This is a genomic window from Psychrobacter sp. I-STPA10, from assembly GCF_021012795.1.
GTDB lineage: Bacteria > Pseudomonadota > Gammaproteobacteria > Pseudomonadales > Moraxellaceae > Psychrobacter.
The window spans coordinates 115,343-221,172 of sequence record NZ_VFYU01000014.1 but is presented as its reverse complement, the minus strand read 5'-3'; the positions used below and the strand labels follow the sequence as shown (position 1 = coordinate 221,172).

Annotated in this window: 96 protein-coding genes and 1 tRNA gene (1 of these 97 cut by a window edge); 68 read left to right on the top strand and 29 right to left on the bottom strand. The window is 39.1% G+C overall.

From position 1 onward, the window contains the following. The first annotated feature begins 65 nt into the window (after positions 1 to 65). The 3 genes from FHK89_RS06850 (at position 66) to FHK89_RS06840 (ending at position 1,898) form a co-directional block, all read left to right on the top strand. The gene (locus FHK89_RS06850) at positions 66 to 377 is read left to right on the top strand and encodes a transposase (protein ID WP_230656861.1); all 312 of its coding nucleotides are present in this window, start codon (positions 66 to 68) and stop codon (positions 375 to 377) included. Further along, a complete protein-coding gene (locus tag FHK89_RS06845) occupies positions 323 to 1,249 on the top strand; it encodes an IS3 family transposase (RefSeq protein ID WP_329958687.1) in 927 nt (308 codons plus the stop codon). Before FHK89_RS06850 ends, FHK89_RS06845 begins: the two co-directional genes overlap by 55 nt. Before the next feature lie 454 nt (positions 1,250 to 1,703). Next, on the top strand, positions 1,704 to 1,898 hold the full coding sequence (locus FHK89_RS06840) for a helix-turn-helix domain-containing protein (RefSeq protein ID WP_230658397.1): 195 nt from the start codon (positions 1,704 to 1,706) through the stop codon (positions 1,896 to 1,898). Here the strand turns inward: FHK89_RS06840 and FHK89_RS06835 are convergent. Continuing rightward, positions 1,890 to 1,980: transfer RNA gene (locus FHK89_RS06835), tRNA-Ser, on the bottom strand. The genes FHK89_RS06840 and FHK89_RS06835 overlap by 9 nt on opposite strands. Positions 1,981 to 2,443: 463 nt before the next feature. Here FHK89_RS06835 and FHK89_RS06830 point away from each other — a divergent pair. The 3 genes from FHK89_RS06830 (at position 2,444) to FHK89_RS06820 (ending at position 4,442) form a co-directional block, all read left to right on the top strand. Continuing rightward, the gene (locus tag FHK89_RS06830) at positions 2,444 to 3,367 is read left to right on the top strand and encodes a DNA/RNA non-specific endonuclease (protein WP_230658394.1); all 924 of its coding nucleotides are present in this window, start codon (positions 2,444 to 2,446) and stop codon (positions 3,365 to 3,367) included. 120 nt (positions 3,368 to 3,487) lie between these two features. Beyond that, entirely contained in the window at positions 3,488 to 3,766 is a 279-nt protein-coding gene (locus FHK89_RS06825) for a hypothetical protein (RefSeq protein ID WP_230658392.1), read from the top strand. 283 nt (positions 3,767 to 4,049) lie between these two features. After that, on the top strand, positions 4,050 to 4,442 hold the full coding sequence (locus tag FHK89_RS06820; RefSeq protein WP_230658389.1) for a DUF2147 domain-containing protein: 393 nt from the start codon (positions 4,050 to 4,052) through the stop codon (positions 4,440 to 4,442). Positions 4,443 to 4,729: 287 nt separating this feature from the next. Here the strand turns inward: FHK89_RS06820 and FHK89_RS06815 are convergent, their stop codons facing one another. From FHK89_RS06815 to FHK89_RS06800, 4 genes are all read right to left on the bottom strand, one after another. Continuing rightward, positions 4,730 to 6,028, bottom strand: coding sequence for an ammonium transporter (locus FHK89_RS06815; RefSeq protein WP_230658386.1), 1,299 nt, complete (start codon positions 6,026 to 6,028; stop codon positions 4,730 to 4,732). A gap of 133 nt (positions 6,029 to 6,161) precedes the next feature. Beyond that, the gene (locus tag FHK89_RS06810) at positions 6,162 to 6,500 is read right to left on the bottom strand and encodes a P-II family nitrogen regulator (protein ID WP_230658383.1); all 339 of its coding nucleotides are present in this window, start codon (positions 6,498 to 6,500) and stop codon (positions 6,162 to 6,164) included. A gap of 504 nt (positions 6,501 to 7,004) precedes the next feature. Further along, complete coding sequence (locus FHK89_RS06805; protein ID WP_230658380.1) at positions 7,005 to 7,859, bottom strand: universal stress protein; 855 nt, start codon at positions 7,857 to 7,859, stop codon at positions 7,005 to 7,007. Positions 7,860 to 7,925: 66 nt separating this feature from the next. Next, positions 7,926 to 9,428, bottom strand: coding sequence for a SulP family inorganic anion transporter (locus FHK89_RS06800; RefSeq protein ID WP_230658378.1), 1,503 nt, complete (start codon positions 9,426 to 9,428; stop codon positions 7,926 to 7,928). A gap of 324 nt (positions 9,429 to 9,752) precedes the next feature. On the opposite strand from FHK89_RS06800, the gene FHK89_RS06795 reads away from it, so the two are divergent. Continuing rightward, a complete protein-coding gene (locus tag FHK89_RS06795; protein ID WP_230658422.1) occupies positions 9,753 to 11,330 on the top strand; it encodes a Mur ligase family protein in 1,578 nt (525 codons plus the stop codon). A gap of 232 nt (positions 11,331 to 11,562) precedes the next feature. Beyond that, on the top strand, positions 11,563 to 12,705 hold the full coding sequence (gene ftsW, locus FHK89_RS06790) for a putative lipid II flippase FtsW (RefSeq protein ID WP_230658374.1): 1,143 nt from the start codon (positions 11,563 to 11,565) through the stop codon (positions 12,703 to 12,705). A gap of 34 nt (positions 12,706 to 12,739) precedes the next feature. Here ftsW and gluQRS read toward each other — a convergent pair whose 3' ends face one another. From gluQRS to FHK89_RS06760, 6 genes are all read right to left on the bottom strand, one after another. Next, positions 12,740 to 13,660, bottom strand: a complete 921-nt coding sequence (gene gluQRS / locus FHK89_RS06785) for a tRNA glutamyl-Q(34) synthetase GluQRS (RefSeq protein WP_230658370.1) — start codon at positions 13,658 to 13,660, stop codon at positions 12,740 to 12,742. Positions 13,661 to 13,663: 3 nt separating this feature from the next. Further along, positions 13,664 to 14,101, bottom strand: a complete 438-nt coding sequence (gene dksA, locus FHK89_RS06780; protein ID WP_230658367.1) for an RNA polymerase-binding protein DksA — start codon at positions 14,099 to 14,101, stop codon at positions 13,664 to 13,666. Positions 14,102 to 14,253: 152 nt separating this feature from the next. Then, a complete protein-coding gene (locus FHK89_RS06775; protein ID WP_230658365.1) occupies positions 14,254 to 15,081 on the bottom strand; it encodes a metallophosphoesterase in 828 nt (275 codons plus the stop codon). Between the two features lie 70 nt (positions 15,082 to 15,151). Next, entirely contained in the window at positions 15,152 to 15,961 is an 810-nt protein-coding gene (locus tag FHK89_RS06770; protein ID WP_230658362.1) for a metal ABC transporter permease, read from the bottom strand. A gap of 18 nt (positions 15,962 to 15,979) precedes the next feature. After that, a complete protein-coding gene (locus FHK89_RS06765) occupies positions 15,980 to 16,753 on the bottom strand; it encodes a metal ABC transporter ATP-binding protein (protein ID WP_230658359.1) in 774 nt (257 codons plus the stop codon). Then, positions 16,754 to 17,359, bottom strand: coding sequence for a Fur family transcriptional regulator (locus FHK89_RS06760; protein ID WP_230658356.1), 606 nt, complete (start codon positions 17,357 to 17,359; stop codon positions 16,754 to 16,756). It lies immediately after the preceding gene. A gap of 396 nt (positions 17,360 to 17,755) precedes the next feature. Here FHK89_RS06760 and FHK89_RS06755 point away from each other — a divergent pair, with 396 nt between their 5' ends. The 13 genes from FHK89_RS06755 to FHK89_RS06695 all read left to right on the top strand — a co-directional run bounded on the left by FHK89_RS06755 (position 17,756) and on the right by FHK89_RS06695 (position 30,297). Then, positions 17,756 to 18,691 carry a metal ABC transporter solute-binding protein, Zn/Mn family gene (locus tag FHK89_RS06755; protein ID WP_230658352.1) on the top strand — a complete coding sequence of 312 codons (936 nt, stop codon included), beginning with the start codon at positions 17,756 to 17,758 and terminating at the stop codon, positions 18,689 to 18,691. Between the two features lie 239 nt (positions 18,692 to 18,930). Beyond that, complete coding sequence (locus FHK89_RS06750; protein ID WP_230658349.1) at positions 18,931 to 19,371, top strand: ATP synthase subunit I; 441 nt, start codon at positions 18,931 to 18,933, stop codon at positions 19,369 to 19,371. A 650-nt stretch (positions 19,372 to 20,021) separates the two neighbouring features. Next, on the top strand, positions 20,022 to 20,888 hold the full coding sequence (gene atpB, locus FHK89_RS06745) for a F0F1 ATP synthase subunit A (protein ID WP_230658343.1): 867 nt from the start codon (positions 20,022 to 20,024) through the stop codon (positions 20,886 to 20,888). 38 nt (positions 20,889 to 20,926) lie between these two features. Next, on the top strand, positions 20,927 to 21,175 hold the full coding sequence (gene atpE, locus FHK89_RS06740; protein WP_025651437.1) for a F0F1 ATP synthase subunit C: 249 nt from the start codon (positions 20,927 to 20,929) through the stop codon (positions 21,173 to 21,175). Between the two features lie 77 nt (positions 21,176 to 21,252). Continuing rightward, positions 21,253 to 21,723 (top strand): F0F1 ATP synthase subunit B, encoded by a 471-nt coding sequence (locus FHK89_RS06735; RefSeq protein WP_230658340.1) that lies wholly within the window; start codon positions 21,253 to 21,255, stop codon positions 21,721 to 21,723. 28 nt (positions 21,724 to 21,751) lie between these two features. Beyond that, on the top strand, positions 21,752 to 22,354 hold the full coding sequence (locus FHK89_RS06730) for a F0F1 ATP synthase subunit delta (protein WP_230658337.1): 603 nt from the start codon (positions 21,752 to 21,754) through the stop codon (positions 22,352 to 22,354). Positions 22,355 to 22,467: 113 nt separating this feature from the next. After that, on the top strand, positions 22,468 to 24,012 hold the full coding sequence (atpA, locus tag FHK89_RS06725; protein ID WP_230658334.1) for a F0F1 ATP synthase subunit alpha: 1,545 nt from the start codon (positions 22,468 to 22,470) through the stop codon (positions 24,010 to 24,012). A gap of 214 nt (positions 24,013 to 24,226) precedes the next feature. Continuing rightward, positions 24,227 to 25,105, top strand: coding sequence for a F0F1 ATP synthase subunit gamma (gene atpG, locus FHK89_RS06720; RefSeq protein ID WP_230658331.1), 879 nt, complete (start codon positions 24,227 to 24,229; stop codon positions 25,103 to 25,105). A gap of 99 nt (positions 25,106 to 25,204) precedes the next feature. Further along, positions 25,205 to 26,632, top strand: a complete 1,428-nt coding sequence (atpD, locus tag FHK89_RS06715; RefSeq protein WP_230658328.1) for a F0F1 ATP synthase subunit beta — start codon at positions 25,205 to 25,207, stop codon at positions 26,630 to 26,632. Between the two features lie 104 nt (positions 26,633 to 26,736). Further along, the gene (locus tag FHK89_RS06710; protein WP_230658325.1) at positions 26,737 to 27,153 is read left to right on the top strand and encodes a F0F1 ATP synthase subunit epsilon; all 417 of its coding nucleotides are present in this window, start codon (positions 26,737 to 26,739) and stop codon (positions 27,151 to 27,153) included. A 279-nt stretch (positions 27,154 to 27,432) separates the two neighbouring features. Further along, a complete protein-coding gene (locus tag FHK89_RS06705) occupies positions 27,433 to 28,149 on the top strand; it encodes a response regulator (RefSeq protein ID WP_230658322.1) in 717 nt (238 codons plus the stop codon). Positions 28,150 to 28,356: 207 nt separating this feature from the next. Further along, positions 28,357 to 30,048, top strand: a complete 1,692-nt coding sequence (locus FHK89_RS06700) for an ATP-binding protein (RefSeq protein WP_230658320.1) — start codon at positions 28,357 to 28,359, stop codon at positions 30,046 to 30,048. Between the two features lie 69 nt (positions 30,049 to 30,117). Further along, positions 30,118 to 30,297: a hypothetical protein gene (locus FHK89_RS06695; protein ID WP_230658317.1), complete on the top strand. Its 180-nt coding sequence runs from the start codon at positions 30,118 to 30,120 to the stop codon at positions 30,295 to 30,297. 34 nt (positions 30,298 to 30,331) lie between these two features. Here the strand turns inward: FHK89_RS06695 and FHK89_RS06690 are convergent, their stop codons facing one another. After that, positions 30,332 to 31,786 carry an ATP-binding protein gene (locus FHK89_RS06690; protein ID WP_230658314.1) on the bottom strand — a complete coding sequence of 485 codons (1,455 nt, stop codon included), beginning with the start codon at positions 31,784 to 31,786 and terminating at the stop codon, positions 30,332 to 30,334. A gap of 249 nt (positions 31,787 to 32,035) precedes the next feature. On the opposite strand from FHK89_RS06690, the gene rpsP reads away from it, so the two are divergent. The 4 genes from rpsP (at position 32,036) to rplS (ending at position 34,568) form a co-directional block, all read left to right on the top strand. After that, positions 32,036 to 32,308, top strand: coding sequence for a 30S ribosomal protein S16 (gene rpsP / locus FHK89_RS06685; RefSeq protein ID WP_230658311.1), 273 nt, complete (start codon positions 32,036 to 32,038; stop codon positions 32,306 to 32,308). Between the two features lie 129 nt (positions 32,309 to 32,437). Next, positions 32,438 to 32,971 carry a ribosome maturation factor RimM gene (gene rimM, locus FHK89_RS06680; protein ID WP_230658307.1) on the top strand — a complete coding sequence of 178 codons (534 nt, stop codon included), beginning with the start codon at positions 32,438 to 32,440 and terminating at the stop codon, positions 32,969 to 32,971. A 91-nt stretch (positions 32,972 to 33,062) separates the two neighbouring features. Then, entirely contained in the window at positions 33,063 to 33,827 is a 765-nt protein-coding gene (trmD, locus tag FHK89_RS06675) for a tRNA (guanosine(37)-N1)-methyltransferase TrmD (protein WP_230658304.1), read from the top strand. Between the two features lie 315 nt (positions 33,828 to 34,142). Beyond that, positions 34,143 to 34,568 carry a 50S ribosomal protein L19 gene (gene rplS, locus FHK89_RS06670; protein WP_230658301.1) on the top strand — a complete coding sequence of 142 codons (426 nt, stop codon included), beginning with the start codon at positions 34,143 to 34,145 and terminating at the stop codon, positions 34,566 to 34,568. 143 nt (positions 34,569 to 34,711) lie between these two features. On the opposite strand, the gene FHK89_RS06665 is transcribed toward rplS, so the two are convergent. After that, positions 34,712 to 34,972, bottom strand: coding sequence for a DUF1289 domain-containing protein (locus FHK89_RS06665; RefSeq protein ID WP_230658299.1), 261 nt, complete (start codon positions 34,970 to 34,972; stop codon positions 34,712 to 34,714). A 173-nt stretch (positions 34,973 to 35,145) separates the two neighbouring features. Here FHK89_RS06665 and parE point away from each other — a divergent pair, with 173 nt between their 5' ends. From parE to FHK89_RS06650, 3 genes are all read left to right on the top strand, one after another. Beyond that, positions 35,146 to 37,035, top strand: a complete 1,890-nt coding sequence (parE, locus tag FHK89_RS06660) for a DNA topoisomerase IV subunit B (RefSeq protein WP_230658297.1) — start codon at positions 35,146 to 35,148, stop codon at positions 37,033 to 37,035. 308 nt (positions 37,036 to 37,343) lie between these two features. Further along, complete coding sequence (locus FHK89_RS06655; RefSeq protein ID WP_230658293.1) at positions 37,344 to 37,997, top strand: lysophospholipid acyltransferase family protein; 654 nt, start codon at positions 37,344 to 37,346, stop codon at positions 37,995 to 37,997. A gap of 45 nt (positions 37,998 to 38,042) precedes the next feature. Then, entirely contained in the window at positions 38,043 to 39,638 is a 1,596-nt protein-coding gene (locus FHK89_RS06650; protein ID WP_230658290.1) for a flavin-containing monooxygenase, read from the top strand. Positions 39,639 to 39,755: 117 nt separating this feature from the next. On the opposite strand, the gene FHK89_RS06645 is transcribed toward FHK89_RS06650, so the two are convergent. Both FHK89_RS06645 and FHK89_RS06640 read right to left on the bottom strand, forming a co-directional pair. Then, positions 39,756 to 40,697 carry a D-2-hydroxyacid dehydrogenase gene (locus FHK89_RS06645; protein ID WP_230658287.1) on the bottom strand — a complete coding sequence of 314 codons (942 nt, stop codon included), beginning with the start codon at positions 40,695 to 40,697 and terminating at the stop codon, positions 39,756 to 39,758. Between the two features lie 125 nt (positions 40,698 to 40,822). Further along, entirely contained in the window at positions 40,823 to 41,047 is a 225-nt protein-coding gene (locus tag FHK89_RS06640; RefSeq protein ID WP_230658283.1) for a hypothetical protein, read from the bottom strand. Between the two features lie 69 nt (positions 41,048 to 41,116). On the opposite strand from FHK89_RS06640, the gene rapA reads away from it, so the two are divergent. From rapA to FHK89_RS06615, 3 genes are all read left to right on the top strand, one after another. Beyond that, complete coding sequence (gene rapA, locus FHK89_RS06635; RefSeq protein ID WP_230658280.1) at positions 41,117 to 43,999, top strand: RNA polymerase-associated protein RapA; 2,883 nt, start codon at positions 41,117 to 41,119, stop codon at positions 43,997 to 43,999. Positions 44,000 to 44,258: 259 nt separating this feature from the next. After that, entirely contained in the window at positions 44,259 to 45,749 is a 1,491-nt protein-coding gene (locus FHK89_RS14950) for a tetratricopeptide repeat protein (protein WP_329958694.1), read from the top strand. Between the two features lie 191 nt (positions 45,750 to 45,940). Further along, on the top strand, positions 45,941 to 46,501 hold the full coding sequence (locus FHK89_RS06615) for a CAP domain-containing protein (protein WP_230658277.1): 561 nt from the start codon (positions 45,941 to 45,943) through the stop codon (positions 46,499 to 46,501). Positions 46,502 to 46,794: 293 nt separating this feature from the next. Here FHK89_RS06615 and FHK89_RS06610 read toward each other — a convergent pair whose 3' ends face one another. After that, positions 46,795 to 47,691: a DUF3800 domain-containing protein gene (locus FHK89_RS06610; protein ID WP_230658274.1), complete on the bottom strand. Its 897-nt coding sequence runs from the start codon at positions 47,689 to 47,691 to the stop codon at positions 46,795 to 46,797. Between the two features lie 238 nt (positions 47,692 to 47,929). Here FHK89_RS06610 and tyrS point away from each other — a divergent pair, with 238 nt between their 5' ends. Genes tyrS through FHK89_RS06590 form a run of 4 tightly spaced genes read left to right on the top strand, consistent with a single transcriptional unit; the run spans position 47,930 to position 50,136 of the window. Further along, the gene (tyrS, locus tag FHK89_RS06605; RefSeq protein ID WP_230658271.1) at positions 47,930 to 49,138 is read left to right on the top strand and encodes a tyrosine--tRNA ligase; all 1,209 of its coding nucleotides are present in this window, start codon (positions 47,930 to 47,932) and stop codon (positions 49,136 to 49,138) included. Between the two features lie 38 nt (positions 49,139 to 49,176). Continuing rightward, positions 49,177 to 49,479 (top strand): hypothetical protein, encoded by a 303-nt coding sequence (locus FHK89_RS06600; RefSeq protein ID WP_230658268.1) that lies wholly within the window; start codon positions 49,177 to 49,179, stop codon positions 49,477 to 49,479. After that, complete coding sequence (locus FHK89_RS06595) at positions 49,479 to 49,886, top strand: type II toxin-antitoxin system VapC family toxin (protein ID WP_230658415.1); 408 nt, start codon at positions 49,479 to 49,481, stop codon at positions 49,884 to 49,886. The genes FHK89_RS06600 and FHK89_RS06595 overlap by 1 nt, the downstream gene beginning before the upstream one ends. Beyond that, positions 49,879 to 50,136, top strand: coding sequence for a DUF1653 domain-containing protein (locus tag FHK89_RS06590; protein WP_230658265.1), 258 nt, complete (start codon positions 49,879 to 49,881; stop codon positions 50,134 to 50,136). Before FHK89_RS06595 ends, FHK89_RS06590 begins: the two co-directional genes overlap by 8 nt. A 41-nt stretch (positions 50,137 to 50,177) precedes the next feature. Here the strand turns inward: FHK89_RS06590 and FHK89_RS06585 are convergent, their stop codons facing one another. The 5 genes from FHK89_RS06585 to FHK89_RS06565 all read right to left on the bottom strand — a co-directional run bounded on the left by FHK89_RS06585 (position 50,178) and on the right by FHK89_RS06565 (position 55,280). After that, a complete protein-coding gene (locus FHK89_RS06585; RefSeq protein ID WP_230658262.1) occupies positions 50,178 to 50,531 on the bottom strand; it encodes a hypothetical protein in 354 nt (117 codons plus the stop codon). A 91-nt stretch (positions 50,532 to 50,622) separates the two neighbouring features. Beyond that, positions 50,623 to 51,126 carry a hypothetical protein gene (locus FHK89_RS06580; protein ID WP_230658259.1) on the bottom strand — a complete coding sequence of 168 codons (504 nt, stop codon included), beginning with the start codon at positions 51,124 to 51,126 and terminating at the stop codon, positions 50,623 to 50,625. Between the two features lie 123 nt (positions 51,127 to 51,249). Then, the gene (locus FHK89_RS06575; protein ID WP_230658257.1) at positions 51,250 to 52,182 is read right to left on the bottom strand and encodes an alpha/beta fold hydrolase; all 933 of its coding nucleotides are present in this window, start codon (positions 52,180 to 52,182) and stop codon (positions 51,250 to 51,252) included. Between the two features lie 515 nt (positions 52,183 to 52,697). After that, the gene (ribBA, locus tag FHK89_RS06570) at positions 52,698 to 53,816 is read right to left on the bottom strand and encodes a bifunctional 3,4-dihydroxy-2-butanone-4-phosphate synthase/GTP cyclohydrolase II (protein WP_230658254.1); all 1,119 of its coding nucleotides are present in this window, start codon (positions 53,814 to 53,816) and stop codon (positions 52,698 to 52,700) included. A gap of 147 nt (positions 53,817 to 53,963) precedes the next feature. Continuing rightward, on the bottom strand, positions 53,964 to 55,280 hold the full coding sequence (locus FHK89_RS06565; RefSeq protein ID WP_230658252.1) for a replication-associated recombination protein A: 1,317 nt from the start codon (positions 55,278 to 55,280) through the stop codon (positions 53,964 to 53,966). Positions 55,281 to 55,624: 344 nt separating this feature from the next. Here FHK89_RS06565 and FHK89_RS06560 point away from each other — a divergent pair, with 344 nt between their 5' ends. Both FHK89_RS06560 and FHK89_RS06555 read left to right on the top strand, forming a co-directional pair. Then, positions 55,625 to 56,104 (top strand): type IV secretion protein Rhs, encoded by a 480-nt coding sequence (locus tag FHK89_RS06560; protein WP_230658249.1) that lies wholly within the window; start codon positions 55,625 to 55,627, stop codon positions 56,102 to 56,104. A gap of 254 nt (positions 56,105 to 56,358) precedes the next feature. After that, positions 56,359 to 57,408, top strand: coding sequence for a hypothetical protein (locus FHK89_RS06555; RefSeq protein WP_230658246.1), 1,050 nt, complete (start codon positions 56,359 to 56,361; stop codon positions 57,406 to 57,408). A 163-nt stretch (positions 57,409 to 57,571) separates the two neighbouring features. On the opposite strand, the gene gltA is transcribed toward FHK89_RS06555, so the two are convergent. Continuing rightward, positions 57,572 to 58,852: a citrate synthase gene (gene gltA / locus FHK89_RS06550; protein WP_230658243.1), complete on the bottom strand. Its 1,281-nt coding sequence runs from the start codon at positions 58,850 to 58,852 to the stop codon at positions 57,572 to 57,574. 1,428 nt (positions 58,853 to 60,280) lie between these two features. Between gltA and sdhC the strand changes: the two genes are divergently transcribed. The 18 genes from sdhC to galE all read left to right on the top strand — a co-directional run bounded on the left by sdhC (position 60,281) and on the right by galE (position 85,331). Further along, complete coding sequence (sdhC, locus tag FHK89_RS06545; RefSeq protein ID WP_230658240.1) at positions 60,281 to 60,670, top strand: succinate dehydrogenase, cytochrome b556 subunit; 390 nt, start codon at positions 60,281 to 60,283, stop codon at positions 60,668 to 60,670. Between the two features lie 20 nt (positions 60,671 to 60,690). Then, positions 60,691 to 61,080, top strand: coding sequence for a succinate dehydrogenase, hydrophobic membrane anchor protein (gene sdhD / locus FHK89_RS06540; RefSeq protein WP_230658413.1), 390 nt, complete (start codon positions 60,691 to 60,693; stop codon positions 61,078 to 61,080). A 179-nt stretch (positions 61,081 to 61,259) separates the two neighbouring features. Then, positions 61,260 to 63,110 (top strand): succinate dehydrogenase flavoprotein subunit, encoded by a 1,851-nt coding sequence (sdhA, locus tag FHK89_RS06535; protein WP_230658237.1) that lies wholly within the window; start codon positions 61,260 to 61,262, stop codon positions 63,108 to 63,110. Positions 63,111 to 63,304: 194 nt separating this feature from the next. Then, the gene (locus FHK89_RS06530) at positions 63,305 to 64,015 is read left to right on the top strand and encodes a succinate dehydrogenase iron-sulfur subunit (protein WP_230658234.1); all 711 of its coding nucleotides are present in this window, start codon (positions 63,305 to 63,307) and stop codon (positions 64,013 to 64,015) included. 970 nt (positions 64,016 to 64,985) lie between these two features. After that, entirely contained in the window at positions 64,986 to 67,853 is a 2,868-nt protein-coding gene (locus FHK89_RS06525) for a 2-oxoglutarate dehydrogenase E1 component (protein WP_230658231.1), read from the top strand. Positions 67,854 to 67,950: 97 nt separating this feature from the next. Beyond that, positions 67,951 to 69,210 (top strand): 2-oxoglutarate dehydrogenase complex dihydrolipoyllysine-residue succinyltransferase, encoded by a 1,260-nt coding sequence (gene odhB / locus FHK89_RS06520; protein ID WP_230658228.1) that lies wholly within the window; start codon positions 67,951 to 67,953, stop codon positions 69,208 to 69,210. A 134-nt stretch (positions 69,211 to 69,344) separates the two neighbouring features. Then, positions 69,345 to 70,799 carry a dihydrolipoyl dehydrogenase gene (lpdA, locus tag FHK89_RS06515; RefSeq protein ID WP_230658225.1) on the top strand — a complete coding sequence of 485 codons (1,455 nt, stop codon included), beginning with the start codon at positions 69,345 to 69,347 and terminating at the stop codon, positions 70,797 to 70,799. A 315-nt stretch (positions 70,800 to 71,114) separates the two neighbouring features. Beyond that, entirely contained in the window at positions 71,115 to 72,281 is a 1,167-nt protein-coding gene (sucC, locus tag FHK89_RS06510; protein WP_230658222.1) for an ADP-forming succinate--CoA ligase subunit beta, read from the top strand. Positions 72,282 to 72,438: 157 nt separating this feature from the next. Next, positions 72,439 to 73,314, top strand: a complete 876-nt coding sequence (gene sucD / locus FHK89_RS06505; RefSeq protein ID WP_230658219.1) for a succinate--CoA ligase subunit alpha — start codon at positions 72,439 to 72,441, stop codon at positions 73,312 to 73,314. A gap of 693 nt (positions 73,315 to 74,007) precedes the next feature. After that, positions 74,008 to 74,622 (top strand): hypothetical protein, encoded by a 615-nt coding sequence (locus tag FHK89_RS06500; RefSeq protein WP_230658216.1) that lies wholly within the window; start codon positions 74,008 to 74,010, stop codon positions 74,620 to 74,622. Then, positions 74,619 to 75,791 (top strand): glycosyltransferase, encoded by a 1,173-nt coding sequence (locus FHK89_RS06495; protein ID WP_230658214.1) that lies wholly within the window; start codon positions 74,619 to 74,621, stop codon positions 75,789 to 75,791. The genes FHK89_RS06500 and FHK89_RS06495 overlap by 4 nt, the downstream gene beginning before the upstream one ends. 5 nt (positions 75,792 to 75,796) lie before the next feature. Continuing rightward, complete coding sequence (locus FHK89_RS06490; RefSeq protein WP_230658212.1) at positions 75,797 to 76,819, top strand: glycosyltransferase family 2 protein; 1,023 nt, start codon at positions 75,797 to 75,799, stop codon at positions 76,817 to 76,819. Positions 76,820 to 77,503: 684 nt separating this feature from the next. Continuing rightward, entirely contained in the window at positions 77,504 to 78,676 is a 1,173-nt protein-coding gene (locus FHK89_RS06485; RefSeq protein ID WP_230658209.1) for a nucleotide sugar dehydrogenase, read from the top strand. A 106-nt stretch (positions 78,677 to 78,782) separates the two neighbouring features. After that, a complete protein-coding gene (locus FHK89_RS06480) occupies positions 78,783 to 80,183 on the top strand; it encodes a glycosyltransferase family 2 protein (RefSeq protein ID WP_230658199.1) in 1,401 nt (466 codons plus the stop codon). A gap of 26 nt (positions 80,184 to 80,209) precedes the next feature. Next, complete coding sequence (locus tag FHK89_RS06475; RefSeq protein ID WP_230658196.1) at positions 80,210 to 81,079, top strand: UTP--glucose-1-phosphate uridylyltransferase; 870 nt, start codon at positions 80,210 to 80,212, stop codon at positions 81,077 to 81,079. Positions 81,080 to 81,116: 37 nt separating this feature from the next. After that, a complete protein-coding gene (pgi, locus tag FHK89_RS06470; RefSeq protein WP_230658193.1) occupies positions 81,117 to 82,841 on the top strand; it encodes a glucose-6-phosphate isomerase in 1,725 nt (574 codons plus the stop codon). A gap of 51 nt (positions 82,842 to 82,892) precedes the next feature. After that, positions 82,893 to 84,254 (top strand): UDP-glucose/GDP-mannose dehydrogenase family protein, encoded by a 1,362-nt coding sequence (locus FHK89_RS06465; protein WP_230658190.1) that lies wholly within the window; start codon positions 82,893 to 82,895, stop codon positions 84,252 to 84,254. Positions 84,255 to 84,281: 27 nt separating this feature from the next. Further along, positions 84,282 to 85,331: a UDP-glucose 4-epimerase GalE gene (gene galE, locus FHK89_RS06460; RefSeq protein WP_230658187.1), complete on the top strand. Its 1,050-nt coding sequence runs from the start codon at positions 84,282 to 84,284 to the stop codon at positions 85,329 to 85,331. Positions 85,332 to 85,407: 76 nt separating this feature from the next. Here the strand turns inward: galE and FHK89_RS06455 are convergent, their stop codons facing one another. Together FHK89_RS06455 and FHK89_RS06450 are read right to left on the bottom strand one after the other, a co-directional pair. Next, entirely contained in the window at positions 85,408 to 86,877 is a 1,470-nt protein-coding gene (locus tag FHK89_RS06455) for a phosphomannomutase CpsG (RefSeq protein WP_268992933.1), read from the bottom strand. Positions 86,878 to 88,160: 1,283 nt separating this feature from the next. After that, on the bottom strand, positions 88,161 to 89,399 hold the full coding sequence (locus FHK89_RS06450; RefSeq protein ID WP_230658184.1) for a nucleotide sugar dehydrogenase: 1,239 nt from the start codon (positions 89,397 to 89,399) through the stop codon (positions 88,161 to 88,163). Positions 89,400 to 89,543: 144 nt separating this feature from the next. On the opposite strand from FHK89_RS06450, the gene FHK89_RS06445 reads away from it, so the two are divergent. From FHK89_RS06445 to FHK89_RS06395, 11 genes are all read left to right on the top strand, one after another. Next, positions 89,544 to 90,194, top strand: coding sequence for an IS1595 family transposase (locus FHK89_RS06445; RefSeq protein ID WP_230658179.1), 651 nt, complete (start codon positions 89,544 to 89,546; stop codon positions 90,192 to 90,194). 65 nt (positions 90,195 to 90,259) lie between these two features. Beyond that, complete coding sequence (gene mazG, locus FHK89_RS06440; RefSeq protein ID WP_268992932.1) at positions 90,260 to 91,162, top strand: nucleoside triphosphate pyrophosphohydrolase; 903 nt, start codon at positions 90,260 to 90,262, stop codon at positions 91,160 to 91,162. 59 nt (positions 91,163 to 91,221) lie between these two features. Further along, positions 91,222 to 91,659, top strand: a complete 438-nt coding sequence (locus FHK89_RS06435) for a ComEA family DNA-binding protein (protein ID WP_230658176.1) — start codon at positions 91,222 to 91,224, stop codon at positions 91,657 to 91,659. 224 nt (positions 91,660 to 91,883) lie between these two features. Further along, positions 91,884 to 94,244, top strand: a complete 2,361-nt coding sequence (pcnB, locus tag FHK89_RS06430; RefSeq protein WP_230658174.1) for a polynucleotide adenylyltransferase PcnB — start codon at positions 91,884 to 91,886, stop codon at positions 94,242 to 94,244. A gap of 3 nt (positions 94,245 to 94,247) precedes the next feature. Continuing rightward, entirely contained in the window at positions 94,248 to 94,793 is a 546-nt protein-coding gene (gene folK / locus FHK89_RS06425) for a 2-amino-4-hydroxy-6-hydroxymethyldihydropteridine diphosphokinase (RefSeq protein WP_230658167.1), read from the top strand. A gap of 215 nt (positions 94,794 to 95,008) precedes the next feature. Next, positions 95,009 to 95,809 (top strand): 3-methyl-2-oxobutanoate hydroxymethyltransferase, encoded by an 801-nt coding sequence (gene panB / locus FHK89_RS06420; RefSeq protein ID WP_230658165.1) that lies wholly within the window; start codon positions 95,009 to 95,011, stop codon positions 95,807 to 95,809. 63 nt (positions 95,810 to 95,872) lie between these two features. Next, on the top strand, positions 95,873 to 96,010 hold the full coding sequence (locus FHK89_RS06415) for a hypothetical protein (protein ID WP_230658162.1): 138 nt from the start codon (positions 95,873 to 95,875) through the stop codon (positions 96,008 to 96,010). A gap of 41 nt (positions 96,011 to 96,051) precedes the next feature. Continuing rightward, positions 96,052 to 96,945: a pantoate--beta-alanine ligase gene (panC, locus tag FHK89_RS06410; RefSeq protein WP_230658159.1), complete on the top strand. Its 894-nt coding sequence runs from the start codon at positions 96,052 to 96,054 to the stop codon at positions 96,943 to 96,945. A 370-nt stretch (positions 96,946 to 97,315) separates the two neighbouring features. Beyond that, entirely contained in the window at positions 97,316 to 98,230 is a 915-nt protein-coding gene (gene rapZ / locus FHK89_RS06405) for an RNase adapter RapZ (protein WP_230658156.1), read from the top strand. Between the two features lie 86 nt (positions 98,231 to 98,316). Continuing rightward, on the top strand, positions 98,317 to 98,826 hold the full coding sequence (gene yjgA, locus FHK89_RS06400; protein ID WP_230658153.1) for a ribosome biogenesis factor YjgA: 510 nt from the start codon (positions 98,317 to 98,319) through the stop codon (positions 98,824 to 98,826). Positions 98,827 to 98,866: 40 nt separating this feature from the next. After that, positions 98,867 to 99,280, top strand: a complete 414-nt coding sequence (locus FHK89_RS06395) for a helix-turn-helix domain-containing protein (protein WP_230658150.1) — start codon at positions 98,867 to 98,869, stop codon at positions 99,278 to 99,280. A 262-nt stretch (positions 99,281 to 99,542) separates the two neighbouring features. On the opposite strand, the gene FHK89_RS06390 is transcribed toward FHK89_RS06395, so the two are convergent. Further along, positions 99,543 to 100,190, bottom strand: a complete 648-nt coding sequence (locus tag FHK89_RS06390; RefSeq protein WP_230658147.1) for a hypothetical protein — start codon at positions 100,188 to 100,190, stop codon at positions 99,543 to 99,545. Positions 100,191 to 100,589: 399 nt separating this feature from the next. Between FHK89_RS06390 and FHK89_RS06385 the strand changes: the two genes are divergently transcribed. Beyond that, positions 100,590 to 102,353: an alkaline phosphatase D family protein gene (locus FHK89_RS06385; RefSeq protein WP_230658144.1), complete on the top strand. Its 1,764-nt coding sequence runs from the start codon at positions 100,590 to 100,592 to the stop codon at positions 102,351 to 102,353. Between the two features lie 67 nt (positions 102,354 to 102,420). On the opposite strand, the gene cutA is transcribed toward FHK89_RS06385, so the two are convergent. The 4 genes from cutA to dapA all read right to left on the bottom strand — a co-directional run bounded on the left by cutA (position 102,421) and on the right by dapA (position 105,124). After that, on the bottom strand, positions 102,421 to 102,732 hold the full coding sequence (cutA, locus tag FHK89_RS06380) for a Nif3-like dinuclear metal center hexameric protein (RefSeq protein ID WP_230658141.1): 312 nt from the start codon (positions 102,730 to 102,732) through the stop codon (positions 102,421 to 102,423). A 234-nt stretch (positions 102,733 to 102,966) separates the two neighbouring features. Next, positions 102,967 to 103,680 (bottom strand): phosphoribosylaminoimidazolesuccinocarboxamide synthase, encoded by a 714-nt coding sequence (gene purC, locus FHK89_RS06375; protein WP_230658138.1) that lies wholly within the window; start codon positions 103,678 to 103,680, stop codon positions 102,967 to 102,969. 82 nt (positions 103,681 to 103,762) lie between these two features. After that, positions 103,763 to 104,059, bottom strand: coding sequence for a hypothetical protein (locus FHK89_RS06370; protein WP_230658136.1), 297 nt, complete (start codon positions 104,057 to 104,059; stop codon positions 103,763 to 103,765). Between the two features lie 156 nt (positions 104,060 to 104,215). Continuing rightward, positions 104,216 to 105,124 (bottom strand): 4-hydroxy-tetrahydrodipicolinate synthase, encoded by a 909-nt coding sequence (gene dapA / locus FHK89_RS06365; RefSeq protein WP_230658132.1) that lies wholly within the window; start codon positions 105,122 to 105,124, stop codon positions 104,216 to 104,218. Between the two features lie 572 nt (positions 105,125 to 105,696). Between dapA and FHK89_RS06360 the strand changes: the two genes are divergently transcribed. Beyond that, positions 105,697 to 105,830, top strand: the start of a protein-coding gene (locus FHK89_RS06360; RefSeq protein WP_230658130.1) for a hypothetical protein. The gene runs 661 nt beyond the window's last position; 134 of the gene's 795 nt are visible here — the first part of the coding sequence; the start codon lies at positions 105,697 to 105,699; its stop codon lies beyond the right edge, outside the window.

Genomic DNA, 105,830 nt, shown 5'->3' with positions numbered 1-105,830 from the left:
TGTAGTGTCATAATAAAACTGGACAGCAACTAAGAGGTTATACTAACTTAAAAAAGGAACTTAGTATGACCAAACAGCGTAGCAAATTCACCCGAGAATTCAAACTTGAAGCCATTAGTGCCGTTATTGACGAAAACCGTAAAATCAAAGAAGTGGCCAACTCTCTGAACATTGGTATCTCAACGCTTGATAACTGGGTGCGTAAGTATCGTCAAGAACAGCAGGGTATTGGACCAGTCAAAGGCAATGCTTTAACTGATGAACAAAGAGAACTTCAGCAACTACGTAAGGAGAATAAACGCTTACGGATGGAGCGTGATATATTAAAAAAGGCTTCCGCTCTGCTAGCATTGGACAACCTGAAAGACTATCGCTAATTACTAAGTTATCAGAGCAAGATAAACAAATTAGTAAAAGCCAACTGTGTAACTTACTTGGTATTGTCAGAAGCAGTTACTACTACAGCACTAAGATTAAGCCAATCGATATCGAAGCTATCAAGGTTAAAGCGTTAATTCGCCAGATATTTAATGACTCTAATGGCTCAGCAGGTACGCGCACTATCACAGCTATCTTATGGCATCAACACGGTGTTAGGTTGTCTCGTTATAAAGCAGGTAAGTTTATGAAGCGTATGGGGCTTATCAGCAGACAGCTTAAGCAACCTAAGTACAAACACTGCGATGAGGGTCACAAGATTCATGACAATACCTTAGAGCGCAAATTTAGTCCCATAGCACCTAATCAAGTTTGGACTGGGGATGTGACTTATATCCGTATCAAGGGTGGCTGGTGCTACTTAGCAATCGTTTTGGATTTATATGCTCGGCGCATTGTAGGCTTTGCTGTGTCAGATTCACCTAATAGCTTATTAACTGGATCAGCTTTAAAGATGGCTTATCACACTAGATTAAACCCTGCTGGGGTAATGTTCCACTCCGATCAGGGGAGTCATTATACCAGTCTTGAGTTCTCTATCTATGTGAGTGAGTGCAGTGATATGACTCACAGTATGAGTCGCCGTGGCAATTGTTGGGATAACGCTCCTACTGAGAGATTCTTCAGAAGTTTTAAGACTGAATGGATGCCAAAGGTTGGCTATGAGAATATTAAGGAAGCTAAGTGTGCTATTAATGAGTATATTTGGGGTTATTATCAAACCATCAGACCACATACTTTCAACAATTATCTGACCCCATTAGAGAAAGAGAAACGTTACTTCAATCGAAACCTCTTATCTGTTGTCTAAATTTAGTTGACCACTACAACCATACCTATCTTTTTCATAATTAATATAATCCTAAGTGGTTAATAAACATATTTCTGATATAAGGAATTAGTTACCTTTTTAAACCAGTAATGATTTTATTGTCATAAAAATGTATTTTTATAGATTTATCTACAATACATACTTTTTTTAATATTTTCTAGTTTTATGTAGAGTTATAGTAAAAGACTTTAAATAATTATCAGTATATCTATAATTTTTTGTAAGCAGTTGGTAAGTTTAGAATACAAATAAATTTGAGTAAAATATCTGAATTTAATAAATATAAGAGTATTAGTCCTGTATTATAACTTATATTCTCTTTGCTTTAATACCTCAGTATTCTGTTTCATGGAAGAGTTATGGTATTGTAATGTACAGATAGAGAAGTAGTAGAAGCGATAGGACATACTCTTGCTAAATTAAATATTGGTATATGACTGGATTTACTCAAGTACAGGTGGCAGAGATTTTAGAGATGAGTAATGATGCAGTATCTCGTATGGAGCGTGGCAAAATCATGTCAACGGTAGCAGGGCTTATGCAGACTTGTATTTTTTTTAGTTTAGATAAGGTCTTGGCGGTTATAGGAAAGGTTGGGATTTGTTTAACAAAACAAGATTGGCGGTGAAGGAGGGATTCGAACCCTCGATACGTGATTAACGTATACACACTTTCCAGGCGTGCGCCTTCAGCCACTCGGCCACTTCACCATATATCTATCATTAGATAACTATTATTAAGTATTAATAATTATATCGACTACAATGCAATAACTGACACAAGATAGGTCATAGATAGGCAATATTGCATCATAAAACTAAGTGATAGGGGACGCATTATACCCAACGCTGCCACAAATGTCACCAAGCAATCCATAATAGAGTCAAACTAAATAATTAACTAACTCTATCAAACAAGCTAATTTAGTCGAGCTTTATTACCAGCATTAAAAATAGCAAACATAAACTATATGTCATTCATTGTCGTTACCTGCTTTACAGTCATAGCTAATGACTGATATAGTCAACCTCAAATCAATCCAATCCAACATGGTGTTAGCTTCACTAGAGGTATTTCTTACGCTATCCCAATTTAATTGCTTTGTGATGATTTTATTTTAGACTGATTATAAGTATAAATTTTTGATATTGATGGTGGTTTTCATTGCAACGTATGACGATATTTTCTTTACAACCATATTCTCCATCTACTACTCATACGCAATATTTACAAAGTTTGCTTAGTGTTATTTTGGCATTGATGTGTTTTGCTATATGGCAACCTGCGCAAGCCAATGATTTTCAAGACTGTCCACAAAATTTTTATGCAGGTACGCCACCAACTTATACCAATAAAAAGCTAAATAAAGATTCTGTGGCATTGTGTTTTAATGGTTTTGCCACATTGTATTCAGGAATATCACGCACACCAGTTTGGTCTGCCGAGCATCTTACCCGGCAAAGGTTATTAGATGCTGAAGAGATTCCTCGTGATGATAGTTTTCATGAAGAGAGTCGCCTGCCACAATCCATGCGAGCAAAGCTTAGTGACTATAAACACTCAGGTTATGATCGTGGACATTTAGCACCCAATGCAGATATGGCATCAGTGGCGCAGCAATATGATAGCTTTAGTTTGGCAAATATTGCGCCACAGTCTCCCAAGAATAATCGGTATGTATGGCGTAATTTAGAATCAGTCACTCGCTATCTAACCAAGCAATATGGTGAAACCTATGTCATTACTGGAGTGGCATTTGAGGGTAAAAAAATTACCCAACTAAATCGGAAGGTCATGATACCCACCCACTTTTTTAAGGCAGTTTATATCCCTGCTACAGGTGAGGCAGGGGTTTATTATGCACCAAATGATGAGTCTGAGCGGGTAGAAGTGATTAGCGTAAATGAGCTTGCGCTGCGTACAGGAATCGATATCATGCCCGCAATATCACCTGTTGCTCAAGCTGAAGCGAAACAGCTACCTTATCAAGTGAGTGATATCAATCAAGAAGCAGAGGACACGACAACAGATGAACCATGGTGGTTACAGTTGGTAGTAGAAGTATTACAATGGTTAATATCAACGATATTTAAATAATAATCATACAAATATGGTCAAAGCATAATAAAACGGATACGACAATGCTGATAAGTCGTTTAGATAGTACGATTGTCAAGTAAACTTTGACTATAGTCATCTTAAATAAAGGTAACAGTTATGATAGACCCCTATAAAAATGACCATCAAAGCCAGCAAGTAGGTCAATTAATCATCGAAAACCAAACAGATAAAGTCACGATTTATGGTGATATAGATATTGAGCGTAGTGAGCAAGGACTCACACAAGCAAAACAGCTACATCAATTGATGTCCGCAATAGTGGCAGCTTTAGAGCAAGCCCAAGCAGAAAACAAGTTATTAGACGATACTCAGCGTTTACAAATAGAGCATCAAGCTGCGAGCGAAAAAGGTACGATAGACAATCCTTTTGCATAAACACTACGATTAGAAAGGATAAGCGTAGGAATAGCGCAAAAAAAACCTTTATTTTTTTTAACCGTATTTTATAATTAAAAGTCAGTAGTGATACTGGTGAATGCACAGTTTTTTAGTTGACATATTAGATGTAAATATATTAACTTGTGGATCATTAAATAAAGTACTAGTAAGTAGCAATTAGTATTTTCAGTATATTGCAGTACTTTTAAATCAAATCAATGCTATCCAAAATACTGTGATTAATAAAGTTTAGTCATTGGCTTTCGAAAGGAATCGTATTATGAAATTATTTAACCAATCTATTTTAGCCATCACTACATTAGGACTTGCAACTGTTTCTATGGCAGCAGATTCACTGGCAAATACTAAGTGGCAAACTTATGAAGATGGCAAACCAAAAGGTACTGTGCAGTTTACAGAATCTGGCGGTGTGTTATCCGGAAAGATTATTGCTGGTAATACTGCCAAAGCCAAACAATACATAGGCGATACAGTCATCACTGGATTAAAACCACAAGGCAATGGTAAATATAGTCGAGGTCGAATTATTAATCCAGTTGATGGAAAATCTTATGGATTGGCTTGTACATTAAGTAAGGATGAAAAAACATTAAAATTGACTGCGTATTGGGGTATTGCACCAGTAAAATGGCAAACGTGGAAAAAGAAATAGTAGTCATAAACTAACACTCAATATCAGATAATTAGATAAGTAATTAGATAAAAGATACTACACAAAAGCCTTTCATTATTTATCATAATGAAGGGCTTTTTATATTATCAGATAAAGAAGACTAAAAGGGTTACAAGGCAACTGAGTGCAGATAGTACAGTTGTATAGCAAACGAGGTTAACACCATAGCTATTTAGTAGTTCTTTGATTCTATAAGAAAAAAGCTGCCTAATCTAAATATTAGGCAGCTTTTTTTAGTCAGTAAGATAAAAATAAGAGGCAATGTTTTATTTTACAAACTCTGGATAAGCTTCTTGTCCACATTCTGAAATATCGCCACCTTTGTACTCTTCTTCTTCACTAATACGTATGCCTATTACTGCTTTTAGTATACTCCAGACAATCAGGCTACAGACAAATACCCAAGTAAAGATGACGACTGCACCAATAAATTGCCCTAAGAATGAAGTCTCATGATTGGTGATGGGTACAATCATTAATCCAAAGAAGCCGACCACACCATGTACCGAAATTGCACCGACAGGGTCATCAAGACGTAATTTATCTATGGTTAAGATTGAGAAGACCACAATGACACCAGCAACCATGCCAAAGATAGTGGCTAATAAAGGTGTGGGTGTTAGTGGTTCAGCCGTGATGGCAACCAATCCTGCCAACGCACCATTGAGTAGCATGGTTAAATCTGCTTTGCCAAAAATAATGCGTGCGATGATTAATGCTCCGATAGCACCGCCAGCAGCAGAAGCATTGGTATTAACAAATACCATAGCAACGCTATTGGCACTAGTAATATCACCAAGCTTGAGTACTGAGCCACCATTAAAGCCAAACCAGCCAAGCCATAATATAAAGGTACCTAGAGTAGCCAATGGCAGATTGGCACCGGGTATGGCACGAATCTCACCATTTTTACCATATTTACCTTTGCGCGCACCCAGCAATAATACCCCTGCTAAGGCTGCTGAGGCACCTGCTAAATGCACAATGCCAGAGCCAGCAAAATCACTAAAACCAAAGCCAGAATAAATAGTAGCACCAGCCGCATTGACCACATCATTAAAGGCAAAGAGATTAAAGACAGGCTTACCACCCCATGTCCAGCTACCTTCCATTGGATAAATAAACCCTGTCATCACCACTGAAAAGATAAAAAATGCCCAAAGTTTCATGCGCTCAGCCACAGCACCAGAGACAATAGACATACAGGTAGCAACAAAGACGACTTGAAAGAAGAAATCAGAGGCTTTGGAATAGACTGAACCACCATCAAAGCCTTTGGTTGCAGAGTTAGCCAAAGCATCAGCGACCAGTGAGTCTCCGCCTGCAAGCCCTGTTAAAAACAGGTTGCCATCATACATTAAGTAATAACCGCAAATCATATACATGGTACAGGCAATCGCAAATAGCCCCATGTTTTTTGCAAGGATTTCTGTGGTGTTTTTAGCTCGGACTAGACCTGCTTCGAGCATGGCAAAGCCGGCTGCCATCCACATCACCAGTGCGCCACATATTAAGAAATAGAAAGTATCCAGTGCATACTGTAATTCAAAGATTTGATTTTCCATTTAGATTTCCCCCTTGGAACAAAAATGGATGGTAAGAATGATGATGTTGACTGGCTATTATTTGGCTTTAAGTTAGCCGTTAATAATAGAAGCTGAACATCTTTGTTTTTTAGTTAGCTATTTTGGAGTTAGCTTAGATGGCATCAGCACCCGTTTCTCCCGTACGGATACGAATGACTTGCTCCAGTGGGGTTACAAAAATCTTACCATCACCGATTTTACCTGTACTGGCAACCCGAGTGATTGCTTCGATGGCAGGCTCAAGCATTTGTTCAGTGACAGCGACTTCAATTTTGACTTTTGGTAAAAAATCCACCACATATTCAGCACCACGGTATAGCTCAGTGTGACCTTTTTGTCGACCAAAGCCTTTGACCTCGGTGACAGTAACACCCTTTACGCCGATTTCTGACAGAGCTTCACGCACATCATCGAGTTTAAAGGGCTTTAAAATGGCAGTAATCAGTTTCATACGGCTCGTCCTTTGTAAGAATAAATGAAGAAAATAGTAAAATTCATGATTTAAAATATCGCCTGCCTGCTAAAAAAATAGAGGCAATAAATATTGTTATCAGCAAAGTGGTGAGATGGCAAACTTGTTCATACTCAGCTTACTTTGCACTCTTTTAATGGCATATTTGTATGCTATCAAGAAATGTGCCAGTAAAAACGAAGGGGGAAGACGCTTAACTGGACAAACCATGCTCTATTTTAGTGCATAAAATAGACAATAAAAGAGCAGAAAAAATCATAGTAACACTTTTAGCATAATTTTAGCCTAATACTACGAAGTGTTGTAGCTAAGTTGGTGTTTTTGCACCAAAATTGTGCTTTGTTGGTGTTACTATGTTGGTAAATTGATTTATTATAGCGGAGTTTGGTGGTGGGCGGTATGGCGTACTGTATGTATTGTTTTGCCATATTGATGGGCTACTTGTACTCGTTTTCCTTGATAGGTTAATTAATCAACATGATATTACTCACTTGGATAGAGTAAATAAGGTGTTTTACTGGCACCGATGAGTTTTTGGGTATCACTGCCATAAAATAGTTCACGCAGTCTAGATTCTCCAAATGCTCCTGTCACCAGCAATTCAAGTTGATGTTTGTTTTGATAATACAATATGGCAGACGGGACATCTCGACAATCGACCAATGCTTTTTTGCAATCAATGCCAGATTGTTTAAGCTTGGCATAAGCTTCACGTAGCGCTTCCTTGTTGTGTTCGGTTTCTTTGCCAATCATAACAATATGAATACTCATAGAGCGAATAAGGGCATTACTACAAAGCCAGTTTAGTAGCGCATGGCAAATGGGACGATTGTCAAAAGCAAATAAGGCACTTTTGGGGGTGGAGAATGCAGTATGAGTAATTAAAATAGGACAATCACTGCTACGCACCAGTTGGGCTAAGGTATGTTTACAGGTCACTTGATGTCCAATAACCAGTAGTTGTGCCATATCATCGACATATTCGATGCTTTCAGCAAGTGTGGTATGACGATGGATACAATAAATGGGCTTGTTTATTTTTTTATTATCACAATAGCGTTCAGCATGTTTGAGTAATATCTTACCTTGATCTTTTATCTGAGCATTACTTAGGTGCTCTTCAGTAGTAAAGCGTTGTAACAAATGACTTTCATCATCTATGGTTAGACAACCTGAATAATTGACAGCCGCTGAGCGATGCAAGTTTGGCATGGCGTGCAATAGCCCAATTGGTGCATTGAGATGTTTGGCTGCCCATAAGCTGGCATCTAAGACAGCTTGCACATGATCAGGGCAGTCAAGGCAAGCAATGATACTATCAGGTTTTAGATTGGTCATGGTCATCACGCTATGAATAATAAAGTGAAAGCAATATTTATAATTTTAGTAGATAGGCGATAGCATCTAATCGAGCAGCCCAATATTTTTACAATCATGAACTGAAAAACGATCGATTAAGGTGCGACTGGCATTGTTTACCCCCACTACTTTGACATCAATCCCTTCACGTTGCAAGCGCATCACCAGCTTATCGAGGATATCCACCGCAGTGATATCCCAAAAGTGGGCATGGGTCACATCAATTTCAATACGATCGACTGCTTCTTTGGTATCAAAGCTGTCCATAAAGTGTGTGGTAGAGGCAAAGAATACTTGACCATGGACATAATAATGACGGGTATTGCTGGCATCATCATAGTCGCTGGTAATCTCTAAGAACTGTCCAATCTTATTGGCAAAGAATAAGGCGGATAAGAGCACACCCACCAAGACACCATAGGCTAAGTTATGAGTAAATATGGTGGTAATGACTGTGGCGAGCATCACCACATTAAATGACATCGGATGGGTTTTAAATTCTCGTAGTGATGCCCAATTAAATGTACCAATGGAAACCATAATCATCACGGCAACCAGTGCTGCCATAGGTATTTGACTGACCCAATCACTCAAAAATACCACCATGATAAGCAGTACAATACCTGCGACTAATGCGGATAAACGAGTGCGTCCGCCTGATTTTACATTGATAATGGACTGCCCAATCATGGCACAGCCTGCCATACCACCAAAAAATCCTGCCACCACATTGGCAATACCTTGTCCTCGACATTCTTGGTTGCGGTCACTGGTGGTATCAGTGAGATCATCAACAATGGTGGCAGTCATCATAGATTCCAGCAAGCCCACCACTGCCAATGCAATGGAGTAAGGCGCAATAATCATTAAGGTTTCTAGGTTTAAGGGGATATTGGGGATTAAAAACATTGGTAGGGTATCAGGCAGCTCGCCCATGTCGCCCACATTGCGAATATCAAGACCAAAGTACAAGCTGACAATGGTTAAGCCAACAATACATACTAAAGGAGAGGGAATAATTTTGCCGATTTTAGGTATTAAAGGAAATAAATAAATGATTCCCAACCCTGCCGCGGTCATAATATATACCAGTATCCCTACTTTATCAGTATGTGGATTGAGCTCAGGAAGCTGGGCGGCAAAAATCAAAATTGCCAAAGCGTTGACAAAGCCAATTACCACTGAACGTGAGACAAAGCGCATCAGATTGCCAAGCTTTAACACGCCCATAATAAACTGGATCACCCCACACAATAAAGTAGCCGCCAATAGGTACTGTAGTCCATGGTCAGCAACCAGATCAACCATCACCAACGCCATGGCAGCCGTTGCTGCTGAGATCATCGCTGGTCTGCCACCGACAAAACTGATCACCACCGCAATACAAAAGGAAGCATATAATCCAACTTTGGGATCTACCCCAGCGATGATGGAAAAAGCAATGGCTTCTGGAATGAGTGCAAGCGCGACCACGATACCTGATAAGATATCGCCACGCACATTAGAAAACCATTGATCTTGCAGATTATTAAAAGAAGGAATTATCATAAGGAATATAAAGCTTTAGTAATAGAGTAAATGTGGTGATAAGATAATACAGCGCATGGCAGTACAACCGTCGTATAATGTCGCACGATACAGGTTCTTAATAAGATATATAAACCTGCGCATCATAGCACACCCCACGCAAAAGGAATAATGATGAGCCAAGACCAACAAGTCCACCCCAGCGATGCAGCCCAACTATCAATGCAAACAACAACACAAACAACACTACAACAAACAGCACAAACATCAACGCCTGTAGATGTTTATACAACCAGCGCCTCAAGTGCTGAGCAGACAGAGAATACAGCGACAAATATGATGAGTATGGGGAGTAAATCAAGCAGTGACCTAAATAGCAGCTTAACAGAATCTACGCCCCAGATGATTCAAAAGGGTAGTGGACTTCAGGTGGTCGTTGGATTGGGGCAGTCGGGCTTATCGGTGGCTCATTATTTGGTAGAACAGGGCTATCAGGTCGCTGTAACCGATGCCAATTCTGCACCAACGCTTGCTAATCAACTGCCTGAACAGATACAGATTAGGGCATTTGGTGAGATAGATGCCAATTTACTGTGTCACGCCAATCGTATCATCATCAGCCCAGGAGTTGCATTAACCACCCCTGCTTTGATGCAGGCTCAGCAGGCAGGTGTGCCAATTGTTAGTGACATTCAGTTATTTTGTGATGCGTGTGAGGTACCAATTATTGCCATTACTGGCTCTAATGCCAAAAGTACAGTAACAACATTGGTAGGGCAAATGGCAGCAGATGCAGGCGTCAATGTTGGTGTGGGAGGGAATATTGGTGTGCCTGCTTTGACACTACTTAAGCAATTTGCAGCAGATGATAACCATTCTCACCCTGCTGAGCAAAACGTATCGCAGTTATCTGATGCCATACCTGCCCAACTTACACCTACCCAGCCTCCAAAACAGTTGGCAGTATTGGAGTTATCCAGTTTTCAATTAGAGACAGTGACCAATCTTGGGGCAATGGTAGCGACAGTGCTTAATATGTCACCTGATCACTTAGATAGACATGGCGATATGCTGGGTTATCATCGCGCCAAACATCGGATTTTTCAGCAAGCCAAATCAATTGTGGTCAATCGAGATGATGCCCTCAGCCGTCCTTTAGTGGCAGATGACTTACCACGTATCAGTGTTGGCTCAAATGCCCCTGATAAAGATCAATATGGTTTGATTCGTCAGCTAGATGGCAGTACTTATCTGGCTCGAGGAACACAGCGATTAATGGCAGCGGAGGAGCTAAAAGTTAAAGGTGAACATAACCTGATCAATGCCTTATCTGCCCTAGCGTTAGGTGAGTTAGCAGGGCTGCCACTACAAAGCATGTTGGACACATTACGCCATTTTACTGGTCTGCCACATCGTTGTCAGTTTGTTGCACATATCAATGGTGTGGATTATTTTAATGACTCTAAAGGCACAAATGTGGGCTCAACCATTGCTGCAATATCAGGGTTAGGTAGTGTCTATAAAAACTCAGCAGATAATTTAAATAGTTCAAAAATAACAGATGCCAGATCACAACAGTCATTAATCGTCATCTTAGGTGGGCAGGGTAAAGCGCAAAAATTTGGTGACATGTCTTCGCTACTCAATACTTATGTCGCCGATGTAATTTTTATTGGTGAAGATGCCAAAATGATTGACGCTGATTTGTGTGCCGCAGGATTACAAGATAGTGTCAATCGGCATCACTGTGATACGCTTGCACAAGCAGTCACTAAGGCTTATACCATTGCAGCAGATAAAGCACCACAAATCAAAGCAGTACTATTATCGCCTGCTTGTGCCAGCTTTGATCAGTTTACTGGATTTGTGCAGCGTGGCGAGCATTTTGTTGAGTTTGTGCACAAGCTTAACTCTCCAATATAGAAAAATGGATAGTGATTAGTATGGCTTATTTGTATAAAAAAACACAGTATACTTTTTGAAACATTATTGATGGACTCATTGTTTATAATTTTGTTGCTGATAAAAGGTAAAAAATTCTGTGGCATGATATGCTAATTACTTCCCAAAAAAATACGGTAATATGCTCAATGATAGGTTGGGTATATTACCTATTTTTTATGGTTCTTACTTATTAAATGAGCAGTAATCCGTTATGACTTCAAAAATGACTTTACCCTCTGCTTCAGCGTTGTTAATGACTGGCGTTGGTTGTTTGATGGTGCTAAGCCTTATTATGGTTGCCTCAGCCTCGATTCCATTTGCTTTAAGCCATGGCATGTCTGAGCTGCATTTTTTCTATCGTCAGTTGACTTATATGTTAATTGGATTAGTTGCTGCTACCATTGTTTATAAAGGTTTTTCTTTACGGCTTTATTTTACACTGCACGCACAAATTATCATGTTATTAATCACAGGCATATTATTGGTCATTACTTTATTTTCTAGTCCGATTAATGGTGCAAGACGTTGGATTGAGTTTGGCTCATTTAACTTTCAGACAGCTGAGCTTGCCAAATTAGTGATGATTTTATATGTGTCTAACTTTGTCGTACGGCACTCACATGATGTGCGTGCAGGTTGGGATGGTTTTTTTCGTATTTTTAGCATCGTCGCAATTATGACAGTGTTAATATTACTTCAGCCTGACTTTGGTTCTTTGGTGATTATCATCGGTAGCATCTTAACGATTTTTTGGATTGCTGGTGCACCAGCGAATCAGTTTTTGACCTTAGGTGCATCGGCTTTAGGGCTATCAGCGGTGGCAATATGGGATAAAGAGTATCGTCTTACTCGGGTGATGTCTTTTTGGAATCCATTTGATGACATGCAAAATACAGACTATCAGTTGGCACGTAGTTTGATTGCTTTTGGGCGTGGTGAGTTCTCTGGGGTTGGATATGGTGAGAGTGTGCAAAAATTGGCACACTTACCCGAAGCACACACTGATTTTTTATTAGCCATTACGGGTGAGGAGCTGGGCTTTGTTGGAGTGATAGCGATATTATTATTAGAGGCTTTGGTTATTTTTAGTGTGATGCGTATTAGCTATATGGCTCTTAAAAACCACCATTTGCGCTTGAGTTATACCGCTTTTGGTTTTGGCGTTATTTTTATTGGTCAGACCTTGATTAATGCAGGTATGAACCTAGGTGTGATGCCAACTAAAGGCTTAACCATGCCTTTTTTTAGTTATGGTGGCTCATCTATGGTAATCAGCTTAATTATGATTGGGCTGCTATTACGTATTCATAAAGACAGTCCAACCATTGCGCTAGAAAAAAGACGCTTATATTAATTCTAAAATATCGCCCGCCTACTATAATTTATAACTACGGCAGTTGTACTAGACTTTGTTGATGCTGCAAAGGACAATTATCCCATTGAGCAACGGCTTGTTTTAGCATATTCTCTGGGGTATCTAAGCTAACATCTGGTTGGTGTAGCATGGTCAACGCAGTGGCAATCAGTTGGCTACATTTGGTCGTTGTACTGGTATCAATGGGGGCGGCAAGATTTTGTTTAGAAAGCTTTTGCCCTTGGCTATTTTTTACTAAGGGCAAGTGATACCATTTATGGATAGCAGGTAAGTTTAGGTATTGCATTAAGCAAATTTGTGCACAGGTTAAAGGTAGAATATCTAGCCCCCGCATGATGTGGGTAATGCCTTGTAGCCCATCATCAATACTGACTGCCAAAAAATAATTAATAATGCCATTGGCACGTCGCAATACCACATCGCCCAAACTTTGCTGTGGGTTTGTCCACTGTATGCCTTGTAGCTGATCAATAAATGCCAATGAATAATCTGCCAGTTGTACCCGAACTTTATTTGATCTGAGGCTCAACTGTTTATGCAAACATAAGCGTGGATAAGTGGGTGGGTTTGGCAAATTCTGTTTTGATAAAGAGCGTTGATATTGGTTTAGATGTTTACGGGAACAGTTACAGCCGTATAGGCGTGGGGTGAGGTGCTCATACATCCATTCATTGTAAATATCAATACGCTCTGATTGATAGAGGATATCCCCGTCCCATTGTAAACCTAAGCATTCTAGATCAATAAGAATTTGGTGTGCAAATTGTGGCTCACAGCGTATATTATCTGTATCTTCCATACGCAGCAGCCACTGCCCACCAATAGATTTTATGTGGCAATAGCTGGCGATTGCTGTGGTCAATGAACCCAAATGCAACTCTCCTGTGGGAGAAGGCGCAAAGCGTCCAATAGGCGTCAAAGTAGGCTCAGACAAAATCTAGGCATGTCCCCAAGTTTGACGCTCTTTCATTTCTGAAAGCGTTTTGCAATCGATACATAGCGTGGCGGTTGGACGAGCTTCTAGGCGTCTTAGTCCGATTTCTACACCACACATCTGGCAAAAACCATAGTCACCACTTTCCATCTCTGCCAAAGACTTATCAATTTTGCGAATCAGCTTACGCTCACGATCACGTGTACGCAGTGCCAAAGCAAACTCTTCTTCTTGCGTCGCTCTGTCGTTGATGTCTGGCATTGCAGTTGACTCATCTTGAATATACGACTTGGTACGATCAGCATCACCTTGTAGCTGTTGTTTCCATTTTTTGAGTATGGAGGCAAAATGCTCTAATTGAGCATCTGACATATATTCCTCATCTTTTTGTGGTGTATAAGGTGTAAATTTTAAATCTTCTGTTGTATTTGTATTGCTCATGACATTTTCCTAATAAATCGTATCATCTTGTGGATATGTGGTCATATTAAGCCAAGCTTGAGTGTCGTTAAACTGTATCTTAAATACAATACAATAGCATCTAGCTTAAAAAACACCTAGCTTAAAAAACAAGTATCTTACAAAAATGGAGCTCAAGTATCTAGTCTTTTAACCCAGCTTTCAAGATAACCATTGTTACCCAATTGCAACCAGCGGTATCCAGGTTTGGCAAATTTATCCAAAGCAAACTCATCTGAGCCTATTTTAAATTGATAACAAGTAGAAGGAGAGGTATAAAAATCAATGCCTTTATATTGTGTATGAAACGCTTGATGTACATGCCCAGACAGCACTGCTTTTACATGATCAAACTGGTGTAATAGTTGCCAAATTTCTTCTGCACCCTCTGCCATGTGGGCATCAATCCATTTTGAATGTACAGGCACCAGATGATGGTGTAGTACCAATATAGTAGCACGGTGATTATTAGATAACTGCTTAGTTAGCCAACTTTTAGTCTGTTTGGGCAGTTTACCTTTGACTTGACCAGGAATGCTAGAATCAACCAGCAGTATCTGCCAGTCATTTGCTTGAATACAGTGATGCGTCAATAATCTGGAGTCAGGAGGCTGAGCAACCAGTTGCCGCTTGTCAAAAGGTCGCTCAGGATATAACTCATCAGTGACATCATGATTACCCGCAATGCAGGCAAACGCAATATTGGTTGCAGATAATTTGGCAAAAATACGCTCATAAATGGCATTATCTATCTCATTGACCAAATCACCTGTTAGCAAGATAAGATCACAGCGTCTATCTTCATTGAGTGCTTGTGTTAAACAGCGTTCAAAATCCGCTTGACAGTTGCGTCCTTCGACAGTTTTTTTAGGATCAGTATAGAGGTGTAAATCTGTCAACTGTAGTACATTGACAATATTATCAGTTGTGTGAATATGAGTGGGTGGATAACTGGAGATCATAATTTTGCACAAGCCATTCATTCATAATAAACGTACTTAATGACCAAAATACTCAATGATAAGAGAGTATCTAGCTTTGGTTGAAACGCTGTAGTTTTTGTATAAGGTATAAAGTAAAAAATGTCAGTGATAAGCCTAAAACAATCGCCAGTCCAGTTTGTATGTCTAACCAGACACTACCCCAAATGCCTGTTGTCACCGCAGCCTGAGCAATAATGACAGACAATATCAGCATTTGCTTAGGAGATTGTGCCAGCAAACGTGCACTTAAAGCTGGCAAAATTAATAACGCACTGATTAACAAGCTTCCCACAGCCTGTAATGCCAATGCACAAAAACCTGCCAATACGCCCATAAAAAACAGCCGCTGCTTGAGTGGATGCACACCGCTGATGAGTGCCAACGCTTGATTGGTGGCAAGAAGCACTTGCGACTTCCAAATGTAACCCAAAACCCCAATACCAATGATGGTACTGACAATTAGTAATGGCAAATCACTCCAGTCCAGCTCTAATAAATTACCAAATAAATAACCCAACACATTAGATTGCATCTGTGTCAAATGAGTCATGGTCAATAGACCCAAACAGAGTAGGGTGGCTGAGAGTACAGCCAATACGGCATCTGAAGGCAAGCGGTCATCTTCAAGCCACACCAATGCTAATACAACCAACACACTGACCAAAGCAATGCCAAAACCAAGTGGCAATTGCCACAGCGCCGCCAACGCCACACCAAATAAAGTACCATGCGCCAAAGCATCAGCAAAAAATGCCATGCGTCGCCACAACACCAAACAGCCCAAAGGTGCAGATAATAATGCCAATAAGCTACCAGCAATCCATGCTGGGGCAATGATGCTTAACCATGAAGAAAACATAAATGTACCTTTATTGCCCTAGGGTGCTGGTTGAACAGGAGGAGGAGTGTGCTGACAGTGATGTGATTGATGATTATATGGCTGCTCATATTGATGTCCAAATAGCTTATGGAACTCTTGTAGCAGCAGCAAATCGTTGGGTTGTCCTTCACAGCAAATGTGTTTATTCAAACATATCACATGACGACAGCCCTTCATCACCCAATGCAAATCATGAGATACTACCACCATCGCACATTGTAAAAAATCAGGCAGTTCATCAATAAACTGATATAGCCATTTCTCACTATCAGGATCTAACCCCTGCATGGGTTCATCTAATATTAATAAATCAGGTTGACCAAGGAGCGCACGTGCTAATAGTACTCGCTGTGTCTCGCCCCCTGATAAATGCGATACTTGCCGTGGTAATAACTCGGTCAATGCCAATTTTTTGTCTAAAAATTGACGTTGAAATTGTTGTAAATTGACCTGTTTTACTTGTGCTAAAAGATCGCTGACTCGTAAAGGAAGTATGGGTGGTACCATAAATTTTTGTGGTACATAACCCAGACGTAAATTAGGCTGGCGAGTTACTTGTCCTGATGTGGGTGTCAATAACCCCAGCATGATTTTGACTAAGGTGGACTTGCCAGCACCGTTAGGACCAATAATACAGAACTTGTCTCCTGTATTGACCTGCATGTCTATAGCAGACAGTATCTTTAAGTGTTTGTCATTTGCGGTGCTGACTGTCAAACCAACTTGCTCAAGGGTTAATAGCGGCAGCTTTTTAGTAGCATTGGTTGGCATTTATGATCTCGTACTGGCAGTAATATGATTGGTAAACGTATCTTTGGCATCGATCTGGCTAGAAGATTGGCAATCAGCACAGCGTCCTGTCATTTCTATTGTACTTTTTGTGACAGCAAAATTTGCTTCTTGTTTGGCATATTGCACTACCTCATGAATGGGTAACGTACTACACTCTTGCACTTGGCGACAATGTTCACAAATCAAAAAAGCAGCGATGTGTTTATCGCGAGGATGGCAGCAAGGCACAAAAGCATTAATCGAATTTAACTGATGGATAAATCCCTGTGCTAATAAAAAATCCAATGTGCGATAAATGGTCGGGGGTGCTACCGTCTTGGTTGGTTTGCCATTGTTTTTTTCACGACGATCTTGTAAGCATTGAATAAGATCATAAGCACCTAGTGGTTTATCTGAGTCCAAAATTAGGGTATATACTTGTCGCCGCAACTCTGTAAAGCGGCTACCATCTTGAGAACATTGCTGGGCCGCAGCTTGTAGACGTTGCTGCAAATCTTTATCTGATAGTTTTTGTACATTGTGTAAATGTCCCTCACGACCGTGTTGGCAACCTACATCAGAATCTGCATCTAAAAAAGAGGACATATTAATAAACCTCAGCTTGTATTTTTCTGTAAAAGTTATATTATAACATATCTAAAGTGATTAGGTGTTGCAGAACTTAATATCATGGTCTACAAAAAAGTACAATGAAAAGGAGCATAACCTGCTCCATAGCAGCTTTGTATCACCTGATATTAAAAGCAATATTATCCATATACTTTAGATAGTTATTCATCTATAAAAACATGGAAGTGGCTTATATCAAAGTTAATTAATATTGTTAATATTAAGGCAACTTCTATCAAACTGGCTTGTTTGGATTGGACTATAACAGCCAGTAAGAGCGATATAAGAGCACATTCAATCATGAATACTGTCAAACTCAAAGGCATTTTTACATGATTGCCTGTGTTTTATAACATACAATAGAGGTTCATTATGAAATTTATCACAGCATTACCATCTCGTATTTCTGTGCCATTAGTACAAACAGTTGCTATATTGTTATTAGGTATGAGTCAAACTACTTATGCTGCCCAACCTGCACAAGCAGCTACCTCATTAGACGCATTACCAGCTTCTTTACGAGAAAAAACAGAAATATCTGTTAGTAATCACCCCTTGTTTTTGCTGAGTGAAGCAGTAACCAAAGGCACGCCTTCTGCACACCAACTGTTGGGCTCAGGAGAAGTTGGGCATCATGGTAGTCTCAGCCCAAGTGACATCAAAACTGCAAAAGACAGTCGCTACGTGATATGGTTTGGTGCTGCATTAGAAAACAATCTTGCCACATCTTTGGATAAACAAGCCAATGCCATCGCCTTATTTGACCTCAAGGCATTTAATCGTCAACCACTTCGAGATGAAAAAGGTCAACCCATTGCTGGCACATTAGACCCCCATATTTGGCTTGATCCAGAAAACGCCAAAGCAATCACTCGTGCCTTAGCTGCCATCTATTCTAGAGCCAATCCAAATAATGCCGATTTGTATACACGTAACGCACGCTCATTTGCCAAAAATATGGATGCAGCAGTGGCTAGCGTCAATAAAATACGTGCTGCTCAGCCCAAGAGTTACTGGGCTTATCATGATGCCTATCAATATATAGAGCCCAGCCTCAATATCAAAATGACGGGTGCTTTAACTCGTGATCATCACCTGCCACCAAAAGCTACCCAATTTCGTTGGCTACAACAAAATAGACCCGATACTAAGATGTGTATGGTATTACAAGGGCCTCCTCGCCAAGGCATGTTGTCAAAATTACAACCTCTATCGACCACCGTGCAGCAAGAAGATATGACAGATGCCACTGACTTTGTCTCAGGCTGGAAAACAATGGCAACTCAGATGGTGTCATGTATTAAATAGCATCTATTAACTAGTGGTTATAAGCTTAGCGCATTACCCATATTTTTTACTTGCGCCTCACGGTTCATATCTCTATAATAAACGGCGTTTTACACAAATATTTTGCGCTAAGCTCAATAATACTATCTGATAGATGGATAGAAAATGGTGACAGGTAAGCAGCAGATACCATCTTATTAAGTATCATGTTAAATAATTCCTAAGCCATAAATAAATTAAAAACAAGATGAGCTGTGGTGATGGGGTTTATAAAAAAATCACAATCCGTTCAGAGTCCTGTGCGGCAGCGTGCTCAAGATAGAGCCCGTCACACATTTAAGCAATTACTATCTTATATTAGTTGGCTAATACTAAGTATTATTATCATTGCTTGGCTACTAGATGCATTTTATTGGCATTCAAATTATATTGTTACGAAAAGTATTAGTTTGGGTGCGGGACTTAATGGTGCAACACATCTTGTATTTGCATGGGCGGTATTTCGCCATACAGGATCACGTGCTAGGCGGCATATTGTTAATAACTTGTACCTAGGTCAAATGCTCAAATGGGCAGTAACATTAGCAGGGTTTGTAGGTGCCTTTATCCTAGTAAAGCCACTATCAACAATTGGTATGTTCTGTGGTTTTATTATCATGCAGTGCTGTTATGTTTGGATATTGTGGCGAATAGATAAATAGCTCAGTTTTAATATTATATGGCACCAAAACTTTACAGAATTGACAAATAATAACCACAAATTAGCAGATAAATACTAAAAATATTGCATATTTGGTTATCAATAAGAAAAAAATAGCATTATTTTAGAAGTAATTAGCAAAAAAACGGCTAATACACTTTACACGAATATAACGCTGCTTTATGATAGGGACATCAATTATCATTGTGTCGCCTAATAACTAAAGTTAGAACAATGATCCCTATCAGGGAGTTATTGGTGATATAGTTTCAAATACCCCCTAAACTAAAGGGAAGGTAAATTTAGAGCACATAACAAATTATGTTCTATGAGCATACACCCTTGTGTGTATTTTGTATGTTTGTATAAATATATTTATATTAAAGTTATTAATTTAAGATAAATACTGCACAGCAGTCATAAACATACAACAGATCAAAGTTACTCTAAGACACAAGTAAAAACGTTAGATAAAAAATACTGAACAACTCATTAACAGGTGATACTTTACCTTGTTGATTTTGTGTCATACCTGAGCGTTGTATTTAGTAGGTATATTGAGTAAAAATGCAATATTTTTAATTTATATGATTTTATTATGGTTTAGTTCATCCTCCTTTAATTACAGTTGAACAACAAGAAGCTTAGAATATGGCAGCCGAGCAAACATCATCAGCTTATATTTCTCACCACTTAACCAACTGGACATTTGGCTATTTGCCGGGTGAAGGATGGCAAGTGGCACATACAGCCGAAGAAGCCTCAAAAATGGGATTTTATGCCATTCATTTGGACTCCATGCTTTGGTCTATCGGTTTGGGTATCTTATTTTGTTTAATATTTTGGCTCGTAGCCAAAAAAGCCACTTCTGGTATTCCCGGAAAGCTACAAGCATTTATTGAGCTTATTGTAGAGTTTGTAGACAATAATGTTCGTGACTCTTATAACGGCAAATCAAAGCTGGTCGCCCCTTTGGCATTGACCATATTTGTTTGGATATTTTTAATGAACTTGATGGATCTTATCCCCATCGATTATATCCCTGCATTGGCACAAAAAATTGGTGCTAGCATGGGGCATGATCCACATCATGTTTATATGAAAATTGTACCATCAACTGATCCTAATATCACCTTAGGCATGTCATTTTCTGTCTTTGCCTTAATCATCTTTTATAGTATTAAAGAAAAAGGTTTTGGTGGATTTATTGGTGAACTAACTTTGCACCCATTTAGTGCAAAAAATCCAATTGCTAAGATTATTTTAATTCCCATCAACTTCATACTTGAATTTGTTACCTTGATAGCAAAACCAATCTCATTAGGTTTACGACTGTTTGGTAACATGTATGCTGGGGAACTGATTTTTGTATTGATAGCCCTGATGCCGTTTTGGATTCAGTGGGCGTTATCTGTACCGTGGGCTATATTCCACATTTTGGTTATCACACTTCAAGCGTTCGTATTTATGATGCTAACGATAGTTTACCTATCACTTGCATCACAAACCGAGCATTAATTAGACATTAAATTAAATAGGTAAATGAGGATACATCAATGGATCCAGTATTAGGTGGTTATACAGTTATCGCAGTGGCATTGCTTATCGGTTTAGGTGCATTAGGCACAGGCATCGGCTTTGCTATCTTGGGTGGTAAATTTTTAGAGGGTGTTGCACGTCAACCAGAACTTGGCTCACAGCTTCAAACTCGTATGTTTATCGTCGCAGGTCTGCTAGATGCGGTACCAATGATTGGTGTGGGTATTGCCATGCTATTATTATTCGCTAACCCTCTAGCCGGTTAATTTAAAATCAGTTCTAAACTTTGACCATCGTTTGGTGGTCATCCAAGCTGATCTTTCATTAACAAAGAGGTGATCACGTGAATATTAATTTTACCATTATCGGTCAATCTATTGCTTTTGCAATATTCGTGGTCTTTTGCATGAAATTTGTATGGCCACCTTTGATGGCTGCCATCAATGAACGCCAACGCAAAATTGCTGATGGACTAAATGCTGCTGAAAAAGCAAAAGCAGATCTAGCCAGTGCTGAGCAATCAGCAGAAGCAGAACTAACAGCTGCTAAAGCAAAAGCTGCTGCATTGATCGAACAAGCAAATAAAAGTGCAAACCAGCTCATCGAAGAAGCCAAAGTACAGGCTCAAATCGAGGGCGAACGTATTCGTCAACAAGCACGCGAGTCTATTGATCTAGAAATCAACCAAGCGCGTGAAGCGTTGCGTACTCAAGTTGCTCAGTTGGCAGTGATGGGTGCAGAGAAGATTTTGCAAGAAGATGTTGATGAGCAAAAACATGCTGCAATGTTAAACCAACTAGCAGCTAAGCTATAGCAGCGAGTAATACAATTACGAGGGGATTATGGCCGAATTATCAACATTAGCAAGACCTTATGCCAAAGCTGCTTTTGATTATGCTAATGAGCAAGGCGTTGTCAATCAATGGGAAGACTTTTTAGCAGTTGCTACAGCAGTAGTAGAGGATGAGTCGTTTCGTACAGTATTAGACAATCCAGCCATTAGTGCAGAGCAAAAGAGTACTGCATTGATTGGGGTATATGATGATCAAGTCACATCTGATGCAGCAAATACATCAGAAGTGCTTGATAGTAATCAAGCAGTTGGCTTAAATAAAGCAACAGCATCTATCAAAAACTTTATCATTCAGCTGGCTCAGCAAGAACGTCTTGCATTAATCCCACAAGTTTATGAACAATACCGATTGCAGCGTGAGCAGGCATTAAAGGAAGTCAATGCCTATATTACCTCAGCCTATGCTCTAACCATTGCACAGCGTGAGCTCATAAAAAAACGTCTAGAGCAGTCGCTTAACGCAACAGTCAATATACATGAATCGGTAGATCCTAGCTTAGTTGCAGGGGCAACCATTAAAATTGGCGATAAAGTTGTCGACGACTCAGTAAAAGGTAAGTTAAAACAGTTAAAAACTCAGTTAACTACCTAAACAAATAAGCCCTCTTAATATTCTAAAATCCTGCAAAATACAGGCATCTAGAATAACAGTATATAAGATATAAGCCAGTGGGTTGGTAATCACATATTAAAGGAAACAAGGCAATGCAACAGTTGAATCCAGCGGAAATCAGTAATCTGATTAAGCAGCGTATTCAAGACCTTGATGCGGGTGTGACTGCAAAAAATGAAGGTACAATCGTCAAAGTATCAGATGGTATTGTACAGATTCATGGTCTTGAAGATGCTATGTACGGTGAGATGATCGAATTTGAAGGCGATGTCTATGGTATGGCATTGAACCTTGAACGTGACTCTGTCGGTGCGGTGGTACTCGGAGATTATTTAAGCCTACAAGAAGGTCAAAAAGCTTATTGTACTGGTCGTATTTTAGAAGTACCTGTAGGTCCTGAATTACTAGGGCGTGTTGTTGATGCGCTTGGTAATCCCATCGATGGTAAAGGTCCTATCAATGCACAATTAACTGATAAAGTCGAAAAAATTGCACCTGGTGTTATTGCTCGTCAGTCAGTTGATCAACCAGTAATGACAGGTTATAAAGCAGTTGATACCATGATTCCTATTGGACGTGGTCAGCGTGAGCTTATCATTGGTGACCGTCAAACAGGTAAAACTGCGTTGGCAATCGATGCCATCATTGCACAGAAAGACTCTGGTATTAAATGTGTGTATGTAGCGATTGGACAAAAACGTTCTACCATCGCAAACGTGGTACGCAAACTTGAGCAAACAGGCGCATTGGCTTATACCACTGTTGTTGTGGCATCAGCCTCTGAGCCAGCAGCCCTACAGTATATTGCACCATATTCTGGTTGTACCATGGGAGAATATTTCCGTGACCGTGGTGAAGATGCATTGATTGTATATGATGATTTATCTAAGCAAGCAGTTGCTTATCGTCAAATTTCTCTACTATTGCGTCGTCCACCAGGTCGTGAAGCCTATCCAGGGGATGTATTCTATCTTCATTCACGTTTACTTGAACGTGCTTCACGCGTCAATGCAGATTATGTTGAAGAGTTTACCAACGGTGAAGTCAAAGGTAAAACAGGCTCATTAACTGCACTACCAATTATTGAAACCCAAGCTGGTGACGTATCTGCATTCGTACCAACCAACGTGATCTCGATTACTGATGGACAGATTTTCCTAGAATCTAGCCTATTTAACTCAGGTATTCGTCCTGCGGTGAATGCTGGTATTTCAGTATCTCGTGTTGGTGGTTCTGCTCAAACTAAGATCATCAAAAAACTATCTGGTGGTATTCGTACCGCATTGGCACAATATCGTGAATTGGCAGCATTTGCCCAGTTTGCTTCTGACCTAGATGATGCTACTAAGCAGCAGTTAGAGCATGGTGAGCGTGTCACAGAACTTATGAAGCAAAAGCAATATCAGCCAATGTCTGTTGCTGAGCAAGCAGTGGTTATTTATGCTTCAAACGAAGGCTATTTAGCTGATGTACCAGTAGATAAGATTGGTGATTTTGAAGAGGCTTATTTACGCTATATGCAAGATCAACATGGTGATTTGATGCGTGAGCTTAATGAGACTGCAAATTATAATGATGATATAGCAGCTCAATTAAAGTCTTCTATTGAAGCATTTAAACAAGATCACAGCTACTAATTAATAGAGAATAATAGAATAATTGTGCTAATGACTTGCAAAATAGTGAGTGCATTAGCAGCTTATTAATAGATTGATAGGTGGAGTTGATTATGTAATATAATTAACTTCATCAAAACAAGTCACTATTTTTTGCTACTAATACTTGCGGTTTTGTTGCCTTGTTAACATCTTTACCCAGTATATTTATTTATCTCGTCGAGTTGGATATGTTATGGCAAGTTTAAAAGAAATTCGTGCAAAAGTTACGAGTATCAAAAGTACCCAAAAAATTACTCGTGCCATGCAGATGGTTGCAGCCAGTAAAATGCGCCGTGCTCAAGAGCGTATGCAAATCGGCAGACCTTATGCAGATAGTATGCGCCGAGTTATCTCGCATTTAGTGCGTGCATCGACTGATTATAAGCATCCTTATATGACAACTCGTTCGACCAATCGAGTTGGTTATATTGTTATTACTTCAGATCGTGGTCTGGCTGGTGGTCTGAACGTGAACTTATTTAAACGTCTCATGCATCATGTAAAAGACTATCAAAACCAATCGGTAGATGCTGAATATGCAGTCATTGGTTCAAAAGGTGTGAGCTTTTTTAAGAGTTTTGGTGGTAAAGTAACTTCTGTACAGACTGACTATGGTGACAACCCAACATTTGAACAGCTAAATTCGCCTGTGCAAGCCATGCTAGATGATTATCGTCATGGACACTTAGATCGTATTTATCTGGTTTATAATCAGTTTGTCAATGCCATGGTACAACAGCCAACAGTGAACCAACTTGTTCCATTACCAGAACATGCAGTTTCTGAAGAGTCTGGGATTCAGACGGATTTAAGTTGGGATTATATCTACGAGCCAGATGTAAAAACATTGATTGATGGTTTGTTAGGACGTTATATTGAGTCTATTGTATATCAAGCAGTGATGGAAAACATTGCTTCTGAACAATCTGCTCGTATGGTGGCGATGAAGGCGGCAACAGACAATGCAGGTAATCTCATTGATGACCTACAATTAGTCTATAACAAATTGCGTCAAGCAGCGATTACCCGTGAGATTTCTGAGATTGTTGGCGGTGCGGCTGCGGTCTCTTAATAAATTTTAGTAGAAGATAGCTTATTTGGCTATGTTCTAAATACCTTATATATTAGATATATTTTAGCTTAAAGACATATTCAAGTTCAGGAGAACGCCATGAGTAGCGGTCGTATTGTACAGATTATTGGAGCGGTTATTGACGTCGAATTTAACCGTAGCGATGTACCACAGGTATATGATGCTTTGGTAGTAGATGGTACTGATACCACACTTGAGGTACAACAGCAGTTGGGTGATGGTATTGTCCGTACAATCGCGATGGGCTCTACCGAAGGGCTAAAGCGTGGTTTGCCTGTGACTAACACTGGTGCTCCAATTACAGTGCCTGTGGGTGAAGCCACTTTGGGACGCATTATGGATGTATTGGGTCGTCCAATCGATGAATGTGGCCCTGTTAATGCTGAAGATAAATGGTCTATCCATCGTCAAGCCCCAAGCTATGATGAGCAGTCAAATAGTACTGATCTTTTAGAGACAGGTATTAAAGTGATTGACTTACTTTGCCCATTTGCAAAAGGTGGTAAAGTTGGACTGTTTGGTGGTGCAGGTGTTGGTAAAACCGTTAACATGATGGAGCTGATTAACAACATCGCTTTAAAACACTCAGGTTTGTCAGTATTTGCTGGTGTTGGTGAGCGTACTCGTGAGGGTAATGACTTCTATCATGAGATGCAAGAAGCTGGTGTTGTGAACACTGAAGACTTTAGCAAATCAAAAGTTGCGATGGTATATGGTCAGATGAATGAGCCACCAGGTAACCGTTTACGTGTTGCACTAACAGGCTTGACCATGGCTGAGTATTTCCGTGATCAGACAGATGAAAGTGGTAAAGGTCGTGACGTCCTATTGTTCGTCGATAACATTTATCGTTATACCCTAGCAGGTACAGAAGTATCAGCACTATTAGGTCGTATGCCTTCTGCGGTTGGTTATCAGCCAACATTGGCAGAAGAGATGGGGGTGCTACAAGAACGTATTACCTCAACGCAAACAGGCTCTATTACCTCTATCCAAGCGGTATATGTACCTGCTGATGACTTAACTGACCCATCACCAGCAACTACCTTTGCTCACTTAGATGCAACGGTTGTATTAAGCCGTGATATTGCCTCACAAGGTATTTATCCTGCGATTGATCCACTAGATTCAACTTCTCGTCAGCTTGATCCACAAGTGATTGGTGAAGAGCACTACTCTGTTGCTCGTGGTGTGCAAGAGGTACTACAGCGTTATAAAGAGTTAAAAGATATTATTGCTATCTTGGGTATGGATGAGTTGTCAGAAGAAGATAAACTTGTAGTATATCGTGCTCGTAAGATTCAACGCTTCTTGTCGCAGCCTTTCCACGTTGCAGAGGTATTTACTGGTGCGCCAGGTAAATATGTATCTCTACGTGATACCATCTCAAGCTTTAGAGATATCCTAGATGGTAAGTATGATGATCTACCTGAGCAAGCTTTCTATATGGCAGGTAGTATTGATGAAGTTGTGGCTAAGGCTGAAAAACTTAAATCGGCAGCATAAGAGCGCTGTTGATTGATAGGGCATAGGGATATTGTATATTCCTTGTCTTATAAATTAAATAATAGCCATTTGCTTTATAGATTGATTGGAAGAGGAAGAGTCACATGGCCACCCTACAATGTCGAGTTGTAAGTGCACGCGAACAGATTTATGATGGTGAAATCACCATGCTAATTGCCACAGGTAGTGAAGGTGAAATTGGGGTATTGGCTGGTCACACACCAATGATTACCCTGTTAAAACCCGGCTCGATGCGTCTGCAAACACCTGATGGTAATGAAGAAGTCATTTATGTCTCTGGTGGTGTGCTCGAAATTCAGCCTAAGCTAGTGACTGTGTTAGCAGATACTGCTGCTAGAGCTCATGATTTAGATGAAGCAAAAATTGTCGAAGCTCGTCAAAAAGCAGAGCAAATGTTGGCTAATCAATCAGATAGTGTACAAACCAATGCGGCATTGGCTTCATTGGCAGAATCAGTGGCTCAGCTACAAACGATTAGAAAGTATCGCAACCGTGCTTAGTCTATTTATATTGGACTATTAACTATACTTATCATTCTTTTGTAAAAACAGTCCACTAACAGGGCTGTTTTTTTATATCCTATTATAAATTTTTATAAGGTTACGATTTAGCACTGGTTATAAATTTTTTTTTTGTTTACATTGTAGTGTAGTTGTGAATATGTTATAGGTAATGCGTACCTTAGTTAATATATTGATAAAATGTGAAGAACAAATTACCAAGCAGTAGCATAAAAAATACTGTGTTATTGGTAAATCTTGAAGATTAGAGGAAGAGTTATGGCTCATACTGAAGAAGAACAAACCCCTAGAATCCTAATTGTAGAGGATGATGAGCGTCTAGCAATGCTGACCCAAGACTATTTGGTAAAAAACGGACTGGATGTTGCCATAGAAACAGATGGTAATCGTGCTATTCGTCGCATTGTGAATGAACAGCCAGATTTGGTGGTACTTGATGTGATGCTACCAGGTAGTGATGGCTTGACGGTATGCCGTGAAGTACGTCCACATTATCAGCAACCCATACTGATGTTGACTGCGCGTACTGAAGATATGGATCAAGTGTTAGGACTTGAGATGGGAGCAGATGATTACGTTGCTAAGCCTGCTCAGCCAAGAGTATTATTAGCTCGCATTCGTGCGTTGCTGCGTCGTTCAGAGACAGCGCCTTCTGAGGATGTACCACAACGTCTAGAGTTTGGCGAGTTGGTCATTGATAATGGCGGTCGCTCAGTGACGCTAAATGATGAGTTGGTTGATTTTACCAGTGCTGAGTATGATTTGCTGTGGTTATTGGCTTCAAATGCTGGTCGTATCTTGTCTCGTGAAGATATCTTTGAGCGTTTGCGTGGTATTGAATATGATGGACAAGATCGTTCTATTGATGTTCGTATTTCTCGTATTCGTCCGAAGATTGGTGATGATCCAGAAAATCCAAAACGTATCAAAACAGTACGTAGTAAAGGTTATTTATTTGTTAAAGAAGGCAACTAATATAGTCTGGCTTCCATAAATTTACGACGATTTAGCTACGCTTGCTGTATTACATGTATTATCTGCACCAAAGACATATTGGTATATAAGTATTAGATGTGTTTTTGGTGATTCTTATCTATAATAAGTCAGCAAACTGCTGGCTTTTTTTGTGCCTTGTTAATATCTGTCTTAATACCATGTGTCCTACTATGATGTGCCAATTCTATGTCTTTATTATCCTCTCTTAAACACAGTATTTTTCTGCGTATCTATGCAGGGTTATTGTTGGTCTGCTTATGCGTTGGTTTGTTTGCTCAGTTATTAGTAGATACCATTAATAAAGAGCGTATCCAAACGTATCGTGAAAATATCGCCACGGGTATGTTGTATTTGGTAAGTGAGGGAATTTCACACCAAAAAACGCCCATGCAACGCAATTATTGGCTGGCAGATGTGAGTAGTTTATTTGGTGATGAATTTGTCATTATTCCTAGAGAGTCTGTAGAGTTTACCTCTAGTGAGCTAAAGCGTTTAGAAAATAATAAGACGGTGGTGCGTTATGTCAGTCATCCTTCATATGCTGATATTTTCCATCCACTACAAGATGATGGCAATATTTTAAGTATCCGTATCACTCAGGTCACTGAGCAGCAAGTTCGGGCAATGGCAATTTTATTATTAGATGATTTGTCTTATTATCCAAGTTTGGAAGAAAAACAAGTACGACTCAAAGAGCTAAGCGAAAACTTCTTTTTCCCGCTGTCTTTGACTGCTATTGATGATATAAATTTAGACCGTGAGCAGATGGCAAGGCTACGCCGTGATGAGGTAGTTATCTTATTTCGTGACAGTACCAGTAATGAAGATTCCTCTATTAAAGTAATTGCACCATCAGAGTTACCTAATATGGCGATTGTGATGGGGCCGGTAAAACTGTTTAAGTGGTTTCCCTTTAATTTGATCCTCAGTGTGGTTCTGATTAGTATGTTTTTGATTAGCTTGGGGGTATATGCACTGATTTTTCCGTTAGAGCGTAAGCTACAGTTGATTCAATCTGGGGTGAATGAAGTTGGTGATGGTAACTTAGATATTCGGGTACAAGTGGTGGGGCAAGATGAAATTGCCCGTTTGGCAGCCACATTTAATACCATGACCGAGCACATTAAGCGTTTGATTGAGTCGCAACGTGAGCTGACGCGGGCTGTCTCGCACGAGCTGCGTACGCCTGTGGCAAGAATTCGTTTTGCGGTAGATATGTTGGCAGACACCGATGATATTGAGTCTCGGCAAATGCAGCGAGATTATATTGATGAAGATATAGAATCTTTAAATAGTTTGATTGATGAGATTTTAACTTATGCCAAGCTTGAGGAGGGGTCACCTAAGCTGAATTTAGAAGCGGTTAATTTAAAAAGTTTGGTAGAGCAAGTGGTACGTGAGACCAATGCTTTGGGTAAGCCCATTACAGTTGAAGGGCGTACACCACCACCTAAAATTACTGCGATTGCCGATCACCGTTATTTACACCGAGTGGTACAAAATTTAGCAGGTAATGCGCTGCGTTATGCAGAGTCGACCATTATTATCAGTGCTGGTGTGCATAAAGGTGAAGCCTTTGTCAGTGTTGAAGATGATGGACAGGGCATACCTGAAGAAGATAGAGAGAAGGTATTTATTCCCTTTGCTCGTCTTGATGATAGCCGTACTCGAGCATCCGGTGGCTATGGTTTGGGATTGTCTATTGTGTCTCGTATTGCATTTTGGTTTAATGGTAGTATGAAAGTAGATGAAAGCCCTGAGTTAGGTGGTGCACGCTTTATAATGACTTGGCCAGTAAAACCATTGGCACAAACCATTACTGCTGACCAACTAACGCAAGAAAAAGGGCAGCGTAAAATTATTGATGAAGCAGATTAGAGATAAAGATAGTACCATAATAAAACAGTGCTTTGACTATCAAAGCTCATAATCTATAAGAGAGGTGGTATGCCATATTTATTTACTGCGTTGGTAGTGGTTAATGCTGGAGTATTAAGCTATTTTATGTTTTTTTATACCCCACAGCCCACCAAAAGCTTACAACAAGCCCAAGCTGAATTGGTTGCACCCATTGAGTTTCAAAATAACTCTGCTGCCATTCCGCCATTAATCGGTACAGAAAAGTAGTGATAACTTTGTTACTACTGATGAATATGAATGTTTAATTATTTTCTGGTGTGGGCTTGCTGATGACAGCTTTGGCAAGTAATGGAATTTTAACACATACTTGTAAACCACCTTCAGGGTGGTTGGTTGCTTCAACTGTACCGTGATGAAGATTGGCAATACGATTGACAATGGCGAGCCCTAAACCACTGCCTTGGGTGGTGCGTGCTGATTCGCCACGCTCAAATGGTTGCATGATACGTTGTAAATTGGTATCTGCTACGCCCTCTCCACAGTCACGTACACAAATGATTAAGGTTTTTTCTGAAGCGGGGGTTAAGCTGTTATCAGCGATGATGTCTGTTGATTCATCTTCTTCAAGAGGATTAGCATCATTGATTGTTGTGGTGTTAGTAAAAGTTGGAGTGATTGTTGCTGATAGATAAATGGGTGGTTTGCCATAACGATTGGCATTGTTAACCAAATTAATAATAAGCCGCTTAATAGATAGTGGGCGAACAGGAACAAGCTCCATTGGCTCAGGCTCATAAATAAAAGGTAGCGGTGCAAATTGCACGATGACTTCTTTAAAAATTGCATTTAAATCTGTTAAACGTACTGGTTCATCTGATCCATCCTTCATAAACGAAATAAATTGCTCTAAGATGGCATCCATATCTTCAATATCATAAATTAACCCTTCTCTAAAAAAATCATCTGGCAGCATCTCAGCAGTTAGACGCATCCGCGTTAGGGGTGTACGTAGATCATGTGAGATACCAGCGAGCATGATGGTACGTTCTTTTTGTGCTTGGCTTAACGTAGTAAATAAGCGATTAAACGCTGTATTCACCTGACGTATCTCTACCGAGCCTGTACGTGTGGGTAGGGAAGTAACGTGACCCAACTGAATATAATTGTTTGCTGCTTTTTGCAGTTTACGTAAAGGGCGATTGAGTTGACGCACTAACAGTAAAATTGTCAATAAACTAAAAATAGGAATACCAAATAAAAAGAATAATAATGAGCTTGGGCTATATTGAGCATAATAGATCACTGGCTCACGCATCCATAAATCTGGATATTGATTATCATGTATCCAAAGCTGAGGTGAGGGTTTGAACTTAAAATATACCACCACCTCATGACCTAGCTGCTCACTGATTTCTTCGGCTAAGATGTCGGTAAATAACCCAGCGAAGGTTTTTTCTTCGACTTCAGGGAATTGATTGCGGTCTGTGACCACGACAATATGGCTATTATCATAAATCCACTGCTGCACTTTTGGTTGGTCTTTCCAAACGGTTTGTACTTGGGTTAATAGTTGAACTTCTGTCGATAGATAGCGAGCATGGTTGCGTAGCTCAGGCAAATATAAGCTACGCCAAAAAAACCATAAAGAGAGGGTAACACTGAGCATCACAATCATCATCACCCAAAATGTGGTTTGCCAAGTATTGGAGTAGGGACGTAGCCGCCAGCGTTGTAGCTGTCTTGACCAAGATCTCATATTGATGCCTTTTTAATTTTTAATCTATGTCACTTTTAACTGATGTTGTAGCTAACAGATGCAGTAGTATGCACCTAAAGTATAAGCATAGCATTTAAAGTTAAAAATGGTGTGTACAAAATGCTTGCTTGCCTTATATGATAGGTATTTTTGTTTGTCAATAAAATAAACATTGTTTTAGTAGGCAAAATATGGTTAATCTGATATAATTATGCCCTTTTTGGTATACCTGCGAAAGAGAGAGTTCACATGGTTGTTATTCGTTTAGCACGGGGCGGTGCCAAGAAACGCCCATTTTATCAAGTCGTAGTTGCAGATCAACGTCGTTCACGTGACGGTCGTTACATCGAAAACATTGGCTTTTTTAACCCATTAGCAAAAGGCAATGAAGAGGCTGTACGCCTTAACATGGAAGCCTATAATGCGTGGATCGAAAAAGGTGCTCAGCCTTCGGATCGTGTTGCTTCATTAGCTAAAAACTATAAGCCAGCCACTGAAGAAACTGAACAAGCATCTGCTTAAAGCTGAAATATGTTAGTTTTTAGCCAGTCTGGATCTAGATAACTAAAATAAATTAGAGCGTTGAGCGCTTTATATTTTATTGAGGTTATCTTATTGTTTTAATGCTTTGATTTGAGTGTAATACCCCTTATGAGCACACCCCACAATACAGATGGATTGATGAAAATCGGTCAACTTAAAAAGCCTTATGGCATTAAGGGCTGGTTGTGGGTATTTAGTGAATTAGATGATCGTGAGGCAATTTTTGATTTAAAACCGTGGTGGATTAAGACTGCCACGGGTATGAAGCCGTTAACCGTTATAAATTGGCGTCAGCAAGGCGCAGGACTGGTTGCTCAGTTTGAAGAGATACCAGACCGTAATCTTGCCGAAACCATGAATGGCGTACCCATCTGGGTGACACAAGACAGCTTGCCTGAGCCTGAAGAAGACGAGTACTACTGGTCGGATTTGGTATCGATGCAAGTGATTAATGAGCAAGGTGAGTATTTAGGTGACATCAAAGAGCTGTTTGAGACAGGCGCACATGCCATTATGGTGGTGGTGCCAACCTCAGATAGTATCGATGATGAGCAGCGATTAATCCCTTGGCATAAGCAAACAGTGGCAGATGTGGATAAGCAAAAAAATCAACTGACCGTGATATGGGAGCGTGATTACTAAATTGTTACTAATAAGTGGCTGTTAAGCTGTGGTTAGTATCAGTGACGTATATACACACCTATAAATGGGTTGGTTAGGCGATGGATTAATTATGTATTTTGCGGTAATCACTATTTTACCTGAGATGTTCGATGCCATTACAAATTATGGCATTACAGGTAGGGCAGTGGCGCAAGGACAAGTGACCATCGATTGCATCAATCCACGAGACCATACCACAGATAATTATCGCCGTATTGATGAACGTCCTTATGGTGGTGGTCCGGGTATGGTGATGATGGTTGAACCATTGGTAAAAGCCATTGAAGATGCCCGTAGCCGCGCCAGTGCTCATGGTTGTCGCCTCGGTGCTCAATTTTGTCCTGTGGTGTACTTATCGCCACAAGGTGAGCAGTTATCTGAGTCAGTGGTATTGTCATTTAGTGATTATGATGGTGTCATTTTGTTGTGTGGTCGTTATGAAGGCATTGATGAGCGGCTATTAGCCAATTATGTTGATGCTGAAGTATCCATCGGTGATTATGTATTAACAGGTGGTGAGCTGCCAGCGATGGTAATGATGGATAGCATCATTCGCCGTTTGCCAAATGTGATGGGTGATGCGTTGTCTGCTGAGCAAGATTCTTTTGTTGATGGCTTGTTAGATTGTCCGCATTATACCAAGCCGACGCTATTTGCTGGTATGGCTGTGCCAGAGGTTTTATTATCAGGTCATCATGCCAATATTGAAAAATGGCGTTTTGTACAAAAGGTAAAACGTACGCAACAGCGCAGACCAGATTTATGGCAGCGTTTTGAGCCAACAGCGCAGCAACAAAAATGGCTACAGCAAATGCAAAAATCTGCTACTAAGTAAAGTTAGTTAGGGTGCATTACAAAATCAAGCAATATCAAAGTTAACGCAGATTTGTCTATTATGATAATAGACAACTGCTGTAGTAAAAATATGATATTTGACTATGATATCTGATATATCTAACCAAGTTTTATTGTGCGGTTAACGGCTGATATTTGCCATTTAGCACTATGATATGACTATCGATATAAAGTTATTGTTATATTCAAATTATTCCCCCATTGTGCATACCAAATTAAGACGTGGTGTGTTTTTAATTATTACAAACAGGTGATATGCGTCAAGCCTCTATCATCTTATGTGAGGAGAAATCTCATGAGCAACAAGCATCCGCTAGTCCAATCTGTGGAAAACTCTCAACTACGTCAACATCCAAGTTTTGCTCCTGGTGATACTGTCGTGGTTCAAGTAAAAGTCCGTGAAGGTGAGCGTGAGCGTCTACAGGCCTATGAAGGCGTTGTTATCGCTAAGCGTAATCGTGGTATTAACTCAGCATTTACCGTGCGTAAAATCTCTAGTGGTATTGGTGTTGAGCGTGCGTTCCAACTACATTCACCACTGATCGATAGTATCGAAGTGAAACGTCGTGGTGATGTTCGTCGTGCCAAACTTTACTATCTACGTGAGCGTTCTGGTAAATCTGCACGTATCCGTGAAAAGTTATCTTTCCGTCGTGATGGCGCGCAAAGCAAAAAAGATGCTGGCGTTCCTGAAGCGGTAGAAACTGCACCAGGTATCTAATCGCTATATTAAGATATAGCAAAACCCCTTTTATTCCTATTTACTAATAATCGGGTATACCAAAAAGACTAAAACCCCACTGAATGTCATCATTACAGTGGGGTTTTTTTATGCTTTAGGGTTAACTGATGCTTTTTTGTCAATCAAAATAATTTGGGGGTTTCTGTAGGCGTATCAAAATCTAAACTCATTTGCTCTTGTTGACGGTTGCGTAGTTGCTCAATACGTTTTTTGCGTTTGATAATTAGCTGTAGCACTTCTTTTCTTTGTTCATCTGTCATTTGTAACCACAGTTGACGTTCGGTACGATTACGTAGACAGCCAAAACAATAGCCCTTTTTATTGCTTTGGCAGACACCAATGCAAGGGTTATCAATTTTAAATAACTCAATTTGTTGTGGCATGATGGCTGTCTAAATCATTAAATAATAAGAATTTCTAAATTCTAGCATGTTTTTTATGTTGTCCAAATTGATAATCACGACGCTAATTGTCGTAAAGTTTTTTATCTACGCAATCGCTGCTAAAAATTTCGTTATAATAGATATTTGCATATCAATATGAAAAAGGGAATGTTGTGAGTCAATATACTGCACAGTCGCTAGAAGTATTAGAAGGTTTAGAGCCTGTTCGTCGTCGTCCAGGTATGTATACCGATACCACTCGTCCTAACCACTTGGCACAAGAGGTCATTGATAACTCTGTCGATGAAGCGTTGGCAGGTTATGCCAAAACCATCAAGGTTCAGCTTTATAAAGATGGATCATTATCGGTTGAAGATGATGGGCGGGGTATGCCAACCGATATTCATCCTGAGTTTAATCAGACAGGTATCGAGCTGATTTTGACACGGCTACATGCTGGTGGTAAGTTTTCGACCAATAACTATCAGGTATCTGGAGGATTGCATGGCGTTGGTATTTCGGTGGTCAATGCATTATCTACCCGAGTAGAAGTCACGGTGTGGCGTGATGGCACAGAGTACAATATTGCGTTTGAGCAGGGTGTGCCTGTGAGCAGTTTGCAACAAACGGTGAGCTCTAATAAGCGCAAACGTGGTACTAAGGTACGCTTTTGGGCCGATGAGTCATTTTTTGACAGTCCAAAGTTTAGTGTTAAGCAGCTTAAACATAATCTAAAAGCCAAAGCGGTGTTGGCGGCAGGCTTAACTATTGAGTTTGTTGATGAGATTAACGATGACAAAGTGGTGTGGCAGTTTAGTGATGGGGTGGTGGAGTACCTTAATGAGCAGCTCGATGGCTTAGAGACATTGCCACCTGAGCCATTTTATTATACTTATGATGCTGCCAAAGATGAGCGGGCAGGGGTGACGTTTGTGTTATCTTGGTTGCCAGAGGGCGGTACACCGATTCAAGAAAGTTATGTTAATTTGATTCCGACTGCGCAAGGAGGCACGCATGTTAATGGTTTGCGTACGGGCATATTAGAAGCATTGCGCGAGTTTTGTGATATTCACAATTTGTTGCCTCGCAATGTTAAGTTAACGGGCGAGGATGTGTGGGACGGAGTCAATTATATTTTATCGCTCAAATTTTCAGAGCCACAGTTCTCTGGGCAGACTAAAGAACGCTTGTCGAGTCGAGAGGCGGCGGCAGCAGTGCAGACATTGGCAAAAGATGCGTTTAGTTTATGGCTCAATCAACATGCACAAATTGCTGCGCAAATTGCTGAGTTAGCCATATCCAAAGCAGGTAAACGGCTAAAATCTGCCAAAAAAGTAGCGAGAAAGAAAATTACTCAAGGGCCTGCGCTACCCGGGAAATTGGCGGACTGTCGTGGTAATTTGCGTGATAGTGCGGAGCTGTTTTTGGTCGAAGGGGACTCGGCAGGGGGCAGTGCCAAACAGGCTCGTGATCGCCATTTTCAGGCAATATTGCCACTGCGTGGTAAGATTTTAAATACATGGGAAGTGTCGCCTGATACGGTGTTATCAAGCCAAGAGATTCACGACATTGCCATTGCCATTGGGGTAGATCCCGCATCGGATGATTTATCTGAGCTGCGCTATGACAAGATCTGTATTCTTGCTGATGCTGACTCAGATGGATTACATATTGCGACTTTGATTTGTGCGTTGTTTGTTAAGCATTTCCCAACACTGGTGGATGCTGGGCATTTGTTTGTTGCCATGCCGCCTTTGTATCGTATCGATATTGGTAAAGAGGTGCATTATGCCCTAGATGAAGATGAGTTGGCTCAAATTTTAGCCAAGGTATCTGGCAATACCAAGCCAAAAATTACTCGTTTTAAAGGATTGGGTGAGATGGATCCAGAGCATTTGCGCGAGACAACCATGAATCCCGATACCAGACGTTTGGTACAGTTAGATATGGATGATATGCAGTTAACCAACCAAATTATGGATATGTTGCTGGCAAAAAAACGTGCCTCGGATCGTAAAGATTGGCTAGAGCGTAAAGGTGATCTGGCAGAAATTGCGGTATAGCAGTATAAAGGTGGTCTGTTTTAGTGATGGTTGTTAACAGTAAAACAAGGTAGGAGTGAGTGATTATAAATCGTTGCTATGGTTGCAATAAAGAAATTACGAATTTAATCGTTATTTTAATCCTATTTAATAAATCCTTAATATAACAATGACTTAAGATTATAGGTGTGCCATTAAATTCTCATATAGCTAATACTTAACTAAAGCTGTATTAATATTACCTTGTAGCACGGTAGCGGATAAAAGTGGTTTTATAAACTTTTGTATGGTGCTAGTATTGGTAAATATTTTTGTAAATATGAGGATTTATGAAACACGATCACGAAGGTGAACTACCAAGTTTGAGTAAGGCACAATTGGGTGACCTGATTCCAAAGCGTGGCGGTAAGTTGATACCGAAGCTTGCCAAGGGCTTTTTGACAGCGTCAGGATGGCGGATCGTGGGTAGTATTCCGAATATCTCTCAAGCGGTACTATTGGCAGTACCACATACTTCTAATATTGATGGGGTTTATGCCATTCCTACTTTGCTTGCATTAGATTTAGATATTAAGATTATGGGTAAGCAGAGCCTATTTAAAGTTCCTGTCTTGGGGTCATTTTTAAAATGGTCAGGGGTGATTCCCATTGATAGAGAAAAAAAAGGCTCAGTATTACAAGCCAGTATTGATAAGTTTCAACATGGTCAGCCATTATTTTTGGGCTTAGCACCAGAGGGAAAGCGTGGCTATAGCGATAAATGGAAAACGGGCTTTTATTACATTGCTCAAGCCGCAGGTGTGCCAATTATTCCTGTGGCAATGGACTATAAAAGCAAACAGATTCGCTTTATGACACCTGTAGAGCCAACAGGTGATATTGAGGCAGATTTACAAAAAATCTATCAGCAATATCGTGGGGTGATGCCACGCCACCCCGAGCGGCTTTCACAGCCGTTACAAGATATGAATAGTGAGCGGTAAAAAATATGGCACTATAAAAGTCACCTTTTTTATTTGAATCTTTTTATGCTAAAAAATCACAATACAGTAATCAGCACAGCGACAAATATGGCAACAGATGATTGTGATGTGTTGATTATTGGTGCTGGAATTTCAGGCATTGCAATGGCGTGTTATTTGCAGGAGCAGCAGCCACACAAGCGGTTTATGATTGTCGAAAAACGTGAGTCGCTTGGGGGTACTTGGGATATATTTCGTTACCCAGGGGTGCGCTCAGATTCAGACATGCTGACTTTGGGCTACGGCTTTGCCCCTTGGTTGCAATCCTCAACACTGGCAAAAGGTGAGGATATTAAACAATACTTAAAGCAGATAGCACATAAATATGATGTGCAGCAGCACATTCGTTATGGTTGTATGGTCACGCAGTTAACGTGGTCAAGTGATAGCAAGCAGTGGACAGCGACGATTAAAAATACACAGACAAAAGAAGTGACACAGATCATTGCTAAGTTTGTGGTGGGGGCGACAGGTTATTATGATACTGAGCAAGGGTATCAGCCACAGTTTGAAGATCAGCAGGAGTTTACAGGACAGATTATCCATCCGCAAAATTGGCAGGATGTGGATTATGATGGCAAAGATGTGGTGGTGATTGGCAGTGGAGCAACAGCCATGACGCTGGTACCAGCGTTGGTGGATAAAACGGCTGAGCAATGTGCCCATCATGTGACCATGATACAGCGATCCCCCACTTATGTTGCCAGTATTCATGGGCGCGATAAGCTGCTAGAGATATTGGATAAATGCGCAACGGCTCTAGATAAAAAACAACCATATAACAAACATAACAAACCACTGTATAAAAAACGTCTTTATGAATTGATGCGTTGGCGCAATTTGTTGTTGCAGCAGGGCATCTATCAGTTTGCGACACGTGCACCTAAGGCTATGAAAGCCATCTTGACCCATAAAGTAAAACAAGCATTAAAAGGCAGTGATGTGTCACTGAAGCATTTTTCACCAAGTTATGATCCGTGGGATGAGCGCTTGTGTGCTGTGCCAGATGATGATTTATTTCAAGCATTGCAAAGCGGAAGTGCTGATGTGGTGACAGGGCAGATCAAACGCTTTAGCGCATCGGCTGTGGTGATGCAAGATGGGCAAGAGATAGCAGCAGATATTATTGTGACGGCAACAGGGCTTAAGTTGCAGATGCTTGGCGGTGCTAAGGTATGTGTTGATGATACCTTTATTGATGTAGGTGATTGCTTAACTTATAAAGCGGTGATGATTGGTGATGTCCCAAATATGGCGATTTTATTTGGCTATACCAATGCGTCTTGGACATTAAAGATTGAGCTTGCTTGTCAGTATCTGATGCGCTTATTTGACTATATGGATAAGCAAAATGTGCAGGTGGTCGTCGCAAAGACAGAAGCTAATTATCAACACCAGAAAAATGATAATAAAAAAACGCGTGTGCATAAACTTACTGAGACAGTTATGGGCTCACTTTCTGCTGGATATATAAAGCGTGCGCAAGATGATCTACCCAAGCAAGGGGATTGTTATCCTTGGCGTGTTGAGCATAATTATTTAAAAGATCGCCGCATGCTATTAAAAGATAGTATTGAAGATGAGTGGTTAGTGTTTGCTTAGTTGAGCATTTTTTGTTCCTCTAACCACTCAGTCGCTTGATTGGTTTGCTGCAATTTTTCTTTAGTTTCTATTTCTATGCTTTAATTCTTTAGTTTTTATGCGCTAGCATGACTCTATTTAATTGTTCTCAATAAACTCGCTCACCTGTTTACTCAATATATCCCATAGGGTCTGTTGGGCTGCCAGACTGCCCCATGCATTATGCGGGCTAAATACCACTCGGGGATGATCTGCCAAAGTAAGCAGTGGATCATTATCAGCAATGGGTTCTTCGGCAAACACGTCAGTGGCATAGCCAAGTAGCTGCTCATTATTGATTGCATCGACCACCGCTTGGCTATCAACCACCCCACCACGAGCGACATTGACCAACAAAGGTTGTTGCTTCATTTTGCTGATGTTATCTGCATTAATCAGATGCTTGGTGGCATCGATTAGTGGACAATGTAAGCTCAACACGTCACAGCGCTTAAGCACTTCATCAAAGGCGGTATAATCATCATTGCGTGGTGTTTTACCTTGATGCTCAGCCCATAACACCTGCATACCAAAGGCTTTGGCAATTTCACCGACGCGCCGACCAATCGTACCTGCACCAATAATTCCTAATGTTTTGTCTTCTAAATCAATGAGGGGGATATCTAATAAGCAAAAATTACCATCTTGTTGCCATGTGCCATCACTGACTTTGTGATGATAATACAAACCTGCTCGCATCGCATTGAGCATCAGCATAAAGGTATGCTCTGGCACACTTTTGATGGCATAGCCAGCCACATTATAAAGGGTAATGTTGTTATCTTTACAAGCCGCTTCATCGACATTATTTTTACCAGTGGCGGTGAGCTGAATCAGCTTGAGTTTGGGCAGTTTTTCAATGATTTGTTGATTAATTTTGACTTTATTGGTAATAACGATGTCAGCATCTTGGCAACGCTCAATGATTGTTGTGTCATCTTGAGGCGTCGTATCATATACCACATAGTCACTAATGCCTTGTGGCGCAGGCAAGTCAACAGTGTCTAAAAATGTACCACGGTCTAAAAATACGGCTTTCATTACTTGTCCTTACTTTATTGATGAATTTATTGATGTTTCAACATAGTGTCAGGTGAAAAAAGGTATAAAATGGGGATTGATGGTATTGATAGGGATAAATATTGATACAAGCTTATTATACAAACTTATTTACACGGTGGCTGCTGTGTTTGTGGCAGTGCTTGGTAATTATCAATAACGGTTTTTATCAATAACAGTTTTGCTAAATTAGCAGTCATGGGGATATTCACCATACTAAGTTTGGTGAAAATTGATAATTTACCCTTGAAAATATGGGCGGGTGCGTGCATTAAATGGCTATAAGCGGCTTTTTCGATGCGTTTTTCTCTCGCATCGGTTATGATAGCCATTAACAAAAAATAGCTATCTGCTCATTATTAGTTTTCACACCATTCACTGATTTTGGAAACCTGAGGTTTATGACTATATCTGCTGCACTAAATCCTGAATTTGCTGTTGGTCAGCGTTATTTATCAGACACTGAGTCGGAGCTTGGGCTTGGCGTCGTTGTAGCAGTAGATGATCGCTGCGTGCATATTTTATTCCCACAAAGTGAAGAGACACGAGTCTATGCCAAAAACTCTGCCCCCTTATCTCGGGTGGTGTTTAAGGTAGGTGATGAAGTGGGTGATCAAGATGGTAATACCCATACCGTCACTGCTGTCGAAGAGGTGATGGGGGTGATCAAATATCAGGTGGCAGGTAGTGATCGTGGCATTATGGAGACACGACTGGCGGCTAATATCACGTTGGCTCGACCATTGGAGCGGTTGTTGGCAGGTCGGGTAGAGCGCACAGATTGGTATGCACTGCGCCAAGATATTTTGCGCATGCAGTCAGCATTGGCAGCGCATCCACTCAAAGGCTTGATGGGTGCTCGGGTCGATATTATTCCGCATCAGTTATATATTGCGCATGAAGTGGGTAAGCGATTGTATCCGCGGGTGATGCTGGCTGATGAAGTGGGACTGGGCAAAACCATCGAAGCAGGTTTGATTATTCATCAACAACTGATGACAGGTAAGGCAGAACGGGTGCTTATCCTTGTGCCTGATAGTTTGCAGTATCAGTGGATGATCGAGCTGCGTCGTCGCTTTAATTTGGAATTTTCGTTGTTTGATTTGGTGCGTACCGCTGCCATCAAAGAGCATGACCCTGAGCAAAATGTCTTTGCTACTGAGCAGTGTATTATTGCCAGTATTGATTTGATGCTGGATCATCATGATTTGTATGAGCAAGCCATTGAAGCAGGTTTTGATTTATTAGTGGTTGATGAAGCCCATCATCTGCATTGGGATGATGAAAATGGTGGTAATGAAAAATATGAGCTGATTGCTGATTTTGCCCATGAAACCAAAGGCTTATTATTATTAACCGCAACACCAGAGCAATTAGGGGCAGAGAGCCATTTTGCCCGCTTGCGTTTGCTAGACCCTGATCGTTTTGATGATTTGGATGATTTTCTCGATAGTCAACACGCCTTTGCTGAAACAGCGGCAGTGGCAGATGTCTTGATAGCCGATAAGCCATTGAGCACAGGGCAAATAGCCGCTTTGACTCAGCTATTAGGCTTTGAAGAGGCTGATGAGCTACAAGCGATTAATGAAGATGAAAAGCTGCGTGCGTATGCGCTCAATGAGCTATTAGACCGACATGGCACAGGGCGCGTGTTATTTCGTAATACCCGAGACAGCGTGCAAGGGTTTCATGGTCGTCGTTGTCAGCCGCATCCACTGCCGCTGCCCGAAAGCTGGCAGGACAGCTATCAAACTCAGGGAAAATTGCGTGAGCAGTTGTGGGGTGAGGAAAACCAACCTGATGGTAGCTGGCTAGAGGCTGATCCGAGAGTACCGTGGTTGATTGAGTTATTAAAAGGTAGCCTAAAACACCATAAAGTTTTGCTGATTGCGCGTAGTGGTGCAACCATTGAAAGTCTTGAAGCAGTATTGCGCCTACATGCAGGTATCAAAACCGCTATCTTTACAGAGCAGATGAGTTTGCTTGAGCGTGACCAAGCGGCAGCCTTTTTTGCTGATGATGAAGGCGCGCAAATCCTGCTATGCTCCGAGATTGGCTCGGAGGGGCGCAATTTTCAATTTGCCAATCAGTTAATATTATGGGATTTACCTGCCAACCCTGACACCTTAGAGCAGCGCATTGGACGCTTGGATCGTATTGGACAAACCCAGCAAATTATTCTGCATGTTCCTTATGTAGAAGGCACAGCGCAACAGCGGTTGTATCGTTGGTATGATGAAGCATTGAATATCTTTAATCAGATTTCACCAACGGCTCAAATGGTACAAGAGCAGTTTATTGTCGATCTGAAGCCTTTATTAGAAGGAGAAGACAATACTGAGAATAAAGCAAAATTAGATGATTTGATTGCAGAGGCGAAGCGTGTTCGTCAAGAGTTAGAGGCACAGCTACAAGCAGGGCGTGACCGTCTGTTAGAATATAACTCTTGTCGTCCTCGGGTGGCAGGACGCATTGCCAAAACTATGGCAGACTTTGATGACAATAATCTACTACCTGCCTTTTTGGAGCGTTTTTTATCCTCGGCAAATATAGATCACAGTGTACAGCGTGATGGCTCATGGGTCATTCATCCACCAGAAGCAGACAGTCAGCACAGCGAGCTTAGCAGTTTGCCCATTGGTGAAGATGGCATGACGTTGACCTTTGACCGTGAGCAAGCGTTATTGCGGGAAGACATGGCATTTATTACCCATGAGCACCCTTTAATGCAGGCGGTATATGAGCTTGCCAGCGCAGGCACATTTGGTAATACTACCGTGGCGATGCTTAAAAGTATGACTGTGCCACAAGGTATGCTGATGCTTGAGGTGACTTTCCGTGTGCAAACCATTGCCCCCAAATTATTGAATTTGCCAGCGACGTTGCCAACCCAAAGTATTCGAGTATTTATCAGTGAGCAAGGGCACGATTTATCAGAGCGCATTACCGCTGAGATGATCATGCCGCATATTGAACGCATAGATAAAAACCGTGCCCGCCAAGTGGTCAAGCTACGTGGTGAGGTCATTAGTCAGCGTTATGAAGATGCACAGGCAATCGCTGAGAAAAAACTGCATGATATTAGTGAGCAGGCAAAAGCGCGTTTTAGCCAACAGTGGCAGCGTGAAATTAAGCGTCTAAAACATTTACAGGCGATTAACCCTAATGTGCGTGCTGAAGAGGTTGAGCGTTTAGAATCTCTTAAAGCACAAGGTGAGGCGGCATTATCTAGTTTGTCACTTGTACCTGATAGTATTCGGGTATTGGTGGCAATGAAGCCGTAATTGCTCATTTGACTACTAAAAATAAGGCAAATAAAGTTTAATCTTAAAAATTTCAACAAGGCTTTGATTGGTCATAATCAAAGCCTTTTTTTGTGGTATTTTAATAGTGACCATAACAAAATATTTGCTGCGGATGTTGTAGTAGAAAAAAGAAAAACTTAGTTTGTATTGCAGGTATATTTAAATTTATACTTAAGCTAATATAGTTATTAATTATAAAATAACCACCTATCTACAAAACACTCACAAGGAAGCCAAAATGACAGATACTCATAGCACCGCTCAGTTTACACTGGATCATAATCAAACCATGAATAAGACAAGCATAGATAAGATAAGCAATAACATGATGAATAAAACCACCAATAAAACCAAGCTGTCCATACTGGCAGGCAGCCTATTGTTACCGACTTTATTAATAAGCTCAATGGCAATGGCAAATACAACAGTCAATGACTGTGACAAACTAGCTGCCCACCCTGCTAATAAAGATAACCCCAGTGGTGTTACAGGCGTGGATTGGGATGACTTAAATTCAGCCGCTGCCATCGCTGCATGTCAACAAGCATTATCTACAGACTCTAACAATCCTCGATATTTGTTTCAGTTGGGTCGTGCTTATGATAAAGCCGAAAACTACACAGAAGCACTGACTTGGTACAAAAAAGCCGCTGCCCAAAACTATGCACCTGCACAATCCAACTTAGGGCTGATGTATGAAAATGGCAAAGGGGTGAGCCAATCAGACAGTGAAGCGGTGGCATGGTATCGCAAAGCCGCTGCCCAAAACTATGCACCTGCACAATCTAACTTAGGAACTATGTATAGAGATGGCAAAGGGGTAACGCAATCAGACAGTGAAGCGGTGGTGTGGTTTCGCAAAGCAGCAGAGCAAGGTGATGCTTATGCACAAAAAAACTTAGGAGATCTGTATAGAGATGGCAAAGGGGTAACCCAATCAGACAGTGAGGCGGTGGCGTGGTATCGCAAAGCGGCAGCGCAAGGTAATGCTAAAGCACAAAATAACTTAGGGTATATGTATGAATTTGGCAGAGGGGTAACCCAATCGTACAGAGAAGCGGTGGCGTGGTATCGTAAAGCAGCAGAGCAAGGTAATGCTTTAGCTAATGCTGAAGCACAAAAAAACTTAGGGAGGATGTATGAAGATGGTAAAGGAGTAACCCAATCAGACAGTGAAGCGGTGGCATGGTATCGCAAAGCGGTTGGGAGAGGTAATGCTGAAGCACAAAATAACTTAGGGATGATGTATAAAGATGGCAGAGGAGTGAGCCAGTCAGACAGTGAAGCGGTTGTTTGGTTTCGTAAAGCAGCAGAGCAGGGATATGCACCTGCACAAAAAAACTTAGGGGCGATGTATAAAGATGGCAAAGGAGTAACTCAATCAGACATTGAAGCGTTGGCATGGTATCGCAAAGCGGCAGAGCAAGGTGATAGTGAGGCGGCGGAGTGGTATCACAAAATATTTTATGCACAAGTACAAGCGATGGCAGCGACAACTAGTAGTAGCTCTAGTAGCTCATCTGGTGCAGGAGGGAAGGTTATTTCGATGCGTCATTATGCTACTCATAGAACTTTTACTACTTATTTAGTTAAATGCAAAAATGGTTTTAACCCTTTAGTTTCAATAAATGACAGTGGTAAAGTATGGTGGACGTCAGCAAATGGAGGGCAGTCTAGTATGCAAGTTGGTATATCTGTACAAGAAGGTGCAGAAAGAAGTTGTCAGTAGTTAATAGCTGTCTATTATTAATTTATAGTTTTCAACAACTCGAACTTTGGCAGTTGCTTATGAATCCTGATTGTCTTAGTAAATATTATTAGAGGTTATGATTATACAGCGTAATTTTAAGTAATTTATATTTTTATTAATAATTTCTAATATATATTGTTATTTTAAAATTAAAATAAGGAAAATCAACCATGATATCAAACACAATTAAAATAATATCAGTGCTTGTCTGTGCCAATATCTTAGTTGGCTGCTGTATTGGTGATTGTAAAGAAGATCCCAACGCCAAAAATTATATAAAAAATACAGTGACAGATACCCATTGCCCTGAAGGTTTAACCCAACAAGCCATGCTAGAGGCGGTCAATAAAGTACGTAGTGAAGGTAGATATTGTGGTGCTACTTTCTATCCAGCGGTTGAGTCATTAGTTTGGAATGGGCATTTGGCGCAGTCCGCTAGTTTGCATGCCAAAGACATGGCGGATAATAATTATTTTAGTCATGAGAGCCAAGATGGTCGCACAATGGAGCAAAGAATCATTGCCGCAGGCTATGCCAACAACAGTTATAAAGCGGAAAATATCTCAGCAGGTCGAAAAACACTGGATGACACCATTAATGGCTGGATTGCAAGTGAAGGACATTGTAAAAATATGATGAGTCCTGATTACCAAGATTTTGGTATGGCGTGTGCGTCTAATGCAAACTCTGAATATACCACTTATTGGGTGCAAAATTTTGGTAAGCAATAAGTAGTAATGTTCAAACCTTTAACCTTTAATATAAAAGAAAAAATGACAGTAGATGGACTGCCAGTTTTTATCAATGTAGATGGGTAAAGTTTGTTTAGAAGGTGTGGGCGTAAATTGATCCTTATTAGGTAGTTTATTCTTATGCTTATATCAGTTTTATACTTTACAGGTAGTATAAGTCAGCCTATAATAATACCTAAGTGGATTGGGGGTTCCCGATCGGCGTCTAAGCTTCTGGGGGTTCCTAGAGGCTTTTCGCTTTTTTGGCGTTTGTATTTTTTAAATTTTTAGAGTTATTTGATTTTTGGTATGACTTTTAGTCCATAATCCTCATAATCTTTTCCTAAACATTGACGCCCACCTCGGCACATAAATTTCTTTTTTAAAATCTCAAAAGCTTGGTTTTGCTGATTAGAACGCAAATAGTTAATGCCGATTGGTCTGGCAACCAAGTCTGCCAGTTGTAATCCTGTTGAGTTGGCTTGTTTATTTACAAATACCATCTCAAAAGGTAATAGTAGTTTTTTGCGATTTTCCCCTGTACACATACGTCGAAATTCAAGCTCTAGTGCTTTATCCTCTTTTTTACCTCGACATTCTACTAAAATATGGGTTTTTTGCTCTAACTGCTGTTTTTCTGCCAAAAAATCATACAATCCTTCTAAACAAAATCCCAATGCTAGATGGTAGGGATTATTATCCTCAGTCATAATATTAGAGTTTTTTAATTTATCTTTATCTATGACACAAGCAACCAGTATAAAGTTACTACGTGTCATAATCTGTGATAAATCATGCATAAAGCATTGATATAAAGCTCGATTGTTAAGTGGTGTAAACGCATTTTTCTTTTTACGAATTTCATGCTCATGTAATACGATTAAATCATGACCAAAATAGTTAAACTTAAACTTCTCAACAGCAGGCACAATTTTTTCAGCATAATGACGTTTATGAAAAATAGTAAATGCCAATACAAAGACAGGATAATCAGGATTGATACTATCTAGGCTATGGTCGCCACTTTCATCGACATAGACCACATAGTCGCTAAAATTATCTGGTTTAGGATTTGCTGTCACATTAGTAGTAGTCTGTGCATGATATTCATGCAACTTGTCTTCATTGGCAAATTCAAATAATGGCAGTTGCGGTTTAAACTTTTGTGATTTTGTATTTTGCTGACTCATAAAATATTACTCATAAGAAATCCTTGTCATAATTTTGGCACTTTTTGATCGTAATTAAATTAAAGTATCATCAACTTTGCCATGTTTCATAGTTTCTTAGTTGTTCCTAAGCGATCTCTACGCAAAACAAACAAACCCAAACAAACATAGTATAATTAGCTCATGTTAGACTATTTAGCATTTAGATAAAATCAGAGAAACACTAAAAGTCACTAAAATTGAATAATGAGAGAGACAAATGAGCCAATTATCTGTTGAAGAACAACTGAAACTTATCCAGCGTGGTACCCATGAAATTCTATCCGAGGAAGATTTGGTTGCCAAGCTTAAAGAAAACCGTCCACTAAAAATTAAAGCAGGTTTTGACCCTACTGCCCCTGACTTACATTTGGGGCATACGGTATTGATTAATAAACTTAAACATTTCCAAGATTTGGGGCATGAGATTTACTTTTTGATTGGAGATTACACTGCCAAAATTGGTGACCCCTCAGGCAAAAATGCCACCCGTCCACCATTGACCGATGAACAAATCAAAGCCAATGCCAAAACTTATGCCGAGCAAGTATTTAAAATCTTGGATAAAGATAAAACCCGAGTGGTTTTTAACTCCGAGTGGTTTAATGACATGAGTGCAGCCGATATGATACAGCTTGCCAGTCAGCAGACTGTGTCACGTATGCTAGAGCGTGATGACTTCTCTAAGCGTTATGCAGCACAAACACCCATTTCTATCCATGAGTTTTTATACCCATTGGTGCAAGGTTATGACTCGATTGCCCTAAAAGCGGACGTAGAATTGGGCGGAACTGACCAGACCTTTAACCTGCTGATGGGACGTACCTTACAATCTCGCTATGGACAAACGCCACAGGTATGTATCACTGTGCCGATTTTGGAAGGTTTGGACGGTGTCAATAAAATGTCCAAATCATTGGGTAATTATGTCGCTATTTACGACACCCCTGGCACCATGTATCAAAAAATCCTATCTATGCCAGATACGCTAATCCGCCGTTACTTTGAGTTTTTAAGCTTTAAGCCGATGGAAGAAGTGGACGCATTGATGGCAGAGATGGAAAATGGTCGCAATCCACAAGAGATAAAACGCATATTGGCAGAAGAATTAATTGAGCGTTTCCATGATAAAGAGTCAGCAGAAAATGCCCATAAATCAGCAGGTAATGTGCTAGCTGATGGAGAATTGCCTGTTGATTTGCCCGAAGTGATGCTTGAGTTAGAGGACGGACAAGAGGCATTGTTTATTACTCAAATCCTAAACCAAGCCGAACTTGCCAAAAATAACGCCTCTGCTAAAGACATGGTGAAACGTGGTGCGGTAAAGGTTGATAATGAAGTGGTCGATGCTGGCTTTAATTTAACCAGTGGACAAACTGCTGTCATTCAAGCAGGTAAAAAGGCATTTGCTAAGGTGACAGTGGCGTGATAGTTCGTTTTAGATGATAAAAAGTAGGTGAGGTGATTATGACCATTGCAAAAATAATCAATATTGGTGCAGAGCAATTAATTGCCTTGCCTGCTGGATTTCATGTAGATACAGAACAGGTAGAAATTCAAAAGCAAGAAAATCGTTTGGTTATCCATTTACATCAAGCAGAATCTAGACAATTTGATAAAGAGTGTTCGGATAGGCAGGCGAGTTTTTTGGCGTGGCGAAAAAAGCTTGAACAGGAGTTAAGCGAGACTGATTATCAAGATTGGCAAGACCCATGGGCTGATGTACGTTCTAAAGAAGAAGGTCGTGAGTTTAATTGGGACGATATGTGATGTATGTTTTAGATACCAATACATTTTCTGAAGTTATCAGACCGTTAGCCAATAAAAAGGTGGTCAAACAGTATTATGATTGTTTGAACCAAATATATTTAGCGATACCTGTTTGGCAAGAGTTATATTATGGTTATCAAATCATGCCAAAGGGTAAAAAAAAACAAAGAGTGTATGATTTCCTAAACTCTCAAATTATTACTTTACCTTGTTTAAACTATACTAAAAGCTGTGCTGATATTCATGCCAGTATCCGAGCAAATGCAAAGCAGGCGGGTACACCTGTTGGTTTTGTTGATAGTCAAATTGCCAGTGTGGCAATGGCTAATGATATGATATTGGTTACTCGTAATACCAAAGACTTTACTATGATTGATGGTTTAAAACTGGAGAACTGGTTTGGGTAATAATTTAAGTAAAGACCATAATTCTAATACCCCAATTCCCCAAGGCATTTACCGCCACTATAAAGGCAACCTTTATCAAGTCTTGCATACCGCTCGCCATTCCGAGACCGATGAGCTTATGGTGGTCTATCGCTGTCTTTATGGTGACTATAGTGTATGGGTACGACCGTTAGCAATGTTTACTGAGATGGTGACGGTTGATGGTCAACAAGTACCAAGGTTTGAGTTGGTTGAGACTTATACAAATTAAGTATAACTAACCTAGTTGGAATTAGTTTAGATGCTAAATAATTAGTTTAGACAGCTTCTAGAGACTGTACCACTAGCAACTGGTTCTTTCCAACTCATCCATGTGATTTGTCCATCATATGTAATAGTAGCTTTAAATGCACCAGATACCCGTCCCCAGAATCCACGTATTTTATAATCACCTCGAACATAAAGACCATTATTTCTATAATCCCAATAGGTTAGTCTAACATCTTCAACAGTACTGTAATTACTAGCACATGATAGAGCACTTAGTGATTGAGATTCTATATAGTCTCTTGCTTCGTAAGATAAACTAGATGGATTTGCAGCTAAAGCTATAGAATTAGTACTTAGTACTGTAATAGAAATAATAAAGAAAGTTATTTTTTTCATAGTGTCCCTTCAAAGTACCTAAATCTAATTACAAATATTAATATAGTTAGCTTGATTATATTAAGATATTAGCATCTTTCCATCCAATCTGCTATTTCTTTTGCAGGGTGGGTATAGCTTTATGTAGCTCAGTTTCACACATCATTTCCATCTGAGTAGAAAAGCCTGCTGCATGTGTTTTTATCTGTTCCCAAGTTTCCTCTTGTTGCTTTTGATTAAGCTCTGCTGAGCCATATTTGGTGACTTGTTCTTGAACCACATTGGTATTGTCTTCCCATGCCATTCTAAGAATTATTTGAGAAAATACCGCAGATAAATCTATGATTAGCTGACCAAAATCAGGATTGACTTTGGCATCTTCTTGGATGGTTTTTTGTAGTGGTTGTAGGATTTCGTTATTAAGATATTGTTGGGCAACGTCAGGTGTGCCCCCTGACTGCTTGATAATCATGATATCAAAAGCTTCTCTTTCACAAATACTACCAATAACATCAACAAAAGCTTCTTCGTTAGATTGAGTATCAGATGCTGCCATACTATATGGACTGATACCGATACCCAGCATTATTAAAAGTGCAATGAGAGCTTGTCGCATGATTGATATCCTTAATAGACTACTATAATGAAGCTATGATTACTGTAGCATAAAGTTTTAAAAATATCTTTGTAATTGTGGAAAAAGCTGAGCCATTTTAGGATAGGTATATGTTTAATATAACTACCTCTTATCCAAAAATTGTTTAAGCGTCTGATAAAATCCTACTGGTGCATCCAACGGTATGGCATGTCCTGAGTGGGGCAATATTATCTCGTTAACATCTTCTAAATACCCTGCTAATTTACTTTGCCAAGCAGGGGCATATAGTTTAGAGCGAGCACCTATTAACAAAGTAACAGGAATATCAATATTATCAATAGCAGCACGGTAGTCATAAGGCAGCTTCAGATAGGCAGACAAGCAGCACAGCTTATGTTGCCAAGTCGGGTGTTTATAAAATACTAGACGCTGAGGCGTACGATAACCTAGGAGGTGAATTATTGCTTTTGACTGCCAACGTCCCACAGACAGCAGCGAAAATTGCCGTTCCATATACAGCATTTGTCGCTTAACTTTATAAGGTAGATGAGTAAATGAATCGATATTATTAAGATAGGGCAGGGCAGTATCCAAAATTTTTTGGAAATTGGCAAAGATTTCGCCTTGTTGCTCACCAAACAATCCCCCTTGCCAATCGGGTTGATTGTGAATCACAGGTGATTGATCAATATTAAGATAACGGCTTATTTTATCTGTTCCAAACCGCTGGAAATACGCCCACATTACCAACGCCCCCATCGAGATAGCAGCAACGGGTAAAGATGTGATTCTGTGCTCGTTACAGATATGAGAAATAACCGCTTGCGTATCATCAGCATATTGCTCAATAAAGTCAAATTGGGTAAGTTTTATATTACTAGCCAGTCCAAATCCTCGAAAGTGCGGTAAATAAAATTGATAGCGGGTGCTTAATGGTGCAATAAACGGAATAAATTCTCTGCTATCCATACCAAAAGCATGCAGCAATAATATGGGCTTGCCTTTGCCCACAATAGTTATTGGTAAGCCAGTATTAGTATGGGGAGAAGATAGTAAGATATTTTTTAAATACATATTAAATAAAGATGTATACACAGTAATATAGAATATTAGGTGATTAAAACGGTGCTTGTTTGTATAGTCTGTCTACGATAAATCTACCACGAGGTTAACCTCGCTTGATGTGGGTGCTATCTACACTTGCTACACTTGGTTGCTTTGTGGTGGATTTATATTAGATTGACTATATACAATTATTTTTTGTGTCACTGTTTTATCATTATTTTTATCATACTAGTGGCCACTATTAGATAGCCACTGATGACTAAGTTATAAAAACAGAAGATATGTGATTATTACTTGATATTTATTTGGTGGTGTTTCAAAAAGTATCGTTGTGGTTATTTTTAATAAATTACCACAGTCTTAGCCTTCCCCCTAGCCCCCTCCTTGTAGGAATTTCTATTTAAAGAAATTCCCTTGCAAGGCTAAAATTGCAGTGCTTGCTTTGATAAACAAGCCTTAACGCCTCTTAGGGAGGGTATAGCATGTTTTTTAGAACATCATCATTTATTTTAGCTGAAGTCTATTTAGCTATTTTTGCAGTCAGGCGCTTCGACAAACTCAACCACATTTAAGTCAAAACCCGATAAAGCAAAAAACTTCATTGGTGAAGACAATAAGCGCATGTTATGTACCCCAAGATGGCGCAAGATTTGTGCACCAACACCAATACTACGATAAGGTTGGTTGGATAATGAATTGACTGACTGGTTATTTGCCGCTTTATCCAGAGTATCGCCTAAATTAACAGGATCGTTATTACCAATCCATACCAACACCCCTCTATCAGACTGGCTGATTTCTTTAAGAGCGGCTTGCACGCTCCAGCCACTACGCCCTGTCTCATCATGTTTGGCGGCAAATAAATCACGCAATGGGTGGAAGCCATGCACACGAATAGTACTAGTGCCTTCGCTTGGCTCACCTTTGACCAATGCCAGATGCGTCTCTGTTGCGCCATATTCACGGAAGCGGTGCAGGGTAAACGTACCATAGTCCGTATGAAAGTCACGAACTTCCACTTCTTCAATGGTTTGCTCATGGGCAATACGATAATTGATTAAATCTGCAATGGTACCAATTTTAAGGTCATGTTCAGCGGCAAATTTTTCTAAATCATCACGGCGAGCCATCGTACCATCAGCATTGGTAATTTCACAAATCACTGCTGCGGGCTCAAGCCCTGCTAATCGGGTTAAATCACAGCCTGCTTCGGTATGTCCTGCCCGATGCAACACCCCACCATTTTGTGCCATAATCGGAAAGATATGCCCTGGCTGCACAATATCTTCGGCTTTGGCAGTTGCTGAGACAGCCGCTTGTATGGTTTTGGTTCTATCAGCAGCCGAGATGCCTGTGGTCACACCTTTGGCGGCTTCAATAGATTGGGTAAATGCTGTACCAAACTTTGAGCCATTATTTTGCGACATGGGGGCTAGGTTTAAGCGTTGACATCGCTTTTCTGTCAAGGTCAAACACACCAATCCACGCGCATGAGTAATCATAAAGTTAATATCTTCAGGACGCACATGAGTGGCTGCCATCAGCAAGTCACCCTCATTTTCACGGTCTTCATCGTCCATTAAGATGACCATTTTTCCAGCTTGAATGTCATCAATAATTTCTTTGGTACTATTTAAGGTCATAAGTATCTCGTTAGTTATGTCGTTTATTTTAAAATATTAATCATAAAATATATGCAGGCTATTGTATAAGGGATTGTCAGACTTCGCCATGATTGTTTGAGTCATCATTGGGCTTGATGATGACAAGTCGTTATCCATTATAAATAATTATGACGATTGATTGGCTGCCACTTGAGATTGCAACCATGCCATAAACTGCTTGCTGTGCTGTTCACGTCGATTATCAGCATATTGATAAAACTGTGTACCTACTAGGTTATCAGGTAAATATTGCTGTGGATAATAATGGTTACGATGATCATGTGGATACACATAGCCTTTTCCATAACCTTGCGTTTGCATCAGCTCAGTGACCCCATTACGTAAATGTAGCGGTACTGGCGATTGGTCTTTTTTTGCCAACGCCATCGCTTGATTAATGGCGGTATAAGTGCTGTTGCTTTTGGCACTGGTGGCAAGGTACACCACCACTTGCCCTAAAATAATCCGTGCTTCTGGCATACCAATACTTTTAACACTACGCAGCGCAGCATCGGCTAGCAGTAAGGCATTGGGATTGGCATTACCAATATCCTCACTGGCAAGAATCACCAATCTTCTGGCAATAAATTCAGGCGGTTCACCAGCGACTAACATACGAGCCATCCAATACAGTGCAGCATCAGGGTCAGAGCCACGTACCGATTTTATCATTGCTGAGATGATGTCGTAGTGCTGTTCCCCATCTTTATCGTAGCGTTGCAGTGAGGTTTGTGCCACCCGAGACAATAGCGCATCGTCAATTATAATTTGTGCTTGGGTTTGGTCAGAGGCTTGTACTGCCATCTCAAGTAAATTTAGTGCTTTACGAGCGTCCCCTTGTGCCAAATTAACAATGCTATTTTGTGCCTGTAATTTTATTGGTAGTTTGGATAATACCGCATCTTGGCTGATGGCTCGCTGTAATAACTCAGCAATTTGCGTTTGATTGAGTGGCTGCAAGCGATAAACCTGACAACGAGACAGTAGCGCATTATTAACACTAAATGAAGGGTTTTCTGTGGTAGCACCAATTAAGGTAATATCTCCTGATTCTACGGCTCCAAGTAACGCATCTTGTTGTGCTTTATTAAAGCGGTGAATCTCATCAATAAAAACCACTGGCGGCGATATATCAAATCCATCTTTATGGTCTAATATCTCTCGCAGTTGCTTAACCCCAATGTTAATTGCTGACAGAGGATAAAACGGACGGTTTACCGCTTTGGCAAGCAGCATGGCGATGGTGGTTTTTCCAATACCCGCCTCACCATGCAAAATAAGTGACGGTAGATGACCATGGGCTACAAATTGTTGAATGGGTGCACCTTCTCCTAGTAGATGCGTTTGTCCAATGACTTTATCTAGACTATTAGGTCGCATACGCCCTGCTAGTGGTGTGTCGGTTTGACGGCTTGTTTGGTCAGTCAGTGGTAATTGAGTCATAATCTATATGGCATAATAAGCAAAATGAGTGTAATTAAGATAGCGTATCATAAGTGACCAATAGTGATGTTATTATATTCATATCCTTTGCGTAAACTCTTTGTATTTTGTATATAGGCACAGAGCTACTAAACAGCGACGGTGTTAACCTCATTTGCTATACAACCAAACTATCTGCACTCGGTCACCTTGTATCTGTTTTAGTCTGCTTCGACCATAGTCTGCTATATATTTAGCTGAATCTAATTTGTTATAACCACTGCTTAATTAATTTTAGTATCATAGTAAATAGTAAACCATAGGTTTTAAGTTTTTTGAGACAAATTATTTTTTTGAGATAAATTATGATAAAAAAGTTATTTTGGTCATTTATTGACCGTTTTCGCATCAGAAAATCACGCCCGCTGACCACCCAAGAAAAGCAGTTAGCACAGTCAGTTTTTGGGTCACAGCTTGATGTGCAGCACATATCTATCAAAACAGCATGGTGGGTACTAAAAAACTATGCCGTTAGCCCAAACGGAAATATCTATTTTCATTATAACGACTGGGTAGAGGACTTTACTGAACAATCACTTAGTAAACAAGGCTGGCTGGTGCATGAATTGACCCATGTGTGGCAATTGCAACAAGGGGTTAAAGTGGTACGTGGCGCTTTATTTAATCGTCGTTATGGTTATGTCTTATCAAAAGATAAATCCTTCTCTTCATTTGGTATTGAGCAGCAAGCACGTATGGTACAAGATTATTTTTTGCGCCGTGAGCGCGGGGAGGATTGTAGTGCATGGCAAGCATGTATCCCTTTTTTATCACCACTACATTAAGATTAAGGGGAATAAATAGAATTTTTAAATAAATAACATATTCAATCTAATATAATGTCACCATAAGGCAACCGAATGTAAATAGTACACCCATCTAGTGAGACACCGTGGTGGAATTATCGTAGGCAGACTATATCTTATAACAGTTTTATAATAGAGAATTAATAGCAGCAATAACTTGTCACATGCCTGTGCTATATTATTTATGGTTTCTGACTTTATAATACTTATTTTTAAAATGCTGAGGGTCTGTAATGTCGACTCATTTTGCTGTTTATCGTCCACGCACCGACAAGATAAAAATGCCCATTGTAAGTAAAAGTATCTGTCTAAGTGTATTAACCCTAAGCATGTTACTAACTATGTCTGCCTGTCAGCGTAATAATACAGAAACACAAGATAGTCAGATAGCAAGTATAAAAATAAAAGACGCGGTTGCAAGTGCAGAAGCATTGGCAGCCATTGAAGAGTTTCAGCCCATCTATATTACCCAAGTCCTAAATCTGCAAAATAGTTTGCAAGCAGAGTATGAAGCATTGCAAACAGCCGATGTGCCTATGAGTATCAGTCGGGTAGACAGTGAAAATAAAGAAACAGAGACGGTAAAAACACTTGATGAAGTAAAGAGCATGCAAGATGTGCCAAACTTAGATAATGACAGTGACATTGTGCGCGATACTAATACTATTAGCGATTCTGTTAATAGTACAGTTAATGACAATGCGAGTGCGGATAGTAGCGATAGCGATAGTGATAATGATGCAGATACAGAGAGTAGCAGAAGAGAGGTAACACAGACACAAGTAAACACGTTGCCACCCAAACCTGAGCTATCTGTCGATGCTGTGTTAGCTGAGCAACAACCTGATGAGGTACAATTACCACTGGCAACAACCGTCATCACTCCGCCAAAAATATTGACCAAAGAACAAATAAAAACACGTTATCAAACAGCGATGCAGGCATTATATTCATCTGCTGATAAACCATTAACAGCAGAAACCGTTGATACCTTATTAAGTATTGCCATGTTAGTTCCTGACCTGTTTAAAAATGCTGAATTGGCAGAAAGACTCACCATAAAAATGCCAACACTGGCGAGGCTACTACAACAATATCAAATCTGGGAACAGATAGAGGCACAACAAAGTGCCGAGCTACAAGCAATCAAAGAAGCACAAATTTTAGAGCAACAAAAACAAAAACAGGACTTTGAAAAATTAATGGCAGAATTTAACCAAACCATTGCAGGATATGATGAGCAAATTGCAAAATATGAACAAAAGCTCAAAGAGTTTGAGTAATGCGGACTCTATAAATAAAATGACGTTTGTTTATCTACGAATATTTGTCTAAAATTGTGTAAGTCTTAATCTAAAAATTTGATAACATATAGAAAAAGCCCACTCAATATCAATTGAATGGGCTTTTTATAGCTTTGTTTGTTAAAAATATTTGGATTAACGGCTATTTACGGTCTTCAAGTTTTACAAAGTCACGCTTGGTTTCGCCAGTGTAAAGCTGACGTGGACGACCAATCTTAAATGGTGCGCTGTGCATCTCTAACCAATGGCTAATCCAGCCTGCTGTACGTGCTAGAGCAAAGATAACAGTAAACATTGAGGTTGGAATACCAATCGCTTTTAGAATAATACCTGAGTAGAAGTCAACGTTTGGATATAAATTACGCTCTACAAAGTAAGGGTCTTCTAAAGCAATTTTCTCAAGCTTCATGGCAAGCTCAAGTTTCGGGTCATCAATACCCAATGCTTCTAGTACCTCATCACAAGTTTCTTTCATTACCTTGGCACGAGGGTCAAAGTTTTTGTAAACACGGTGACCAAAGCCCATCAGCTTCACTTCTTTGCGTTTTACTTTTTCCATAAACTCATCGACATTTTCAACCGTGCCGATTTCATCTAGCATCTCAAGTACTGCTTCGTTTGCGCCACCATGTGAAGGTCCCCAAAGTGCAGCGATACCTGCAGCGATACATGCATAAGGGTTTGCACCGGTTGAGCCAGCCAAACGTACTGTTGACGTAGAAGCATTTTGCTCATGGTCAGCATGCAGCGTAAAGATTTTATCCATTGCACGAGCCAATACAGGATTGACCTTATAATTAACATCAGCAGGCGTTGCAAACATCATGTATAAAAAGTTTTCAGCGTAATTAAAGTCATTACGTGGATACATGAATGGTTCGCCACGAGAGTATTTATAGCTCATGGCAGCCAAAGTTGGCATTTTTGAAATCAAACGAATCGCAGTGATTTCACGATGTTTCTCATCACTGACATCTAAGCCATCATGATAAAAAGCAGATAAAGCACCAACAACACCCACCATAATTGCCATTGGATGAGCATCACGGCGGAAACCTTCAAAGAATTTGCGCAGTTGGTCATGAACACTTGAGTGCTTTTGTACTTTTTTATAAAAGTCTTCTTTTTGCTCAGCGTTTGGTAACTCTCCATGCAATAAAGCGTAGCAAACCTCTAAATACTCTGCATTATCAGCCAATTGGTCAATAGGATAGCCACGGTGTAATAGTTCACCTTTACCACCATCAATAAATGTAATTTTTGACTCAACAGGAGCAGTTACTTTAAAGCCAGGGTCATACGTCCAGTAGCCAGCGTCTTGAAATGCTGCTACATCAATAACAGGACGACCTAAAGTACCTGTGATAATTGGTAGATCATACTCTTTGCCATCGACGGTTAAGGTCGCTTTTTCATTTGCCATAAATTCCTCTCATTGTTGTTTATTACCATGATGTTTATTGGTAGTGTTTGTGATGTTTTATTTATTATCTGCTTATCAAACCAAAGCCATTATCAGGTTAACCATGACCACTTTATATTGATACAGATAATAAAAGATGGTGATAGGGATAAAATTACAAATTATGCAGATAAAACAGTCTATATCCAAACAGGGTAAATTGGTATTACTATTTATCTTATTTGGATTTAGGTTAAGAGATTCTATCTAGTTTAAAAGCTATAATCTGCCAAACCAGTAACCTTTGCTCTTTTTATTTGTAACAATATATGTAAAACGCATACCAAGGAGATATATAAATAAGTTTTGCTATATATATCACCAAGTTTTGGTCACAAAATTGAAAGTATATAATAAGCAGTATAAAGGTGTGACATTGTGCAAGTTTTTAGTCTATTCCCTTAGTGAGCCCAAAAACTGTCGCTATACCATAAAACTCTTAGTGGTACTAAATCTAAATCTTGTCCCTAAACTTAGCAATTAAGAGTTTCTCGTATCTGATTATCTTATAACAAATTTGGGTAAAATAGTAAGATAAAATGCTGAAATTAGCGATAAATGCAAAAAATATTCTATCAGTTTGACCCTCAGGTGTCATTATTGGTTATTGACTGGTGTTTGGGTCGTGGTAGATAAACACTGGCTTTGCTGTGATTATTAGGGCAATCTAACCACCAAACTTTATGGCAACTGATAAACTAAATATTATACTTTTTTGGAATTAATTTGTAATTAACAGAAACAAACTCTATAATTGTTGCAATATAACTGGTGCTAGCTTTACCCAATACGCCAATACTAGTAATAAAACTCAACTTATATAACAATACATAAAAATGTTTTGTTGATATTTTGAGGATAATTAGTTGGTATAACGACTTGTTAAAATGCTGTGGTAGTGCAAATCTCTGTTGAAACTATCTCAATTAAGATAATACAAAAGAGAGTAGCTATTATAACCATAGTAAGTATAATGTCTTTCAATCATGACATTAAATAACCTAATTTCACTGTTTACATTTATTGAGCACTTCTAAGAATCCAATGGGATTTTTTTGCTGTCAGGTGCTCAAATTTTCATGTTAGCATGTTAATACTTAATAATTTATTTAATAAGTAATAAGTAGTGTAGTGAGGTAGGGTGAAGTCTTTTAATTTAAGAAGTCAATAATAGTAGTCATAAAGTAGTAAGTTTTATCCTACTTTACTCATGAATACTATAGGTACTTTTATTGAAGTAAAGCCAGCAAGCTAGCTCTTCCTTATTTAATTCAACTGAAGTATGCACAGGTAAGACAGGTTTTATCATATACTGATGATAAAAACTAACATAATAGATGCAAAAATTTGCATAATTACCTATGATGCTTTGGTGTTAACTCCAAAAGGATGCCCGCTGTGAAAAGCAACAGACCCATCAATCTGCCATTGAGTCAAGTGATTAGCGTCAATGCAAAATCACCCATTGCGATTGCCTCTATCTTGCATCGTATCTCTGGCATTATCTTATTTCTTTTAATCCCTGTCATATTATGGTTACTACAACGCTCTTTGGCATCACCTGAGAGTTTTGCTACTGTATTTGATAATGTGCTGATTCGTTTTATCGCTTGGATATTTGTAGCCTCTGTTGCCTATCATTTTGTGATGGGTATTAAGCATTTATTAGCTGATATGGGGATGAATGAAGAGCTAAAATCTGGTCGCACTGCGGCTGTGATAAGCTTTGTCATCGCAGCTATACTAATTTTGGCTTCATTTGTATGGGTGATGTTCTAATGAGAAAAAATGACTCAGGTATAAAGAGTGCAACAGGACTAACAGGTTCAGGTTCTCGTGATTGGATCGTACAGCGTATCAGTGCAGTAGTATTGGCAGTATATAGCGTAGTGATGCTGGGTTTCTTTTTGATGCATTCACATGTGACCTATGAGCAGTGGGTAAGCTTTATGATGAGCCTACCCATGCGTCTATTTAGCTTGGTTGCTATTATTGCATTAGCAGGACATGCATGGGTTGGCATGTGGACAGTATTTACTGACTATATTACCAGTACCAAACTTGGTCCTAGTGCAGCTGGTCTACGTTTGGTATTACAAGCTGCGATGATCATTGCGATTTTAGTTTATTTATTTTGGGGTATTATGATTTTTTGGGGTCTTGGTGTTCAAACAGTCATTATTACTTAATAGTACTAAGTACTTAATAGTTTGACTTTTGAGCATTTAAATCAAGCTAGTGTATTGAGCAATTAACCCAACACATAAAATCATATTGGCAGCGACAATGATAAAAAAATAAGTTATTGAAACTTAACTGACAATCATTGCTACCATGCCTTTAATTTATAGTCATTAGGAAACCTGTCATGGCAACTAGACAAGACAATACCATTAGTAATATTAAAACCCTAAACTACGATGCCGTTATTGTCGGTGGTGGTGGTTCAGGTATGCGTGCGTCATTGCAGCTAGCACAAGCAGGCATGAATGTCGCAGTGATAACCAAAGTATTTCCAACACGTTCACACACGGTAGCGGCGCAAGGTGGTATCGGTGCAAGTCTTGGTAATATGAGCAATGATAACTGGCACTTTCACTTTTATGACACCGTCAAAGGGTCAGATTGGCTTGGTGACCAAGATGCCATTGAATATATGTGTCGCGAAGCACCCAAAGTCGTTTATGAGCTTGAGCACATGGGTATGCCATTTGACCGTAACGAAGACGGTACAATTTATCAGCGTCCTTTTGGTGGACATACCTCAAATTATGGTGAAAAAGCAGTACAACGTGCTTGCGCAGCTGCTGACCGTACAGGACATGCACTACTGCACACTTTATATCAAAAAAATCTACAGCAAGGTACCCAGTTTTTTATTGAATGGATTGCGCTAGATTTAATAAAAGACGAAGATGGTAACATCAATGGTGTGATTGCCATTGAGCAAGAGACAGGTGCAGTGGCTGTCTTCCAAACGCCAATTACTGTATTAGCGACGGGTGGTGCAGGGCGTATTTTTGCTGCCTCTACCAATGCTTATATTAATACAGGTGATGGTCTGGGTATGGCAGTGCGTGCTGGTGTACCATTACAAGACATGGAGTTTTGGCAGTTCCACCCAACAGGTGTGGCAGGCGCAGGCGTACTATTGACCGAAGGTTGTCGTGGTGAAGGTGCTATCTTGCGTAACAAAGATGGTGAAGCCTTTATGGAGCGTTATGCACCAACCGTAAAAGACTTAGCACCTCGTGATTTGGTTTCTCGTTCTATGGACCAAGAGATCAAAGAAGGACGTGGTTGTGGACCAAAAGGTGAATATATCGTCATGGATATGACTCACTTAGGGGTTGAAACCATCATGAAGCGTTTGCCTTCTGTATTTGAGATTGGCAAAAATTTTGCGAACGTGGATATTACCAAAGAGCCGATTCCAGTCATTCCAACCATTCACTATATGATGGGTGGCATACCTACTAATATTCATGGACAAGTTACTGTTCCTGATTTGGACGGCAATGTTGATGAAGAGGGCTTATACACTGATGGCAAAGTTGTCAAAGGCTTGTATGCTATTGGTGAGTGTGCATGTGTGAGTGTTCATGGTGCAAATCGTTTGGGTACAAACTCACTACTTGACTTAGTTGTCTTTGGTCGTGCTGCTGGTAAACATATTGTTGATGAATACCATCACGCTGACCATAATTATAAACCACTTGATCCTCGTGTTCTTGATTTTACCCTTGGTCGACTCAATAAATTACAACAATCAACTGATGGCTATAATGCACAAGATGTTGCTGATGAAATTCGTGCCACCATGCAAAAACATGCCAGTGTATTTCGCACTCAAGCATTGATGGATGAAGGTGTTGAAAAAATCTTAGCACTGCGTGAAAAGGTAGAAAAAATTCATCTGATTGATAAATCGCAAGTATTTAATACAGCACGTATTGAAGCCTTAGAAGTTGCGAACCTATATGAAGTAGCAAAAGCCACCATGCTGTCTGCTGCTAAGCGTCATGAGTGTCGTGGTGCGCATACTGTACTAGATTATGACCGTCCTGAAGATGATAAAGTTGCACCAAATGGTCGTAATGATAATGAATGGATGAAGCATACACTTTGGTATTCTAGTGATAATCGTATCATTTACAAGCCTGTACGCAAAAGTCCTTTAACCGTAGATTATGTTGTGCCTAAAGTACGTGTATACTAAGATCAACTTTATTTAATCTTTAATTTCGCTTTTTTTAAATTTATAAGCCGTTGACAGTCGTTTTTTATACTTAGTCAATTAGCCAAGATAAAATGACGTATGAGTAGGTTATTTTTTATTGGTTATATTTGACAGAATGTGATAGAAAAATGTGCTAACCTGTCAACCTGCTTATTATCGTCTGGAGTTACACTATGAGCCGAGGTACTCGCACCATAGAGATTTATCGCTACGACCCTGATAAGGACGCAGCCCCATACATGCAGACTTATACCATCGAGCTGCTTGAATCTGACCGTATGCTATTAGATGTATTATTGCGCCTCAAAAAGATGGACGAAGGGATTACTTTCCGTCGCTCATGTCGTGAAGGGATTTGTGGTTCAGATGGCATGAACATCAATGGTAAAAATGGATTATCATGTTTGATTAACATGAATACTTTGCCAGAGAAGATTACCATTCGCCCACTTCCTGGCTTGCCAGTGGTTCGTGATTTGGTTGTGGATATGAACCAATTTTATGAACAATATGAAAAAATTCACCCTTATTTAATTAATGATCAACCTGCACCACCAACAGAGCGTTTACAGTCTCCAGAAGAGCGTGAAAAGCTCAATGGTCTGTATGAATGTATCTTATGTGCGTGTTGCTCAACATCATGCCCATCATTCTGGTGGAATCCTGATAAGTTCTTAGGTCCTTCTGCATTATTGAATGCCTATCGCTTTGTGGCAGATAGCCGTGATGGTGACACACAAGCTCGTTTGGCACGTTTGGACGATCCATTTAGCTTATTCCGTTGTCGTGGTATTATGAACTGTGTTTCTGTATGTCCTAAAGGCTTAAATCCCACCAAAGCCATTGGTCATCTACGTAACATGCTGCTTGATCAAGCAGGTTAATAATTCGTGTGGTATATATAAATTAAGCCTTTATCAACTGATGGAGGCTTTTTTTTAGGTGTTTTTTGGCTGTTTTGTGCCAATGGTATGAAACAATGTATATAAAGTAGAGGATGATTAGAAACTATTGCAAAGATGTAAGGTTGATAATGATTTTAGCGTGAGTAATTGTACTGTCAGTAGCTGCTATTTTTGTCTAACATGTCCCAAGCTTATGACAAAATTAGACTTATAGAGTAAGTTTGACATGTATTTGATATTAGATTGTTGACCTCAATATCTCACTCAAAGCATCATTACCTTGTCATATTTTACCTTGATAATGAATAGTATGACAAAACAACAGTACAGTAATAGCAAATAAGTTGTTGATAAGACAGTATAATTAAAATTAGTACTGTTATAATATAGTAAGTATCATGCATGTTGACTAAATGTAACTAACAAAATCTAAATAAGTATAATTGTTGTCAAACATAGGCTAACATATTACTTTTGAGTATTACTATTAACTTTCTTCTTAAAATACCAATATATATTTATTGTCTATGGTTACTATTCAATAGATAAATGTCTGGTATTGAGAAAACAAACTATGAGCAATAAATTTGTCATGTTACCCTAGAAAGAGGTATGTAACATTATCTTATTTATGGCAAAATAACATGTAGTATAGCAACCATCACTATAATGATATAGTGATGTGATATTTTGACAAAATTAAGTAGTGCTAACATTGTTGCATAGACCATAATCTATTATGTCGGTTTAGTGATGGATTAAATAAATTCTGTGCAAAATAATATAACGACAACGCCAAATCAAGGAAAGATGGCGTTAGATAAACCAGTGTATAGTAAGAATTAAAATATTACTTTACGGTTAACCTACAATATATCGCCTATGTAGCGATTAAGATTAACCAATTACATTATTCATCTTCTTCCATTCACATTAAATAGAAAATACTATGAATACTACCGATCTTCCCTCTGCTTCTTTTTCAGAATTGTCAGCAGACAATGCGACTTATATAGAAGCCCTCTATGAGCAATACTTGCTCGATCCTAATAATGTTGATGAGCAATGGCAGCAGTATTTTAGCCAATATGAGACAGGTAATGATGCCCGTCATCATGCCATTCAAGACCAGTTCTTGTTATTGGCTCGCAACCAAAGTGCGAATAAGCTACCGAGTTCTTCTGTGTCCAACAGTGGTACGGCTGATCCTTTAGCTTCAAAACAGATGGGTGTACAAAAGCTTATCTCTGCCTATCGCCGTCGCGGTCATCGCCGTGCTCAGCTAGATCCACTTGAGCTGCACCCTAGAGCAGAAGTACCTGATTTAACCCTTGAGTTCCATGGTTTATCTGAAGCAGATCTAGATACCGTATTTCATACCAGTGATCTAAACATTGGCAAATCAGACGCAACGTTGCGTGAGATTATTGAGATTATGGATCTGGTGTATTGTAATCATCTGGGTGTGGAATACATGCATGTGACCACCAGTGAAGAAAAACGCTGGATGGAGCAATATTTAGAAAGCACCTTAGGTCATATCAACTTTGATAATGAGAAAAAAATCTCTATTTTAGAGCGTTTGACAGCCGCTGAAGGGTTAGAGAAGTATTTAGCACGTAAATATACTGGGGTTAAACGCTTTGGTTTGGAAGGTGGTGAGAGTTTTATTCCTGCGGTCAATGAGCTGATTCAACGTGCGGGCGGTTATGGTACCAAAGAAGTGGTCATTGGTATGGCGCACCGTGGTCGTTTAAACCTGCTAGTCAATATCTTGGGTAAAAATCCTGCTGATTTGTTTGATGAGTTTGATGGTAAAGTACAGCCTGAAAAAGGTTCAGGTGATGTGAAATACCACAATGGTTATTCATCTAATGTGATGACACCAGGTGGTGAAGCACATTTGGCTTTAGCATTTAACCCATCACATCTAGAAATCGTATCTCCAGTGTTAGAAGGTTCAGTACGTGCCCGTCAGGTACGTCGTCATGACACCACAGGTAATCTTGTTCTACCAATCGTTGTCCATGGTGATGCTGCTTTTGCGGGGCAAGGTGTGGTACAAGAGACCTTCCAGATGTCACAAACTCGTGCTTATACTACAGGTGGCACAGTGCATTTGGTTATCAATAACCAAGTTGGTTTTACCACCAGTCGTCAAGAAGATGCACGCTCAACAGAATACTGTACTGATATTGCTAAGATGGTGCATGCGCCTATTTTGCATGTGAATGGTGATGATCCAGAATCTGTGGTATTTGCTGCCCAACTTGCATTAGATTATCGTCATAAGTTTAATAAAGACATTGTTATCGATTTGTTCTGCTATCGCCGTAATGGTCATAATGAAGCAGATGAACCTTCTGCAACTCAGCCACTGATGTATGCAGTGATCAAAAAACTACCAACAACACGTGCTATTTATGCCAAGAAGTTGATTGAAGAGAAAGTCATAGAAGCTGCAAAAGAAAAGCAGCTTGAAGATCAGTATCGTGAATCACTGGATAAAGGTGAGTATGTGGTTAACTCATTAGTACGTGAGCCAAATACTGAACTATTTGTTGATTGGAAACCCTACCTAGGTCATGAATTAACCGATGACTGGGATACCAGTGTTGATATCGAAAAATTAAAAGCCTATGGTCGCCGTATGGCGGAATTACCAGAAGGCTTTAAGCTACAGCGTCAGGTACAAAAAGTTGTTGAGCAGCGTTTGGCAATGCAAACAGGTGAAGAGCCTTTAAATTGGGGTGCTGCTGAGACATTAGCTTATGCTACTTTAGTGGAAGAAGATTACTTAGTACGTATTACTGGTGAAGATGTGGGACGTGGGACGTTTTCTCATCGTCACTCTGAGCTTTACAATATCAATGATGGCAGTATGTATGTGCCATTAGCCCATATTAGTGATACCCAAGCTCGTTTTGCCACCTATAACTCTTTATTATCAGAAGAGGCAGTCTTAGCATTTGAATATGGTTATGCAACCACAGTGCCACAAGCATTGGTTGTTTGGGAAGCTCAGTTTGGTGACTTTGCCAACGGCGCACAAGTGGTCATTGATCAATTTATCTCTAGTGGTGAAACGAAGTGGCAGCGTGTATGTGGTTTGACCATGTTATTACCACATGGCTTTGAAGGTCAAGGTCCTGAGCATTCATCAGCACGCCTAGAGCGATATTTACAGCTTTGTGCTGAAGATAATATGCAAGTGATTACTCCAACTACACCTGCACAGATTTATCATGCGCTGCGCCGTCAAGCGGTGCGACCCATTCGTAAGCCGCTGATCGTGATGTCACCTAAGAGCTTGCTACGTCATAAGTTAGCAGTATCTAATCTTGAAGAGTTGGCAAATGGTAAGTTTGAAACAGTTATTCCAGAAGTTGATCAACAAGATGCAGCAAATGTAACTCGTTTGGTGTTCTGCGGTGGTAAAGTTTACTATGACTTGCTAGAGCAGCGTCGTGAGCTAGGACTTGAACATGTGGCATTGGTGCGTATTGAGCAACTATATCCATTGCCAGAAAAACGTATTTTAGAAGAAGTGGCTAAATACGAAAATCTTGAAGAGATATTATGGGCACAAGAAGAGCCACGTAATCAAGGTGCTTGGTACTATCTTGCACCCCATATGTTCCGTTTGATTGCACCTCCAAAACCTGCTAAACGTCCGACCAAAGCGTATCTTTTAGAACCAGTAGCAAGACCTTCTGCTGCTGCACCTGCAACAGGCTCACCAAAGATTCATGCACAACAGCAAAAAGATTTGGTCGCCCAAGCGTTGGGTGTTGATGTACAAAAATTGGTTAATTAAAAGCAAGTTTTACAGCAATACAGATAGCATAAAGACATCAATATTATTTTTAATTACTTATTGAAACAAATAAAACTTATATCAAAGGAGCAATTCCATGGCTGAAATCAAAGCCCCAGTCTTTCCAGAATCAGTTGCAGATGGCACCATCGTAGAATGGCATGTTAGTGAAGGTGAGCAAGTTAATCGTGATGATGTTCTTGCTGAGATTGAAACTGACAAAGTTGTATTAGAAGTTGTTGCCCCTGATGATGGTGTGGTAACAAAAATTGTTAAGCAAGTAGATGACACGGTGTTGTCTGATGAAGTGATTGGTGAATTTGAAGCAGGTGCTTCAGCAGATGCAGCAGCTGATAGTGTTGATGATGGTAGTGCAGATACCACCATTGATCCAAAAACTGTCGCAGCCCCTGTAGAGAAAAAACAACAAACTGATGGTGGTCAGCCTCAACAAGGATCAGCGCCTGAGCCTGAGCACAAAGACCAAAGCCCAGCCGTGCGCAAAGCAGCTAAAGAGTCTGGTGTAGATCCTAAGCAAGTTGAAGGCAGTGGACGTGGTGGACGTGTGACCAAAGCAGATATGAGCAGTCCAACGCTAAAAGCAGACAGCTCAATTAAGTCAGATAGTGGTCGCCCTGTGGCAGAATCTGTGGGTGAACGTACTGAAAAACGTGTACCAATGACTCGTCTACGTAAACGTGTGGCAGAGCGTCTATTATCTGCAACCCAAGAAACAGCAATGTTGACGACGTTTAACGAAGTGAACATGAAGCCGTTGATGGACATGCGTAGTAAATATAAAGATCAATTTGAAAAACGCCATGGTACACGTCTAGGCTTTATGTCATTATTCGTGAAAGCAGCTACCGAAGCACTAAAACGCTTCCCAGCAGTGAATGCTTCTATTGATGGTGATGACATCGTTTATCATGGTTATTATGATGTTGGTGTTGCTGTATCTTCAGATCGAGGTTTGGTTGTTCCTGTACTACGTGATACAGACCGCATGAGTATGGCAGATGTTGAAGCAGGTATTCGTGAATTTGCAGGTAAAGCACGTGATGGTAAATTGTCTTTAGAAGAGATGACAGGTGGTACGTTCACTATTACTAATGGTGGTGTATTTGGTTCATTAATGTCTACACCTATCTTAAATCCACCACAAACTGCAATTTTGGGTATGCATGCCATTAATGATCGCCCAATGGCAGTTGATGGTAAAGTTGAAATCTTACCAATGATGTATCTGGCATTGTCTTATGACCATCGTATGATTGATGGTAAAGATGCCGTGCAGTTCTTGGTGACTATCAAAGAATTGGTGGAAGACCCAACTCTAATGTTACTTGACCTGTAAAGTACACAGGCTTGTATTGGCAACCGCTGATACAAGCTTTTTGCATTTTAGCTTATAAACTTAATAACTAAATGCTAAAATAATCAAGAAAAATTTTATTGTCTTTTTTAATTTTATAAATAATAGGTTTTATTATGAAAAATAATTATGATTTGGTTGTAATTGGTGGTGGACCTGGTGGCTATGAAGCAGCCATTCGTGCAGGTCAATTGGGCATGAGTGTCGCTTGTATCGAAAAACGTGTGCATAAAGGCGAGCCCGCTTTAGGTGGGACTTGTTTGAATGTTGGCTGTATTCCTTCAAAAGCATTGTTAGACAGTTCACATCGTTATGAGTCGACCAAGCATGAGCTTGAAGAGCATGGTATTACTACCAGTGATGTCAATATTGATGTAAGCAAAATGTTGGCTCGTAAAGATGGCATCGTCAAACAGTTGACTGGTGGTGTGGCAGCGTTATTAAAAGGCAATGGTGTAGACTGGCTACAAGGTTGGGGTACGTTAGTTGATGCTAAAGGTGCTGAGAAAAAAGTGCAGTTTACCCCGCTAGATGAAAACAGTGAAGCACAAACTATCACCGCAAAATATGTCATTCTAGCAGCAGGTTCTGTTCCTATTGAAATTCCTGTGGCTAAAACTGATGGTGAATATATCGTTGACTCAACCGGTGCATTAGACTTTAGTGAAGTACCTGAGCGTCTTGGTGTGATTGGCGCAGGTGTCATTGGTCTAGAGCTTGGCTCGGTATGGCGTCGTTTGGGTAGTGACGTTGTGGTCTATGAAGCCTTGCCAGAATTTTTGGCTGCTGCTGATAAAGACATTGCCAAAGAAGCTGGAAAACTACTGAAAAAACAAGGACTTGATATTCGAGTCAATACCAAAGTGACCAATGCCGAAGTCAAAGATGGTAAAGTAGTCGTTACCAGTGAAAAAGATGGTACTGCATCGGATGACACATTTGATAAATTGATCGTTTGTGTTGGTCGCCGTGCTTACTCAGAAAAATTGCTTGCCGACGACTGTGGTATTCAACTAACCGAGCGTGGTTTGGTTGAAGTCAATGAGCAATGCAAAACCAATGTTGATGGTGTTTACGCAATTGGCGACTTAGTACGTGGACCAATGTTGGCACATAAAGCGATGGAAGAGGGCATGATGGCAGTGGAGCGTATCCATGGCGAAAAACCTCAAGTGAACTATGATACCATTATCAATGTTATCTACACCCACCCAGAAATCGCATGGGTTGGTCTAACTGAGCAGCAAGCTAAAGATCAAGGCTACGAAGTCAAAACTGGTTCATTTAGCTTAGCAGCAAATGGTCGTGCTTTGGCACAAGGTGAAGCACAGGGCTTGATTAAAGTTGTTGCTGATGCCAAAACTGACCGTCTACTTGGTATGCATGCTATTAGTGTTGGTGCAGGCGACATTGTGCATCAAGGTATGATTGCGATGGAATTTGTCTCTAGTATCGAAGATCTACAACTAATGACCTTTGCACACCCTACAGTTTCTGAAGCGGTACATGAAGCTGCTTTGTCTGCTGATGGTCGAGCCATTCATGCAATTCAACGCAAAAAACGTAAATAGATCGTTTTAGTCACAAATAGATAAGTGTATATATGCTACTTAAGGGAAAGTCTGACTATAAAATATAAGACTATTGTTAATTTGTTAATTAAATAGGTAGATGAGTGAATAGATAGATTGATAGGTCAATCAATCTATCTATTTGTCATCATTTAGTTAGATTATAACTTAAGTAGCATCTTTAAAATGTGTTACTTATCGATTGCTATATAATATGTTATGCTTTTTTACTTTATATCATGTCAGAAGCCATAAATTCATTCTTACAACGAAATTGGCTGCTGACTGGGTATATTAACAATAAGGAAAGAATCAATGAATTTACATGAATATCAAGCTAAAGAATTATTAGAAAGCTATGGTTTACCTATCCAAAAGGGCATCATTGCTTACAATGGCGATGAAGCAGCAGCAGCTTTTGATAAAACCCCAACTGATATGGCGGTTATCAAAGCACAAGTACATGCGGGTGGACGTGGTAAAGCAGGCGGTGTGAAAATTGCTAAAACTCGTGAAGAAGCCAAGCAAATTACTGATGAACTTATTGGTAAAAATTTAGTTACTTACCAGACGGATGCAGATGGACAGCCTGTAAACTTTGTATTGGTTGCAGAAGATATGTATCCAGTACAAACTGAGCTATACCTTGGTGCTGTTGTTGATCGTTCAAGCCGTCGTGTTACCTTTATGGCATCAACTGAAGGTGGTGTTGAGATTGAAAAAGTAGCAGAAGAAACACCAGAAAAACTATTAAAAATCACCGTTGATCCCTTAGTTGGTTTGATGCCTTTCCAAGCTCGTGAAGTGGCATTTAAACTTGGTCTTGAAGGCAAACAAGTTAATCAGTTTGTTAAATTAATGACTGGCGCTTACAAAGCATTTGTTGAAAATGACTTTGCTTTATTTGAAATTAACCCCCTAGCAGTACGTGAAAACGGTGAGCTTGCTTGTGTTGATGGCAAAATTGGTATTGACTCAAATGCACTATATCGTCTACCAAAAATTGCAGAGCTACGTGATACTTCACAAGAAAATGAACGTGAGCTAAAAGCATCTGAATTTGACTTAAATTACGTTGCCCTTGAAGGTAATATTGGCTGTATGGTAAATGGTGCTGGTCTTGCGATGGCAACCATGGACATCATTAAGCTATATGGTGGTAAACCAGCTAACTTCCTAGATGTAGGCGGTGGTGCAACCAAAGACCGTGTAGTTGAAGCATTTAAAATTATCCTAGAAGATGACAGCGTAGAAGGTGTGTTGATCAATATCTTTGGTGGTATTGTACGTTGTGACATGATTGCAGAAGCCATTATTGCGGCAGTTAAAGAAGTAGATGTGCAAGTACCTGTAGTTGTACGCTTAGAAGGTAACAATGCAGAAAAAGGTGCTGAGCTACTAGAGTCATCAGACGTTAAGATTATCTCTGCACAAGGCTTGTCAGACGCTGCACAAAAAATCGTTGATGCAGTAAAAGCATAATCAGAGCAAATACAATGTATTACTAGATGTGTGTTGGGCAAAGAAGAAAACTTTTGCTTATGCCACTATTGTTTTAGTTGGCTTATGATTATGAAAAATAAAAAATATTCATAATTCTGACATACAAATATCTGTAAAATAAATATAAGGATTAATAATGAGCGTACTAATTGATAAAGACACCAAAGTATTGGTGCAAGGCTTTACTGGTAAAAATGGTACTTTTCACTCAGAACAAGCCATTGAATATGGCACAAAAGTTGTCGGTGGTGTGACGCCTGGTAAAGGTGGACAAACCCACTTAGGCTTGCCTGTATTTAATACCATGCAAGAGGCAATGGACGAAACCAATGCTGATGCAACCGTTATCTATGTGCCAGCACCTTTCGTTTTAGACTCTATCATTGAAGCGGTCGATGCGGGTGTGAAGCTAATTGTTGTGATCACTGAAGGTGTACCGACACTAGATATGCTAAAAGCCAAACGCTATGTTGAAGAAGCGGGCGATGTGAAAATGGTTGGTCCGAACTGTCCAGGCGTGATCACACCAGGTGAGTGTAAAATTGGTATCATGCCAGGTCATATCCACCAGCCAGGTAAAGTCGGTATCATCTCACGCTCTGGTACATTGACTTATGAAGCGGTAGCCCAAACAACTAAGCTAGGTTTTGGTCAGTCTACTTGTATCGGTATCGGCGGTGACCCAATCCCAGGTATGAACCAAATTGATTGCTTAAAACTATTCCAAGAAGATCCACAAACTGAAGCCATTATCTTAATTGGTGAAATTGGTGGTACAGCGGAAGAAGAAGCAGCAGCTTATATCAAAGAGCATGTGACTAAACCTGTGGTTGGTTATATTGCTGGTGTAACTGCACCAAAAGGTAAGCGTATGGGACATGCTGGTGCGATTATCTCTGGTGGTAAAGGTACAGCAGAAGAGAAGTTCAAGGCCTTTGAAGATGCTGGTATTGCCTATACTCGTGACCCATCTAAAATTGGTGAGAAGCTAAAAGAAGTTACTGGTTGGTAAACCATAAAAAGTTTATGGTTTTTACTTGATAATGTAATAGAACCCCCCCTATAATAAGGGGGGGTTCTATATATTAATTTAATAAGATGACCAAAGAGCTACTAAGTACTTATAGTATGTTTTTATTTGTTATGTAACAATATTGTACCTATTTGTGTTGTACTAATTTTATTATTATATGAGATTTTAGCTTATCAGAAATAACCTTATATACTAGAAATATGGAATATAATAGTAAGTTAAGCTGAAATAAACATAAAAAGTTGTTTTGTAGATGCAACTAAAATAGAATTTTTACTAGACTTAAATTGTAATACCATTAACTATTAGCATAGTATCTTGATACAAGAGATATTATCAATATCAAGTTAAACAGAAAAACCTTTTTTGAGATTAACCTAAAAAAGTTATGAGTGACTTTATATTCAAGGTTCTACTGGTATGCAACAAGGTCTTTGGTACTTAATTAAGTGGTTTTTTTCTCTTTCCCATAGCCTAAAGCCATCTGAAAGACTGTAGTTTTATTAAAACTGACTGAAGATCTTTCAATAAGCAGTTTATTAAGTATGCTTTGCTTACAGTAGCTTAGCTTCATTTACTTTTTCTTATTGTGCTATCCTAAAAGTTTTTACTTGACTAGTATAGCTCCATTAATTTTATTTTTTATCTTACATAATTATCAAGAGATTAAGAATGCATAATCCACTAAGTTTCGCACAAAAATCAGCTATTAGACGTTTTGTTAAAACAATTGGTGAGGTTGAAGTTATTTATGAAATAGGAACAAGACATAGTAAAGATTTAATGAAAATCATCAATTTTAAAAATAAAGAGAGAAAAGATATTAAGTATATTCATTTTAATAAAAGAAACACCAAAATTAATGAAAATTGTGATTTGTTTATTTGTATTGATACACTATGTTTTTTATCACCCACATGGAAAGATGTAATACAGGATTATGTTGGTATATCTAAATTTTCTATTATCATAAATCCAATGTGGACAATAGGAGATGTTTCATTAGATTTTAAACAGTATGGATATGAATGGTATATTAAAAATGTACCAGTCAAAAGTGCAAGCTATATCAAAAAATGGTTCGCTAACCAAAAAACATATGATGTTTCTACTAAGAGATATATTAAAGATAGTTATGGTGTTTGGCAAATGGGTATCACTAAACTAGATTTAGAAAGACAGTTAGAAATGCTAAACTGTAAGATTATAGAAGAATTTCATTTAGGTATAAATGAAATGCCATGGATACATAATAAAGCATATTTAATAAAACGAGATTTAGTATGAACGTATTATTTATTAATGGAGTTTTTCCTGTATTATCTCAGACATTTGTGTTGGATCATATTAAAGGCTTCAAAGAAAGTGGTGCTAAGGTTCAGGTTTTAGCTCGGAAAAAAACTAACTTTCAGTTTGAAAGTGCAGTTCCAGAAATTGAAGAGAAGTTATTATATATTAAACCTGTTAATAAAAAATTGATTTTAAGGTGTATTAAAGGGTTTATTAAGCGTCCTAGAAAAAGTTTAATGTTAATAGCCTTAAGGTTAAATAAAAAGATACATCTACAAACTCTCATTACGTATTTACAGCTTGAGAGTGAGCCAGATGTTATGATTACTCATTTTGGAAATAATTACCCAATCTCAACTCAGCTCAAAAAATATGTATTAAAATCTGCTAAAAATATAATAATTTTTCATGGTCATGATATAACATCTTATATATATAAAAATGGTTGGAAGAAATATAGACAAGTAGATGCATATATAGATTATGCAATTTGTGTTAATAAAAAATTTGCTGAAACTTTAAGAAAAAATACTAACATTAAAAATATTGAATGTATCTATTTAGGAACTAATTTACCTATACAAACAAGATTATCGCATTATCAGGATATTCCACAATTATTATTTGTAGGTAGAATGGTAGAGAAAAAAGGGCTAATATATCTAATATTAGCATGTAAAATATTGAAAGATAAAGGAGTGAAGTTTAGGTTACATATAGTTGGAGATGGTCCATTAAAGAAAGATATAGAAAACGAAATCAGAGCTATAGGTTTATTAGATCAGGTTGTAATATATGGTGCTCAACAACATAGTTTCATTATTGATTTGATGAATAAATGTGATATTTTTGTGTTACCAAGTATTGTTGCTTCTAACATGGATTCAGAAGGATTACCAGTAGTTCTAATGGAAGCTATGAATGCTGGTATGATAGTTGTATCTACATATCATTCTGGTATACCTGAGCTTGTTACAAATAATATAAATGGATTTTTGGTTAAAGAAGGAGATTTCATAGAGCTAGCTAATACTATCAAAAAAGCTTTTAATTTAGATGATAGTAGTAAATATGAAATAATTAAGAATGCTAAAGACAAGGTTCAGAATCAGCATAATAAAAATATACAGGTGCAAAAATTAATTTCATTAGTAGGAAAGGTATAATTACAATGAAAGTAGTACATGAGATAACAGTTATAATACCTAATTATAATAGAGATGAGACACTAATAAAGGCATTAGCTTCAGTGCTTTTACAAACAGAAAGTGTTAAAAAAATTATAGTTGTTGATGATTGTTCGGATGTGGAGATATTTGAAAAAGTTAAATCTAAAATTGATACTCTTAATAGTCTTGATTATGATATAGAAATTGAACTAGTAAGAATGGCAGAAAATTCTGGTGCAAACGTTTGTAGAAACTATGGTATAAATATGGTTGATACTAAATATATAGCTTTTTTAGATAGTGATGATATATGGACTCAAAATAAAGTAAAGACACAAATGGAACATATTTATCGTGGAAGTTATCAGGAAACGCGTCCAATTTTATCTTGTACAGGAAGAGTTAGAGTTGATGCTGAGTATTCTATAATTGCTCAGCAGTTTTCTGGAAGAGAGTTAATATATGATAAGTTGCTAACATCTAACTATTTAGGTACTTTAAGCTCTGTTGTAGTAGAGACGTGGATAGCAAGGTTTATAGGAGGTTTTGATCAAAGTTTACCGGCATGTCAGGACTGGGATTTTTTTATTCGAGTATCTAGATATATTAAATATGTTGGTGTTTCAGAACCTCTTTGTATTTATGTAGATCATGATGAAGAAAGAATTACTAGTAGTAATAAAAATAGGATATATGGACATCTAAAAATAAGAAGTAAGTATTTAAAAAATAACCTTTCATATTCAGAATATACTGAGTTTTTTAGAAATATAGCTGAGGATTTTTCAGAGTTGGGAGATAAGAGGAATGCTATTAAATACTATATGCACTCTCAACTATCGAAAGAAAATAATATGATACTAAGAGTTGTAAAGTATCCATCGATTTTAAGGTATGCCACAAAAAACTGGAAACTAATAAAGTCTTTTAGATATATAAAATATCGAGAAAAGCCTGTAAAGATAAATATAGATGAGTATAACTCTTTAATTTCTAATATTAATATTATAGAAGAAAGCTTATGATTTTTCGAAGTTAATTTATCTAATATTCATATTAAGTTATCTGTTACGAGATTTTAATAAAATAGTTGAAATATATAAGACATAAAAAGAATCATGGTTTTATAGATGATTCTCTTATTTACCAAGATATTTTGGATCACATAACACTATGTATAAAATCGTTAAGTTAAGTGGTTGGTAATATAATTTCTTTTATCATTACTGAGAGTACAATACATGATGTTAAAGTAATTTCTGGCTTGCTAAGAGTGTGTAGACTTAACACATGTTGTCATACTTTATATGTAAGCTATCGATTGATTGCTATTCATTGTGGTAAATTGAATTTTTTTTATAAAAATATTGTTGTACTAACCTTTACTTTTTAATAGTTTGAGCTATAAAATGTAACAAAATTAAGTCTGTTGGGTGAAATTTATTACAGTAAGGTTAGTGAAAAATTATCAGGATAAATGAATTATCATAGAGATGAATATTGAATAATAGTATCCAGTGATAGAGTTGAAGTTACTAATATTGGCAGTTTACTTACTGGAAATGCATTAATATATATTTTATTAGGATTATTGCATCCTGTAGACAGTTCTGAGAAAGTTTACTAGGGATTAATTGGAATGTAGATTGATTTATATTTAGGTGAGGATCATATTGTATATTTTGAATATATATGGACGAAATTAAAGAATGAAAAAGATAACAATTGCAGGTACTGGCTATGTTGGTCTATCTAATGCAGTCCTTTTGGCACAGAAGCATGAGGTAATAGCATTAGACATTGATGAGAAGAAGATTAGTAAAATAAATCAACTTCAATCTCCTATTGATGACAAAGAAATTGCAAATTTTTTGGCTCGTAAAGAGCTTAACTTAATTGCAACAACTGATAAGCAAAAAGCATATCAGCTAGCAGATTATGTATTAATTGCAACTCCAACGAACTATGATGTTAAGTCTAACTTTTTTGATACTAGTAGTGTTGAAACAGTTATTGATGATGTACTTGCTATTAATCCTAATGCAGTTATATTTATTAAATCAACAGTGCCTGTAGGGTTTACAAAAAATATAAATGAAAAATTAGGTATTGATAGTGTGATTTTCTCTCCAGAATTTTTACGAGAAGGTAAGGCATTATATGACAACCTTTATCCTTCTCGAATTGTTGTTGGTGAGCAGTCTGAAAGAGCTAAAGAGTTTGCCTATATTTTGGCTGATTGTGCTATTAAAGATGATATTGAGATATTGCTGACTAATAGTACAGAGGCGGAGGCTATTAAGTTATTTGCTAATACGTACTTAGCATTACGAGTGGCTTATTTTAATGAGTTAGATACATATGCCGTAGTACATGGCTTAGATACTGAACAAATTATTAAAGGAGTTTGTTTAGATCCTAGAGTAGGAAATTTTTATAATAATCCATCATTTGGTTATGGAGGTTATTGCTTGCCTAAAGACACACAGCAGTTATTAGCAAATTATAAAGATGTACCTCAAAATTTAATTCAAGCTGTTGTTTCATCAAATAAAACTCGGAAGCATTTTATTACAGAAAATATATTATCTAAAAACCCTAAAGTAGTAGGTATTTATCGTCTAATTATGAAGGCTGGTTCTGATAATTTTAGAGCATCGGCTATTCAGGATATTATTAAACAATTGAAATCGGTGGGTACAGAGGTGATCATTTATGAGCCAAATTTAGCTGAATCGACCTTTTTGGGTTCAGTTGTATTAGGTAACTTGCAAGAATTTAAAAGTAAATCTGATATTATTGTTGCTAATCGTCTTACTGATGAACTTCAAGATTGCTTAGATAAGATATATACAAGAGATTTATCTGGTTCAGATTATTAAGATATAACCCTTGATTTATTATATATTTTTTAAAAGCAATAACTTTACTAAACTGTTAAGTTACTGCCCTGCTCAGGTTAGGTATATAACTCCTAGACAACAATGGATGGCAACTCGGCTAGGTCTATATCAAACAGTTCTAGATACTAATACTTTATTAAGAACGAAGCGTCAAATTGTTGTCAAGTTTATTGTGCAAGTTAAGAGAGATGCTCTATCTTTAAAAGAAGTAAAAATTAAGCTAGAAGAAATATTGTTTAGCAGAAAGTATACACAGTTTCATCATGAAATAGTTAGTGAGGTAGTTACTTATCAACCAGAAATAATACTAAATTGGTTAAATAGAGAGAAAAAATATTTAGAGAGCTCTTATTATATGGGCCTCTATTTTGCTTTACTGACACAATATCAATCATCAAAATTAGTTTCTATATTAAATATAAGGTTAATTACTAACTTTTCTATAGAAAAGGCAAATATCGATCAACTTTGTTTGATTAGTAATATTTTATATGTAAATCTATATGAAAAACTAGAGAATATAAATCATATGTTTTCTAAATTTTCTTTATCTAAGATAGGACTAGATAACCTCTCTTTAGGATTCCAAGTAAATAATTATACTTTAAATTTACAGAATATTAGCACTATAGATAGCCAAGCTTTAAATAAGGTTAGTATTATTGTAACTGCTTATAATGCAGAAGAAACTTTAAGAGGATGTATAGAAAGTTTACTATATCAGACTTGGAGTAATATAGAAGTTATTATTGTTAATGATTGTAGTACTGATATGACTTTAATGATTGCAAAACAGTTACAATCATTAGATAATCGAATAATTGTAGTAGACTTACCAAGAAATGTAGGTACTTTTGTTGCAAAAAGTATTGGAGCATTATATGTAACAGGTGAATTTGTAACTTGTCAAGATTCAGATGATTGGGCTCATCCTGAAAAGATATATGAGCAAATTTTTCCATTGATACAAAATCAGGATTTAGTTGCAACTACTTCTTATTGGTTAAGAATAGATAAACAAGGTGTTTATCATGCTAGACATATTTATCCTTTTTTTCGGCAAAATCCTGCTTCTCCAATGTTTCGTTTTAATACAGTTAAAAATGAAGTAGGGTTATGGCATATTATACGAACAGGAGCAGATAGTGAATTTATTGAGAGATTAAAGCTAATCTATGGTAAAAATAAGATCCAAATAATAAAAAAACCACTAACGATTGGTAGTCATCGCGAGAATTCTTTGATGACATCCGATAAATATGGAGCTTATAATAAGAATTCACTGTTAGAAAGATTAGATTATTGGGAAGCTTGGCGTAAATGGCATATAGAAAGTTTTAGACACTATAAACATGTTTTTATGCCAAATATAAAAAAGCAAGTGCAGCAAAAAAGAGATGTTTTTTCAGGTACTCCTGAAAACTTAAAAATAGATAAACAGGATGTAAAAATCAGTATATACAAGCACCAAGTATTTTATAAATAATTTAAGAGAGCTAAGAGTATTCAAATATGAATAATATCGCCCATGCCATTATTCCAGTCGCAGGCTTTGGTACTCGTATGTTACCACTATCAAAGTCTGTACCCAAAGAACTGTTACCCTTAGGCAATCGTCCTGCCATTCATTATGTTGTAGAAGAAGCAGTTACTGCAGGTATCAAACATATTGTTTTAGTTGGACATGCTCAAAAATCAGCCATTGAAAACTATTTTGATGTCAATGCTGAATTAGACACGCAATTACGAGCAAAAGGTAAAAATGAATTAGCAGATAGCCTAAATTGGTTACCTGATGATGTATCGGTATCTATGATACGTCAAGGTAAGCCTTTAGGTTTAGGGCATGCCGTATTATCTGCTCGTCCTATTATTGGTCATCATGACTTTGCTGTATTATTGCCTGATGTGGTACTAAATCCATTTACTACGGATATGGCTACAGATAACTTGGCATTTATGCTACGAGAGTTTGTTAACAATAGATATTCACAGATTTTGGTCAGTGAGGTAGCAGATAGTGATGTGCATAAATATGGTATTGCTAAGTTAAGCTCAAAAGATGATTTGCATAATATTGTATCTGATAGTAATCGTAGCTTTGCAGTATCAGGGTTTGTAGAAAAGCCTGCTTTGGCTGATGCCCCATCGAATCTAGCTGTAGTTGGACGCTATGTATTTAGTAATGAAATTTTTGATTTTTTAGCAAAAACACAACCTTCAGTTGGTGGTGAAATTCAGCTTACTGATGCTATTGACGCTTTGATTAGTGCTCAAGGTGTGCAGGTAACAACCATGAAGGGTAATAGTTTTGATGCTGGTGATATGACAAGTTATATGCAGGCATTTATCTATTTTGCTCAAAAGCAGTTAGCTGGCTAAGAACAAAAACAGGAACAAAACTAAATTAAGGTAAATGATGACCCAGCCTCAATCCATTAGCCATCAAACATTATTAAGCTGGCAGAAATTAGAGCAATTAGCCAAGAAAGATTGGTCTTTGGTCGATTTATTTGCTGAGGGTGTCGATCAAACTGTAGCTAATAAGCAAATACAAAGTAGGGCAGAGAGGTTTTGTGTTCAAAGCCAAGGTATCTACTTTGATTATGCCAAACAGTGCATTGATGATGAGGTTCATCAAGTATTATTAAATTTGGCTGAGGAATGTAATCTTAAAGACCGTATTGAGGCATTGTTACAAGGTCATAAAGTTAATATTAGTGAAGATCGTTCGGCACTACACACGGCTTTGCGGTTGCCAAAGTCGGCAAGTCTATCTGTTGACGGGCAAGATGTGGTACAAGCTGTACATAATAGTTTGGATCGTGCTGAGCAGATAGTAAATCGTATCCGTGAGAAGTTATGGCGTGGGTATTCGGGTAAGGCTATTACCGATGTAATTAATATCGGTGTGGGGGGCTCAGATTTAGGGCCTTTAATGGCAACCACAGCACTTGATAGCTGGGCGGATACAGATATACAGGTACATTTTGTCTCTAATATGGATGGCAAGCAGTTGGGTAGCTTGCTTGATAAGCTTAATCCTGAAACTTCATTATTTATTATTTCGTCAAAATCCTTTGGTACGGTAGATACCTTATCCAATGCTCAAACAGCATTAACTTGGTTACTTAAAACAGGGGCAAGTCGTCAGTCTATTTTGCGTCGCCACTTCATTGGTATCTCTGCTAATTTGCCAAAGATGAGTGAGTGGGGTATTTATCCTGATAATCAGTTAGCATTATGGCAATGGGTGGGTGGTCGATTCTCGATGTGGTCAGCGATTAGTTTGGCAGTGGCTATTAGAATTGGTATGGCAGGATTTCGCCAGATGTTAGCGGGAGCAAATGCGATGGATGAGCATTTTGCAACGGCTAATTTTGCACAAAACTTACCAGTTATGTTGGGTTTGATTGGGGTATGGAACAGCACTTTTTTAAACATTCATGCTCATACAGTCTTACCTTATGATGGTCGTTTACGTTATTTTCCCAGTTATTTGACTCAATTGGAGATGGAAAGTAATGGTAAGTCAGTGACCCTACATGGTGAACAAGTCACTTATAGTACCTCACCTGTATTATGGGGTGAGATTGGCTCAAATGCTCAACATGCTTTTTATCAGTTATTGCATCAAGGAACACAGCGGGTTTCTTGTGATTTTATAGCTTGTGTAGAGGATGATAAGTTAATGGAGTTGGCTAAAGGTGATGAGTTACAGTATCAACATAATTTATCATTGGCGAACTGTTTGGCACAAAGTCGTGTGCTAGCATTTGGTAATCAGGCTGTGGCTAAAAAACCAACTTCAAAGTCAGAAGATCAAGCCGTATCAGATTTAGATAAATTTAAACGCTATCGTGGTAATCAACCCTCAACGACTATTTTATTGGATAGTTTGAGCCCTAGAAGTTTGGGAACACTTATTGCCTTATATGAGCATAAAGTCTATGTTATGGCAAGTATTTGGAATATTAACCCATTTGACCAATGGGGTGTAGAAATGGGTAAAAAAATGGCAGATAGTGTATATAGTGAGCTAGTAAATAATAAGATATCTATTAACCAGTCTTGCCAGTTATTTGATGTATCAACGGATGCTCTTTTAGCACATATTAAGCAGATTACTGCTATTAGAAAATAAGACAGTATTGATAACTCAATATTCATTTTAAGTTTTGTGGATATATATACTATGTCAATAGATCCTTCGCAAGTAAATACTATTGGTGATAACTTACAACAACCTGTTTGTGTACTTCTAGGGCACTCTATTGATTGTATAACCACAGCGGTGGTGTTAGCCAGTACAGGTCAAACAGTTTATTTATATACGGATACTGATGTATTAGATAATACTTTATCTGCCTATGCCTTTGAACATCAAGTACAAGCTTTTTGGAAATTGTATATACAACAAGGGTGTATTGTTGTTTGGCAAATACCTGAACAAGTGCAGACATGGCTTGTGGGTCTTGAAAAAAATCTGCAACCAAATTTATATAAATTAAATCTATTATGGTTATTTACACCTGAGCTACCAGAAAGCTGGCAAGATAATTGGTCTGAGGTATTTAATCAGCATGGTATTCAGCTTAATCATGGACAAACACCACTGATATTAAGTGGTATTGAATCAATTGGTGCATTTGCAGAGCTTGCCAAACAGTTAACACAAGCTTGGGTTTATTATATACCTTTTGTATTTTTGCAAGATGGACAAGCATTTGCATCCATGCTCAATGCTGAACTATGGCTACTGGGTGAAAAAATACCAAATTCTACCTATAAGTTAACAGCTCTACATCCGTTAATTAATGGGGCAAAAAATAGCCATATTAGCAATATTTTAACCATTGAGTTTGCTCGTAATAGTATTATGAGTATGTTAGCGACTCGGGTGAGCTTCATGAATGAGTGTTCTCGATTGGCGGATAAAAAAGGCGTAGATATTACCGAAGTGGCAACTATCATGGGGCTAGACAAACGTATTGGTAAAAGCTATCTCAAGGCAGGGTGGGGATTTGGTGGTAAAACCTTGCCTGCTGAGATGCAGGCGTTAGAGCAAACCCTTGAGCCATTACAAGGTAGTAACCGCTTAATGCAAGCTGTTAATATTATCAATGAAGATCAAAAAGAGTTGATATTTCGTAAGTTTTGGCAATATTTTGATGGTTTGATTGAAAATAAAACAGTGAGTATTTGGGGGGCTAGCTATAAAGCAGGATCAGGTAGTATTAAAGGATCAGCCATTCATCCATTACTAAAACTATTATGGTCTTATAATATCACTACTCAAGTTTATGCTGAATATGCTCAAGCTGAGTTAGCTCAAATATATGCAAAGCAGCCATTATTGACCCTAATTAATAAGCCAGAGCAGTTACTTGAGCAATCACAAGCCATTATTGTAATGTCATGGTCAAAAGATAAACATATTAATGTGAGTGTTATTAATGAATTAGCCTTACCCGTTTTTGATGCACAAAATATATTCTCTTCTAGTCAAATAGGAGCTTTAGTAGGAGATTATATAGGCATTGGACGGTATCAATAGACAGCGTAAATCTCAAGGAAATATCTAATGGGAACAGCATCAAAAAAAATTTTAGTAACAGGTGGTGTGGGTTATATCGGTAGCCATACTTGTATTGAATTAATCGCATCAGGCTATGATATTGTTGTCTATGATAACTTATCAAATAGTAATATTGAGGCTATAAAAAGAGTTGAGCAAATCACTGATAAAGAGATTGAATTTGTACAAGGTGATTTATTAGATGAGACATTATTAACACAAATTTTTAGTCAACATCAATTCTTTGCAGTGGTACATTTTGCAGGGTTAAAGGCAGTGGGGGAGTCGGTTGCCCAGCCATTAAAATATTATAAAAATAATGTTGCTGGTACAGTGAATTTATTAGAAGTTATGCAACACCACCAAGTATTTAACTTTGTCTTTTCCTCATCGGCAACGGTTTATGGCGATCCTGAACAACTACCCATTACCGAAACGGCACCACGTAGCACTACCAATCCTTATGGACGTACTAAACTCATTATTGAATATATGCTTGAGGATTTATGTGCCTCTGATCCACGCTGGCAAGTAGTGAGTTTACGTTATTTTAACCCTGTAGGGGCTCATGATTCAGGAAAAATTGGTGAAGATCCTAATGGTATTCCTAATAATTTAATGCCTTATATCAGTCAAGTAGCAGTGGGTAAGCTCGAAAAATTACGTATTTTTGGTAATGATTATCCAACAGTTGATGGCACTGGGGTACGAGATTTTATTCATGTAGTGGACTTGGCAAAGGGACATATTTCGGCGATTGATTACTTAGTAAAAAATTCTACTGATAAAAAAGAAAGTATTGGCTTTTTTGCAGTCAATCTTGGTACAGGCTCAGGTACGTCAGTATTACAACTGGTGAATGCCTTTACTGAGGCAACCGGACAAATCGTAAATTATGAATTTTCTCCAAGACGGGCAGGGGATGTGGCAAGCTGTTATGCACAGGTGGATCTGGCAGAGCAAAACCTAAATTGGCAAGCCCATTTAGATATATATGATATGTGTAAAGATACTTGGCATTGGCAGAGTCAAAACCCAAATGGATATGAAAAATGATAGTTAATTAGTCATTAATAAGAAATCCCCTTTATATGCAATAAAGGGGATTTTTGTTTTAAATATAGCTCAAATTCTAAGCCAAAACGGCCCCTTGTCCCTCAAGCCATTCTTGAATTTCAGCGATTTTATCAGCTAATAATGCTTCATCACCTTTGGTTTCAATATTTAAGCGTATTAGTGGCTCAGTATTGGAGGCTCGTAAATTAAACCGCCATTCACCAAAATCTAAACTTAGCCCATCAAGGGTGGAAACGTTAGGGCTGGCATGTTGGTATTGATGAGCAATTTTTTCAATCACTTCATCGGCTTGTACATCAGTTAAACGAAAATTCATCTCACCAGAACTTGGATAAGCCAAAATACGTTCATTAACCAATTCAGATAACTTTTTGCCTGTGTTAGATAACAATTCAATGGTCAATAACCAAGGTATCATGCCACTATCACAATAGAAAAAGTCTTTAAAGTAATGGTGAGCTGACATCTCACCGCCATACACTGCCTCAGAGCGACGCATCACTTGTTTAATAAATGAATGCCCTGATTTACTTAATACCGCTTGTCCTGCAAACTCATCAATAATCGCCTCAGTGTTATAAATCACACGTGGGTCATAGACAATGCTGGCTTGTGAGTGCTTTTGTAAAAAGGCTTGTGCCAACATACCAACGATATAACTGCCCTCAATAAATGCCCCTGTTTCATCAAACAAAAAACAACGGTCAAAATCGCCATCAAAGGCAATACCCATATCAGCTTGATGAGCCAAAATAGCTTCAGTAGTGGCTGTACGATTTGCCACAATCATGGGGTTAGGGATACCATTGGGAAAACTGCCATCAGGCTCATGGTGAACCTTGATAATCTCAATGGGAGCATTGGCTTGCTTAAAGCGAGCTTCAATCTCATCAATCACAGGACCTGCACTGCCATTGCCTGAATTAATGACCAGTTTTAATGGCCTATCTGGAGCAAAGGTTAAGTTATCAAGGTCAATAAAACTCATTAAATGGTCGATATAAGCGGTTTTGTTTGATTTCAGTAATAACTGACCCTTTTGAGCTGTCTCTTCAAAGTCACCACTTTCAGCAAGGGCTTGGATGTCTGCCAATCCAGTATCAGCACTGATGGGCTTGGAATTTTCTCGTACCAGTTTTAGCCCATTGTAATTAATGGGATTATGACTGGCAGTCACTTCAATTCCCCCCATTGCTTGGTAATGACTAGTAGCAAAATACACTTCTTCTGTACCTGTCATACCTAAGTCTATGACATCTAAACCTGCGTCAATAATGCCTTCGATGGTGGCTTTTTTTAATGACTCACTTGAATCACGAATATCACAGCCAATAATGATAGTATGGTTAAGGTTATCCATTTCATTACTATTAGAGCTTTTACGTTGCTGGCGTAAAATCTGGGCAAAAGCTCGTCCGATACGATAAGCGATGGCATCATCAAGATTGACTCCAAGTTCACCTCGAATGTCGTAGGCTTTAAAGGAAGTGATGTTTTTAAATTTTTGAGGATTTGTAATATTCAAGATTCCAACTCCTTTTTCAGTATACATAGTGTCTATAGAATATTTAATATTTAGGCTATCTAACTTATTTGACCATTGTTGCATTATGTTTTGTTCATCTTCTCTGTAATAATCATCAAGAAAAATATAGACTTCATTATTTTGAATAATATCATAGGATAGAAGAGTATTTAATGCAGGTAGTCTTGCATATTTATTTGTTGTTCCAGGGGGACCATCTACAAGCACTAATACCCGTTTCATCCTAATATTAAAATCTCTAAGTATATTTGTTCTACTATAGTATCTATAGCCTCGTTCAATCGTTTCTAAAGGACTTAATATTAAATGAACATTTGATGGATTGAAATCTAGTAGTTTAGTAGTTGTTTTTTTATAGTATTCTGTATTATGTTCAAAAGAAATAATTTTTGTTTTTGGAGAGAATCTTTTGCTTATTTGACATAGTAGTATAGTGGATATACCACTCCCAAATTCAATAATATAATCATAAGAGTGAGATTTGACCATATTTACTAGCAGACGAGCAGAGTCTGGGCTTAAAGCCCAACCATATAATTCAAGTAATTTAGTTTCAGGATTAATTTCTTTGTGTAATGCAATAAAGTCTCGAATTTGTTGAGTTGAGTTTTGTAATGTATGAGACTGCATGTAGTCAATAATATCTAAAATATACTGAAAAGATTCACTGGCTTTGATATTTTTATTTATAATATAACTTAGATTGCTTTTTTGATTAAGGATAATATAGATTATAGATAGTTGGACTAGAGCATAATAACTAATATTATGGTTAGGGGGGGTTTCAATAATTTTTTTAAACTGTGTTTCAGATTCTTTATATTTGGATAGTTTTTTATAAAAAATACCTAACCACCAGTATGACTGCCACATATCAGGAAATTTACTTTGAAGTTCTAATGCATATTTAATAGCAATTTTCCATTTTTTTTGATTTTGAGCAACTTGAACCAGTCCTTCTAAGCCATGAGGTTTTATTGAGAAATCATGGTTTAATTGGCTAAAAATTTTATGGGCATCTCCTAGTTTATTCTGAAATTTTAGTGAATGCCCTAAATGAAATAATACATCAAACCATTGACTATCATCTAATTTAATATCTTTTCTTTCTTTTGTATCATAGAGGGTTTGACACAATTCAACTGTCTTTTGATAGTTTTTAGTTTTATAAAATGTCTTTGCTTCTTCAATAGTTTTATTAATGTCTAATGGTTGGTTTTCTATACTCATTATGCATCCTTAAATTTAATTGCTTTTATATTTTAACCAAACCCAAACACATCTCTACTATAGACATTATCGGCTACATTTTGCAATTCATCATGCCAGCGATTGGCAACAATTAGGTCATGATTGTGTTTAAAGTCTGCAAGGTCATGGATAACAGCACAGCCTTGAAATTGTGTGTCATTTAATGAGGGTTCATAGATGGTGATATCTAGCCCATGTTGTTGTAGTAGGGTAATGATATCAAGAATCGCTGAATCACGGTAGTTATCAGCATCTTTTTTCATGCTGAGGCGATAAACTCCAATACGAGAAGGATTTTTATTAAGAATTTGGCGGGCAATAAAACGTTTACGGGTGTTATTGGCATCAACGATGGCATGAATTAGGTTGGCAGGAATGCCCGTATAGTTGGCTTTAAGTTGTTGTGTGTCTTTAGGAAGGCAGTATCCCCCATAACCAAAAGAAGGGTTGTTATAATGTGTGTCAATACGAGGGTCAAGCCCAACACCTGTGATAATGGCGTGACTGTCTAAGTTCTGTTTTTCAGCAAAGCTATCTAACTCATTAAAAAATGCAATACGAGTTGCCAGATAGCTGTTAGCAAATAGCTTGACAGCTTCGGCTTCAGTGGGTGGCATGATTAATGTGGTCACTGGATTTTCATTGGTATGGCTTTTGCTGGCAAGCTGATACAATGACATCAGTGAATCAGCAAAATTTGCTAATTTATTAGTGACCCCAGTGATGATACGAGAGGGATATAAGTTATCATAAAGGGCTTGTCCTTCTCGTAAAAACTCGGGCATAAATAAGATATTATCGTCAAATTTTTGATGCATGGTGACTGTAAAACCAATGGGAACGGTTGATTTGATGATAATGGGTACACTGGCATTTTGTTCACGAATGGTCTGAATACTAGCTTCAACCGATGAGGTATCAAATTTACCTGTTGCCACATCATAATTAGTGGGGGTGGCGATAATAATTAAGTCACAATCTTGATATAAGTCAGCTATATGATAAGTGGCGGTTAAGTTTAATGTTTTATTTGCCAAAAAGTCACAAATCTCAGCATCTTGTAAAGGCGATTGTTTCTGTTGTAATTGTTTGATTTTGTCATTATCAATATCAAAGAGAGTGACTTGCGTATCTAAATGAGGTTGTGCCAATAAAATGGCATTAGATAAGCCCACATAGCCTGCACCAACGACAACGATACGAGTTAAGTTAGTGTGTGAGTTATTTGATAATAGGTTGTTTGCTAGCATAGTCTTTTATTTCGCTATTTTAATGGTTTGGCTTTGACTATACCTCGCTTTAATGACAAGAAAATAACAAGCCATACTACTCTTTTAGGTGATATAAATAATAAGGGGCTGTCCTAGATAAGAAAAATTATTTAGGATAGCAATATGAGGAAGAGTAAACTAAGTTGGTATAAACAAAGCAGACTGATTGAATTATTTGTTGCAGGCTCTACAGCAAGAACAGCAGCAAGTCTAGTTGGAGTTAATAAAACCACAGCCAGCTATTACTTTCATAGACTACGACTGCTAATTTATGAGAACTGCCAAGAACCTGGTCTATTCGAAGGGGAAATCGAAGTAGACGAATCATACTTTGGCGGAACTCGTAAAGGCAAACGAGGACGAGGTGCTGGTAGTAAAGTACCCGTCTTTGGTCTATTAAAGCGTAATGGCAAGGTTTATGCCTGTATTATACCGAATGCTAAAGCAGATACATTAATCCCAATTATCAGAGAAAAAGTAGTACCTGATAGCATTGTCTACACTGACTCATTTAAAAGCTATAATGCATTAGATGTTAGTGAATTTACTCATTATCGTATTAACCACTCAAAAACCTTTGTTAATGATAAGAATCATATAAACGGTATAGAGAACTTCTGGAACCAAGCAAAGCGTCATTTACGTAAATTTAACGGTGTTCCAAAAGAGCATTTTCATCTATATTTAAAGGAGTGTGAGTGGCGTTTTAATCACAGTGACCCAAAGCAACAATTATTGCAGTTAAAACAATGGGTTAAACAGGATTTGTGCTAGTTATCTAGGACAGCCCCAATAATAAATAGGTTAAAATTTAGTTTGATGAAGAATAGGTCAAAATAATGAAAAATAATGATGAGTCTGTAGCAAATAGCACCCACGCTCAATCCTCTAAAGTTCAGCCCCCTAAGCCTGTGATTGGCACTCCAACCCCAACAGCACAACTGGCAGATTTATTAGCACTAATGGCACGACTGCGAGCAGAATGTCCGTGGGATATCAAGCAGACCAATCACAGCTTGATACCTTATGCCATTGAAGAAGCTTATGAGCTTGCTGAGGCGATACAAGCCGATGATGGGGTAGATGATGAGGACATCAAAGGTGAGCTGGGTGATGTGTTGCTACAGGTAGTTTTTCATTGTCAGCTATATGCCGAGCAAGGTCGTTTTGATATGGGTGATGTGATTGCGACCTTACAAGAAAAGCTTATCCGCCGACATCCACATGTATTTGAAGCGGATAAATTAGCGGATGATGAGGCAGTCAAAAAACGTTGGGATGAGATTAAAGCTGAGGAAAATCTCGAGCGAGAAAAACGTGGTAAGCCTAAGCGTCGTTTAGACCGTGTTAAGGCAGGTAGTGCCTTAATGCAAGCACAAGCGATCCAAAAACAAGCGGGTAAATTAGGTTTTGATTGGGAAGGTATTGCTGGTGCTGTGGATAAGCTTGATGAAGAGATTGCTGAGTTAAAAGAGATTTTGCCACAGGATAAAGAGGCATTAACCGATGAGCAACGCCATGAGCTAGAAAAAGAGTTGGGTGATTGTGTCTTTGGGTTGGTAAATGTGGCTCGTAAATTGGGGCTGGATGCGGAGTCAGCCACTCTGACCTGCGTGCATAAGTTTAAATCTCGTTTTGCTTATATTGAGGATAAGCTTGCCGAGCAGGGAAAAACACCAGAAGACAGTAGCCTAGAAGAGATGGATAGGCTATGGGAAGAGGCAAAACAGCATGAGTCTTAAATAATAGATGGAATGGTCATCTGTTGCAGGGTAATACCTAAGGATAAGGGTTAAGAGTAATGAGCCGATTAGGGAGGAAAAATATAGAGGAGAACAAGCCATTATGGCACTCTACCTTGACAGCCATTGTTTTTTTAGCTTTATCTTCTACTGATATAGTTGCGCTGATTAACCATTCTTATGCTGAGGTGATGATTACGGATAAATCGACGCAGTGTTTTAGTGATGCCAATCAGGCTTATGCGTATTTATTGGCACAACAAGCACAGCAGCAATATGAGCAACAAGCAGCGCGTGACAGTGTATTGGTTAATATCAACACGGCAACGGAAGGTGAGTTGACGGCTTTAGATGGTATTGGTAGTAGCAAGGCGCAGGCAATTATTGTATATCGAGAGGCGTTTGGGAAGTTTGCCAGTGTCGATGAATTGACTCGGGTGAAAGGGATTGGTGAGAAGACGCTAGAGAAGAATCGGCAGCGGTTAACGGTGCAATAAGAAGTTATGCTGCTTTTACTTTCTTTATAAGCCATTTACTATGATTTATGGTTGATTTTATGGCTATTTTGCCTATTTTTTCACCATGCTGATGAGTCATGGTAGATAGTGTGTGCCGAAATGGACAAAAATTTGTTACACTAGCGTTTAATGATGCCTAAAAATGTGCGAGCCTTGATACTAAGGTTGGTGTGTTGTGGTTTTTTTTCGACAGGAGTGTGTGCATGGCAGAGCGTTCAGCCAAGCAGTTGGGGTTAAGTAAAGCGGATTTGCCCAATTCGATTATTGAGGTGATTGCGACGTTAACAAAAAGTGGCTTTGATGCGTATATTGTCGGTGGTGGTGTGCGTGATACGTTACTGGGTCTGAGTCCTAAGGATTTTGATGCGGTGACTGATGCCAGACCTCATGAGATTAAAGATTTGTTTGGTAAGCGTTGTCGTATTATTGGTCGTCGTTTTCAGTTAGCGCATGTGTACTCAGGTCGAGATATGATTGAGGTGGCGACGTTTCGTGCACCACCAAAAAATGAGGAGCACACCACCACTGAGGGTATGATTACTCGCGATAATGTGTGGGGTGATATCAAGCAAGATTTTGCAAGACGTGATTTTTCGATTAATGCGATGTATTATCAGCCGCTCAAAGGTGTGGTGCATGATTTTTGTAATGCATTAGATGATATCAAAAATAAGACACTGCGCTTGCTAGGTCATGCGCCTTTGCGTATTGAGGAAGACCCTGTACGCTTGCTGCGGGCATTGCGCTTTAAAGCAAAGCTGGGTTTTGATTTTGATAAGGCGTTATCCGAGCAGTTTCATGACGATAATTGGATGCTGCTTGACCAAGTATCACCGCATCGACTATATGATGAGTCACAAAAGATGTTTACGGGTGGCTATTTGGTGCCATTGTTGCCGTTACTGTTTGATTATGGGGCAATTAAGCATTTGATTATTTATCCACCCAAAGCACCAACTGCATTGGTGTCACAGGTAGCGATTAATACCGATAGGCGCATTGCTCAAGGTAAAAGTATCAATCCTGCTTTCTTTTATGCTGCTTTACTGTGGGACAATTATCTGTATCAGTTAGATAAGTTTAAAAAACGCAATATGCCGTTTGTGGAAGCGCAGCAGCAAGCAGCGAGTAAGGTAATTGACCGTCAGCGTATCAAGACGGCAATTCCTAAATTTGCTGAGCAGTTTATTCGTGATATTTGGCTGATGCAGCCCAAACTTGCCAATCCTCGGGTGAAGCAGATTGCACAGCTTGCGGAGCATCCAAGATTTCGTGCAGCGTTTGACTTTTTACTATTGCGTGAACAATGCGATGATGCGGCGAATCCATTGTCTGAGTCAACCAATGGTATGGGTGAGTGGTGGCAGCATTATCAGACATTATCAGATAAACAAAAAATGCAAGCCATTGATGCCTTTGCTGGTGACAGTCGCCGTGGGACTAGTAAACGCAGCCGTGGACGCAATCGCAACAAGGCAGATATACAAGATACGCATACACACAATGACAATGATGAGCATTTAGATAATCAGCAGGTGGCAGAAGCTGGTCACGCTGGGCAAGACGCTAAGCGTGGACAAGATGAGTTTCAAGCGAAACCACCTAAACAGCCCGAGCAAAAAACACAACCTGTCGCATCAAGCAGACAATCTGCCCAATCTACCCAATCGGCGAAGACGATGAGCCGTCCACAGCGAGCACATTATGCCAAAGAGCGGGCGCAGTTACAGCAATTATCCTTAGATAATCAGTTGGCAGGAGATGCTGATAATTCTGCTAATCAGCCACAGCCATTATTTACCATCAATGCACAGAAACTCGCTAAACAAGTGCCAAATGCTGAAGCAGCGGATACGGCTGTCACTCAGGCTGTGATTAAAGATAGCCAAGTGGTGAATGTGGAAGCAGATGATGCTAACAGTCGTGATAATTCTCAACCAAAGCAGCCAGCTTCTAAACAAGCAGCGGCAGCAAAAGTGACTCAGGATAAATCATCTGACAGTTCATCTAGTCGTTCATTTGCTAAGGAATTGACGACAGCTAAAACACAAGCTGTACCAGCAAAACGTCGTCGTCGTATGCCCAGTAGTGAGCAGTCGGTCAATGAGCGAGAACAAGGCTTAAATACGGTTAGTGAGCAACGCCATACACAGCAGGCAAGTACGGTATCAACTACAGAAACTAAAGAAGAGTTGTCTCAAGCACAAACACACGCTAAAAATAACACTCAGCAAAGTCAGGCTGATGATGGTAATCACAATAGCAAAGCTGCTGACTTAAATAGCCATAAAAATGCTGAGCCTGTACCTCGTAAACGCCGCCGTAAAGCTGAGCCAAGTCAGCAGCAGAAGCAGGTAACAGAAGCGACACCTAAGCAAGTATCAAAAAAAGATGCTGCTGCTACAACCACTGTGCAAACGACTAACACGCAAGTACCTCAGGCGTCCGTATCAGGTGAACGTGTACCAGCAGTGCGTCGTCGCCGCCAGCCTAGCTCAACCTTATCTATTGCTGAGCGTGAAGTGATAGAGCAACAGATTGAGCAGCAGGTTTTGGGGGCATAGCCAGTGACACAAGCAGCAACGCAGCCACATGCTAATACAGATAGCGATTGGCATCTGTGTTATCTAGGTTTAGGCAGCAACCTTGCCAATGAGCTTGGCACACCCAGCGAGCATATCAAGCAAGCGGTGACGCAGCTACAAATGCACGCACAGATAAAAAATGTGCGTCTGTCATCGTTGTATGCTTCCAAACCTATGGGGCCGCAAGACCAGCCTGATTTTATCAATACCGTGGTAGAGCTACAAACCACCCTAGAGCCTTTACAACTGTTGGCTGTTTGTCAGCAACTAGAGCAAAATGCACAGCGGCAGCGTTTGCGTCACTGGGGTGAGCGCAGTTTGGACGTAGACATCTTGCTGTATGCCAATCAAACGATTCAATTACCCACTTTGACAGTACCACATGCAGGCATCAAAGCGCGTAATTTTGTGCTTGTACCACTGGCTGAGCTCAACCCATATGCCCTAATAGATGGCATTGCGGTTACAAAATACCCCTTAACTCATGAACAGTCAGGATTGAATAAACTGACTGAACCACCCACATAAACCTTAGCAAGCGACCTTATGGTGGCTGTTCATTGTTGTTTTATTGCATTGTTGCATTGTTGCATTTTATTATTGTATGTCAGCAGTCATAACCAGTGACAACCAGCCCATAACGAGCTAGGCTAACCTACATTCATCATTCAGCTTAATCAATCATAACTCTTTATAACCCCTTATGACGGTGTTTGCACCCACCATAACGTACGGATAAGCCCATGATTACACTCACCACCCTCAACAAATACAAAAAAGAAGGTAGAAAATTTAGCTGCCTGACTTGTTATGACGCCATGTTTGCCAAAATGATGCAAAATGCCGAAATTGACACCATCTTAATTGGTGACAGTCTTGGTATGGTGGTACAAGGTCATGACTCAACTCTGCCAGTAAGCGTCGCTGACATGGCGTATCACACCGCCAATGTCGCTCGCAGTAACAAACATGCCCTGATTCTTGCTGACCTACCGTTTATGAGTTATAGCACCTTAAATGATGCCATCGCCAATGCCCGTACCCTGATGCAGGCAGGCGCACATGTCATCAAAATTGAAGGCGGTGCAGAGCTTATAGGCATCATCTCAACCCTAGCACAAGCAGGCACACCCACTTGCGTGCATCTCGGACTGACCCCACAATCGGTTAACGTCTTTGGTGGCTACAGAGTCCAAGGCAAAAGCGATGAAGCTGCCGAAAAACTACTTAACGATGCCAAAGCCGTTGTCGCCGCAGGCGCAAGTTTACTGGTGCTAGAGTGTGTGCCCGCACCGCTTGCCAAAGCCGTTACCGAAGCCGTTGACGTACCCGTTATTGGCATTGGAGCAGGCGCAGATACCGATGGGCAAGTACTCGTCATGCACGACATGCTTGGTGTCACTCATGGGCGTGTTGCCCGTTTTGTGCACGACTTTTTGAGCGATGAGCGCAATCAATCTCGCAGTGTCGAAGGCGCATTTGCCTTATTTCATCAAAGTGTCATTGAAGGTAGCTATCCACAACAGCAACACCAATTTAACTAATAACTGGTTTTAATAAGTAGCCAATCCTGCCGACCGCTTGTATCTGCCCAGCTAGGCGGGGCAGTGACACGGTTTGGGGCGTTCCATCTAAACGAGCGACCACCTCAAAACCTAGCCACTGCAACCCGCCCAGCCGAGCAGGATACCGCTCACGTCAGGGCTAAACAGCCTTATTTGAGTCACGTTCATCGACCTATTTAGCAGTACAAACAAGCACATCATTAAGAATAAGAGACACCATCATGACCACCACCATTACCACCATTGCATCACTTAGAGACACCCTAAAACCGCACCGAGGCACCCAACGTATCGCCCTAGTACCGACCATGGGTAACCTACACGACGGACACCTATCCTTAGTTAAACTGGCAAAGCAACACGCTGATATCGTTGTGGTCAGCATTTTTGTCAATCCGACTCAGTTTGGCGTAGGCGAAGACTTAGACAGTTATCCCCGTACCCTTGACGCTGATACCCAAAAGCTTGCCAGCGTGGGTGTTGACTATATCTTTGCTCCCAGTGTCGATGACATGTATCCCGTATTACCCCCACCGACACAAGTGCTGGCAGGTGAGATTAGCAGTCAACTTTGTGGACAGACACGCCCCACTCACTTTGATGGGGTTGGCTTGGTGGTCAGTAAATTATTTAATATTGTCCAACCGAATGTTGCTGTGTTTGGGCAAAAAGACTATCAACAGCTTGCCATCATTCGTCAACTGGTGCGAGACTTAAGTTATGATATTGAGATTATTGCCGCACCCATTGTACGTGCTGATGATGGTTTGGCATTATCCTCACGTAATCAATATTTAAGTGCAGATGAGCGCAAAATCGCCCCTGTTTTGCATCAGTACGTGTCACAATTAGCAGATAAACTTACGCAAGCTGAGCATATCAATGAGGCATCAGCAACAGACCTTAGTATTTTGCAAAGCTTAATTGATGACAGTATCACTCAGATTAATGACGCAGGATTTAAAGTTGATTATCTTGAAGTCAGAAGGCAAGACTTACAAAACATCAGCAATACCAAGCAAGATACAGCATTGGTCATAGTAACTGCCGCTTGGCTTGGCAAAGCGCGCTTACTTGATAACCAACAAGTGATAGTTAAAATACCGATGTCATAGTAGGGTCTGTTGAACTTTCACCCCGTTAGGCTAATATCTACAAGGGATATGGCTACTTTTTACTTTCATGTAAAAATTGGCTAAATTTGCCTTATTCTGCGTTAATGAACTGGTTAATATCCCGATATTACCTGCGTTCATTGCCTTGACTAAGACAAATTTATTTCAATTTTTCCTATGAAGATGAATGTTCAACAGACCCTAAGAATCTGTATATAAATATCGACAGTAGGTTATATTTACTGTATATACTGTACTGTATTTATTTATTAGATTATTTATGATAGACAAGTTAAGCAGGTAAACTTATTAACTAATAATTAATTAGCCAACTAATAATGATAACAAAATGATAAACAGGAACTTTATTATGAATAGCAGTCATACTGAGCCATCTTCTATGAGTGTATTAATCGTCTCTGGTCGCTCAGGTTCAGGCAAAACCTCAGTGCTGAATATACTAGAAGACTTTGGTTACTATTCTATTGATAATTTACCATTATCGTTGATACCTGATGCAGCAGCGAAGCTCATCAAAGAAAGTGGTATTTATAAAGTCGCATTGGGTGTTGATGTACGCACACCAAAATCAGACTTATCAAACTTTGCCCAAATCGAAGATGAATTGGTTGCCACTTATGGTGCTGATGCCATTAATATATTGTATGTGACAGCACAAGAAGCGGTATTGGTTGCTCGTTATGATGCCACACGTCGGGTACATCCATTGATGGCACAAGCAGATAGCCAAGTACATAATTTGCCCAATGCCATCAAAAAAGAAGTGGAGTTACTAGAGCCTATTGCCAGTCGAGCAACAACAAAAATTGATACCAGCCAGCTTAATATTCATCAGCTTAAAGAGTGTGTGCGTGAGCAGATAGGGGTGGATAATAAGGTAACGGTGAACTTGTTATCATTTGGCTTTAAATATGGTATTCCGATTGATGCTGACTTTGTCTTTGATGTACGTATACTGCCCAATCCTCACTGGAAGCCTGAGATACGAGTAAAGACAGGTCTTGACCAAGAGGTGGCTGACTTTTTTGGCGATTATCCTGAAGTGGCAGAGATGCAAGCTGATATTGGCAAGTTTTTGCAGCGTTGGTTGCCTGACTTTTTGCACAATAATCGGCATACGGTGACGGTTGCCATTGGTTGCACAGGTGGCAAGCATCGTTCAGTGTTTATTACCCAAGCGGTGGCAGATAAACTGCAAGATAAATTGCCTAAAGCAATGAAGGTGGTGGTTAAGCATCGTGAAAGAGCCCGTTGGTTAGCTTAACCACTATAATCACTATAGAATAATCGTTCATTTGATTGTTAAAGATTGATGATTGATTACTTATAAAAAATTATTTGAGAAGTTATATGATTGATTGGTCAGAACATGACATGCGAGTGTCACGCACCGAGCTTAAAAAATCACACGAGCGTTTACAGCAGCTTGCCGAGCCGTTGGCAGCCTTATCCAAAAAACAAATGAAAAAACTGCCTGCCAGTGAGTATTTTTTAGATGAATTAACGGCTTTGGCTGATATCAGCAGTGCCAATGCCCGTAATCGGCAGATTAAGCGTGTGGGCAAGTTGATTAGTGAAGAAAATCGTCATGATTTGGTTGATACCCTGTTTCAAATTCGTTTTAGCCCTGAACAAGCAGCAAAAATTGAAGCTTGGTATACCCGTCTGAATATCAATGATGAGTCTACGTTGAAGCAGTTTGTAAAGCAATTTTCGGCATCTGAGCGCAATAGTGTCTATCAGTTATTGTTATGGATAGAGTATGCCAAACACATGAATGATGACGAGTTATTGGCTGAATCTGAAACCGACTTATTAAGCTATATCAAGGAAGTGGCGATATTGTCGAATTTGGGGTAAAGTAGTTTTAGCTAAAACTATTAAATAAAGAGGAATAATAATGAAAGTAACTGAAAAAATTCGTATGATGAGAGCAATGAATGATTGGACACAAGAAGATATGGCAGAAAAACTACATATGTCTCTTAATAGTTATGCAAAACTTGAACGTGGAGAAAGTAAGCTATATCTGGAAAAACTAGAAAAAATTAGCGAAGTATTTGGTGTTGATTTGCCTGATTTATTATCATTAAATAAACAAGGTTTAATTTGGTTAATTAATGGGGATAGTAGTAGCCATAGTATTAATTATTATGGAGCATCAGAACAAACTACTGTAGAAATAGAAAAAATGAAGCTTACTATACAACATAAAAATGAACTGCTTTCCCAAAAAGACCGCATGCTAAAAAGGCAAGAACAGCAAATAGATAGACTAAATGAAATTATCAAATCTCTACAGGAAAAATTATAAAGTCATATTATACAATATATGGAGTTTTATCAAAAAATTAATCAATAAAAAAAGATTAAGAAGAAAAATTAACAAAACTCATAAATAAGCTGAGACTGATTATAAGTTTTTCCATCTTTTGTGGTAAATAATAATAAACTAACTAAATGCACCCAAAATAATAGCACCAATTGCAGGTATTAAAAATAAAATTAAAAATAGTAAAAAAATCAATCCAAAAAATTTGCTGATATTCATGTTTATTTCCTTAATTTAATAAATACTATGTTGAAATACGATAATTGGGATTGGTTTGCACCCAACCTGTATCACGGTTAATAGATGTATCACCATCACCATCGACCCAAATTACTCGACCATCTGCCAATACTCGCTCATGGGGAGAGACTTCATGGATATTTGTATTCTCTACTTGTATGTAGTCGGTATCGGTTGTATCATCTACTGCTAATACATTGCTATCTATAGCATCAACCCCATCAATAATATCTATTACACCAACAGCTAATACTGATACAGCAGCAACTTTTGCTAACCCTGCTACTCCTATTTTTGCAGTTTCATAGTCGCCATGACTAAGTGCATCTACAGTGGTTATGCCTTGATCAACAATGGTAGTGGCTGATTGTCCCACTTGACTACCAAAAGTCTTGATGGTGTTGCCTAGATTATTAAGTCCTTGATTGGTTTGTTGTTCATTCTTGTCAATACAGCCAATACCAACATCAGCAATACCATCTGCTAATTCACCTAATAGTGTGCCTGTATGCGTCATCGATTTTTCAACACCTGTACCAACTTCTTGTACAAATTTACTGTCAAGAATTTCGCCAGCACCTTTTATTGTGCCACCAAGTACTGCACCTGTGACTTCACCTAGACCTTTACCTAAATCTTTTAGAAAAGACATCTCAATTCCTTATTACTTATAATATTTATATCATTCATATTAGCAATTTTATAAAAGTTCTCATAACTATATTTAAGGTGGTTAAGACACTAAATAAGAGGGGAAAACCATCAAATTAGGTGTTAGAGTTTAAAATTGTCATAGTGCCGTCATACTTTTTTTGAATAATGCTTGTATTTTAATTACTAAGTAGAGAAGATGCCAGCCATGAGCCAGTAAAATGATAGCAAGAATAGTCAAGTTGACCAAATTTGCAACACGGATACCTCTCCCACCAGCAATTCCTCTAGCAAACAGTCAAACACAAATAGTGGGCACACAGCGCATGCCATATGCCCCATACATAATGTTATTGCTGATACAGCGGCTAAAATAAATAGCCCTGCTGGGCAATCATCTGTGCCTTTCAATCGTCGCCGTTTTATCAAAGGTGTGGGTGGAGCAGCCGTAACAGGGCTTAGTTTGGGTATGGTGGGCTGTCATCATGATAATAAACACTCGACGCAATCTATAACATCAGACAATGTGGTTAGCTTTGAACATGGGATTGCCAGTGGCGACCCATTGGCAGATAAAGTGATATTGTGGACACGAGTCACACCAGTTATTAAGGCGTCTGAGGCTAAGCCCTCTGAAATCAAAGTACAGTGGCAAATTGCTGAAGATGCCAAGATGTCAAAAGTGGTCAATCAAGGTAGTGTCACTACCACTGCGCGTCAAGATTATACGGTAAAAGTCGATGCTGATGGGCTTAAACCTGCAACGACTTATTACTATCGCTTTTCGGTGGGCGATACACAAAGCCGTATAGGACGTACTAAAACCTTGCCTGTTACAAACGTCGAGCAGGTAAAGCTAGCCGTATTTAGCTGTGCCAATTATCCTGCGGGCTATTTTCATGTCTATGCTGATGCTGCACGTCGTGATGACATCGATGTTTGTGTGCATTTGGGTGATTATATTTATGAGTATGGTCGTAACACCGTTAACCAAAGTGGTGAGAAAGTACCTGCCTATGCCTCAACAAATGCTTCTAAGCTAAAGCGAGAAGTAATGCCAGAGACAGAAATCGTCAGTATTCAAGACTATCGTTTGCGTCATGCGCAATATAAAACTGACCCAGATTTGCAAGCCTTACATGAGCGTATCCCGATGATTGCGGTTTGGGACGACCATGAACTAAGCAATGATACTTTTAAAGATGGCGCAGAAAATCATCAGCCAGATGTCGAGGGGAAGTGGGATACGCGTAAGCTAGCTGCGGTGACAGCGTATCATGAGTGGCTACCAACTCGTAACCAAGTACCCAGTGAAATTTATCGTCGCTTTGACTTTGGTTCGCTGCTAAGCTTGTATATGCTTGATACTCGGGTGGTGGGGCGTGATAAACAGCTTGATTATCAAAAATATGTCACTATCGATGTAAACACAGGGGCGATGGGTTTAGATGCTGCCAAATTTACTCAAGCCATCTATGATAAAAATCGCCATCTGTTAGGTTTAAAACAGACCAATTGGCTGGTTGAACAGTTACGCAATTCCAATGCAACTTGGCAGCTACTCGGGCAGCAAATACTGATGGCACGTATGTTAATGCCAGCTCCAGTGATACTCAATATTGTTAACCCAAAGGCGGGTATTGATTTGGCGACGTATCTAAGTATTGCACAAAAGGCACAGATAAACCCTGCCCAGTTAAGTGCAACCGAGCAAGCGATTTTGGCACAGCCGTCTATTCCTTATAATCTAGATGCGTGGGATGGTTATGCGGCGGCACGTGAGTTAGTACTTAATGCGGCTAAGAGCCTTAATAAAAATTTGGTGGTACTCTCAGGGGATACGCATAACGCATGGGCAAGCAACTTGACCACAAAAGATGGAGAGAGTGTGGGGGTTGAGTTTGCCACCAGCTCAGTATCCTCACCAGGATTTGAAGAATATCTGCCCAATGCCAATCCACAACAACTGCAAATGGCATTAATACAGCTTGTCAAAGACTTGCAGTATTGTGATACTCATCAACGTGGTTATATGCTGATTACGGTAACAGCAGAGCAGTGTCAATCAGACTGGATATTTGTCAGTGACATTCTAAAACCAACGTATAGCAGTGAAGTTGGAAAAACTCTTTATAGTAAAGTGGGCGCAAACGCTATTAGTTAGTAATTAAGAGAGCAAATACTCTATTGTTGATTGTTTGGTTTATCGTCTGTGCGTTACGTTATTATTGTTAAATATCAATTATTTGTATCACATCATAAGCAGGCGTTTCATAAGGGTGCGCCTGCTTTAATGCGTCTATCACAGCATGAATCTTATCGTTTGCCACCACCATCTCGACTCGCCACTCTGTCACCTGTTCTATTTTATCTTGTTGTCCAATATGTGGGTTGCTACCTGATAATGGCTTAAATTGTCCTGTGCCTTGCACCTGCCAACAGCAGTGAGAATAATTGCCAATTGTGCCTGCTCCTGCAATAAATAGGGCAGTTTTTACACCTTCTAAATGGCTATCGGGAATAAATACGGTGAGTTTATACATGGTATTTGCTCCTATGTTGAGGCTTATCTACAGCTTTATAGTCAACGAACTTGATAACTGTTACGGTGTTAGGCTCGTTTGCTGTATAACCATACTATCTACACTTGCCTGCCTTGTACCAGTTTATAATTTCGCTGACTATGGCTTATTGGATATTGTAAAAATAAAAAGCTGAACATAACCTTGTTATATTCAGCTTGGTGTTATTATTTGTAGGCGAATGGCTTGTTTTTATTATGCTAATGGAACACCAATACGACGAGCCACTTCTTCATAAGATTCAATCACATCACCCAAGCTTTGGCGGAAGCGGTCTTTATCAAGTTTTTTCTTGGTTTCTTTGTCCCAAATACGGCAACCATCTGGCGAGAACTCATCACCTAGAACAATGCGGTCTTGAAATACACCAAACTCAAGCTTAAAGTCGACCAGCATTAGGCCACCTTCATCAAATAACCCTTTAAGCACATCATTAACTTTAAAGGTAATCTCACGCATGGTATCAAGCTGCTCCTGCGTTGCCCAACCAAGCGAGATAGATAAGGACTCATTGACCATTGGGTCGCCCAAGCCATCATCTTTATAAAATAATTCAAAGGTAGGCGGAGTGAGTGGCATACCTTCCTCTAAGCCTAGACGGCGTACCAGGCTACCAGCGGCAAAGTTACGCACCACACACTCTACGGGTATCATTGTCAAGCGTTTGACCAATACTTCATCATCAGATAACTGACGTTCAAAGTGGGTCTCGATGCCTGCTTCGGCAAGTTTTTGCATAATAAAGGCATTGAAGCGGTTATTGACTTGACCTTTGCGACCAAGCTGCTCAACACGTTCACCATTAAAGGCAGAAGTATCATCACGAAAATGTAAGATAAGATAATCTGGCTCATCAGTTTCGTAAACGGTTTTGGCTTTGCCTTTATATAATAATTGTTGTTTTTGCATGACTGTTGTCCTGTCATTTAATAATTTAACATTGTAATGGTAGTACTACTACCTTTGGATAGGAAATTAAGAATTTAGGAAATTAAGAATTTTGGGGTGAGACTGCCATACGACGTGGCGGTGGCAGTTGGTAGCGTTTGCCTTCTTCGTCCTGAATTTTCAAGGTATTTTTACCAACATTTGGTGTCGGATATAAAGGGATAAAAGGGGCAGTTTGTTGGTTTGCAGGTAATTTTATTGGTTCTAATTGTTTGGCTTGGGTATAATTCAAGCTACCATTATCAATTTTATTTGTCCAACCTTTGACGGTTTGACAGCCTGCTAGGCTAAGTCCAGCGATGATACTGAGACTTAACCAACGTATTGCACGTATATTCATGGTGTTATCCTTTCATAAGCCTATGTCTTATGATAATTTATGTTATGAGCTAGGCAGAAGTCTATAATAGGTTTACTAGGCGACTAAACGATTGTATTTAACTTAAAACTGAACTTAAAACTTAACTTAGAGTAATCGCCTATTAAAAATATAAAATTAGTCAATTAAATTTGCTTGGCGTAGGGCAGCGTCAGTTTGGGCGTGATATTTCTCATCTAACCAGACCAAAGGAAGACGTATGCCTTTGTCAATTTTGCCCATTTTATGCAAGGCATATTTTACTGGAATGGGGCTGGATTCAACAAACATCGCCTGATGTAGATGTTTGATGGCATCATGAGCTTGTAGGGCAGCATCTACGTTACCTTGCAGGGCAGTACTAAAGACGTCGCTCATCACTTTGGGGATAATATTTGCAGTCACAGAGATATTACCTTTGCCGCCAACTTTGGTAAGCTCAAGTGCTGTTCCATCATCACCTGAGAGAACCACCAAACGCTCACCCACAGCATTAATCAATGCTTTGCCACGCTCAACTGAGCCAGTGGCATCTTTAATGGCGACAATTTGCTGGATATCGGCAAGACGTTCGACGGTTTCTTGCGCGATATCAACCACTGTACGCCCAGGTACATTATAAAGCATCTGCGGCATATCCACTGCTTCGGCAATGGCTTTGTAGTGCTGATACAATCCTTCTTGGGTGGGCTTATTATAATAAGGCGCAACCAGTAACGCACAATCTGCACCTGCTTCTTTGGCATCTTGGGTCAGTTTAATTGCTTCTTTGGTATTGTTTGCGCCTGTACCTGCAATCACAGGCACGCGTCCATTGACATGCTTAATAAAATAACGAATGACATCACTGTGCTCTTGCATAGATAAAGTTGCTGATTCGCCAGTTGTACCAACCGCCACTAAACAGTGTGTGCCTTCATCTATTTGCCAATCAATCAGCTGTGCCAGACGTTTATAATCAACATCGCCATTTGCAAGCATGGGTGTGACCAAGGCAACCATAGAGCCTTGTAAGCGGGTTTTGATGTCATCGTATGCACTGCTCATAATCTTACCTTTCATCTGAACAAATTTTTTGTAAATTTAATATAAATCCCAAATAAAATCATAACAGATGGAATATCTGTTGCATTGTATTTTTAGTGGGCTTCTATTTTTTATATACTAAACAATGCTTAAATAAAAGCATGTCTTATCTACTATTTCTATTGTTGTGACTGTTACTTGATTTTGATAACCGATTTAAATAATAAGTATAAATAGTCAAAGGTTTGGTATAACGCTTAGCATATAAAAACAAGTTAATGGATTTTTGCTAGTGTAGCATACTCACCCACAGCGGTGCATATCTGCATCTATATTTTCTTGCATATTTATTATTGCTTACTTTATAGGTGCTGATTGTTGTATGGCGGCTACTGTCACAGCTTATCTAAATTGATTAGGACGATAAAGAATCACAATAAATGATACATAACGCTACACTTCGTCAGCGTAATGACACAACTAAGCCAGATTGACTCACGTAATATAAATTGAGTAACAGTAACAAGATACTGTTACATAAATACCTTTAGATAAAAAGGTAAGTGTATCAGTGAACTAGGAGTAAAAAAATAATGGAATTAAAATTATTGATGGTTGCAATGGCAGCTACAGGCTTGAGTTTGTTAGCCACAACGGCAAATGCCGCCATGACAACAGATGCACATGGCAATGTGGGCTATGACAGTTATGATGAATGTGTGGCAGC

Bases quoted from the DNA above. Each gene is read 5' to 3' on its own strand.
- FHK89_RS06690 (WP_230658314.1), bottom strand. From the start codon at position 31,786: ATGAGATCTTGGTCAAGACAGCTACAACGCTGGCGGCTACGTCCCTAC.
- rplS (WP_230658301.1), top strand. From the start codon at position 34,143: ATGAGCAACAAGCATCCGCTAGTCCAATCTGTGGAAAACTCTCAACTA.
- FHK89_RS06755 (WP_230658352.1), top strand. From the start codon at position 17,756: ATGAAATTTATCACAGCATTACCATCTCGTATTTCTGTGCCATTAGTA.
- FHK89_RS06490 (WP_230658212.1), top strand. From the start codon at position 75,797: ATGAAAGTAGTACATGAGATAACAGTTATAATACCTAATTATAATAGA.
- FHK89_RS06815 (WP_230658386.1), bottom strand. From the start codon at position 6,028: ATGGAAAATCAAATCTTTGAATTACAGTATGCACTGGATACTTTCTAT.
- FHK89_RS06480 (WP_230658199.1), top strand. From the start codon at position 78,783: ATGGCAACTCGGCTAGGTCTATATCAAACAGTTCTAGATACTAATACT.
- ftsW (WP_230658374.1), top strand. From the start codon at position 11,563: ATGACTTCAAAAATGACTTTACCCTCTGCTTCAGCGTTGTTAATGACT.
- FHK89_RS06530 (WP_230658234.1), top strand. From the start codon at position 63,305: ATGAGCCGAGGTACTCGCACCATAGAGATTTATCGCTACGACCCTGAT.
- FHK89_RS06655 (WP_230658293.1), top strand. From the start codon at position 37,344: ATGAAACACGATCACGAAGGTGAACTACCAAGTTTGAGTAAGGCACAA.
- FHK89_RS06565 (WP_230658252.1), bottom strand. From the start codon at position 55,280: ATGACTCAATTACCACTGACTGACCAAACAAGCCGTCAAACCGACACA.
- FHK89_RS06485 (WP_230658209.1), top strand. From the start codon at position 77,504: ATGAAAAAGATAACAATTGCAGGTACTGGCTATGTTGGTCTATCTAAT.
- FHK89_RS06575 (WP_230658257.1), bottom strand. From the start codon at position 52,182: ATGTATTTAAAAAATATCTTACTATCTTCTCCCCATACTAATACTGGC.
- panC (WP_230658159.1), top strand. From the start codon at position 96,052: ATGACCACCACCATTACCACCATTGCATCACTTAGAGACACCCTAAAA.
- sdhC (WP_230658240.1), top strand. From the start codon at position 60,281: ATGCCCGCTGTGAAAAGCAACAGACCCATCAATCTGCCATTGAGTCAA.
- FHK89_RS06390 (WP_230658147.1), bottom strand. From the start codon at position 100,190: ATGTCTTTTCTAAAAGATTTAGGTAAAGGTCTAGGTGAAGTCACAGGT.
- odhB (WP_230658228.1), top strand. From the start codon at position 67,951: ATGGCTGAAATCAAAGCCCCAGTCTTTCCAGAATCAGTTGCAGATGGC.
- FHK89_RS06850 (WP_230656861.1), top strand. From the start codon at position 66: ATGACCAAACAGCGTAGCAAATTCACCCGAGAATTCAAACTTGAAGCC.
- FHK89_RS06825 (WP_230658392.1), top strand. From the start codon at position 3,488: ATGATAGACCCCTATAAAAATGACCATCAAAGCCAGCAAGTAGGTCAA.
- lpdA (WP_230658225.1), top strand. From the start codon at position 69,345: ATGAAAAATAATTATGATTTGGTTGTAATTGGTGGTGGACCTGGTGGC.
- pcnB (WP_230658174.1), top strand. From the start codon at position 91,884: ATGGCAGAGCGTTCAGCCAAGCAGTTGGGGTTAAGTAAAGCGGATTTG.
- galE (WP_230658187.1), top strand. From the start codon at position 84,282: ATGGGAACAGCATCAAAAAAAATTTTAGTAACAGGTGGTGTGGGTTAT.
- trmD (WP_230658304.1), top strand. From the start codon at position 33,063: ATGTATTTTGCGGTAATCACTATTTTACCTGAGATGTTCGATGCCATT.
- panB (WP_230658165.1), top strand. From the start codon at position 95,009: ATGATTACACTCACCACCCTCAACAAATACAAAAAAGAAGGTAGAAAA.
- FHK89_RS06435 (WP_230658176.1), top strand. From the start codon at position 91,222: ATGAGCCGATTAGGGAGGAAAAATATAGAGGAGAACAAGCCATTATGG.
- FHK89_RS06805 (WP_230658380.1), bottom strand. From the start codon at position 7,859: ATGACCAATCTAAAACCTGATAGTATCATTGCTTGCCTTGACTGCCCT.
- FHK89_RS06500 (WP_230658216.1), top strand. From the start codon at position 74,008: ATGCATAATCCACTAAGTTTCGCACAAAAATCAGCTATTAGACGTTTT.
- FHK89_RS06555 (WP_230658246.1), top strand. From the start codon at position 56,359: ATGTCGACTCATTTTGCTGTTTATCGTCCACGCACCGACAAGATAAAA.
- FHK89_RS06795 (WP_230658422.1), top strand. From the start codon at position 9,753: ATGGGGAGTAAATCAAGCAGTGACCTAAATAGCAGCTTAACAGAATCT.
- FHK89_RS06610 (WP_230658274.1), bottom strand. From the start codon at position 47,691: ATGAGTCAGCAAAATACAAAATCACAAAAGTTTAAACCGCAACTGCCA.
- atpD (WP_230658328.1), top strand. From the start codon at position 25,205: ATGAGTAGCGGTCGTATTGTACAGATTATTGGAGCGGTTATTGACGTC.
- cutA (WP_230658141.1), bottom strand. From the start codon at position 102,732: ATGTATAAACTCACCGTATTTATTCCCGATAGCCATTTAGAAGGTGTA.
- FHK89_RS06770 (WP_230658362.1), bottom strand. From the start codon at position 15,961: ATGTTTTCTTCATGGTTAAGCATCATTGCCCCAGCATGGATTGCTGGT.
- rapZ (WP_230658156.1), top strand. From the start codon at position 97,316: ATGAATAGCAGTCATACTGAGCCATCTTCTATGAGTGTATTAATCGTC.
- FHK89_RS06525 (WP_230658231.1), top strand. From the start codon at position 64,986: ATGAATACTACCGATCTTCCCTCTGCTTCTTTTTCAGAATTGTCAGCA.
- FHK89_RS06580 (WP_230658259.1), bottom strand. From the start codon at position 51,126: ATGCGACAAGCTCTCATTGCACTTTTAATAATGCTGGGTATCGGTATC.
- FHK89_RS06600 (WP_230658268.1), top strand. From the start codon at position 49,177: ATGACCATTGCAAAAATAATCAATATTGGTGCAGAGCAATTAATTGCC.
- FHK89_RS06560 (WP_230658249.1), top strand. From the start codon at position 55,625: ATGATAAAAAAGTTATTTTGGTCATTTATTGACCGTTTTCGCATCAGA.
- FHK89_RS06710 (WP_230658325.1), top strand. From the start codon at position 26,737: ATGGCCACCCTACAATGTCGAGTTGTAAGTGCACGCGAACAGATTTAT.
- mazG (WP_268992932.1), top strand. From the start codon at position 90,260: ATGAAAAATAATGATGAGTCTGTAGCAAATAGCACCCACGCTCAATCC.
- FHK89_RS06475 (WP_230658196.1), top strand. From the start codon at position 80,210: ATGAATAATATCGCCCATGCCATTATTCCAGTCGCAGGCTTTGGTACT.
- atpG (WP_230658331.1), top strand. From the start codon at position 24,227: ATGGCAAGTTTAAAAGAAATTCGTGCAAAAGTTACGAGTATCAAAAGT.
- FHK89_RS06595 (WP_230658415.1), top strand. From the start codon at position 49,479: ATGTATGTTTTAGATACCAATACATTTTCTGAAGTTATCAGACCGTTA.
- purC (WP_230658138.1), bottom strand. From the start codon at position 103,680: ATGCAAAAACAACAATTATTATATAAAGGCAAAGCCAAAACCGTTTAC.
- atpB (WP_230658343.1), top strand. From the start codon at position 20,022: ATGGCAGCCGAGCAAACATCATCAGCTTATATTTCTCACCACTTAACC.
- ribBA (WP_230658254.1), bottom strand. From the start codon at position 53,816: ATGACCTTAAATAGTACCAAAGAAATTATTGATGACATTCAAGCTGGA.
- rapA (WP_230658280.1), top strand. From the start codon at position 41,117: ATGACTATATCTGCTGCACTAAATCCTGAATTTGCTGTTGGTCAGCGT.
- FHK89_RS06615 (WP_230658277.1), top strand. From the start codon at position 45,941: ATGATATCAAACACAATTAAAATAATATCAGTGCTTGTCTGTGCCAAT.
- FHK89_RS06395 (WP_230658150.1), top strand. From the start codon at position 98,867: ATGAAAGTAACTGAAAAAATTCGTATGATGAGAGCAATGAATGATTGG.
- FHK89_RS06800 (WP_230658378.1), bottom strand. From the start codon at position 9,428: ATGATAATTCCTTCTTTTAATAATCTGCAAGATCAATGGTTTTCTAAT.
- FHK89_RS06695 (WP_230658317.1), top strand. From the start codon at position 30,118: ATGCCATATTTATTTACTGCGTTGGTAGTGGTTAATGCTGGAGTATTA.
- atpA (WP_230658334.1), top strand. From the start codon at position 22,468: ATGCAACAGTTGAATCCAGCGGAAATCAGTAATCTGATTAAGCAGCGT.
- pgi (WP_230658193.1), top strand. From the start codon at position 81,117: ATGACCCAGCCTCAATCCATTAGCCATCAAACATTATTAAGCTGGCAG.
- FHK89_RS14950 (WP_329958694.1), top strand. From the start codon at position 44,259: ATGACAGATACTCATAGCACCGCTCAGTTTACACTGGATCATAATCAA.
- FHK89_RS06640 (WP_230658283.1), bottom strand. From the start codon at position 41,047: ATGGCTATCATAACCGATGCGAGAGAAAAACGCATCGAAAAAGCCGCT.
- FHK89_RS06445 (WP_230658179.1), top strand. From the start codon at position 89,544: ATGAGGAAGAGTAAACTAAGTTGGTATAAACAAAGCAGACTGATTGAA.
- sdhA (WP_230658237.1), top strand. From the start codon at position 61,260: ATGGCAACTAGACAAGACAATACCATTAGTAATATTAAAACCCTAAAC.
- FHK89_RS06585 (WP_230658262.1), bottom strand. From the start codon at position 50,531: ATGAAAAAAATAACTTTCTTTATTATTTCTATTACAGTACTAAGTACT.
- FHK89_RS06705 (WP_230658322.1), top strand. From the start codon at position 27,433: ATGGCTCATACTGAAGAAGAACAAACCCCTAGAATCCTAATTGTAGAG.
- FHK89_RS06730 (WP_230658337.1), top strand. From the start codon at position 21,752: ATGGCCGAATTATCAACATTAGCAAGACCTTATGCCAAAGCTGCTTTT.
- FHK89_RS06650 (WP_230658290.1), top strand. From the start codon at position 38,043: ATGCTAAAAAATCACAATACAGTAATCAGCACAGCGACAAATATGGCA.
- atpE (WP_025651437.1), top strand. From the start codon at position 20,927: ATGGATCCAGTATTAGGTGGTTATACAGTTATCGCAGTGGCATTGCTT.
- FHK89_RS06450 (WP_230658184.1), bottom strand. From the start codon at position 89,399: ATGCTAGCAAACAACCTATTATCAAATAACTCACACACTAACTTAACT.
- FHK89_RS06830 (WP_230658394.1), top strand. From the start codon at position 2,444: ATGACGATATTTTCTTTACAACCATATTCTCCATCTACTACTCATACG.
- FHK89_RS06765 (WP_230658359.1), bottom strand. From the start codon at position 16,753: ATGCCAACCAATGCTACTAAAAAGCTGCCGCTATTAACCCTTGAGCAA.
- FHK89_RS06750 (WP_230658349.1), top strand. From the start codon at position 18,931: ATGGGGTTTATAAAAAAATCACAATCCGTTCAGAGTCCTGTGCGGCAG.
- dksA (WP_230658367.1), bottom strand. From the start codon at position 14,101: ATGAGCAATACAAATACAACAGAAGATTTAAAATTTACACCTTATACA.
- FHK89_RS06840 (WP_230658397.1), top strand. From the start codon at position 1,704: ATGACTGGATTTACTCAAGTACAGGTGGCAGAGATTTTAGAGATGAGT.
- sucC (WP_230658222.1), top strand. From the start codon at position 71,115: ATGAATTTACATGAATATCAAGCTAAAGAATTATTAGAAAGCTATGGT.
- rimM (WP_230658307.1), top strand. From the start codon at position 32,438: ATGAGCACACCCCACAATACAGATGGATTGATGAAAATCGGTCAACTT.
- dapA (WP_230658132.1), bottom strand. From the start codon at position 105,124: ATGAGCAGTGCATACGATGACATCAAAACCCGCTTACAAGGCTCTATG.
- sucD (WP_230658219.1), top strand. From the start codon at position 72,439: ATGAGCGTACTAATTGATAAAGACACCAAAGTATTGGTGCAAGGCTTT.
- FHK89_RS06820 (WP_230658389.1), top strand. From the start codon at position 4,050: ATGAAATTATTTAACCAATCTATTTTAGCCATCACTACATTAGGACTT.
- rpsP (WP_230658311.1), top strand. From the start codon at position 32,036: ATGGTTGTTATTCGTTTAGCACGGGGCGGTGCCAAGAAACGCCCATTT.
- FHK89_RS06665 (WP_230658299.1), bottom strand. From the start codon at position 34,972: ATGCCACAACAAATTGAGTTATTTAAAATTGATAACCCTTGCATTGGT.
- FHK89_RS06645 (WP_230658287.1), bottom strand. From the start codon at position 40,697: ATGAAAGCCGTATTTTTAGACCGTGGTACATTTTTAGACACTGTTGAC.
- FHK89_RS06465 (WP_230658190.1), top strand. From the start codon at position 82,893: ATGTCAATAGATCCTTCGCAAGTAAATACTATTGGTGATAACTTACAA.
- gltA (WP_230658243.1), bottom strand. From the start codon at position 58,852: ATGGCAAATGAAAAAGCGACCTTAACCGTCGATGGCAAAGAGTATGAT.
- tyrS (WP_230658271.1), top strand. From the start codon at position 47,930: ATGAGCCAATTATCTGTTGAAGAACAACTGAAACTTATCCAGCGTGGT.
- FHK89_RS06760 (WP_230658356.1), bottom strand. From the start codon at position 17,359: ATGTCCTCTTTTTTAGATGCAGATTCTGATGTAGGTTGCCAACACGGT.
- FHK89_RS06495 (WP_230658214.1), top strand. From the start codon at position 74,619: ATGAACGTATTATTTATTAATGGAGTTTTTCCTGTATTATCTCAGACA.
- FHK89_RS06810 (WP_230658383.1), bottom strand. From the start codon at position 6,500: ATGAAACTGATTACTGCCATTTTAAAGCCCTTTAAACTCGATGATGTG.
- yjgA (WP_230658153.1), top strand. From the start codon at position 98,317: ATGATTGATTGGTCAGAACATGACATGCGAGTGTCACGCACCGAGCTT.
- FHK89_RS06370 (WP_230658136.1), bottom strand. From the start codon at position 104,059: ATGAATATACGTGCAATACGTTGGTTAAGTCTCAGTATCATCGCTGGA.
- FHK89_RS06700 (WP_230658320.1), top strand. From the start codon at position 28,357: ATGTCTTTATTATCCTCTCTTAAACACAGTATTTTTCTGCGTATCTAT.
- FHK89_RS06775 (WP_230658365.1), bottom strand. From the start codon at position 15,081: ATGATCTCCAGTTATCCACCCACTCATATTCACACAACTGATAATATT.